Source organism: Parasphingorhabdus sp. (assembly GCF_036964565.1).
Classification (GTDB): domain Bacteria; phylum Pseudomonadota; class Alphaproteobacteria; order Sphingomonadales; family Sphingomonadaceae; genus Parasphingorhabdus.
In genome coordinates this window covers 1-115343 of sequence record NZ_JBALTN010000008.1, presented here as the reverse complement: position 1 = coordinate 115343, position 115343 = coordinate 1, and the positions used below count along the sequence as shown (strand labels likewise).

Annotated in this window: 109 protein-coding genes and 4 pseudogenes (1 of these 113 running past the window's edge); 55 read left to right on the top strand and 58 right to left on the bottom strand. The window is 52.8% G+C overall.

The features are described 5' to 3' along the window. Window positions 1-878: the 5' portion of an MFS transporter gene (locus V7650_RS12660; RefSeq protein ID WP_335656609.1), read on the bottom strand. 553 nt of this gene lie to the left of the window's left edge; the window shows 878 of its 1431 coding nt (coding positions 1-878); its start codon is at window positions 876-878; its stop codon lies off the left edge, out of view. Between the two features lie 312 nt (window positions 879-1190). Here V7650_RS12660 and V7650_RS12655 point away from each other — a divergent pair, with 312 nt between their 5' ends. The 4 genes from V7650_RS12655 to V7650_RS12640 all read left to right on the top strand — a co-directional run bounded on the left by V7650_RS12655 (window position 1191) and on the right by V7650_RS12640 (window position 4992). Next, on the top strand, window positions 1191-2384 hold the full coding sequence (locus V7650_RS12655; RefSeq protein WP_335656608.1) for an acyl-CoA dehydrogenase family protein: 1194 nt from the start codon (window positions 1191-1193) through the stop codon (window positions 2382-2384). 77 nt (window positions 2385-2461) lie between these two features. Next, window positions 2462-3598 (top strand): acyl-CoA dehydrogenase family protein, encoded by a 1137-nt coding sequence (locus V7650_RS12650; RefSeq protein ID WP_335656607.1) that lies wholly within the window; start codon window positions 2462-2464, stop codon window positions 3596-3598. Window positions 3599-3610: 12 nt separating this feature from the next. Next, window positions 3611-4402 carry an SDR family oxidoreductase gene (locus tag V7650_RS12645; RefSeq protein ID WP_335656606.1) on the top strand — a complete coding sequence of 264 codons (792 nt, stop codon included), beginning with the start codon at window positions 3611-3613 and terminating at the stop codon, window positions 4400-4402. Between the two features lie 71 nt (window positions 4403-4473). After that, window positions 4474-4992: a hypothetical protein gene (locus V7650_RS12640; RefSeq protein WP_335656605.1), complete on the top strand. Its 519-nt coding sequence runs from the start codon at window positions 4474-4476 to the stop codon at window positions 4990-4992. Between the two features lie 565 nt (window positions 4993-5557). Here the strand turns inward: V7650_RS12640 and V7650_RS12635 are convergent. Further along, window positions 5558-5719 carry a hypothetical protein gene (locus tag V7650_RS12635; protein ID WP_335656604.1) on the bottom strand — a complete coding sequence of 54 codons (162 nt, stop codon included), beginning with the start codon at window positions 5717-5719 and terminating at the stop codon, window positions 5558-5560. 719 nt (window positions 5720-6438) lie between these two features. Here V7650_RS12635 and V7650_RS12630 point away from each other — a divergent pair. Beyond that, entirely contained in the window at window positions 6439-7335 is an 897-nt protein-coding gene (locus tag V7650_RS12630) for an SDR family oxidoreductase (protein ID WP_335656603.1), read from the top strand. Between the two features lie 535 nt (window positions 7336-7870). Further along, complete coding sequence (locus V7650_RS12625; RefSeq protein ID WP_335656602.1) at window positions 7871-8152, top strand: hypothetical protein; 282 nt, start codon at window positions 7871-7873, stop codon at window positions 8150-8152. Between the two features lie 103 nt (window positions 8153-8255). Here the strand turns inward: V7650_RS12625 and V7650_RS12620 are convergent, their stop codons facing one another. The 3 genes from V7650_RS12620 to purU all read right to left on the bottom strand — a co-directional run bounded on the left by V7650_RS12620 (window position 8256) and on the right by purU (window position 11188). Next, window positions 8256-9095 (bottom strand): FAS1-like dehydratase domain-containing protein, encoded by an 840-nt coding sequence (locus V7650_RS12620; RefSeq protein ID WP_335656601.1) that lies wholly within the window; start codon window positions 9093-9095, stop codon window positions 8256-8258. Next, on the bottom strand, window positions 9095-10243 hold the full coding sequence (locus V7650_RS12615) for an acyl-CoA dehydrogenase family protein (protein ID WP_335656693.1): 1149 nt from the start codon (window positions 10241-10243) through the stop codon (window positions 9095-9097). Before V7650_RS12615 ends, V7650_RS12620 begins: the two co-directional genes overlap by 1 nt. 78 nt (window positions 10244-10321) lie before the next feature. After that, window positions 10322-11188, bottom strand: coding sequence for a formyltetrahydrofolate deformylase (gene purU / locus V7650_RS12610; RefSeq protein ID WP_335656600.1), 867 nt, complete (start codon window positions 11186-11188; stop codon window positions 10322-10324). Between the two features lie 235 nt (window positions 11189-11423). Between purU and V7650_RS12605 the strand changes: the two genes are divergently transcribed. Genes V7650_RS12605 through V7650_RS12590 form a run of 4 tightly spaced genes read left to right on the top strand, consistent with a single transcriptional unit; the run spans window position 11424 to window position 15732 of the window. Then, entirely contained in the window at window positions 11424-12533 is a 1110-nt protein-coding gene (locus V7650_RS12605) for an S-(hydroxymethyl)glutathione dehydrogenase/class III alcohol dehydrogenase (protein ID WP_335656599.1), read from the top strand. Next, window positions 12533-13360, top strand: a complete 828-nt coding sequence (fghA, locus tag V7650_RS12600) for an S-formylglutathione hydrolase (protein WP_335656598.1) — start codon at window positions 12533-12535, stop codon at window positions 13358-13360. Before V7650_RS12605 ends, fghA begins: the two co-directional genes overlap by 1 nt. 2 nt (window positions 13361-13362) lie before the next feature. Continuing rightward, complete coding sequence (locus tag V7650_RS12595; protein ID WP_335656597.1) at window positions 13363-14514, top strand: serine hydrolase domain-containing protein; 1152 nt, start codon at window positions 13363-13365, stop codon at window positions 14512-14514. 57 nt (window positions 14515-14571) lie between these two features. Continuing rightward, window positions 14572-15732 carry a M24 family metallopeptidase gene (locus V7650_RS12590; protein ID WP_335656596.1) on the top strand — a complete coding sequence of 387 codons (1161 nt, stop codon included), beginning with the start codon at window positions 14572-14574 and terminating at the stop codon, window positions 15730-15732. A gap of 245 nt (window positions 15733-15977) precedes the next feature. Here the strand turns inward: V7650_RS12590 and V7650_RS12585 are convergent, their stop codons facing one another. Continuing rightward, window positions 15978-16559, bottom strand: a complete 582-nt coding sequence (locus V7650_RS12585) for a TetR/AcrR family transcriptional regulator (protein WP_335656595.1) — start codon at window positions 16557-16559, stop codon at window positions 15978-15980. A 278-nt stretch (window positions 16560-16837) separates the two neighbouring features. On the opposite strand from V7650_RS12585, the gene V7650_RS12580 reads away from it, so the two are divergent. Together V7650_RS12580 and V7650_RS12575 are read left to right on the top strand one after the other, a co-directional pair. Then, window positions 16838-18808 (top strand): serine hydrolase domain-containing protein, encoded by a 1971-nt coding sequence (locus V7650_RS12580; protein WP_335656594.1) that lies wholly within the window; start codon window positions 16838-16840, stop codon window positions 18806-18808. Window positions 18809-18835: 27 nt separating this feature from the next. Then, window positions 18836-19027, top strand: a complete 192-nt coding sequence (locus V7650_RS12575; protein WP_335656593.1) for a hypothetical protein — start codon at window positions 18836-18838, stop codon at window positions 19025-19027. A gap of 324 nt (window positions 19028-19351) precedes the next feature. Here V7650_RS12575 and V7650_RS12570 read toward each other — a convergent pair whose 3' ends face one another. The 4 genes and pseudogenes from V7650_RS12570 to V7650_RS12555 form a co-directional block, all read right to left on the bottom strand. Further along, the gene (locus V7650_RS12570; RefSeq protein ID WP_335656592.1) at window positions 19352-19696 is read right to left on the bottom strand and encodes a hypothetical protein; all 345 of its coding nucleotides are present in this window, start codon (window positions 19694-19696) and stop codon (window positions 19352-19354) included. A 300-nt stretch (window positions 19697-19996) separates the two neighbouring features. Beyond that, window positions 19997-20449 (bottom strand): annotated as a pseudogene (locus V7650_RS12565) (transposase); the annotation flags it as partial. After that, a pseudogene (locus V7650_RS12560) lies at window positions 20432-20644 on the bottom strand (transposase); the annotation flags it as partial. The pseudogenes V7650_RS12560 and V7650_RS12565, both read right to left, overlap by 18 nt. Before the next feature lie 175 nt (window positions 20645-20819). Next, entirely contained in the window at window positions 20820-21080 is a 261-nt protein-coding gene (locus V7650_RS12555; RefSeq protein WP_335656591.1) for a hypothetical protein, read from the bottom strand. A gap of 314 nt (window positions 21081-21394) precedes the next feature. Between V7650_RS12555 and V7650_RS18230 the strand changes: the two genes are divergently transcribed. Further along, complete coding sequence (locus tag V7650_RS18230; RefSeq protein WP_442955295.1) at window positions 21395-21541, top strand: transposase; 147 nt, start codon at window positions 21395-21397, stop codon at window positions 21539-21541. After that, window positions 21513-21806 (top strand): annotated as a pseudogene (locus V7650_RS12550) (transposase); the annotation flags it as partial. The gene V7650_RS18230 and the pseudogene V7650_RS12550, both read left to right, overlap by 29 nt. A gap of 178 nt (window positions 21807-21984) precedes the next feature. Here the strand turns inward: V7650_RS12550 and V7650_RS12545 are convergent. The 5 genes from V7650_RS12545 to V7650_RS12525 form a co-directional block, all read right to left on the bottom strand. Continuing rightward, window positions 21985-22677 (bottom strand): DsbA family oxidoreductase, encoded by a 693-nt coding sequence (locus V7650_RS12545; protein WP_335656590.1) that lies wholly within the window; start codon window positions 22675-22677, stop codon window positions 21985-21987. A 223-nt stretch (window positions 22678-22900) separates the two neighbouring features. Beyond that, the gene (locus tag V7650_RS12540) at window positions 22901-23074 is read right to left on the bottom strand and encodes a hypothetical protein (protein ID WP_335656589.1); all 174 of its coding nucleotides are present in this window, start codon (window positions 23072-23074) and stop codon (window positions 22901-22903) included. Window positions 23075-23104: 30 nt separating this feature from the next. Beyond that, window positions 23105-23356, bottom strand: a complete 252-nt coding sequence (locus V7650_RS12535; protein ID WP_335656588.1) for a hypothetical protein — start codon at window positions 23354-23356, stop codon at window positions 23105-23107. A gap of 197 nt (window positions 23357-23553) precedes the next feature. Next, window positions 23554-23727 carry a DUF5676 family membrane protein gene (locus V7650_RS12530; RefSeq protein ID WP_335656587.1) on the bottom strand — a complete coding sequence of 58 codons (174 nt, stop codon included), beginning with the start codon at window positions 23725-23727 and terminating at the stop codon, window positions 23554-23556. 426 nt (window positions 23728-24153) lie between these two features. Beyond that, window positions 24154-24666: a DUF305 domain-containing protein gene (locus V7650_RS12525; protein WP_335656586.1), complete on the bottom strand. Its 513-nt coding sequence runs from the start codon at window positions 24664-24666 to the stop codon at window positions 24154-24156. 499 nt (window positions 24667-25165) lie between these two features. Between V7650_RS12525 and V7650_RS12520 the strand changes: the two genes are divergently transcribed. Continuing rightward, a complete protein-coding gene (locus V7650_RS12520; protein WP_335656585.1) occupies window positions 25166-26656 on the top strand; it encodes a multicopper oxidase family protein in 1491 nt (496 codons plus the stop codon). A gap of 27 nt (window positions 26657-26683) precedes the next feature. Here V7650_RS12520 and V7650_RS12515 read toward each other — a convergent pair whose 3' ends face one another. The 13 genes from V7650_RS12515 to V7650_RS12460 form a co-directional block, all read right to left on the bottom strand. Beyond that, window positions 26684-28297, bottom strand: coding sequence for an acyl-CoA dehydrogenase family protein (locus V7650_RS12515; RefSeq protein ID WP_335656584.1), 1614 nt, complete (start codon window positions 28295-28297; stop codon window positions 26684-26686). A gap of 7 nt (window positions 28298-28304) precedes the next feature. Continuing rightward, entirely contained in the window at window positions 28305-28439 is a 135-nt protein-coding gene (locus V7650_RS12510; RefSeq protein ID WP_335656583.1) for a hypothetical protein, read from the bottom strand. Between the two features lie 76 nt (window positions 28440-28515). Beyond that, window positions 28516-29595, bottom strand: coding sequence for a type II glyceraldehyde-3-phosphate dehydrogenase (locus tag V7650_RS12505; protein WP_335656582.1), 1080 nt, complete (start codon window positions 29593-29595; stop codon window positions 28516-28518). Window positions 29596-29643: 48 nt separating this feature from the next. Then, window positions 29644-30501: a ribose-phosphate pyrophosphokinase gene (locus V7650_RS12500; protein WP_335656581.1), complete on the bottom strand. Its 858-nt coding sequence runs from the start codon at window positions 30499-30501 to the stop codon at window positions 29644-29646. 2 nt (window positions 30502-30503) lie between these two features. After that, on the bottom strand, window positions 30504-32030 hold the full coding sequence (locus tag V7650_RS12495; protein ID WP_335656580.1) for a thymidine phosphorylase family protein: 1527 nt from the start codon (window positions 32028-32030) through the stop codon (window positions 30504-30506). 2 nt (window positions 32031-32032) lie between these two features. Continuing rightward, window positions 32033-33400, bottom strand: a complete 1368-nt coding sequence (locus tag V7650_RS12490; protein ID WP_335656579.1) for an MBL fold metallo-hydrolase — start codon at window positions 33398-33400, stop codon at window positions 32033-32035. Beyond that, window positions 33397-35799 carry a xylulose 5-phosphate 3-epimerase gene (locus V7650_RS12485; RefSeq protein WP_335656578.1) on the bottom strand — a complete coding sequence of 801 codons (2403 nt, stop codon included), beginning with the start codon at window positions 35797-35799 and terminating at the stop codon, window positions 33397-33399. The genes V7650_RS12490 and V7650_RS12485 overlap by 4 nt, the downstream gene beginning before the upstream one ends. 302 nt (window positions 35800-36101) lie before the next feature. Beyond that, window positions 36102-36926 carry a slipin family protein gene (locus V7650_RS12480; RefSeq protein ID WP_335656577.1) on the bottom strand — a complete coding sequence of 275 codons (825 nt, stop codon included), beginning with the start codon at window positions 36924-36926 and terminating at the stop codon, window positions 36102-36104. Window positions 36927-37224: 298 nt separating this feature from the next. Continuing rightward, window positions 37225-37404 carry a YHS domain-containing protein gene (locus tag V7650_RS18225; protein WP_422343034.1) on the bottom strand — a complete coding sequence of 60 codons (180 nt, stop codon included), beginning with the start codon at window positions 37402-37404 and terminating at the stop codon, window positions 37225-37227. A gap of 52 nt (window positions 37405-37456) precedes the next feature. Further along, window positions 37457-38725, bottom strand: coding sequence for an acetate/propionate family kinase (locus V7650_RS12475; RefSeq protein ID WP_335656576.1), 1269 nt, complete (start codon window positions 38723-38725; stop codon window positions 37457-37459). A 528-nt stretch (window positions 38726-39253) separates the two neighbouring features. Beyond that, a complete protein-coding gene (locus tag V7650_RS12470; protein WP_335656575.1) occupies window positions 39254-39652 on the bottom strand; it encodes a hypothetical protein in 399 nt (132 codons plus the stop codon). Between the two features lie 105 nt (window positions 39653-39757). After that, the gene (locus V7650_RS12465) at window positions 39758-40186 is read right to left on the bottom strand and encodes a DUF1622 domain-containing protein (RefSeq protein WP_335656574.1); all 429 of its coding nucleotides are present in this window, start codon (window positions 40184-40186) and stop codon (window positions 39758-39760) included. A gap of 132 nt (window positions 40187-40318) precedes the next feature. Then, window positions 40319-40933 carry an RNA polymerase sigma factor gene (locus tag V7650_RS12460; RefSeq protein ID WP_335656573.1) on the bottom strand — a complete coding sequence of 205 codons (615 nt, stop codon included), beginning with the start codon at window positions 40931-40933 and terminating at the stop codon, window positions 40319-40321. Window positions 40934-41182: 249 nt separating this feature from the next. On the opposite strand from V7650_RS12460, the gene V7650_RS12455 reads away from it, so the two are divergent. The 10 genes from V7650_RS12455 (at window position 41183) to V7650_RS12410 (ending at window position 53573) form a co-directional block, all read left to right on the top strand. Beyond that, on the top strand, window positions 41183-41908 hold the full coding sequence (locus V7650_RS12455; RefSeq protein WP_335656572.1) for a DUF6629 family protein: 726 nt from the start codon (window positions 41183-41185) through the stop codon (window positions 41906-41908). A gap of 282 nt (window positions 41909-42190) precedes the next feature. Continuing rightward, window positions 42191-43765 (top strand): oleate hydratase, encoded by a 1575-nt coding sequence (locus tag V7650_RS12450; protein WP_335656571.1) that lies wholly within the window; start codon window positions 42191-42193, stop codon window positions 43763-43765. Between the two features lie 345 nt (window positions 43766-44110). Continuing rightward, on the top strand, window positions 44111-45508 hold the full coding sequence (locus V7650_RS12445) for a hypothetical protein (protein ID WP_335656570.1): 1398 nt from the start codon (window positions 44111-44113) through the stop codon (window positions 45506-45508). A gap of 19 nt (window positions 45509-45527) precedes the next feature. Further along, entirely contained in the window at window positions 45528-46970 is a 1443-nt protein-coding gene (locus V7650_RS12440) for a YfcC family protein (RefSeq protein ID WP_335656569.1), read from the top strand. A 154-nt stretch (window positions 46971-47124) separates the two neighbouring features. Further along, window positions 47125-48354 (top strand): arginine deiminase, encoded by a 1230-nt coding sequence (locus V7650_RS12435; RefSeq protein WP_335656568.1) that lies wholly within the window; start codon window positions 47125-47127, stop codon window positions 48352-48354. 39 nt (window positions 48355-48393) lie between these two features. Next, window positions 48394-49395: an ornithine carbamoyltransferase gene (gene argF, locus V7650_RS12430; RefSeq protein WP_335656567.1), complete on the top strand. Its 1002-nt coding sequence runs from the start codon at window positions 48394-48396 to the stop codon at window positions 49393-49395. 3 nt (window positions 49396-49398) lie between these two features. After that, on the top strand, window positions 49399-50355 hold the full coding sequence (gene arcC / locus V7650_RS12425; RefSeq protein ID WP_335656566.1) for a carbamate kinase: 957 nt from the start codon (window positions 49399-49401) through the stop codon (window positions 50353-50355). Next, a complete protein-coding gene (locus V7650_RS12420) occupies window positions 50352-51026 on the top strand; it encodes a type 1 glutamine amidotransferase domain-containing protein (RefSeq protein WP_335656565.1) in 675 nt (224 codons plus the stop codon). The genes arcC and V7650_RS12420 overlap by 4 nt, the downstream gene beginning before the upstream one ends. A gap of 296 nt (window positions 51027-51322) precedes the next feature. After that, window positions 51323-52048, top strand: coding sequence for a lysophospholipid acyltransferase family protein (locus V7650_RS12415; RefSeq protein WP_335656564.1), 726 nt, complete (start codon window positions 51323-51325; stop codon window positions 52046-52048). Between the two features lie 241 nt (window positions 52049-52289). Beyond that, entirely contained in the window at window positions 52290-53573 is a 1284-nt protein-coding gene (locus V7650_RS12410; protein ID WP_335656563.1) for a hypothetical protein, read from the top strand. A gap of 101 nt (window positions 53574-53674) precedes the next feature. Here V7650_RS12410 and V7650_RS12405 read toward each other — a convergent pair whose 3' ends face one another. From V7650_RS12405 to V7650_RS12340, 14 genes are all read right to left on the bottom strand, one after another. Next, the gene (locus V7650_RS12405; protein ID WP_335656562.1) at window positions 53675-54409 is read right to left on the bottom strand and encodes a hypothetical protein; all 735 of its coding nucleotides are present in this window, start codon (window positions 54407-54409) and stop codon (window positions 53675-53677) included. A gap of 204 nt (window positions 54410-54613) precedes the next feature. Continuing rightward, window positions 54614-55288, bottom strand: a complete 675-nt coding sequence (locus V7650_RS12400) for a class I SAM-dependent methyltransferase (RefSeq protein ID WP_335656561.1) — start codon at window positions 55286-55288, stop codon at window positions 54614-54616. After that, window positions 55285-56169, bottom strand: coding sequence for a sterol desaturase family protein (locus V7650_RS12395; protein WP_335656560.1), 885 nt, complete (start codon window positions 56167-56169; stop codon window positions 55285-55287). The genes V7650_RS12400 and V7650_RS12395 overlap by 4 nt, the downstream gene beginning before the upstream one ends. 95 nt (window positions 56170-56264) lie before the next feature. After that, the gene (locus V7650_RS12390) at window positions 56265-57029 is read right to left on the bottom strand and encodes an AraC family transcriptional regulator (RefSeq protein WP_335656559.1); all 765 of its coding nucleotides are present in this window, start codon (window positions 57027-57029) and stop codon (window positions 56265-56267) included. Window positions 57030-57156: 127 nt separating this feature from the next. Further along, entirely contained in the window at window positions 57157-58260 is a 1104-nt protein-coding gene (locus tag V7650_RS12385) for an ABC transporter permease (protein WP_335656558.1), read from the bottom strand. A 5-nt stretch (window positions 58261-58265) separates the two neighbouring features. Beyond that, on the bottom strand, window positions 58266-59369 hold the full coding sequence (locus V7650_RS12380) for an ABC transporter permease (RefSeq protein WP_335656692.1): 1104 nt from the start codon (window positions 59367-59369) through the stop codon (window positions 58266-58268). A gap of 38 nt (window positions 59370-59407) precedes the next feature. Next, on the bottom strand, window positions 59408-61147 hold the full coding sequence (locus tag V7650_RS12375; protein ID WP_335656557.1) for an ATP-binding cassette domain-containing protein: 1740 nt from the start codon (window positions 61145-61147) through the stop codon (window positions 59408-59410). Then, window positions 61144-62142, bottom strand: coding sequence for an HlyD family efflux transporter periplasmic adaptor subunit (locus V7650_RS12370; protein WP_335656556.1), 999 nt, complete (start codon window positions 62140-62142; stop codon window positions 61144-61146). The genes V7650_RS12375 and V7650_RS12370 overlap by 4 nt, the downstream gene beginning before the upstream one ends. A gap of 92 nt (window positions 62143-62234) precedes the next feature. After that, entirely contained in the window at window positions 62235-62792 is a 558-nt protein-coding gene (gene petA / locus V7650_RS12365) for a ubiquinol-cytochrome c reductase iron-sulfur subunit (protein WP_335656555.1), read from the bottom strand. A 64-nt stretch (window positions 62793-62856) separates the two neighbouring features. Next, window positions 62857-63522 (bottom strand): methyltransferase family protein, encoded by a 666-nt coding sequence (locus V7650_RS12360; RefSeq protein ID WP_442955294.1) that lies wholly within the window; start codon window positions 63520-63522, stop codon window positions 62857-62859. A gap of 2 nt (window positions 63523-63524) precedes the next feature. Beyond that, window positions 63525-63830 carry a DUF2933 domain-containing protein gene (locus V7650_RS18220; protein WP_442955293.1) on the bottom strand — a complete coding sequence of 102 codons (306 nt, stop codon included), beginning with the start codon at window positions 63828-63830 and terminating at the stop codon, window positions 63525-63527. 177 nt (window positions 63831-64007) lie between these two features. After that, on the bottom strand, window positions 64008-65165 hold the full coding sequence (locus V7650_RS12350; protein WP_335656552.1) for an NAD(P)/FAD-dependent oxidoreductase: 1158 nt from the start codon (window positions 65163-65165) through the stop codon (window positions 64008-64010). Window positions 65166-65209: 44 nt separating this feature from the next. Next, window positions 65210-67558 (bottom strand): heavy metal translocating P-type ATPase, encoded by a 2349-nt coding sequence (locus V7650_RS12345; RefSeq protein WP_335656551.1) that lies wholly within the window; start codon window positions 67556-67558, stop codon window positions 65210-65212. Between the two features lie 167 nt (window positions 67559-67725). Next, window positions 67726-68319: an RNA polymerase sigma factor gene (locus V7650_RS12340; RefSeq protein ID WP_335656550.1), complete on the bottom strand. Its 594-nt coding sequence runs from the start codon at window positions 68317-68319 to the stop codon at window positions 67726-67728. Between the two features lie 199 nt (window positions 68320-68518). Here V7650_RS12340 and V7650_RS12335 point away from each other — a divergent pair, with 199 nt between their 5' ends. From V7650_RS12335 to mrdA, 9 genes are all read left to right on the top strand, one after another. Then, window positions 68519-69751, top strand: a complete 1233-nt coding sequence (locus V7650_RS12335) for a cyclopropane-fatty-acyl-phospholipid synthase family protein (protein WP_335656549.1) — start codon at window positions 68519-68521, stop codon at window positions 69749-69751. A 172-nt stretch (window positions 69752-69923) separates the two neighbouring features. Beyond that, window positions 69924-70154: a hypothetical protein gene (locus tag V7650_RS12330; protein ID WP_335656548.1), complete on the top strand. Its 231-nt coding sequence runs from the start codon at window positions 69924-69926 to the stop codon at window positions 70152-70154. Window positions 70155-70263: 109 nt separating this feature from the next. After that, a complete protein-coding gene (locus tag V7650_RS12325) occupies window positions 70264-71811 on the top strand; it encodes a CYTH and CHAD domain-containing protein (RefSeq protein ID WP_335656547.1) in 1548 nt (515 codons plus the stop codon). A 64-nt stretch (window positions 71812-71875) separates the two neighbouring features. Next, window positions 71876-72916 (top strand): inorganic phosphate transporter, encoded by a 1041-nt coding sequence (locus V7650_RS12320; protein WP_335656546.1) that lies wholly within the window; start codon window positions 71876-71878, stop codon window positions 72914-72916. A 139-nt stretch (window positions 72917-73055) separates the two neighbouring features. Continuing rightward, complete coding sequence (locus V7650_RS12315; protein WP_335656545.1) at window positions 73056-74315, top strand: MgtC/SapB family protein; 1260 nt, start codon at window positions 73056-73058, stop codon at window positions 74313-74315. Between the two features lie 149 nt (window positions 74316-74464). Continuing rightward, window positions 74465-75238 (top strand): DUF47 domain-containing protein, encoded by a 774-nt coding sequence (locus V7650_RS12310; RefSeq protein ID WP_335656544.1) that lies wholly within the window; start codon window positions 74465-74467, stop codon window positions 75236-75238. Between the two features lie 42 nt (window positions 75239-75280). Beyond that, entirely contained in the window at window positions 75281-76069 is a 789-nt protein-coding gene (gene ppk2 / locus V7650_RS12305; RefSeq protein WP_335656543.1) for a polyphosphate kinase 2, read from the top strand. A gap of 76 nt (window positions 76070-76145) precedes the next feature. Beyond that, window positions 76146-77039 (top strand): DMT family transporter, encoded by an 894-nt coding sequence (locus V7650_RS12300; RefSeq protein WP_335656542.1) that lies wholly within the window; start codon window positions 76146-76148, stop codon window positions 77037-77039. A 97-nt stretch (window positions 77040-77136) separates the two neighbouring features. Continuing rightward, window positions 77137-79056 carry a penicillin-binding protein 2 gene (gene mrdA, locus V7650_RS12295; protein ID WP_335656541.1) on the top strand — a complete coding sequence of 640 codons (1920 nt, stop codon included), beginning with the start codon at window positions 77137-77139 and terminating at the stop codon, window positions 79054-79056. Here mrdA and cls read toward each other — a convergent pair. The 3 genes from cls to V7650_RS12280 form a co-directional block, all read right to left on the bottom strand. Then, window positions 79040-80476 carry a cardiolipin synthase gene (gene cls, locus V7650_RS12290; protein ID WP_335656540.1) on the bottom strand — a complete coding sequence of 479 codons (1437 nt, stop codon included), beginning with the start codon at window positions 80474-80476 and terminating at the stop codon, window positions 79040-79042. The two genes, mrdA and cls, sit on opposite strands and share 17 nt — an antisense overlap. A 154-nt stretch (window positions 80477-80630) precedes the next feature. Continuing rightward, the gene (locus V7650_RS12285) at window positions 80631-81407 is read right to left on the bottom strand and encodes an alpha/beta fold hydrolase (protein WP_335656539.1); all 777 of its coding nucleotides are present in this window, start codon (window positions 81405-81407) and stop codon (window positions 80631-80633) included. Between the two features lie 209 nt (window positions 81408-81616). Further along, window positions 81617-82414 carry a universal stress protein gene (locus V7650_RS12280; RefSeq protein ID WP_335656538.1) on the bottom strand — a complete coding sequence of 266 codons (798 nt, stop codon included), beginning with the start codon at window positions 82412-82414 and terminating at the stop codon, window positions 81617-81619. A gap of 384 nt (window positions 82415-82798) precedes the next feature. Here V7650_RS12280 and V7650_RS12275 point away from each other — a divergent pair, with 384 nt between their 5' ends. Then, the gene (locus tag V7650_RS12275) at window positions 82799-83434 is read left to right on the top strand and encodes a methyltransferase family protein (RefSeq protein WP_335656537.1); all 636 of its coding nucleotides are present in this window, start codon (window positions 82799-82801) and stop codon (window positions 83432-83434) included. 88 nt (window positions 83435-83522) lie between these two features. Beyond that, window positions 83523-84725, top strand: a complete 1203-nt coding sequence (locus tag V7650_RS12270) for a hypothetical protein (protein WP_335656536.1) — start codon at window positions 83523-83525, stop codon at window positions 84723-84725. A 110-nt stretch (window positions 84726-84835) separates the two neighbouring features. Here V7650_RS12270 and V7650_RS12265 read toward each other — a convergent pair whose 3' ends face one another. The 8 genes from V7650_RS12265 to V7650_RS12230 form a co-directional block, all read right to left on the bottom strand. After that, window positions 84836-85549 (bottom strand): PepSY domain-containing protein, encoded by a 714-nt coding sequence (locus V7650_RS12265; protein WP_335656535.1) that lies wholly within the window; start codon window positions 85547-85549, stop codon window positions 84836-84838. A 43-nt stretch (window positions 85550-85592) separates the two neighbouring features. Next, window positions 85593-86102: a YybH family protein gene (locus V7650_RS12260; protein ID WP_335656534.1), complete on the bottom strand. Its 510-nt coding sequence runs from the start codon at window positions 86100-86102 to the stop codon at window positions 85593-85595. 203 nt (window positions 86103-86305) lie between these two features. Next, complete coding sequence (locus tag V7650_RS12255) at window positions 86306-86533, bottom strand: DUF2933 domain-containing protein (protein WP_335656533.1); 228 nt, start codon at window positions 86531-86533, stop codon at window positions 86306-86308. Window positions 86534-86569: 36 nt separating this feature from the next. Further along, window positions 86570-87694, bottom strand: coding sequence for a copper resistance protein B (locus V7650_RS12250; protein ID WP_335656532.1), 1125 nt, complete (start codon window positions 87692-87694; stop codon window positions 86570-86572). Further along, window positions 87691-89451, bottom strand: a complete 1761-nt coding sequence (locus V7650_RS12245; RefSeq protein WP_335656531.1) for a copper resistance system multicopper oxidase — start codon at window positions 89449-89451, stop codon at window positions 87691-87693. Before V7650_RS12245 ends, V7650_RS12250 begins: the two co-directional genes overlap by 4 nt. A gap of 54 nt (window positions 89452-89505) precedes the next feature. Next, window positions 89506-90078 (bottom strand): RNA polymerase sigma factor, encoded by a 573-nt coding sequence (locus V7650_RS12240; RefSeq protein ID WP_335656530.1) that lies wholly within the window; start codon window positions 90076-90078, stop codon window positions 89506-89508. Window positions 90079-90098: 20 nt separating this feature from the next. Beyond that, window positions 90099-90539, bottom strand: coding sequence for a periplasmic heavy metal sensor (locus V7650_RS12235; protein WP_335656529.1), 441 nt, complete (start codon window positions 90537-90539; stop codon window positions 90099-90101). Next, window positions 90536-90814 (bottom strand): hypothetical protein, encoded by a 279-nt coding sequence (locus tag V7650_RS12230; protein WP_335656528.1) that lies wholly within the window; start codon window positions 90812-90814, stop codon window positions 90536-90538. Before V7650_RS12230 ends, V7650_RS12235 begins: the two co-directional genes overlap by 4 nt. Before the next feature lie 145 nt (window positions 90815-90959). Between V7650_RS12230 and V7650_RS12225 the strand changes: the two genes are divergently transcribed. From V7650_RS12225 to V7650_RS12215, 3 genes are read left to right on the top strand one after another with little or no spacing between them, the layout of a single operon-like run. Then, complete coding sequence (locus V7650_RS12225) at window positions 90960-91595, top strand: DUF2231 domain-containing protein (protein WP_335656527.1); 636 nt, start codon at window positions 90960-90962, stop codon at window positions 91593-91595. 10 nt (window positions 91596-91605) lie between these two features. After that, the gene (locus V7650_RS12220; protein WP_335656526.1) at window positions 91606-92073 is read left to right on the top strand and encodes a DUF411 domain-containing protein; all 468 of its coding nucleotides are present in this window, start codon (window positions 91606-91608) and stop codon (window positions 92071-92073) included. 26 nt (window positions 92074-92099) lie between these two features. Continuing rightward, complete coding sequence (locus V7650_RS12215; RefSeq protein ID WP_335656525.1) at window positions 92100-92369, top strand: hypothetical protein; 270 nt, start codon at window positions 92100-92102, stop codon at window positions 92367-92369. A gap of 71 nt (window positions 92370-92440) precedes the next feature. On the opposite strand, the gene V7650_RS12210 is transcribed toward V7650_RS12215, so the two are convergent. Beyond that, a complete protein-coding gene (locus V7650_RS12210; protein WP_335656524.1) occupies window positions 92441-92713 on the bottom strand; it encodes a metal-sensitive transcriptional regulator in 273 nt (90 codons plus the stop codon). Between the two features lie 128 nt (window positions 92714-92841). Here V7650_RS12210 and V7650_RS12205 point away from each other — a divergent pair, with 128 nt between their 5' ends. The 16 genes from V7650_RS12205 to V7650_RS12130 all read left to right on the top strand — a co-directional run bounded on the left by V7650_RS12205 (window position 92842) and on the right by V7650_RS12130 (window position 111727). Then, entirely contained in the window at window positions 92842-93129 is a 288-nt protein-coding gene (locus V7650_RS12205) for a hypothetical protein (protein WP_335656523.1), read from the top strand. Beyond that, the gene (locus tag V7650_RS12200; RefSeq protein WP_335656522.1) at window positions 93122-95485 is read left to right on the top strand and encodes a heavy metal translocating P-type ATPase; all 2364 of its coding nucleotides are present in this window, start codon (window positions 93122-93124) and stop codon (window positions 95483-95485) included. Before V7650_RS12205 ends, V7650_RS12200 begins: the two co-directional genes overlap by 8 nt. A 6-nt stretch (window positions 95486-95491) precedes the next feature. Then, entirely contained in the window at window positions 95492-96145 is a 654-nt protein-coding gene (locus V7650_RS12195) for a class I SAM-dependent methyltransferase (RefSeq protein ID WP_335656521.1), read from the top strand. Next, window positions 96142-96588 (top strand): hypothetical protein, encoded by a 447-nt coding sequence (locus V7650_RS12190; RefSeq protein ID WP_335656520.1) that lies wholly within the window; start codon window positions 96142-96144, stop codon window positions 96586-96588. Before V7650_RS12195 ends, V7650_RS12190 begins: the two co-directional genes overlap by 4 nt. Window positions 96589-96616: 28 nt before the next feature. Then, window positions 96617-97954, top strand: coding sequence for an APC family permease (locus tag V7650_RS12185; protein WP_335656519.1), 1338 nt, complete (start codon window positions 96617-96619; stop codon window positions 97952-97954). Continuing rightward, the gene (locus tag V7650_RS12180) at window positions 97951-98373 is read left to right on the top strand and encodes an ion channel (RefSeq protein WP_335656518.1); all 423 of its coding nucleotides are present in this window, start codon (window positions 97951-97953) and stop codon (window positions 98371-98373) included. Before V7650_RS12185 ends, V7650_RS12180 begins: the two co-directional genes overlap by 4 nt. A 36-nt stretch (window positions 98374-98409) precedes the next feature. Continuing rightward, window positions 98410-99705: a TolC family protein gene (locus V7650_RS12175; protein WP_442955292.1), complete on the top strand. Its 1296-nt coding sequence runs from the start codon at window positions 98410-98412 to the stop codon at window positions 99703-99705. After that, window positions 99702-101192 carry an efflux RND transporter periplasmic adaptor subunit gene (locus V7650_RS12170; RefSeq protein WP_335656517.1) on the top strand — a complete coding sequence of 497 codons (1491 nt, stop codon included), beginning with the start codon at window positions 99702-99704 and terminating at the stop codon, window positions 101190-101192. The genes V7650_RS12175 and V7650_RS12170 overlap by 4 nt, the downstream gene beginning before the upstream one ends. Further along, window positions 101189-104317, top strand: a complete 3129-nt coding sequence (locus V7650_RS12165) for an efflux RND transporter permease subunit (RefSeq protein WP_335656516.1) — start codon at window positions 101189-101191, stop codon at window positions 104315-104317. The genes V7650_RS12170 and V7650_RS12165 overlap by 4 nt, the downstream gene beginning before the upstream one ends. 82 nt (window positions 104318-104399) lie before the next feature. Continuing rightward, window positions 104400-104861 (top strand): hypothetical protein, encoded by a 462-nt coding sequence (locus V7650_RS12160; RefSeq protein ID WP_335656515.1) that lies wholly within the window; start codon window positions 104400-104402, stop codon window positions 104859-104861. Further along, a complete protein-coding gene (locus V7650_RS12155) occupies window positions 104858-105226 on the top strand; it encodes a hypothetical protein (protein ID WP_335656514.1) in 369 nt (122 codons plus the stop codon). Before V7650_RS12160 ends, V7650_RS12155 begins: the two co-directional genes overlap by 4 nt. Next, window positions 105223-105561: a hypothetical protein gene (locus V7650_RS12150; protein WP_335656513.1), complete on the top strand. Its 339-nt coding sequence runs from the start codon at window positions 105223-105225 to the stop codon at window positions 105559-105561. Before V7650_RS12155 ends, V7650_RS12150 begins: the two co-directional genes overlap by 4 nt. A gap of 79 nt (window positions 105562-105640) precedes the next feature. Next, window positions 105641-106009: a hypothetical protein gene (locus V7650_RS12145; protein WP_335656512.1), complete on the top strand. Its 369-nt coding sequence runs from the start codon at window positions 105641-105643 to the stop codon at window positions 106007-106009. Between the two features lie 65 nt (window positions 106010-106074). Further along, on the top strand, window positions 106075-107325 hold the full coding sequence (locus V7650_RS12140) for a TolC family protein (RefSeq protein ID WP_335656511.1): 1251 nt from the start codon (window positions 106075-106077) through the stop codon (window positions 107323-107325). Continuing rightward, window positions 107322-108560 (top strand): efflux RND transporter periplasmic adaptor subunit, encoded by a 1239-nt coding sequence (locus V7650_RS12135; protein ID WP_335656510.1) that lies wholly within the window; start codon window positions 107322-107324, stop codon window positions 108558-108560. The genes V7650_RS12140 and V7650_RS12135 overlap by 4 nt, the downstream gene beginning before the upstream one ends. Before the next feature lie 14 nt (window positions 108561-108574). Continuing rightward, window positions 108575-111727, top strand: coding sequence for an efflux RND transporter permease subunit (locus V7650_RS12130; RefSeq protein ID WP_335656509.1), 3153 nt, complete (start codon window positions 108575-108577; stop codon window positions 111725-111727). Between the two features lie 103 nt (window positions 111728-111830). On the opposite strand, the pseudogene V7650_RS12125 reads toward V7650_RS12130, so the two are convergent. From V7650_RS12125 to V7650_RS12110, 4 genes and pseudogenes are all read right to left on the bottom strand, one after another. Further along, window positions 111831-112346 (bottom strand): annotated as a pseudogene (locus V7650_RS12125) (integrase core domain-containing protein); the annotation flags it as partial. A gap of 468 nt (window positions 112347-112814) precedes the next feature. Further along, on the bottom strand, window positions 112815-113195 hold the full coding sequence (locus V7650_RS12120) for a hypothetical protein (RefSeq protein ID WP_335656508.1): 381 nt from the start codon (window positions 113193-113195) through the stop codon (window positions 112815-112817). Window positions 113196-113620: 425 nt separating this feature from the next. Further along, on the bottom strand, window positions 113621-114736 hold the full coding sequence (locus V7650_RS12115; protein ID WP_335656507.1) for a hypothetical protein: 1116 nt from the start codon (window positions 114734-114736) through the stop codon (window positions 113621-113623). Window positions 114737-114829: 93 nt separating this feature from the next. Continuing rightward, the gene (locus tag V7650_RS12110) at window positions 114830-115228 is read right to left on the bottom strand and encodes a hypothetical protein (protein WP_335656506.1); all 399 of its coding nucleotides are present in this window, start codon (window positions 115226-115228) and stop codon (window positions 114830-114832) included. Window positions 115229-115343 lie beyond the last annotated feature (115 nt).

The following is a 115343-nucleotide window of genomic DNA, read 5'->3' as shown; positions in this document are numbered from 1 at the left end:
AGCAGCACCCCGATGAACAGCACGGCCGAATAGAGCGTCAGTTCCGCCGAGCCAAATTCCCAGACATGGGTCAGCAGATAGGGAGTCATGGCAAAGGTAAGCCCCTGGTTGGTGAAGGCGAAGACGCCGGCGAACATCAGCAGCAGGAACGGCTTGAAGCGAAACGCCGCGAGCATCTGGGCAAAACCCTCCGCCGTTGCTGGCGGGGTGCCTTCGGCTTGGTAGCGCTTCACCATCCGTCCATGGGTGCTGACCGCCGATACCAGAACGGAAAATGCCATGATGCCGGCCCCGACGATGGCATAGGTCGAATAGCCGTCGGCGTTCAGCAGCCCGACCGGATAATCCTCGCTCGGGACCAGCAGCACGCCATAGGCAATGATCATGATGCCAAGCCCGCTCGCCCAGCCGAACAGGGTGCGAAAGCGCAAGGTGCTGGTGCGGTCGTGATAGTCCCGGCTGAGTTCCGGCAGCAGGGCCAGCGAGGGGACTTCATAGGCGGACAGGGTGATCCGGACCAGCATCGCCATGGCCAGCAAATAGAAAAATTGCAGCGTGGCGCTGGTCTCCGGCGGGTGCCACAGCAGCAGCCACGCGATCGCTATCGGAATGGCGGCGCCATAGAGCCAGGGATGGCGTCGTCCGATCGGCGTCCGGGTCCGGTCGGTCATCTGCCCGATCAGCGGATCGATGAACGCATCGACGAACAGCGCGATGGCGATCGCCAGGCTGACGACATCGGCGCGCATGCCGACGACCTGATTGTAATAATAGAGCAGGAAGACGGAAAAGCCGTTGTCCTTGATCCCGTAGGCAGAGGCGCCGAAGCCGTAGAGTATCTTGGTCCGGAGCGGCAGCTTGTCCGAAATATCCGTCAACGCGGCGGCTCCGGCAATATGGCGCTGGCTGCCGCTTCATCGATGGTATCGATGACAGCGGTCCTGTCTGAAATTCGCATCCTCTTGCCCGTCCTTTTCTTTTGACCCTTAAAGCGGTGAAGTTTTGGCGCGTCAATCACTTGTGCTGGCCAGCCCGGTTTCCGCTACGGAATGCAAAACACTGGCCGACCGTGGAAAATTATTGCATCCGATGATCCAAAAATTCTTGCTTTCAGGCCAAGGGAATCATTGAATCGGTCATCGCAATTATGATAGTCGAACTTTAATTAAGCAATTAAAAGGATCACCATCATGTCTGACCTGGAAACCTTCCGCGCGGAGACCGCTGCCTGGCTGGAAGCCAATTGTCCGCCGGAGATGCGGCAGCCGATGGTCGATGAAAGCGATGCCGTCTGGGGCGGGCGCAACCCGACCTTCAAGCCGGGGCAGAAGGAATGGCTGGACGTGATGGCGGCGAAGGGCTGGACGGTGCCGGACTGGCCCAAGGAATATGGCGGCGGCGGACTGTCGCGCGCCGAGGCAAAAATTCTCGGCCAGGAAATGGCGCGTCTGAAATGCCGCTCGCCGCTGTCGAGCTTCGGCATCTGGATGCTCGGGCCCGCATTGCTGCACTTTGGCACCGAGGCGCAGAAGAAGCATTTCCTCCCGCCGATCGCGCGCGGTGAAATCCGCTGGTGCCAGGGCTATTCCGAACCCGGTTCCGGCTCCGATCTCGCCTCGCTGCAGACCAGCGCCGTCGACCAGGGCGATCATTTTGTCGTCAACGGCCAGAAGATCTGGACCAGCTATGCCGACAAGGCCGACTGGATTTTCTGCCTGACGCGCACCGACAAGAATGAAAAGCACAAGGGCATCACCTTCATGCTGTTCGACATGGCCAATGAAGGCGTGTCGACCAAGCCGATCGTGCTGATCTCCGGCCAGTCGGCCTTTTGCGAGACATTTTTCGACGACGTGAAGGTGCCCAAGGAATATGCCGATGGCGTGTCCTCGGTCGTCTACGAGGTCAACAAGGGCTGGGACGTCGCCAAATATCTGCTCGGCCACGAACGCAGCATGATTTCCGGTGGCGGTTCCGAAGGCTCGACCTCGCTCGGCGCGAAATTTGCCGACCAATATGGCCGCGACGACAAGGGCCGGCTCGACGATCCGATGCTGCGCGCGCAAATGGCCGAGATGGACATCGACGTGCTCGCCTTCCGCGCCATGGCGGAGCGCTTTGGCGACACGTTCAAGGCCGGCCTCTGCCATCCGGCGCAGCCCAACATGATGAAATATGCCGGCACCGAGATCAACAAGCGCCGCCACGAGCTGATCATGGCGGCCGGTGGCAGCGAGGTGCTGGAATGGGAAAGCGAGGCCAGCAACGGTGGCCTGACCGCGCGCAGCTGGCTGCGGACCAAGGCGAACAGCATCGAGGGCGGCACCAGCGAGGTGATGCTCAACGTCGTGTCGAAGCAGATCCTGCACCTGCCGGGCGCCTGACCGGAGCCATTGCCGATACACCCATAGAGCGCACGGCTCCGCCCGCGCGATGCACCGATTGATATAAGGACCAAGACATGCCGCTTTATCTGAACGAAGACCAGCAGATGCTGCACGACAGCGCCGCCGAATTCATGAAGGGCGAGGCCCCGGTTGCGCACCTGCGCGAATTTCGCGACAAGCAGTGCAAGGATGGCTTCTCGCACGCGCTGTGGAAGCAGTTTGCCGAAATGGGCTTCACCGGCATCCTGATCGGCGAGGACGAGGGCGGTCTCGGCATGGGCCATGTCGAGGCCGGCGTTGTGCTCGAGGAAATCGGCCGCAACCTGACGCCTTCGCCGTTTCTGACCACGGCTGTGGCGGGCGTGGAAGCGCTCAACGCCGGCGGCAAGGCGCTGCGCGACAAATATTTCCCTGGCATCCTGTCCGGCGACACGGTGCTGGCGCTGGCCGTCGACGAGGGGGCCAAGCACCGCCCCGACCGGATCGCCATGGCCGCAACCCGCGAGGGCAATGGCTTCAAGCTCGACGGCAAGAAACAGTTCGTGGTCCAGGGCGGCTCTGCCGACATGCTGATCGTCGCGGCGCGGACCAGCGGCAGCGCCGGCGACGACAAGGGCCTGACCCTGTTCGCCGTCGATGCCAAGGCGCAGGGCCTGTCGAAGGACAGCGTCCGGCTGGTCGACAGCGCGATGGCGGCGCATCTCGAATTTGACGGTGTGCTGGTCGATGCCGATGCAGTGATCGGCGAGGTGGACGAGGGCGACGCTGTCCTGCGGCGGATGCTCAACGCCGGCCGCTCCGGTGCCGCGGCGGAAACGCTCGGCGTTGGTGCCGGTTCGATGGACATCACCGTCGACTATATCAAGGGCCGCAGCCAGTTCGGGACGCTGATCGGCTCCTTCCAGGCGCTGCAGCACCGGATCGCGCATCTCTACAGCGAAATGGAAATCGCCCGCGCCACCGTGCTCAAGGCTCAGCAGATGCTCGACGAAGGTTCGTCCAAGGCCGAACTGATGGTATCGGTGGCCAAGGCCAAGGCGGGCAAGGCGACCGCACTTTCAGTCCGGGAAGGCGTGCAGATGCATGGCGGCGTTGGCATGACCGACGAATATGACATCGGCCTCTACATGAAGCGCGACCGCGCGCTGCAGGAATTCATGGGCGACGTGAACTATCACACCAATCTCGTTGCCGAAATGCACGGCTATTAAAGGAATATAAGCATGGATTTTAACAAGCTTTTCTCGCTCGAGGGCCGCGTCGCCCTCGTCACCGGCGGCCAGCGCGGCATTGGCGCGATGATCACCGAAGGCTTTCTCGACCAGGGCGCAAAAGTCTATATCTCCGGCCGCAAGGCCGATCAGGGCGAAGCCGCTGCCGCCGAATTCGGCGACAAATGCATCTACATCCAGGGCGATATCTCGACCTACGAAGGCTGCAAGGCGCTCGCCGCCGAGATCGCGTCGCGCGAGGACAAGCTCGACATATTGGTCAACAACGCCGGCGTCGCATGGGGCGAGGAATATCTTTCCTTCCCGGAATCCGGCTGGGACAAGGTCATGGACACCAACGTCAAGGGCCTGTTCTTCCTCACCCAGGCGCTGCACCCGCAGCTCAAGGCCGCCGCCAGCTTCGAACGCCCCGCCAAGGTCATCAACATTGCCTCGATCGACGGGTTGAAGGTGAACCCGTGGGAAACCTACAGCTATCAGGCGTCGAAGGCGGCGGTGATCCACCTGACCCGCAAGATGGCCTCGAAGCTGGTCCAGGAAGATATCATTATGACCGGCATCGCACCCGGCGCCTTTGCCTCGTCGATGAACAAGGCCGCCCGCGACCATGAAAATGCGGTCGAGAAGGGCATCCCCGCCAAGCGCATCGGCCGGCCCGAGGACATGGCGGCTGCCGCGATATTCCTGGCCAGCCCGGCGGGCGACTATGTCGTCGGCACCACCATCCCGGTCGATGGCGGAATCGTCAACGCCGCCAATCCCGCAGCATCGATCGACGCCTGAACCGTCTTGCCGCTTGACGGCATGATCTCCTAACTGTATTAATACAGCAATACAGTTAGGAGATCATTATCATGTCCCTCAAATATACGATTCTGCTGGCGGCTCTGCCGCTCGCGCTTTCCGCCTGCAGCAAGGGTGAAGACGAATCCCGGGTATCGATCGACTTCAGCGACGACAGCAAGCCGGCATCTGAAAAGATCCGCATCGGCGGCGACGGCAAGGAAAGCAAATTCTCGGTCAAGGCCGACGGGTTTTCGATGGACATTGATCTTCCGTCGATCACGCTCGACAGCGAAGATTTCGACATGAACAATATCGATCTCTATCCCGGCAGCCAGATCACCCGCTTTGACATTGAGGACGCGAAAGGCGAGGGCGGCAAAGTCCAGATCGGCTTCAAGGCCCCGGTCGCCGTCGACACGCTCGCCGACTGGTATGAAACGCAAATGTCCGCCAAGGATTTTGCCGTGACCCGCGACGGCACCACGCTGTCCGGCAAGACCGACAAGGGCGATCCGTTCTCGCTGGCGCTGACCGAAATCTCGGGCAAACAGTCCCGCGGCGTTCTGGCGTTCACCGAAAGCAAATAGATTCGGCCATCCGGCAGTCCACCCACGGCATCCTGAACTCGTTTCAGGATCTCCATCGGCACCGCGCAATCTCACGGGGTCCTGAAACAAGTTCAGGATGACGATAATCGGGGGAGTTGGGTGGATTGCTAGCCCCAGTCCCGATTTTCCCTTCTCCCGTGAGGGAGAAGGACGCGCAGACTTGGCAGCTTGCTGCCTAGTCGCAGCTGGATGAGGGTGTACTGCGCTTCAGAGTACAGAACACCCTCATCCAACGCCGCCTAATGCCCCCGGAACAAGTCCGGGGTCATAATGCTCTGTATCCTTCTCCCTGTATCCTTCTCCCTCAAGGGAGAAGGGGTAAGCTTTGCCTGTTAGGGCGACTGTGCCCGCCGCTTTGGATTGCTGCTCCTGAATCAAACTCTCGATAACAATGGTACCTGATCCATCACGCCTTCACCCGCCAATACGGCGCTCCAGTTGCATATCATGCAACTAGTTCGGCTCCGTTTTCAATTGAAACCTTGTCGCGACACGACCATCTGCCCCTCATAAGTTACGCAGGAAAAGAGATGTTTGTCAGGCGTTAAAACAAGGGAAAAAATCCATGAAAACGCTTTTCAATATTGTCGCCGCCCTGTCCGTCAGCAGCATCATTTTGCTTTCTACGGTTCAGGTCTGACAAACCAGTTACAGTCCCGGTTGCCGCTTCCTCCTCCTCCCGATGACGGCGCCGGGATTGGTCCAACGGTCCGGTCCTTCCCATCCCCTCCCACCCGAAGGGCCGGACCAGCGGACAACTTTCCCCGATTTGGCGCTTAAGGGCGCTTTTCCGAAATTATCCACCATATCAGCAGCAGTTTTCCACCGCTAAGTGGAAGGCCTGTGGATAACTTGTGTGTTTCCGCTAGGAGCGACTCGGCATCTGGAGTCATATATCAGTCATCGGAACGGAAACGGACGAACCAGCGACCAGTCAGCGATGACCCGCAGGACAGCCCGGGACCCGGAAGATGGTCGAGACGACCGGTTTGTTTTTCGCAAGAAAAGGATACCGATCTCTGGATCGATGATCGGAGAAAGCCCGAAAAGGGAAGGCGCAAGCCCGAACGGATCAGACGGACGAAGATCATCAGGCAACCGGACCAGATGCGGGTTGGAAACCGAAGCGGACAGGCGCAAGCCGACACGCGGAAAACCACCAACCATCAACGCAACTTTCCCGGAAGCCGGACGCCGAACAAGCGACCGCCGGAATCGCAAGAGGAAGGCAGTCCCAACAGAGGCGCAGCGGGAGCTTATCTTCGGATAAGCTCCCGTTTTTCGTTGGACCTGTGCCGCGCTCGCTGTTCCTTGGCCGAACCAGCCTGTCCCATTGACCAGCTTCCCACCGGCATCAATACTGCTAGTTTGACTGCGCCGACTCATATCGCATGATCCGGCCAACAACAAACAGGACAGGATGATATGGACACCAGCAAACTCATGTTCCGCGACGGCCTGATGCAGGGCGAACGCATTCTCGTGACCGGCGGCGGCACCGGCCTTGGCAAGGAAATGGCCGAAGGCCTGCTCAAGCTGGGTGCAGAGGTCCATATCTGCGGCCGGCGCGGAGAAGTCTGCCAGGCCACCGCAGAAGAGCTGGTCGAAAGACATGGCGGCAAGGTCGTCCCGCACCCCTGCGATATCCGCAGCGCCGAGATGATCAGCGAGATGAACGACCTGATCTGGCAGCAGCACGGCCCGCTCACCGGCCTGATCAACAACGCGGCGGGCAATTTCATTTCCCGCACCGAGGACCTCTCGATCCGCGGCTTCGACGCGATCGCCAATATCGTCTTCCGCGGCACCTTCTACATGACCCATGATATCGGCAAGCGCTGGATCGAGGGCAAGACCCGCGGCAATGTCGTCTCGATCCTCACCACCTGGGTGTGGAACGGCAGCGCCTTCACCGTGCCCAGCGCAATGTCCAAGGCCGGGATCAACGTCATGACCCAGAGCCTGGCGGTCGAATGGGCCCGCTACAATATCCGCCTCAACGCGATTGCGCCGGGCCTGTTCCCGACCGAGGGCATGTCGAGCCGGCTCAACCCGACCGGCAGCGACGAGGACCGCAAGCGCAGCGGCGCACCGATCAACCGGCCCGGCGAAATGCACGAACTGGCCAATCTCGCCACCTTCCTGCTCGGTCCGGGCGCCGAATATCTGACCGGCCAGACCATCGCCATCGACGGCGGCGGCTATCTCGCCGGCGGCGGCAATTTCTCGCAGCTGCTCGCCTGGGGCGACGATGAATGGAATGCCGCCAAGGACGCGATCCAGGGCCAGAACCAGAAGGACCGCGCCAAGCGCACGGTCTGAGTCGGTCGCCACATTTCTTTTACGATCCGTGACAAACATCACAGTCCCGGCGAATTAATTGGGTTAACAAATCCCTGCGGCACCAATCAGATCAAGCATTTCACTCGATACAGATGCGGTGCCGCACCAACCCTTTCAGGGTATCCGGGAGAAGTCCGACGGTTTTTGCGACCCGGCCGTCGGGCTTCTCTTGGTTTATCTGGCGTGGATCAGGGGACTGGCCGGCACAGCGCAGAAACCCTGAACCGCCATTCCCACCCTCCCGTTAGACCAAGGCGCATCATTCGTCCTTGCGAGCGCAGCGCGGCAATCCAGCGCGGCAATCCTGGGCGATCCCGGTAAGACGCCCTGGATTGCCGCGTCGCCTGCGGCTCCTCGCAATGACCGATCCCTTTGTCATCCTGAACTCGCTTCAGGATCCCACCCGTTCGCCACCAGGTTCGAAGCGTAATCCGCATCTTCGTGCCTTCGCGTCTTCGCGCGAGAAATTTTCATCCGTCCTCCACTCTCCCGTTCGTCCTGAGCCTGTCGAAGGATGAGTGCGCGTGCTTCGACAGGCGCAGCACAAACGGAGATCAACCAACGCAGCTATTTCGTCATTGCGAGCGCAGCGCGGCAATCCAGGGCGGTGATGCGGAACGATCCCGGCAAGACGCCCTGGATTGCCATGTCGCCTGCCGATCCTCGCAAGGACACGCCATTTCCGCTTTCCTACACACCGCCCCATCGGATATTCTGCGAACCGGTCTTGCACCCGACTCAGGACAGGCTCTTTGACATTCTGGATATTATGCAAATGGATCGGAAGCCGTCCTGAAAGGTCACACTCGGCATCGATCACGCGGTCCAAAAGAGAAAGAAGCTCAATAGTTTAAGACAAAGATCACGGAAAATAAAACCGGACGTCTTTGTAAACTTCGCTAGCGCGCTTGCTGGATCGCCGCCTCGGCGGTCATCACTGCCTCGCCATTCGTGCCCAGCACCGCGAGATTTATATTCTCGCCCTTGCGCTGGCCGACCAGATGCAGCGCGCGATTGGCAAAGGCCGGCGCCTGGCCCCGGAAGGAAAAGCGGGACAGCCGGTCATGGCCCAGTTCGCTCGCGGCCAGTTGCAACAGCAGGGTCGCCATCAGCGGCCCCTGTACGACCAGGCCGGAATAGCCCTCTTCCTCGACCGCATAGGGTCGGTCATAGTGGATGCGGTGGCTGTTGAAGGTCAGCGCGGAATAGCGGAACAGCAGGGCCTCGGACGGAATGATGGTCTGCTGCCAGTCCCAGCCGCCAAGGTCGGCGGTTTCGGCTGCCGCCGGCTTGGGCGAAGCGGTGACCACGGCGGGCTCGCGGTAGACGATATTCTGTTTTTCACGGACCGCCGCCCGGCCCGCTACGCTGGTTTCATGGTCGACGCCGACGAACACCAATGTGCCGGATTTCCCCGCCTTCTCCTCGATCGAGGCGATGGTCGAAACCCGGGTGATTTCGTCTCCCATCCGCAGCGGTGCATTAAAGGAGACGCTGCTCGACGCCCACATCCGGCGGGGCAGGGGGATTGGCGGCAGGAAACCGCCCTTGGCGGGATGGCCGTCGTCACCCAGTTCGCTGGTCGGCGCATCGGGCAGGCAGAGGCACCAGTGCAGCCCCTGCGGAATTGCCTCCGTCACCGGCTGGTCCAGCGTCGCGCAAAAACGTGCCACCAGCCCCGGCGTAATGACATCGCTGCGCGTCTCGCTCCTGCCGATCCAGTCCGCCCAGCCGCCCATCAATAGCTCCGCGGCAGGCCCAGCACATGCTCCGCGACATAGGACAGGATCATGTTGGTGCTGATCGGGGCGACCTGGTAGAGCCTTGTCTCGCGAAACTTGCGCTCGACATCATATTCGGCGGCAAAGCCGAAGCCGCCGTGGGTCTGGACGCAGGCCTCTCCCGCCGCCCAGCTGGCATCGGCGGCGAGCATCTTGGCCATATTGGCTTCCTCGCCGCAATTCTCGCCCGCCTCATATTTGCGCAATCCCTCATGGACCAGCAGCTCGGCGGCGCGCATCTGGGCATAGGCGCGGGCGATCGGGAATTGCACGCCCTGGTTCTGGCCGATCGGCCGGCCGAACAACACCCGCTCCTTGGCATAAGCGGTGGCCTTCTCGATGAACCATTTGGCATCGCCGATACATTCCGCCGCGATCAGCAGCCGCTCGGCGTTCATGCCGGACAGGATATAGCGAAAGCCGTTGCCTTCCTCGCCGATCAGATTGGCCGCCGGCACCCGCATATTGTCGAAGAACAATTCGGTGGTGCTGTGGTTCATCATCGTCTCGATCGGACGGATGGTCAGGCCCTTGTCTCGGGCCGCGTTCATGTCGACGAGAAACACCGACAGCCCGTCGGTGCGCTTCGCCACCTGGTCGCGCGGTGTCGTGCGGGCGAGCAGCAGCATCAGGTCGCTGTGCTCGGCGCGGCTGGTCCACAGCTTCTGGCCGTTGACGACATAATCGTCGCCGTCCCGCTTCGCCACGGTCTTCAGCGCCAGCGTGTCGGTGCCGCTTGATGGTTCGGTCACGCCAAAGGCCTGCAGGCGCAGTTCGCCGGTGGCGATCTTCGGCAGATATTGCGCCTTCTGTTCGTCGGACCCATGGCGCAGCATCGTGCCCATGATATACATTTGCGCGTGCACCGCGCCGCCATTGCAGCCCTGCGCCTGGATCTCCTCTAGAATCGCCGCCGCGGCCGAGATCGGCAATCCGGCGCCGCCGAATTCCTCCGGGATCAGCGCCGCGAGATAGCCGGCCTCTCCCAGCGCCGCGACAAATTCGCTCGGATATTCCCGAGCCTTGTCGCGGGCCCGCCAATATTCGCCGGGAAATGTCTGGCATAGCTTGGCCACCTCCTCGCGTATGTCGCTATAATCCTGCATCTGTTGCCGTTCCCTGTTCATTTCCGCGCTGCCCGCGTCCTTCGCCCACGCTAGCATCGAGAGCCACCGCCATAAACGTCAGTCCTTGAAAACGATCGTCTTGTGACCGTTCAGGAACACGCGGTCCGCAAGATGATAGCGCACCGCCTGCGCCAGCACCCGCCGCTCGATGTCCCGGCCCTTGCTGACCAGCGCTTCCGGCGTGTCGGTGTGGCTGATCGCCTCGACGTCCTGGTGGATGATCGGGCCCTCGTCGAGATCGGCGGTCACATAATGGGCGGTCGCGCCGATCATCTTGACGCCGCGCGCATGCGCCTGGTGGTAGGGCTTGGCTCCCTTGAAGCCCGGCAGGAAGCTGTGGTGGATATTGATGCAGCGGCCGGACAGAAAACTCGCCAGATCATCCGACAGGATCTGCATGTAGCGCGCCAGCACGACCAGCTCCGCGCCGCTGTCGCTGACCAGCTGCTTGACCTGCGCTTCCTGCTGCGGCTTGCTGTCTCCGGTGACCGGCAGATGGTGGAAGGGTATGTCGCCGATGAAGGTGGTGCCGAGCAGTTCGCGCGGATGGTTGCAGATGATGCCGACGACGTCCATCGGCAGCTCGCCGATCCGCTGGCGATAGAGCAGGTCGCCCAGGCAATGGTCGAACTTCGACACCATGATCATCACCTTCGGCCGCTCGTCGCTGCGCCGCAATTTCCACTGCATCTGCCTGTCCGCGGCGAGCGGAGCAAAGGCATCGGCAAGCGTCCCGGCATCGGCGCCTTCCGTCAGATCAAACACCACGCGCATGAAGAACCGGTGCGTCTCGCTGTCATTATATTGCTGGGAATCGACAATATTGCCGCCATGATCGGCCAGTATCTTGGCCATGCCGGCGACCAGCCCCGGCTGGTCCGGGCAGGACAAGGTCAATATCTGTCGGTCTGTCGGTATCTGCATATTCCCACCCATGAACGTCCGCGCTTCATGCGATGAATGGGCGAGTCTGGCTAGACCTTTATTCGGGCCCTGATGCCGATTATTGTCCCGGTTGCAGCTATTCGCATTGGCCGACTGCAGGCCACCGCCCGACGCGCCGCGCGAGCCGGCCGGCAATTAAGCCGTTTATCTTGGCGACCGCCGTGCCTATACCGGCACAACAGGATCATCCGGTCACAAGAAGGAATCAGAAATTATGAAGACCCGCGCCGCCGTTGCATTTGAAGCCAAGAAACCGCTCGAGATTGTCGAGCTGGATCTGGAGGGCCCGAAAGCCGGCGAGGTGCTGGTCGAGATCATGGCCACCGGCATCTGCCACACCGACGCCTATACGCTCGACGGACTGGACAGCGAGGGCAAGTTCCCCAGCGTGCTCGGCCACGAGGGTGCGGGCATCGTCCGCGAAGTCGGCCCCGGCGTCACCAGCGTCAAGCCTGACGACCATGTGATCCCGCTCTACACCCCGGAATGCCGCCAGTGCAAAAGCTGCCTGTCCGGCAAGACCAACCTGTGCACCGCGATCCGCTCGACCCAGGGCCAGGGCCTGATGCCCGACGGCACCAGCCGCATGTCCTACAAGGGCGAGGCGATCTACCATTATATGGGCTGCTCCACCTTCTCCAACTTCATCGTCCTGCCGGAAATCGCGGTCGCCAAGATCCGCACCGACGCACCGTTCAACACCAGCTGCTACATCGGTTGCGGCGTCACCACCGGCGTCGGCGCGGTGGTCAACACGGCGAAGGTCGAGCCGGGCGCCAATGTCATCGTCTTCGGCCTCGGCGGTATCGGCCTCAACGTGCTGCAGGGAGCACGGATGGTCGGCGCGGACAAGATCATCGGTGTCGACATCAACGATGACCGGGAAGAATGGGGCAAGAAATTCGGCATGACCCATTTCGTCAATCCGAAAAAGATCGAGGGCGATATCGTCGAGCATCTGGTCGCACTCACCGACGGCGGCGCCGACTATACGTTTGACTGTACCGGCAATACCGACGTGATGCGCCAGGCGCTCGAAGCCTGCCACCGCGGCTGGGGCGAAAGCATCATCATCGGCGTCGCCGAAGCCGGCAAGGAAATTGCCACCCGGCCGTTCCAGCTGGTCACCGGCCGGGTCTGGAAGGGCACCGCTTTCGGCGGCGCGCGCGGCCGCACCGATGTTCCGAAAATCGTCGACTGGTATGTCAACGGCAAGATCGAGATCGATCCGATGATCACCCACACGCTGACGCTGGAAGAGATTAACAAGGGCTTCGACCTGATGCACGCCGGCGAAAGCATCCGCAGCGTCGTGGTATTCTGATGGAGACCGTTTCCAGAAACCGCAGCCACGCCGGCACCCAGTGCGTCTACTCGCACGAGTCGAGCGCAACCGGCACCGAGATGACCTTCGCGGTCTATGTGCCGGACCATGTCGAGGGCGAGAAGCTGCCGCTGCTCTGGTATCTGTCCGGCCTGACCTGCACCCACGCCAATGTCATGGAGAAGGGCGAATATCGCCGCGCCGCCAGCGAACTCGGCCTGATCATCGTCGCCCCCGATACCTCGCCGCGCGGCCAGGACGTGCCCGATGACAGCGCCTGGGACATGGGGCAGGGTGCCGGCTTCTATGTCGATGCCACCGAAGCGCCATGGGCAAAGAATTTCGGCATGCGCCGCTATGTCGAACAGGAATTGCCCGAACTGATCGCCGCAGAATTTCCGGTCGACATGGCACGCCAGGGAATCTTCGGTCACAGCATGGGCGGTCACGGCGCGCTGACGATCGCGCTGCGCAATCCGGGCCGCTATAAAAGCGTGTCCGCCTTCTCGCCGATCGTTTCGCCGATCCAGTGCCCGTGGGGGAAGAAGGCGCTGGGCCGCTATCTCGGCCTAGATAAGGCGGCGTGGCGGGACTATGATGCCTGCGCACTGATCGAGGATGGCGCGCGCGTCGCCGATATCCTCGTCGACCAGGGCACCGCCGACAATTTCCTCGCCGAGCAGCTGAAACCGCAGCTGCTGGCCGAAGCCTGCGCCAGCGCCGATATCCCGCTCACCCTCAATATGCGCGAAGGATACGACCACAGCTATTATTTCATCTCGACCTTCATGGACGACCATCTGCGCTGGCACGCCGAGCGGCTGTGACCATGCGGCCGCTGGACCTGCAGGAAGCCCTCGATCAGGCGCTGGCTGAGCAGCCGGTGGCCGGCGCCGTCGCGATGGTCGGCAACAGCAATTCCGTGCTGGCGTCCGCCGCATCCGGTCTTGCCGATCCGGCCAGCGGAACAGCGATGACGCTCGACGGCATATTCCAGATTGCCTCGATGACCAAGGCGGTAACATCGGTTGCGGCGATGCAGCTGGTCGAGCGCGGCCTGCTGTCGCTGGACGATCCGATCGGTGCGGTGCTGCCCGAACTGGCGCGCCCCGACCTGCTGAAAGGCTTCGATCCGGACGGCCAGCCGGTCGTCGAACCCGCCAGCAAGCCGATCACCCTCCGCCACCTGCTCACCCACAGCTCCGGTCTCGGCTATTCCTTCACCAGCGCCGACATGGCCAAAGCCCAGGGCAAGGTCGCCCCCGGCAGCATTGCGAGCATTTCGGCGCCGCTGATGTTCGAACCCGGCAGCGACTGGCTCTACGGCGTCAGCTCCGACTGGCTCGGCCGCGCGGTCGAATCCGTCAGCGGCCAGACACTCGGCGCCTATATGGAAGACCATATTTTTGCGCCGCTGGCGATGTCCGACACTGGCTTTTCTGTCGCGTCCGAGAATATCGAGCGCAGGGTCCCGCTGCTGTCCCGTCAGGAAGATGCTCTTATACCGTTCCCGATCGAGATTGGCGGCGGCGATGCAGCGGAATTCCACTCCGGAGGGGGCGGTCTCTATTCGACGGCGGCAGATTATATGCGGTTCATGCGGATGATCCTGAACCGCGGCACGCTCGACGGAGAGCGGATCATCAGTGCGGAGACGGTTGCCATCATGAGTAAAAACCAGATTGGCGCGATGCGCGCGGGCCGGATGGAAAGCGTCGCGCCGCTGCTCGCCGGCAACTATGATCCGTTTCCCGGCATGCGCTGTGGCTGGGGTCTCGGTTTCCTGATCAACCCGGAAACCGGTCCGGACGGGCGCGCCGCCGGCAGCCTGGCCTGGGCCGGACTGCCCAATTGCTATTTCTGGATCGACTGTGCCAGCGATCTCGCCGGCCTGGTGCTGATGCAGTTTCTGCCTTTTGCGGACGAGGCCGCGTTGCACGTCCGGGCAGCGGTGGAATCCGCCGCCTATCGGCGAGGATAGCCAGGTCATGCTATTGCGGCGCAACCCCGCGCCTGTTCACATTCCGGAGATTCAACCATGACTACCGTCTCGCGACCCCCATCGATCGGCGACGCCGAACGGAAACAGCGACTCGACAGGCTCCGCCAGGCGATGCCGGCCACAGGGATTGATGCGGTGCTGATCACGCCGGGCAGCAATATGCGCTATTTTTTCGGCGATGCCTTCTACGAAAGCGAGCGCGTTGTCGGCGTCCTGATCAGCGCCGACAGCATCATCTTCATCTGCCCGAAATTTGAGGAATCGGCAATCAGCGCCAAATTTCCCCAGATCCCCGACATGGCCTTCTGGGAGGAGCATGAAAGCCCGTTCGCGCTCATCGCGTCGCTGCTGGCCGAACAGAGTTGCCGGCGATGCGCGCTCGACCCCGAATGTTCCTACGGCCACGCCGCGCGTCTGGTCGATGCGCTCGGCCAGTGCGACCAGCCGATCGCCTGCGACTCTGCCGCCGCGATCATCGCCCCGCTGCGCGCAACAAAATCCCCGGCAGAAATCGCCCTGATGATCGCGGCGATGCAGCTCACCCTCTCCGTCCACCAGATAATCTTCGAGTGGATCAAGCCGGGCATGAAGGCCAGCGAAGTGATCGCCGAAATCGACGGCCTGCACCGCGCTGGCGGGGCCGATCGCGGCAACAGCTTCTGCGCGGTCCAGTTCGGCGAGGCGACCTCGCATCCGCACGGCGTCCCCGGCGATCCGGCGCTGCAGGACGGCGAGCTGATCCTGATCGACACCGGCTGCACGATCGACGGCTATAATTCCGACATCACCCGAACCTATGCGCTGTCAAAGCTGGACAGTGAGATCGAAAATCTCTGGCATATCGAAAAGGAAGCCCAGCAGGCCGCTTTTGATCGCGCTGCTATCGGCACGCCTTGCGAAGCGGTCGACCAGGCCGCCCGCGACGTGCTGATCAGCCACGGTCTCGGTCCCGACTACGACCTGCCGGGCCTTCCGCACCGTACCGGCCACGGCATCGGCCTCGATATCCATGAGGGCCCCTATCTGGTGAAGGGCGACCGCACGCCGCTGGCGACCGGCATGTGCTTTTCCAACGAACCGATGATCGTGGTACCGGGCAAGTTCGGCATCCGGCTGGAGGATCATTTCTACATGACGGACTCGGGGCCGGAGTGGTTCACCAGGCCGCAACAGGATCTGTATCGGCCGTTTGATTAGGGTTTATATCCCATGCTCTCGGAAGGGTGAGGAAAACCCGTCGCAGCAAAAATCTCTCCTGCATCCGGCCCGATCTCGCCCGCCGGTCCGCAACATCAACAGCAAACGAATGTTACTCGGAGGCGAGCGTGGGGAGGGCGGGCAGTATCGCAACGCCATGTTCCCGACTGATCTGCTTAAGTTGCATCGATCAAAAAATGTACAATGGGACGGGTTTCGGGACTGCTGTTTCGCCGGAATGAAGCCTATTCGAAAATATCGGGCGATGTTGGACGAACTGGCTCGACCAGACATTCCAACCCCGCCGCGATGTCCGCGGAAATATCCTTCAGTTCCCGTTCAATAGCCAGGCCCAGCCATGTTTGTCCGTCGGTCAGTGCGATCATGCAGGTTGCTGTGCGCAGCGCGCTCATCTTGAGCCGGATTTCACCGGATTTCTCCATGGCCGACAGTCGCTCTGCCAACAGCACAAGAGCCTGCTCCATCTGTGGCTTCAGCAGGTCCCGCATCGGGCCCGGGCGAAGACCACTGGCGAGCAATTCCAGGTTGGCCCTGGCGATCGTTGTCACGTCAAAGCCGCGCTGCTCCTCCAGGGTCGCCAAATCGTCCCGCAGCGGCGACCAGCGATGGGGTACCTCGGCCGGATCCATAGCGGCAAACTGCAGTGCCGCCGTGACGATTTCGTCCTTGCTTCCGAAATGTTTGTAGATCGCGCCCGTGCTGAGGTCGGCCTTGCTGCGGATCGTTGCAATCGAGGTCTTTTCCAGGCCCAACTCCCCGATGCAGCGAATCGTGGCGCGAAGAATTCGCTCTCGCTGAGCGTTCATATGTTCCGGGCTTCGCTTGGGCATGACTCGCTGCAATGTAAGGGGTGAAAAGGCTATATAAACGATCTTGACCAATCATCAATAAGAGAATAAATGTTCTCCTATTACGCTGGCGAAGGTCGAAATATTGTACGTCCGAAATCCCGCGTAGGGTTGCCTGCGGCGCGCTGTCTTTTTGTCGAGCGGGCCGGTTGAGCGGATCAGAGGCTGGAACGTTCTTACGCGGGATAGGCCACATTGGCCGGCTATGCGCGAAAGGCCAAAGAAGGATGAAATTGATGGGTAAGAAATTATTGTTCGCCTTGCTCTCGGTCACACTGGCCGCAGCGGTGCTGGCGTCGCCCCGCAATTCCGTATTCCCGCCGACCGCATCGACGGCGACTGACGCTCCTGATCCTGAAAAGCCAGCAACCAGTCCGCAAGCCCTCACGGCATCAGACGTGGACGCGTGGCTCAGCGGCTTCATGATGACCACGCTGCGGCAGGGCAAGATTGCCGGCGCTGAGGTCGTAATCGTGAAGGATGGCCAGGTACTGCTGAAACGGGGCTATGGCTATGCCGATGTGGAAGCCAAAACGCCGATGGATCCGGACCGCAACCAGCTCCGGATCGGCTCCGTTTCGAAACTGTTCGCCTGGACGGCCGTGATGCAACAGGTTGAGGCGGGCAAGATAGACTTGAACGCCGACGTGAACCGCTATCTCGATTTCAAGATTTCCCCACCGGGCGACCGCCCCGTCACCATGATCGATCTGATGAGCCATCGCGGCGGTTTCGAGGAAGGCCTGAAGGATCTCCTTGCCACCGATCCCGAGAGACTGAAAACGACCGAGCGCTATTTGAAGGAGAACGCGCGGCCCTTCCTGTTCGCACCAGGAGAAGTGCCTGCCTATTCGAACTATGGCACTGCGCTTGCCGGCTATATCGTAGAGCGGGTCTCCGGCGAGCCCTACGAGACCTATGTCGAGCGGCATATCCTCAAGCCGCTGCGCATGAGCGGCACCACGCTGCGCCAGCCGCTTCCGCCCGCATTCAACAAGACCGCTGCGAAAGGGTATCAGACCAGCGAAACTGCCCCCAGTGCATTCGAACTGGTGGGAACGGCACCGGCTGGCCAGGTTTCGGCAACCGGCGCGGATATGGGGAATTTCATGCTCGCCTATCTGCAGGACGGTCGCTTTGGCGATGCGCAAATCCTGAAGCCAGAGACGGTCCGTATGATGCGCACGCAAATGTTGGAAACGCCGGAAGGGTTCGATTCCATGGCATATGGATTTTTCCGGGGGGAACGCAACGGCCGTCTCCTTGTGGGGCATGGTGGCGATACCGTCGTGTTTCACAGCGATCTGAACATGCTTCCGGAGGAAGGCGTCGGAATTTTCGTCAGCTTTAACAGTGCGGGCGAAAACGGTGCCGTATATGGCGCACGCGATCGGCTGCTCGAGCTGTTCCTGGACCGGTATTTCCCGGCGCCAGCTGCCGTCACGCCGCCCGCCATTGCCGGGGCCGCAGAGCATGCAAAGGCGATCGCGGGCGATTACGACACGTCACGGCGGGTTGAAACAGGCTTCATCAGCATGTTCTATTTGCTGCAGCAGGACCAGGTCATCGCGAACGAAGATGGTACGATCAGCCTGTCTTCGCTGGAGGGCAAGCGCTTCCGGGAGGTTGCGCCCGACTTGTGGCGCGAGGTTGGCGGCACGCGGCAGTTGCGCGTGACCGAGGCGGGCGGCCGCCGCGCCATCCTCGACAGTCATAATCCTGTCTCGATACTGCAGGCCACACCGGCCAGCCGGAACGGTTCACTTTTCAAGCTCGTTGCAGCATTCTCCATCCTCGTGTTGCTGTGCACGGCGCTGGTCTGGCCGATCGCGGCGTGGGTGCAACGCACCCGGAAGCTGCCCCCGGTCGCTACCGGTCGGGCGGCCCTGGTTCGCCGCCTGACGCGCATCGCCGTCGTGGTCAATCTGGTTTATCTGGCCGGCTGGTGCATGCTGCTCGCGCCGATGCTGAGCAGCGAATACAGCTTTTACAATGCAGGCATCGACAGCTTCATCCGTGTTTTGCAAGTGGCCGCGATCGTGCCGCTGCTGGGAGCGATCCTTGGGATTTGGAATGTCTGGCTGAGCTTCAGGACCAAACAAGGATGGGCTGCATCCGTCCGCAATGTAATCGTGGCGCTGGCGCTGACCAGCTTTCTGTGGACCGCGTGGATGGCCGGGTTTCTCAGCTGGAATCTGAATTATTAGAGTGCGGATAGGCAAGCCTTCAGCCAGGTGGATGCCTCTCTTGTCAGCTCGGGCACCGGCAGCGCCGTTCCGCGCCATGCCTATCACGATGCGGGTTTGCTGCTCGCCGACGTGCTGGCCTATGAACAGCCAGTGACGACCTGGCTATCGCAAATATCGCTGTCCTACACGCTGCCCGATCGCTTATGCTGTCCTCCGCTCTCCGGGCAGGCTCTTTGACACTTGAATAGGTGTTGCGCGATGGCTGCGTAATGGGTTGCGGGCCGGTCTGGAAGGTCACACTGGACAGGGTGCGCGTGGCTCGCAAAGACCGGTAGTGTGCGGTTTTGCGGCAAAGGTCACAGAAAATAAATCAGGTGCTCTTTGTAAGCTTCTCTGGGGAAAACCGCCATCGGCGTTCGGCCGGTCTATCGTGATGCCGAAGCGCCCTGGCTCCGGAAAACTGGTCGGGACGAGAGGATTCCCGACTAAGGAATTTCAACTATTACCATCAACGCAAAACCGCAAAATTCCTCGGGTTTCTATTCTATCAACATGTTTGAATCAGTTCAGGTGCACAGTCAAGTGCACAATTTGTGCGCAACCTGTCATCTGCGGTTTTTTCATAAAACACTGACTTTTGATCCCAAGGGAAACTACTTTGGAATGTTCATGATCAGGGGGCAGATAATTTTTATTGGATTCCACCGGTGCAACACTGAAAAAAATAGGAGAACTGCGATCGGTCCACACTGGTTTGCTTTGCGGCATTTGCCGCCATCCAAGAAGGATTCCTGAACCAGCAGTAAGGTGGGAGGGAAGGGGCAAGCGCTCACCTGGCACGGCTGCGGCCAGCACTTCGCCGGACGTATAAGCGGATGTTCTTAAAAGGCGAGCTGCAAAGTCCACTTTGTCTGTGTTGCAGGATAAATGTGGATAGCCCGCAATCGGCCCGATTGTGTTCTCTAATACGTTCTCTAATACGTCAAGGGCAACTGCTGTTTTCCTGAACTGGTGCGATTGCCTGTGGGTGTCTGCGTTCTCTGCGTGCTCGTTGGCACTTTATGGGGTCAGCTGGTTGCGGTGTGGCGAAGTTGAAATCGCAGTCGACCGACTGGGGCCGCATGCTACAATAGGCGCCATCATCTGCTCCCTCCCTCGGGCGTTCGCTCCCGCTCGGGAACTCGTTTCGATCTCCTTTCTTAGCGGTCAGGCCGGATGGAACTCGGTGCCATCTCGGAGCATGGCATGCATGATGATGGCAAGGCGTCGCGCGAGCGCGATGCGCGCCTTGCGCATGGTCGAGCGCTGCGCAATTGCCAACGCCCAATTCTTAAGCTTCAGTTCGCCCTTGTAGCGGGTCAGCATGACGTGGGAAGCCTCATAGAGAAGCGTGCGCACCCTCCGGTCTCCACACTTTGATATGCTGCCGACATAGTCGATCTCGCCAGACTGGTATCGCCTCGGAACCAGTCCGAGATATGCACCAACATCGCGCGAGCGCCGGAACCGCGCGGGGTCGTCAATGGCAGCGGTGAAGGCCAGCGCGGTAAGCCTGCCGACACCGGGAACAGTCATCAGCAGTCGGCACGCGTGCGAAGCCTGCGACAACCGCTTGATGTCGCCATCGATGGCGGCCACGGCGGCCAGCAACTTCTTGCGCTGCGTGTTCTCCGCTTCCAGCGCACGAAGCCGCTTCGCCTCCGATACCTCAAGGCCGCCATACTTGAACTTCCGGTTGTAAAGTGTCGCTTCCGACACACCATGCTTGCGCGCCAAATCAGCCGTCTTCGCGCCTGCTTCCGCCTCGCGCAGAACTCCGATAATCTGTTCTTCCGTAAATCGTATCCGCTTCATTAGTCCGTCCTTTCTTGGGCCGGACTCTAATCAATTCTGGAGGAGTTTTAATGCGTCACGTCACCAAACATGACTGAAAAATGGTTGCCGCCAAGTAAAAGGAAAAGGGCCAACCGGTCTCCAGTTAGCCCTTCTCTAGTTTCCCAAGGGAAATCTAATTTTTGAAGCGCTAACCCTATTTACCTTCTGTTTTCATGGCTTCGCCATCTTTCATAGCATCGGCGGGTGCAGCTTCGTCTGTCGCCATCGCGTCAGCAGGTGCCATGGCATCTGTACCCATGGTATCGGAACCCATGGCATCGGAACCCATGGCATCGGAACCCATTGTATCGGCGCCCATTTCATCAGTTGTAGTCGCAGCTTCGTCAGCGGGAGCGCCGCAGGCACTAAGTGCCAAAACAGCTGCCGATGCAGCAAAAACAGTTAATTTACGCATTCTGAATCCCCAAAATTGTTCCAATTCAAGCCGCTATAGAAAGTAGCTAGAATAGTATGTATAGGATTTGAAGGCGGAAGTATCACAAAAATTTGAAAGAATTTGTCATGTGACTGCTTTGATGGCTTTTATTTCCAGAAATTTTTGCAGGTGCCTAACTGAACAATGAGCTGATTACAGAAACAGTTTAATCGGTTGAATCCGATCAAGCCCCCTCTTTCGGCATTTAGGTTCCGTTGACAAAGGGGATTTTCAAACGGCGTAGTTTATGATTCAGGGTCGCTTTTGAGGAGGCTGCCGTGATCCGGGGTTTGATGAGTGATGACGAATGGGCTTGCCTGGAGCCATTTGTAATCGAACGCGGCCCGCGCAGTGGTTGCCGCCCGAAGGACCATCGGCTTGTCCTGGATGGTATTTTCTGGATTGCAAGGACCGGCGCCGAAGGTGCTGCTCGCAGATAAAGGCTATGATGCTAACTATATTCGTGAAAATATGGAGAGGCGTGGCGGAACAGCGATGATCCTGACAAAGCGCAACCGCAAAATCCAACTGCCAATCGATCCTGCCATCTACGCGCTACGCAATATGGTCGAGCGCTGCTTCAACAAGCTCAAAAATGCCAGACGCCTTGCAACCCGATATGGCAAAACCTCTGACAGCTATCTTGGCTTCATCCAGCTCGTCGCTATCCGGTTATGGATGTGCCAATTTGTCAACAGGTCCTAAGTTCCTACCTCCGTACGCTTTTTGCCGCCAATAAGGGGAATTAATCTTTATACGCCTCCACCGGTAACGATCCAAATGCATCTTCAAGTGCGGATTAGCGCCTCCCGATTTATGCAGCAGGCTCGGGCTTCCAATCTTCTGGAAACTCTATCTGCAGGTTTTTTAGATCTTGTACGGATCATCCGCAAAGGCTGGCTGCATCCTTCCCTTGGCTGGCCAACATCTCGTTCACATTTGCTGCAATCACACCGTAACTGACATTTCCGAACAGCTTCTGGCGTCCTTCGTTGATAACATATGTTGGACTGCCCTCGATCCCGTGTAGCTGAGCAAGATCATAATCCATTGTGAGCCTTGCAATGGCTTCGCCGGTTTTGAATTTATTCAGTATATTGTCAAAATCGACATGCAAGAACCCGGCTATTTCTCGTTGCACATCCCAGTCCGAGACATCCTCCGCTCTTGTAAAAAAGGCAGAGCGCAGTTCCCGCGCGGCGAGGATGGATGGTCGTTCAGCAACAGGGGCTTTGGATATTAAGCCCTCTTGCTCGATCAATTCGACCGCCTTGATAAACAGATGTGGGCTCGCCGATGAGCGCGGCCGTGTTTTTGCCCAGGCATCGCTGTGAATCGGCAAATTCTCGAATTTCCCGGCGATGCCTTGTACATGGTTCGCATAACCATCAAAACCGCCCCGTTCTGTCCACTGAGACGCGATTTTCGTCCATGTATCCGGGAATACCGAGCAGTAATGGATGTTGATAGTAATCCGGTCACCGAATTCTGTTGTAAGCCGGTCAAAATTGCTCTGGGAAGCATAGGCCCATACGCAGAGTACATCAGAAAAATGATCAATTTGGGCGGTTGGCATTGCGATGGTCTTTCTGAAAAGCTGATAACTACCATTCGATGTTATCAATGTACAACACGCCGGATCGAACTGGAGGTGCATGAAAAAATGGATTGAATGGATCGTTCAATCGGAAGCTCCGCCACAAACTTCTCTATGGAGAGATGTTGCACAATATGCAGGAAGAAGCCGGTCTGTTGATCAGCTTGGCTTCTTCCCGCCTAATTGACCGCGGCCTTTGTCGCTATTTTTTTGGCGGCATCATCAGTTCCTGCTGCATCATCAGGCTTTCAATCATCTGATGCATCATAGCCATATGCTGCTTCATTTTCTCCATATGTGCCGGGTCCATCTTCATCATGGCCCCATCGGCCATTTTGGCCTTCATTTTTTCTTTATGTGCCGGGTCCATCGCCATCGGCTTGTCTCCCTGTGACATCATCCCGCCTTAAGCCATCTTGGCCTTCATGGAGGCCATATGTGCCTTCATCATGGCCATATTCTCTGTCATGAGCTTTTCGCGCTCTGCAGGCGTCTTGGCGTTCTGCGCTCGCTCCATCATTTGTTGATGCGCGGAATGATCGGCCATCGGCATCGCATGACTCTGCATGGCGGGCTTCGGTTCCGGGGGCGCTGCGTAGGCCGCACATCCGGTCAGCATGGCGAAAGCAGCAATGGGGACAATATAGGGGGTTCTCATATTCTAGTTTCCTTTTTTTGCAGTTGTCCTCAAGATAGACGGGATTGGCAGCGAAGCATTACACTTCAACAGCAAATATTTGGGTCAGAGGAATTATTCGCTCGAACTTCCGTTCGTCAATCAGTGTGTTAGATCCATTTTTGATCGTTCGAGTTCCGAGTAGCACCTTTCATCAATGGCGCTTCAATCCGACGCCACTAGCCAAGCAAGCGATTATAGGTGGCGGCAATCGCCCAGACGAATAGCCCGGACAAGAAACTCCACGCAACAAGCCCCACCAAAAAACCTGTCCAGTGCAATGACCAGCCTATATCGGCGAAATTCGAGTGGACCATATTACCGCTCATTTGCATCATCCCGTCGGGGACCATGATACATCCTTCAATTTCTGAATCGCCAGTGCGCACCTGGAAAATGCGATGAACTATTCTGCATCAAGAATAGAAATCCAATCTCCCGTTACAACATAGGCCGCTGCCAAAGCCATAAGAAATGTCATGGCAAAAATAGTTATGACGGGCTGGTATGATGTCTCATCTTCTGCTTTTACTTGCTTTCCTAAAAACCCGCGTAGTTCATCATGGCCGCCAACACGTTTGCCGTCGATGAAGGTTTGCGGTGTTGTCTCGACATCGTGCTCTTGCTTGAATTTATCATTTTCTCCCGGGTTTTGAGGTGATGGTCTTCAACGTCATATCCCTCACGTTTCAGCAAATCCTTTGATTAAAGGCCGTATGGACAGATATGATCCGGCATGACCATACGATAAAGTTCTGCAATTTTAACTCCCGCCATATTCAAAGATTGCCCTCAAATTCAGGAAGTGGCCGGGCCGCTGCATCTGCCTCGGTTGCGGCTTTGCCATTTTTGCGGATGTCCTCGATTAGCCACTTCATTTCCTTGATTTCACGTCGCTGTGCTTTGATGATACCATCGGCTAGCTCGCGCACGCGCACGTCTTCAATATTAGCTCGTTCACTGGTCAGGATCGCGATACTGTGATGCGGAATCATGGCCTTCTGCCACGCTTGATCGGAAATAGTATCTTGCGAGCGAACGAGGTAAACTGAGCCAGCAAAGAGGAGGGCCGCGCCCCCCAGGATCAGCGCATTTATTCGTTTGTCATCATAAGTGCTAAGCATGAACAGCATCATGATAATCGCCATTGCCCCGCCCATATAGAGGGCCATCCAGGAGCGTGTTTCGCTAAAAAACAAATGATCCATTGCATATGTGTTAAGGTACATCAGACCGAACATCACCAAAGTCGATGTCGCGATCATGATGATGAACCGTAAATATTTACCCATTTGGAAGCCTCCCTGTCGTTTTCTGGCATTTAGATTGCTCAACATATAATTCATGAACGCTTAATTGGTTCCGTTCTTTATTGTATCTCATCAATCTCGTGGGGGTATAGCTTGGCGAGGTGTCATGATTCTTGAGCAGGGGATCCAAATAGAGTTTGGCCAAGGGACGCAAGGGGTCATTCAGGGAAATCCAAAACTCATCGGTGATACCTTGGTAAATTTTTTAGAAAATAGGGTGTGCTGACGACCTAGGCTTAGCCATTAGAAGAAGAGGTTTTCGGCGAAGCCATAGATTGACTCTCTATTCTAACAGCAACGCTATGTATATTCCCTGATTTTCCGGTCACCTTGTTCCAGATACTGAAGCTAATATATATTGGTCTGGAATTCCGTTTGCCCAATTGAATTGCTGGCGGCGAGCGCTTGCAAGCGGCGCGGCGAAGACGATTACGATTACGATTAGGTTCAAGATGTACAGCTATAAGAAGAAAGCGATATTATGAATAGACGCAACCTTCTTGGCGCGGTTGCGCTTGGAGGCGGAGCATTGGCAATTGGCGGCATTGCCTCGCGCGGAATCGTCGGGGGGGAAGACCGCCCTTTGTCCTTGGGGTCTTCAGCTAACAGCCTCCGCATACCCAAACTCTATTCAGGGGAAAAAGTTGATGGTGTCCGCACATTCGACTTGAACCTCCGGCACGGCGTCTCTCGTTTTCTTGATGGTGTCGACACAAAAACGATCGGAATCAATCAACCCTATCTTGGACCGACGCTGGAAATGCATGCCGGAGAAACTGTTAGGATGAATGTCAGCAGTGACCTTTCCGAAACGGCGACCGTACACTGGCACGGATTTCATTTACCGGCAGCAGCTGACGGCGGCCCGCATCAACCAATTGCGCCGAGTAGCACATGGTCACCCAGTTTCGAGGTGAAGCAACGGGCATCAATATTCTGGTATCATTCACATGCGCACCGTAGGTCCGGTCCGCAAGTCTATCAAGGATTGGCTGGAGCGATCTACGTGCGTGACGCTGAAAGCGAGCGGCTTGACCTGCCGAATGATTACGGTGTCGATGATATCCCGCTAATCGTCCAGGATCGCGCGTTCAACCGCGATGGAAGTTTTGCCTATTCCACATCGATGCCCGATATCATGACGGGAATGACTGGCGAAACACTGCTGGTTAACGGAACCATTGATCCGGTGTTTGAAGCACAAACCGACCTTTTGCGCCTGCGCCTTCTCAACGGTTCGAACGCGCGATTTTACCGTTTTGGATTTGGCGACGGACGCAGTTTTGAACAGATCGCAAGTGATGGGGGCTTGCTCGAACAACCATATAGAACGGACAAACTGGTGCTGGCCCCTGGTGAACGTGCACAGATCATTATTGATCTAAGCGATGGTAGCCCAATCGCTCTGATGGCAGATAGCATTGGGGGTATGGGGATGATGGGGATGATGGGAACGAGGAGTGACCGCCAGCGTTTCACGGTACTCAACATTTCACCTGCGGCTCAAAGACGCCGGGCGACCCCCATGCCGAGCAGGCTCATTACCCTTCCGCGAATTGATCCTGCGGTTGCTGTTAAAACCCGCCGTTTTGTCCTGAATATGGGAATGGGTATGCGCATGATGCGCGGTGGCGGCTTTACAATTAACGGTCAATCAATGGATATGCAGCGGATCGATGAGACGGTGAAGGTTGGAACGACAGAAATCTGGCAGGTCGAAAATGCTTCGATGATGGCGCACCCTTTTCATATTCACGATGTGCAATTCCGCATAATCGACCGTGATGGGCAAATGCCGGGCAAAGGAGAGCAGGGACTAAAAGATACAGTGGTGGTTGCCCCCAGAGAAGTGGTCCGCCTGCTTTTACAATTTACCGACTATCCCGACCCGCAGCTTCCATATATGTATCATTGTCATATTCTCGAACACGAGGATGCCGGCATGATGGGCCAGTTTCTGGTGACGAGCTAATTTCGCCCAAGCTGTTACGCAGCAAGCTTAAGTCGGCATGGCTCTTTCAATAATCGACCGCGTGTCTATGGTAGCGGCGGAAGCACCAAAAAGATAACCGGATCGATCAAACCGCAACTTGCAAAAAGCTTCGGCAATGGGATTATCCGCGTTGATGAGCACTGCGGCCTGAGCGGACATTGCAAGACGTTCGACGATGTTACGGGCATTATGTTCGGCCAGTCCGCTAATTTCCAGAGTTTTCAGGTGATTATCATAGGAAGGATAGCGCCCGCTTGCAGAAAACAGAAATTCCCGCAGACTGTCGAGCGCTTGGGGTTCGCGTGCCATTGCGCGCAAGACATCCAGCGCGATCACATTTCCCGAGCCTTCCCAGATCGCGTTCAGCGGAGACTGTCGGAAAAGGCGCGGCATCGGACCAGTTTCGACATAGCCTGTTCCGCCCAGACATTCCATTGCTTCGTACACAATTGCAGGGGCACGTTTGCAAACCCAATATTTTGCGATGGGGGTCAGCAGGCGGGACAGCGGGTCGCCCATATCAAATGTTGCAGCGACCTGGAAGGCAAGCACGGTGGCCGCTTCGCTTTCTACAGCGAGATCAGCAAGCACGGACATCATTGCCGGCTGCTCAATCAACCGGCGCTGCATGACGGTGCGATGGGCCGTATGCCACAACGCTTCGGCAAGTGCGGCGCGCATCGTGGAGGCTGACCCCACTATGCAATCAAAACGGGTATGCTGCACCATCTCAATAATGGTTATTACGCCTTGACCCTCTTCGCCAAGCCGCTGCGCATATGCATGATGATATTCAATTTCCGAAGATGCGTTAGAGCGGTCACCGAGCTTATCCTTGAGCCGAATTACGCGAAACCCTGCGTTACGCTGGCCATCAGGCGTCCAGCGCGGAACAATAAAGCAGGTAAGACCTTTATCTGTGTAGGCTAGCGTCAGGAATGCATCGCACATGGGCGCAGAACAGAACCATTTATGACCGGTAAGATGATAGGCACCATCTGCGTATTCAGCGCGTGTCGTGTTCGCGCGGACGTCCGATCCCCCCTGTTTTTCGGTCATCGCCATCCCGATTGTAACGCCGTTTTTTTCCGATGCGGGACGGACAATGGGATCATAGGTTGAAGATATGATCCGCCCGATCCACTCATTTCCCACATCGGGATCGAGTTTCAAGGCGGCAACGGCAGCGTAGGTCATCGTCATGGGACAACCGGTGCCCGCATCAACTTGCCCGAGCAGGAAACTCAACGCTGCGTGGAGAACATGGCCTGCGTTGGTTCCGTCCCAACCGGCGGCGGCCACACCTCCTTCGAGGCCAAGGGCCATCAGTTGATGGTAGGATGGGTGGAATTGCACTTCATCAATCCGTCTTCCTTGCCGATCATGGGTATCAAGCACGGGGGGGTTTTTGTTGGCTGCGTCTCCCCAGCCAATGACTTCGCTGGAACCGGTGCGGATGCCAAAGCTGGTAAGTCGTTGCTTGTGAACTTCGCCGCCCGCCATTTTGACTGCATCGATCAGCGTCCGATCTGAGCCAAACCGGTCAAATGCCTCAAGCACGGGTGGCTGGTTGGTAACTTCATGGCTTTCAAGATTGTCTATGGGGCGCAGAGAGGTCATGACGGCATCATTTCTTCGGAGGTTTTTTGGTGGCCGCGCGGCGACCGGGTTTTCTTTGCACGTCATCGTTCCGGTCAATGCCGGGCGTCCATGCCGGCGGGTCGCTGGCAGGGAAGCTTTCACGCAGCGCTTCATCAACCATATCGCTCTTGTTCTGTAACGCTATTTTCCGTCGGCTATTTATCACTTTCAGCTCCTCAGAAGAGATCGTACCGATGTCAGCTGTTGTGGCCCTGGCTTTGTTGCTCGGACCATTGGGGTATAACAAGATCGCCAATTCCCAGAGATTTGTTCGTTTTGGCGATTGATATGGCAGGGTCCTGCTCTTTACCCGCAAGAGCGCGTATCGCATCAATAGTCTCCGGGATCACGATCGCCTGATTATCAACCATATAGCTGAAACATAGATCGTTTCCGTCAACTGTCAGCAAATCACGCCAAATCGCCACTTCATAGAGATTGGCGTGCCGACGTCCATTTTCAGCCATCCACTCCTTTACCACATTTATTGCCGATAGTCCCGTGCGGCTATCGATTAGGAGTATCCGCGAAGATTGGGACAGTGCGTCAAGAACTTCCGCTTTGGTCGCCGCGCGTCTCATTTCAATGTACCAGGTGTGAAGATGGGCGAGTGTTTCGGGCACCTTGACTGCTATCGTGGTAACATCGAGATTCGGATCAACCAGTCTGGCATCCGGCCCTTGGTGGCTCGGGACTTCGGGTTCGGGAACAAGCGTATTCATGATGCCGCCAAGATGGCTTTCCCAAGGATCGGTTGCGCGGCGGAGGAGTGTTCCTCGCGCTTTCTTCAGTAGGCCCGCGTTTTTGAGGGTTCCCAATGTGCGAACGATGGACGTTGTATTGCAGCTAACCACGCGCGTCGCACTGCCACCTATCGTGCTGGAATAGCTTGTTTCTGCTACAAAGGAATGGCCGGTTACATCATGCTTTTCACCGCCCTGAACGATGAACGGCCGATCAAGTTTGCGGTATAACTCTGCATTTTCGGCCCCCCGGTGTTTGGGCGTACAATCGACAATGATGTCGCTTGATTCCACAAGATCCTTCAATAGTCCGTTAGTGGGTAAGCCTGCCGCCTCCATAGCTGTGCTGGCTTTTGCTGTGGCCGCAAAAAGCGGGATGCCCTTGCTTACAATTTGGGCAATGCGCCAATCTGTCGCGACATCAGCGACGCCCGATAGTGTCATGTCGGACTGCAATCTGATTGCGGTGGCTGTGCGGCTGCCGATCACGCCATATCCGACAATTGCGACTTTGATCTTGTTATCGTCTTCCATTTCTCTGTCTCTTTTCAACCCAGTTAAAAATGTTGCCCATGCCTTTAGCTAAATGAGCAGTTCTGCAATGCCGATCCGGGACGTTTCGTGCGGCACGGCGTCTGTCGAGATGATATCTTTGGCAAGTTGGTTTAGCTGCCAATAGGTGCTGCCCGCAAACAGGGCATGCACAGTCAATATATAGGGTTTGGGGAAACCCTGAGCGATCAGGGCTTCGGCAGTTTCGATCATCGTTCGCCCTGATGAAATGATGTCGTCGACGAGTACCGGGGCCAGACCTTCATAATCGCTCAAGTCTGGCACCAATATCTCGACTTCGTGATCACCAAGGCGGTTTTTATTGAGAATGAGCTGGCGGGCTCCGGCTCGTTCTGCAACAGACTCAACCCATTGCTGGCTTTCAGAATCGGGCCCCACCACAAGAGCATTCTTAACATTGTTCCCGATCCAGTCAGCAAGAAGCGGTGCGGCGTGTTCGACTTTGGTCGGTATGGTAAATATTTCTCCCAGATCCGTTATTCGGTGCAGATGAGGATCAATGGTGATCAAACTGTCGAAAGAGTCGGAAAGCAGCTTGGCAAAATGCGTGGAGGATATAGATTCACCCTCCTGAAATCTTTTGTCCTGCCGCATATAGGCCAGATAGGGCGCAATGAGGCGCACGGTTTTTGCGCCCAATTCGCGGGCGGTTCTCGCAGCAAAAATGAGCCGCAATATCTGATCGTCAGGACGGGCCAGCGTGCAAACAAAATCCACATCTTTCCCCGACACATCGTCGGCCAAACGAACATAAGATTCCCCGTCAGGGAAGTGACGGGTTTCCAACGTACCGAGCGCGCAGCCGGACAGTCTGGCAAGGTCGGTTGCTAAAGTTTCATTGCCGGGCAGGGCGATAAAAAGGCGCATGTTCACTCCTCTATTTTCAATATATCCGGGTTGGCCGCAGCATACTCCAGTGCATAGTCCAGAGAGCCCTTTGCTTCGGCATGGACCGTGAATAGTGGCTGACCGTTCGTGACATGGTCGCCAAGGCGGACATGCATGGCAAGACCAGCTGCTTTCTGGCGCGGGGCTCCCGCCAGTTTGGCCAAACGCGACAATTTGCGATTGTCGATGGAGGATATCTTGCCGTTGCTCTGCGCTAACAGGGGGCAGGTTAATGGGGCGATCGGGGGCGTGCGCATACCGCCTTGCGCCTCGCAAATCGCCTGAAATTTGTTCCATGCCCGGCCATCAACCAAGGCTGCCTCCGCTGCAGCAAGCCCGCCACCGGTTTCCACGTGATTTGCTAGCTCCAGGGCCTGCGCTGCGATCAATATTGCCCGTTTCTTTAGATCTGGCGGTGCTTCCGGATTGTTTTGCAGGACAGATAAGACGTCATGCGCCTCAAGGGCAGGGCCAATGCCGCGTCCCACAGGTTGAGAGCCGTCTGTAAAAACACATCGTATCTCCAACCCAAAATTGGCCGCGACAGCAGAAAGATGCTCACCCAATATTTTAGCCTTGTCAAGCGAACGGACCTTTGCGGTCAGGCCAACAGGCAAGTCAAGGACGACATGGGTGGCACCGGCAGCAATTTTTTTAGATAAGACGGATGCGATCAGCTGGCCTTCGGTATCAATATCAAGAGCGCGCTCGATGCGGATTAAAATATCATCTGCCGGGCTGAGATTGACAGCGCCGCCCCAGGCAATGCAGGCCCCTTGCTCTTCAACCACGCGGCGGATTTGATCGATATCCAGATCAACCGGAGCAAGTGTCTCCATCGTGTCGGCGGTGCCCGCGGGAGAGGTTATCGCGCGCGATGACGTCTTTGGCATAGTGAAGCCCAGACTGGCGACTATTGCGACGACAATCGGCGTTGTCCGGTTGCCCGGCAATCCGCCGACACAATGCTTGTCCAAGATCATCGGAGCGTTCCAGGATAGCAGTTCTCCTGCGCCCACCATTGCCTTGGTTAAATGGCATATTTCTTCAATGTCGAGCGGGAGAGTCGAACATGTCGCGATAAACGTTGCCAGATGGATATCTGCGTAGCGTCCAGCGGCAATATCGCCAATAATGCCCTGGAAGGCCGGCTCGTCCAGACGCCCTCCGTAAATTCTGCGTCTGATATCTGCCAATGATCCTATGGTCGGCACATGGCTAACTGCAATATCCGTCCCATCTTCAATCCCAAGTTTCGCCCAGGCGGCCTCGGACAATCCAGCTTCCCCTGTTGTTAGCCAGTCATTATCGACTTGATAGAGTGTTGCTATAATTTCTCGCCCCGACACAGACGTTAGACGCACGCGTGATCGGGAGGTAAGTCCTTCTGATATACAAACCGGGCAGTCGGTGCGCATGAGCACGATCACCTCGTCCTGCGTGTAGAGGCTGAGACGCTTTGATTTCAGCAAATTATGGGTTTCAATATGGTTGGCGCTCGACGTCATATTTAACTTTCCAGAGAATAACGATCAGTCGGATCGACAACAGTGCTGTTCCAGCCCAACTCTTCTTCAATCCGCATGCGCAGGGCGTCGGAAGCTTTAGGTTCCCCGTGCACCACAAAAGTTCGGGCAGGAGCGTTCCTAAAGCCGGACAACCATTTCAGGATTTCGTCTGAATCTGCGTGGGCCGATAAAGCTGGAAGGCTTGCAATTTCTGCGCGCATCGGAAACCATTGGCCGAACATCTTGACGCTTTCGGCTCCATTCAGCAGTTTTTCTCCGCGTGTTCCTCCTGCCTGATAGCCGGAAAACAGGATTGTATTTCTGCTGTCCTGGCCAAAGGCCTTGAGATGATGGAGAACGCGTCCGCCGGTAAGCATGCCGCTAGCGGCGATCACTACCTTGGGCGTGGTATCACGCGTTATGCGTTTAGAATCATCGACTTCGCGCAGATAGGTTGCAATATCGCAAGACTGCTTGCAGACATCGGGTGGGAGGCGATGATCATCCAGATGGCGGCACAGCAAATCTGTTGCATTGATCGCCATGGGACTATCGAGGAAAATCGGAACAATTTTTATTCGTCCAGCCTGTTTCAGCTTCCACAGATAATACATGATCAATTGCGCGCGCCCGACCGCAAAGGCAGGAATAACGACTGTTCCACCCCTTCGTACGGTCTTTTCGATGATGTCACCGAGTGTATCCATCGGGTCATTTTTGGGATGCGTTCGGTCTCCATAGGTCGATTCCACAAGCACATAATCGGCTGCCGCAACGGGTTCGGGATCAAGCATGAAGGGATCACCATAGCGCCCAATGTCGCCAGAAAAGACAATCGTCTTTCCGCCCCAATGAAATTCCGCATTGGCCGCCCCTAAAATATGCCCGGCTCGGCGCAGCGTCACATGCCCGCCGCCCGGCAGTTCAATCTCTTTGTGGAACGCGATCGGCCGCAATTGTTTCAAAGCTGCTTCGGCGTCTTTGATGGTGTAAAGCGGCAAGGCAGGGGCATGTTTGGTATATTTGTGCTTGTTCGCCAGAAACGCATCTTTCTCCGCAATGAAAGCGCTGTCTTTTAAAAGTATTTCGCAAAGATCAGCGCTTGCTGATGAACAGAAGATTGGGCCTTCAAACCCCTCGCGGACTAATTTCGGAAGATAGCCGCTATGATCGAGATGCGCGTGGGTGAGAATAATGGCATCGATGCTTTTTGGAGAAACCGGAAACGGTTTCCAGTTGCGCTCGCGTAAGGGCTTATATCCCTGGAAAAGTCCGCAATCGACCATGATCCGGCGTCCGTCATTTTCGATAAGATGGCGAGATCCGGTTACCGTCCCGGCTCCGCCAAGACTATGCAATGTGAGCGTCATACGATTTTCTCCTCATTTTTTGAGCCCGATGAGTCTCGCCGCAACATCTGCGGGTCACCCTGCTCGTCGACGGCATCCAATTCTTCCTGTGATAGGAGGGAACCCCGATCGATTTTGAGCAAACCTGCAGCGGAGGCGACCGCATGCGCCCAAGTGCAACGATTGGCGAACAACATGCCAAAAACATCCAATGTGCCGCCTCTGGACAAATATCCCAACGCTTTGGTTTGGCTCGGCCCGCCATCAAGCCGCCTCAATAGACCCAACATTGGCTCCGGTCTCGTGTGCGAGATTATTATCCGCGGAAGATTTGTGGGAAACAGCACATGCAAATCTTTGTCTAAAACAGCATATTTCCATTCGATCTCGTCGCGCGCCTCCCGAAACCGCCCCGGTTCCAAAATGACCGTAATTGAGCAGTTTATCCCGCGTTGCCCGAGCCGTTCGCGCGCCTGTCTTGCTTGTTGCAATTGATAAGCGCCGATGGCGACCAGTTGTACCTGCGCGTTTGTAGCATCGCCCTCAAATTGTATTGCGCCCTTCGCCATCGCAAATTCAGCCTGTTCACCTGAAAAGAGGATTGGCACATCGCGCTTGGCGGTTACCAGGCACGCAATTTGGCCATGCGTTCGGTAGACCGAGCGCAGCGCTGCAACCGCGCTATTGGGATCAACAGGGAATATAACGCGCGATATATCTGACATTTCCCCCAGCAATGCTTCGGGCAATGTCGGGTCTTGATGCGACTGCTCATTTTTTGCGTTTTCCCAAGTGTGGGAGGTTGCAATGAGTGGAACGCTGATCCAGCCTGGTGGCTGGAGCAGTTCGTGCTGGCGGCGCGAGAAAATTATTTCCTGTCGCAATGCGCCAAGCATTTTCATCGCAAAAGCTTCGTAGCTCACAGCGATATTGATCCCGCCTTTGTTACCCAAGGCCGCACTGATAACCGCTTCTTCGTTGAGTGCCGTTATGACGGCTCCATCAACCGCCTCCGGAGTCCCAGATTCAGGCAAGTTCACGCGGTGGTGCAGAAGCTCAAGCGCGCGCGGCATGTGGTTGCTTCTTAGCTCGTCTGGATTGCCAATACGTGGTCGTAGCTTCGGGTTGGCGCGGACAATATCGACAAAATATTCATCGATCGCATCCATCGCGCAGCGTTCGCGCTGACTATTGACATCGGTCCAATTTGGCACGGGTAGGCTGGGCAGTTCGACGATCCGGCGTGCTAGTGAATTCTGACTTTCTCTTGGCCGAGACTGCTGGTCATGGACCGCCAAAGCATTAACGGCTGTTTCCAGCGTGTCAGCCGGGACAAACAGCTTTCTAGCGCCTTCGTGAAATTCAGCTCGTGCGGCTGCATTTTCGGACGGGTTTCCCGAAAGTGGCAGGTTATGGGATCTGTTGGTTCCAGCTCCCGGAAAGCCAAATCCTTTTGTGCAGCGTGCGATAATATAGGGAAGGGGAGCTGGATAGGCTTGCTTCAATCTAATAAATCGCGTGAGCCTTTCTTCCGCTTCCAATATCGCCATCGTATAGGCGAGAGGGTCATGACCGTCGATCAGTATTGGATCATATCCAGCGAGGCGAAGATGAGCTTCAAGCCATTCAGCCCCGCCTTCCTGGCCGATTTCGGTTCTCTGCTCAATCCGCCGGCCATTGAGGACCATGATCGGCACCGCCAAACCGCTATCTTCGGCTCGCCACCAGCGCGGAGACCAGTCGGACCCGCGCTGTTCTTCAAATGCGCCGTCACTCAAAAAGGCAACAAGTCGCTCTCCCGGCAACGGCATATGGACATATTGGAGTTCGGAAAAGCCCAAATAGCCGCCTTCTGAAACACCGCCGGCAGTGTTTGGGCCGACATGGCTCCCCAGCGGTACCGCGGGTCTTCCATCAGCGCTCATCGCATAGCTGTAAAAGTCTGAAACGAGACGGGAAAGCCCGGTCTCGCTGCGCTCATAACGAGCGATTTGTGCAGGGGACAAGTCCCCGGTCAGCGTGTTGATTGCCTCTATTGCAGCAACACAGTGACCCTGACCAAGCGTCCAGGCACGCGTGTGTCCAGACAGGGCGTTGGCAAGTAAATAGCCAACAAACCCGATGGCAACATTGAGGGCGCCGCCAGTATGACCTTCAGGGTTTCGTTTAAATGCGTCTGCCGGCAAATCGGTACCGCTCATATCAACCCGGGAGGCATAGGTCATATGGGCGGTGAGCCACATCGCGGCGTTGGCCAATCGGTCGGCCGCTACAATCAATGTCTCTGCTTGGGCGGAATCCGTAAATCCTTGCCAGTACTGACGTTTTGCGAAAAATTCATCTGTACGCGCAATTGTTGCAGCGCTGTGCTCGATGACGCCAAATCCTGTGCGCCAGTCGTTTGATATGTTTTTTGTCAATGAAAACCCTCCTCAAACGTCACGGTTGCCGTATGCGAACAGCCTAAATGGAACAGCATTGTGAATGTTTATCTGGAATCGAGAAGGTGCAAAAATGGCGTCGCCACCACAGTTAAAAGTGGAGCGACCGCGCTGGGTTGGAGGAAGAGCCCGGCCGCCCCTGAAGAGTCGGTTTTCGAAACTGCTAATAAACATGCTCTAAACCAACCTCCAAATTGTTTGCCGTACCCTATTCGACTGCACTATTCTGGCCTGGCATATTCGTTCGCTCACCAGCAAATGCCGCTTATGAGCGCTGAAAGTCACCCCGCACTCTTGCCTGCAGAGAGCGTGGGTTCATTGGCCGCATTCCCAGCCAGCTTTTTGCTGTCTTGATTAGCAAACCCGTTGAAAAATTTTTCAAATTCAACAGGGAATGGAAATACAATTGTGGAACTGCGTTCTCCAGCGATTTCGCCAAGCGCGCCAAGATAACGCAGTTGCATCGCTTCAGGGTGACCGGATAGCGTTTCTGCAGCTTCCAAAAGCTTTTGCGCTGCCTGCTGTTCTCCTTCAGCATTTATCACTCTTGCCCGGCGCTCACGTTCGGCTTCAGCCTGTTTCGCCATCGCGCGAACCATGGATTCATCTATATCGACATGCTTGATTTCAACATTGGCAACTTTGATGCCCCAGGAGGTTGTTTGGGTGTCGATTATCTCTTGGATATCCTTGTTGAGTTTGTCTCGCTCCGTGAGCATCTCATCAAGCTCATGTTTTCCAAGTACCGATCGCAAGGTGGTTTGTGCGAGCTGGCTGGTTGCATCGATAAATTGCTCCACCTGAATTATCGCGCGTTCAGGATCAACAACCTTAAAATATATGACAGCATTGACATGAACCGACACATTATCGCGTGAAATAAGATCTTGCGTTGGTACATCAAGGACGATGGTTCGTAAATCCACGCGGGAAAGAGTTTGAACAAAGGGAATAATAAAAATCAGACCGGGGCCTTTGACTCCTGTGAAGCGGCCTAGCGTGAAGACGACCACGCGCTCATATTCGACCACAATGCGGATAGCGCTAGCGCCAACTGCAAGCAGGATGAACAGCAAAGCGGAAAACGTAATAAGATTGTCTGTCATGGTTTTCTCCTGATCTTCTTTGGAGTAATCAGCGCCGGGTGATGATCGATATCAACCGGTTTATTGTTAAGGACGCACTGCGGCGCTTAATGTTACAGTTGATCAGAACTCGCCAGACGGTTTGAAGCCAAAAAAAGGCTACTACGACGCAGCTGGGCTTTGAGGAGTGGGGCGACCGCTGGGGAAGGCAGTGCGCGATCGCCCCTAAAGATACGGTTGTCGGAATTGTTGGCCAACATCCCGCCAACCGATCTCTATATTTGTGCCAATGCCGTTTTTATTCGCTCATCTCGCCATTTTAAGGATCTGAATATAACGGCGCTGGGCCGTTGGCAAAAGTTGTGGGAGATCCAATGAATATATTCTGACATTCTGTGCTACAGAAGAAATAAGTCCAGCCCTCATATTCTTCAGCGGCGACCGCTTTTTCCAACGTAAATTTGCGTTTGCAGACCGGGTCTTCAACGGTGATATCCATCAGCTGACCTTTTCAAGGAGTGCAGCGATATTGCGGTGTGGGAAACAAGATATCATGATAATTCTCTCCCATTTTGGTAGGCACCAACAAGTTCGGCCACGTGACGTGCAATCATTAATTCTTCATCCGCCGAACTGATCTCCACGGTAACTGAGCCATGTTTTGGAGATAGCAGTGGCTTATTGGCTTTATTTTTTTTCGGATCGATTATGGTTCCAAAGCATTCCTCCAATGGTTTGCAGATCTGGTACCGTATTTCTGGAGAATGTTCACCAATTCCGCCGGTAAAAATCAAACGATCAATGCCGCCCATGGCGGCTACCAATGCGCCGAAGTGACGGCGCACTTGATAGCAAAAAAAAGCTATAGCTTCTTCGGCAGATTTACCGGCATTGGTTGCAACAAGAATTTGGGCATCACCGCTTGTTCCTGATTGTCCAAGCAAACCCGATCTGTTGTTTAGCAGATCGGCCAGTTCATCGGACGTCCAGCCCTCTTCCTTTAAGAGATAAAGGATAAGTCCAGGGTCAATATCGCCGCTTCTGGTGGCCATTGGAAGACCTGATAACGGGCTAAAGCCCATGGATGTATCTATCGTCCGCCGGCCATGCACTGCCGCCATACTGGCGCCCGCACCAAGATGGGCGACCACAATACGGTCCTTCAGAGCTGCTGCTCCTTCTCGCCGCTCTAGTTGGTAGAGCGTAGATTCATAGGAAAGGCCATGGAAGCCGTACCGGCGAATAACACCGTCGTCCATATTTAGCGGCAGACCAGTTCGTGCTGCATTTTCCGGCATGTTGGAGTGAAAAGCAGTATCAAAGCACGCAAATTGTTCTGCGCGGGGTAGCCGTGTTCGAACCGCTGCAATAGCAGCAAGATTTGCAGGTAGATGCAGAGGAGCTAGCGGTATTAGGCGCTCCAGTTCAGCTTCGATAACTGAATCCAATGCGAGAGGCGAAACAAAATCTGGACCGCCATGTACTATTCGATGACCAACAAGCGATATTTTCCAAAGTTCTGCGTAATTTTCCAGCTGATTGAGAATATTTTCAATGGCTGAGCCATGGTTTTTGCACGAACTTTTTGCATACCAAAGGGATGTGCTGTCGGCCAATCGCGCGGATGAATGGCCCTGTGCCTTTCCAATTTCCGTGACCTTCCCGCGCAATACCGGTTCGATGTTATTACCCAAACGAAAGACTGCAAATTTGACGCTTGATGAACCACAATTGATCGTCAACAGATGCGGCAGGGGGCTAGGCCGGGTTTGTTGTTGTCCTTCCGCGTAGGGCGCTTTTTTGCGAATAGTTTTTATCATCTTTCCCTTTGCTCCTGCACGACCCGCTAATCGCAAGGTCTTCCCGGGAGATTGGCAATCTCCGGAAATTATAGGTGTGACAGGTTTGTGGCGCGCGATATCTGCCGGAAAGCGCTATACGCTTCGGACCAGAGAAGCCGGCCACGCTTGGATCACAAGACCCTTCAACCGGCGATTAGCTCTTAGAACAGCACGATTTTGAACTAACCTCGGGCTTATCTTCCATAACTTGTTCCTTACCGGAACAGCAGCACCCTTTGCTCTGGGGTTCGACCGGATCGGTAGGTTTAATAATGGGTTTGAGTATTTTTCTCGGCGCGGAGGTTTTGGGATCAGTTGTTATATTGTTCATGGCTTTTCTCCTTTGCAAGTCTTTCAAACAGTTTGATTTGTTCGATCAGCGCCAAAATAATTGGTGTCGTTAGTAATTAGGACGCACATGGAGCCATCGCGTTACACAGCCGAGGAAGAAGTCAGGCTGTTTCCATGCTCGGCTTCTTCCCCTCTAATGCGCCTCAGTTATCGTGGCTATTTTTCAGGGTCCATCATAAGTTCCTGCTGTAGCATCAGTCGCTCCATCATTTGATGCATCATGCCCATATGCTGCTTCATCTTCTGCATATGTGCCGGGTCCATAGCCATAGGTCCTTTGCCCTGCGCCATCATGCCGCCTTCGCTCATTTTAGCTTTCATGGAAGCCATATGGGCCTTCATTTGGGCCATATTCTCTGACATCAGCTTATTGCGTTCAGCCGGTGTTTTTGCCGTTGCAGCCTTGTCTTTCATCATTTGCATTTGTGCGCCATCTTTTGACATTGGCATGTCATGTTTATGTGCAGGTGCTTGCGGTGTCTGGGGCGCTGCATAGGCAGCGGAACTTGCCAGCAAGGCGAAGGCCGCGATTGAAATAATAGTGGGGGATTTCATGTCTATTTTCCTTTTTTACGTTGTGGTTAGAATGACGGGTTTGGTCGTGAAACGTTACACTTGGATAGTCAGTTGTTGGATCATGGACGCGGTGCTCATCGGCGGCTACCGCCCCGCCGCTCCATGTACCCGGGCACTCGCCCGCTCCCACGGCCAGCAGCCATCCAGCTCCACATCAATAGAGAAGCTCAGAAAGGTCCGGATAGTGACAAGGGCACCAAGAACTGCGATGTTCGTCAGCGATGGTTCGAGCACAAGAGAACGCAGGATGTCCGCAGCTACTAAAAGCTCAAGCGCAATCAATGTGCTGCGGCCAAGTTCACGGCGGAACGAAGTATAACGATCTTCCATATTGTGACGAACAACTGAGGCAATTGCCTTCACTACGCTCCAGACAAACCCGCCCGCGATCACGGCCAGCGCCGCCATCTCAAGGCCTATGATGGTCCAGGTGACCAAGTCGTCAATAGCAATCCCGATCATGTCATATCCTGTCCAATAATCAGCCTGCCGCTGATGAAAACGATCCAGCAATCGGGTGTCATTTGATTGCCTTCGTGATTTGGCGTAGGCGCAGGCATGTGGCTTCGGTGACAGCGGTGCCGAACGCTTAAAAATGGCGGGGTTGGTAACGAAGCTGTTACACAGCGCCCGTTGGTAGTTGGGTTAGCCAAAGGGCATCCCGGCACTCATTGCTGGTTTCGCTTGAAGCGCGCTCGCCTGACAAATCGTCTGCAAATCACATTCATGGACACAGCTTGCATGAGCGAGACTAATTTTACGGCCCAAGGCCTTCCGCGAGCGGTGCAATTTCACACGAAGCGTACTTGCTGACAAACCAATGTCTTTCGATATCTTCGTCCGGCCTTCTGCGCATAGATCAGCCCGTTCGATCAATTTTTTATAATTTGGATTAAGCTTGGGTAGATTTTCCTGGATGCATGGAAAGTCTGTTTCAGGTTCCTCCTCTGCCGGCCCCCAGAGCGTCAAGAATGTGGTATATTCGTTTAATTTCCTAGTCTCTTGACTCCGCTTTCTGAAATGATCTGAAAGAACGGAACGCAATATGCTGGAGAGCCATCCGCGAATTTTCTCGCAGTTTTGAAGGTCATCTGCCCGCGTCAAAACTCGGACGAAAAAATCCTGCAAAACATCCTGTGCATCTTGTTCATTCCGGATGTGTCGAAGGAGAAAATGATAGATACGATCTTTGGATTCCACCAGCGCCTCGTTCACTAATCTTCGATTTTTCGAAATGGAACTCGTGATCTGGGTAGACATGTTTATTCCTCCTCAATTGCAGTCAATTTCTTGGTGTCTGTTCGCCTTAAAATTAGTGTTTCTATTGATTTATACGCTTGGGAGATGCCGCCCCCTCAAAAAAAACGGCTGATTACGTATAATTACTGAGGGGTGAAGCGCAGTGGGCCGTATGAGTAAATGGTAGAAAGCGAAGAATATTAGCCGACGTAAACTCGTCAGGATGCAAACATCTTGATTGCGGTTTCTCGCAGCTGAAGGAGAGAATCTATGTGTTTGTCAGCAGAAGTCAGTTTTGGTGCGGCCGCCCTCCTCATCCCAGCGGGGGCGCTTTGCATCCATCGGGCTTACAGAACGGACAAAAGTTACTTGCCAATTGCGGCTTTGCCGCTGCTTTTCGGACTCCAACAATTTTCAGAAGGAATTGTTTGGGTTGCTGGCGCGCAAAATAATATTGCGCTTATTACGCAGGCATCGCTGGTCTATATGTTTTTCTCTTGGCTCGCATGGCCAGTCTGGATCCCGGTTTCGACCTATTTCCTGGAACCTGCTCGGCGCAAACCGCTTTATCTGGGCTTTGCTATATTGGGCGCAATGCTGGGCGGGCTGCAATATTTTCCATATTTTGCTCATCAAGGATGGCTGGAAACGAAGTTCCTCGATCATTTGATTGTGTATCAAGGCAAGGAGTTGCTCGATTTTGTCGCTGGCCGAGAGATTACCTATTTGATCTATGTAACAGTCGTGATTGGCCCGCTTTTATTGTCCTCTATTCGTGATGTCCGTATCTTTGGAGCACTCGCAGCCCTGGTTCTAGCAGTCACATTCATATTTTTCTCCTATGCCTATGTGTCGGTATTTTGCTTTGGTGGCGCGTTGATGTCGGCTTATCTTGTCTGGATGATATTCCGCGGCCGCGAGCGTCCCGGCTTGGCCGAGAATTTAGCGCACGGAGATTCCCAGGACAGCAATATTGTTGATAAAGTACCAATATAATCAGGAGCTGTTGATCTCTGCGATTGGCTCCAGCTCTAGCTTGCCAGATGTATGGTTTGTTTCACTTTGCGGTTCCATGAAGAATGCCTCGCGTGCGATATGTTATCGTAAAAATTGGTGTTCGATAGGAGCGTGGGTGGTGTTGACCAAAATGCTTCATCAACTCAATAGGCAGCGATTAAGAAAATAGTGTAATATCGTACCGCCGCTCGCGTCCTTGTTTTTGTCCAGCTGATGCCGTGAAATATGTAACGCGGCTGACTTGATCGAAGGGAAAGCAGAATGGTTAAAGATAAAAAAGCGTATCTTGTTGGCGGCGGGATAGGGTCTCTTGCTGCTGCTGCATTCATGATTAGGGATGGCGGCATGCCAGGCGCAAATATAACCATCTTTGAGGCAATGGCTGTTTTAGGAGGAAGCCTAGATGGCGCTGGGGATCCAGAAAAAGGGTATGTAATACGTGGCGGCAGAATGCTCACAACCGATAATTATGAATGCACATGGGAACTTTTCAAAACGATTCCCTCAATTCAAGATCCGGACGTATCGGTCTATGATGAAACTATCGCCTTCAACTTGCGGATGAAAGCGCATTCCAAGGCACGACTGGTCGATCATAATCGCTCGATTTTGGATGTCAGTTCCATGGGCTTTAGCATGTCAGACCGGATGGAGCTGCTAAAACTGACGCAAGCAAGCGAAGAAACGCTCGGGACCAGCATTATAACAGACTGGCTTTCCCCGGCGTTTTTTACGACCAATTTCTGGCAGATGTGGCAGACGACTTTTGCTTTTCAACCTTGGCATAGCGCTGTTGAATTTCGGCGGTACCTCCATAGGTTTATGAAAGAATTTTCAAGAATTGAAACGCTCGCGGGCGTGAAGCGCACCGAATATAATCAATATGACTCACTCGTCCTCCCGCTTTTAAATTGGCTTGAGGCAAAAGATGTGCGGTTTCTTCACGACACTATGGTGACAGACGTCTCGCTCAAAACTGACAAATCCATGATCACAGTTACTGATATCAAGCTAAATCAAGACGGCGCGGAGAAATCCATCGCGGTCAATGAAAATGACATCGTCATCTTCCAAAATGGCTCAATGACCGATGCCTCCAGCCTTGGCTCGATGACAAGCGCTCCCGATAAACTAACAAAAGCCGATAGTGGCGGCTGGGCCCTTTGGGAAAAACTGGCCGAAGGCCGACCGGATTTTGGCAATCCTGCGGCATTTAATTCGAGTATTCCGGAGTCCTATTGGGCTTCCTTTACCGTGACGCTGAAAGACCCATCATTTTTTGATCAGATGGAGGCTTTTTCTGGCAATAAGGCTGGCACCGGTGGTTTGGTTACGTTCAAGGACTCCAATTGGCTTATGTCAGTTGTGTTGGCCCATCAGCCACATTTCATCAATCAGCCGAATAATATTCAGGTGTTTTGGGGTTATGCATTGCACCCTGATCGGATAGGCGATTTTGTAGCGAAACCCATGTCCGAGTGTACCGGAGAAGATATACTTCGGGAACTTTGCGGTCATCTCAACTTTGATATGAATACGACTTTCCAAAACGCAAACTGTATTCCGTGCCGGATGCCCTATATTACCAGCATGTTTATGCCGCGGGCGTTGACCGATCGTCCGCTCCCAGTCCCGAAAATATCCAGCAACCTCGGATTTGTAAGCCAGTTTGTAGAAGTACCTGAAGATGTAGTTTTTACAGTTGAATATTCTATCCGAGCTGCCCAGATGGCCGTGTACCAACTCATGGATATAGAGATGGAAATCCCGCCAATCCGCCACCACGATAAATCTCTGAAGGTCAATATTGATGCCGTAATCAAGTCCTTCAAATAGGGCCGGATATCCAGGATTGCCTGGTTAAACTCTGATATGCATTGAACATTCCAAACCAGTCCTGTTTGTGGGCAGTAATTCAGTCCAAAATTGCTTGACCTATAAACTAAGATCATTGGGATGATTGCCTTTATTCAACCGCTGTAGGAATGAGCCAAATCATTGGGCATCTTAACCAGCTGGCTAGCTTCGGAAAGCCTCTAGGCCTTCAACTTCATTGGATCGGCGCAGACGGACTGTAATGAAACGCATTTCTTCGCGTCCTTCATAGTATTGTTCGAAGAATGTTTCCGCAGCCGCTGCTTCGCAGCTGCATGTCCGCAGTCTATAAGGAAATGGCTCAATATGTATCCATTAGCCCATCATGTCGTCGTTCCACTACGCTCTAGCCGACGCTCAGGTCCAAAAAGCCATTCGCGAGGCTCATCCAAGACGGCCTTCATTTGCAGTTTACCATTCCTGTTGGCAGGTTTGGTTATCAATTCTGCATCTGCCGCTGCGCAAGTGAACGTCTATGACTCCGAAGAATTATCGGTTGATGTTGCCATTGATGCCTCTTCGGTGTTGTTTGTTCAGAGCAATTCCTGGTTTGGCGAGCCCGAAGCCAATATTGGTGTTGATAGCAAAAACTGGGCGGAATTTGCGATCGAACCGCAAATATACTTCAAAGTGAAAGATATTTTTGGAGGAGAGCTGTCTGCTGCGGCTTCCGTGGTCAGCACAAAAACCTATGGGGAAAGTGCGGACGGTTTCGCCGCAGGCCTCAACGATCCGGGTAAGACAACATTGGAGAAGCTCTATGTTGGATGGAAAACTGAATTGGGCGTCGATGACTTTATCGAGGTGATCGGCGGCGATTTTGACTATCAGATTGGTACCGGATTTCTGGTCAAGGATGGGGGGCGCGACGGCGGCGATCGAGGCGGTTTTTATCTCGGCGCGCGGAGTGCTTCCAGAAACAGTGCATTGGTGCGGGTGAAATATGATAACCTGCAGGTAGAGGGTTTTTATCTCGGCAACAATCCTGGCCGTGGCGGAATTAAGGCCCATGTCGGAGGGGTTAATGCTGAATATAGCATCCCGGACCGTTTCTCGATTGGCGCGACATACATCCAGGTGGCTCACTTTGATGACCCTCTTTTAGCAAACACAGCTGAAAACCTGAAGACTTATGACGTTCGCGGTTCTGTCAATGTCAACGATCAACTCAAGCTGTCCGGTGAATATGCGAAGCAGCGCGGCGCCGCTTTTTACCGCGGCCAGGGTTGGTATCTACAGACTGATTATACGGTCGATAGTCTGCCGTTCACGCCGACAATTACATATCGCTATGCGGTTGTTAGCGGCGATGACCCCAACACCCCTCAGAACGAAGAATTTATTCCGCTGGCATATGGCTTCACCGATTATGGCCAATGGTATCAGGGCGAAATTGCCGGGAATTGGATATTCGGAAACTCAAATCAGAAAACTCACATGATAAAGGGCTCTGCGGCGTTAAGTGACAAGGTTTCGCTGACTGGATCATGGCTGAATTTCACACTGGACGAACCTGAAAAACTAGGTGTCACAGACAGCGCTTTTGGTAACGAATTTGACCTTTGGCTCGATTGGCAAGCCTCAGAACGATTGTTCCTGTCGGCTGCTGCTGCGGTGCTGGTGCCACAAGACGGGGCCAAGCAATTTACTGGCGGCAGCAAAACATGGGCTCATTTCATGCTCTATGCGAGTGTTTCATTTTAAAAAAATAGGCGGCTTCAACATGACCGACAAGACCGATAGAGCTCCGACAAAAACCAGATCTTTCAAATTCCCAACCGCATATACGATCCTCTTCGCCCTGATTGCCCTTGCCGCAGCTGCAAGTTGGGTCGTTCCAGCGGGCCAGTATGACCGAATTGAAAGCGTTGAACTGGGACAGGAGGTTCCGGTTCCCGGTTCCTACAAGCCTGTTGAGGCCAACCCCCAAGGCGTCGTTGATGTTTTTCTAGCCCCAATTGGAGGCTTTTACGATTCTGATACCGGGAAAGCCCGTGCGATTGATGTCGCCCTATTCGTGCTAATAATCGGTGGATTTCTAGGCGTCGTGAACAGCACAGGGGCAATTGAGAAAGGCATTGCACGAGCCATGCAGCGACTAAAGGGGCATGAAATTTTGATGATCCCCATATTGATGGCGCTGTTTGCTGTAGGGGGCACGACGATTGGGATGGCTGAAGAGACGCTCGCATTTTATGCGCTGCTTATCCCGGTGCTGATTGCTGCGGGCTATGACAAGGTCGTTGCGGTTGCTGTGATATTGTTGGGTGCCGGCATTGGCGTTCTGGGCTCAACCATCAACCCATTTGCCACCGTGATTGCATCCAATGCCGCTGGTATTCCGTTCACAGATGGCTTGGCCTTGCGAGCCATATTGCTTGTCCTAGGTTGGACAGCGTGTGTGGCCTATGTCATGCGCTATGCTGCCCGTGTCAAAAAGGATCCGTCAAAATCGATTCTGGCAGACTTGGCTTCGCCAGTTGATACGCCTTCAACAGACGAAGTGACGGAAACCGACAGCGACAATCTGTCGTGGTCTCAATTCGCTGTTTTGGGCATCTTCATATTAACATTCGCTGTGATGATCTGGGGTGTATCCTCCCAAGGTTGGTGGATGGACAAAATGTCTGCCCTGTTTCTGTTCGCTGCCATTGTTGTGGCTTTGGTCACCTGGATGGGTGAAGAAAAATTCACCGGATCGTTCGTCAGCGGCGCCCGCGATTTATTAGGTGTGGCGCTTATCATCGGCATCGCCCGGGGCATTGTTGTGATCATGGACGCCGGAAAGATAACTGACACGATATTATTCGCTGGCGCGGACCTTCTCAGCGGCCTTTCCCCCGTGGGCTTTGTGAATGTGTCGTTTGGGATAGAATTGGTTTTATCCTTTTTTGTTCCGTCATCCTCAGGTCTCGCGGTGCTTACAATGCCCATTATGGCTCCTCTGGCAGACTTTGCCCAAGTTGATCGCTCATTAGTGGTGACAGCGTATCAATCGGCCAATGGCCTTGTAAATCTTATCAATCCAACCTTTGCAGTTGTTATGGGCGCGCTGGCCATTGGCGGGGTCCCCTACAACCGGTGGCTTCGTTTTATGTGGCCGCTTTTGGTTCTGCTAACTGTACTCATCATGGCAGGGCTCAGCATTTCCGTGATAGCCGCTTGATGTTGGTCCATTCTGGACAAACAGATGCCGTCAGTTGGTTTTCTGAAGACTTTGAGAACGGCTTTACGAGTTTCGCGGTACTTTCTGATTCTCAAACGAATAGTTTTAGGATTGAATTTTTGCATTTTCAAAAAACGAAAAAAGGAAATTAGTCATGACCGGATTTGGTGTTCACTCAGAGATTGGTAAGCTTCGTAAGGTGATAACCTGCCAACCAGGTTTAGCGCATTCGCGGCTAACCCCGGAAAATGCTGAAAGGCTGCTGTATGATGATGTATTGTGGGTTCAAAAAGCGCGAACCGATCACGCCGATTTCAGAATGAAAATGACTGATAGAGGCGTCGAAGTCTACGAATTCAGCGAGCTTTTACGGGATATATTGAAGAAGGTTGAGGCGCGCGCGTGGGTCCTTGATCGTCGCATTACAGAGGATCAGGTGGGAATAGGTCTGATTGGCGAACTTCGGGCTTGGTTGAACGAGCTTGCCGCTGATCAGCTGGCCCAGTTTCTAATTGGAGGCATCGCTGTTCATGATGTTCCTTTTGCAGTGCACGGTATGTTCGGAAGCTATTTGGGCGTTGACGGATTCATAATACCGCCCTTGCCAAATACGCAATTTCCGCGCGACAATAGCTGCTGGATAGGAAAGGGATTGACTCTGAATCCAATGTATTGGCCAGCCCGCCGACCCGAAACCCTTTTGGTCGCAGCGGTTTATCGTTTTCATCCAGCTTTTTCAGAGGGAGACTTTAAAATATGGTGGGGAGACCCTGACACCGACCACGGTCCGGCAACTCTTGAGGGAGGTGATGTCATGCCTTGGGGTGACGGAACGGTTCTTATTGGAATGGGCGAGAGGACATCCCCACAAGCAGTCGGGCAAGTTGCGCGTTCCTTATTTCAAAATGATGTCGCTACACGCGTTGTTGCCTGCCAGATGCCGCGATCGCGCAGTTCAATGCATTTGGACACTGTTTTTACCCATTGCGACAGAGACGTCGCGACTGCCTTTGTTGAAGTCTGCGATCAGATTCAATGCTACAGTTTGAGGCCTGGCGACAAGCCGAATGAAATCGATTTCAGGACAGAAGATAAGCATCTCTTCGAAATCGCCGCCGAAGCCCTTGGCATTAAAAAGCTAAATATCGTGCAAACTGGAGGCGATGCCTATCAGCAAGAGCGAGAACAATGGGACGACGGTAACAATGTAGTGGCAATCGAGCCAGGGGTCGTCATCGCTTACGACCGAAACACTTCGACCAATACTTTGCTTCGCAAAGCAGGCGTCGAAGTTATCACGGTGAAAGGTTCTGAACTTGGCCGCGGCCGCGGCGGCGGACATTGCATGACCTGTCCGGTTTGGCGCGACCCAGTAGAATTTTGAACAGGTTGATCACTTAACTCCATTTTGAGGACACTATAAATGCCATATAATTTAGCAGGTCGCAGCTTCCTGAAGTTGCTCGATTTTGACGAAAAAGCAGTCCAGTATTTGCTGGATTTGGCACGCGATCTGAAGCGTGCGAAATATGCGGGGACTGAGCATCAACATCTCAAGGGTAAGAATGTATGCCTAATTTTCGAAAAGAGTTCGACAAGGACAATGTGCGCATTTGAAGTTGCTTTGATGGATCAGGGCGCCGGATATACCTATCTCGGGCCATCAGGTTCTCACATCGGCCATAAGGAAACAATGAAGGACACCGCCCGTGTGCTGGGCCGCATGTATGATGCGATAGAATATCGCGGCTTTGGTCAAGATACAGTAGAAGTGCTTGCCAAATTTGCCGGTGTACCAGTGTATAACGGATTGACTGATGAGTTTCATCCAACCCAGATGCTTGCCGACCTCATGACGATGCTAGAGCATGGAGGTAAGCCGTTGAATCAAATTTCCTATGCGTTTGTCGGAGACGGGCGCAGTAATGTTGGGCATTCGCTCATGATTGCAGGATGCATGATGGGCATGGATGTGCGGATTGGCGCACCGAAAGCGAATTGGCCGACCGACGAATATGTCAAACCGGCACGAGAGTTTGCCGAAAAATCGGGCGCCCGGCTGACTATTACGGAGGATCCGGTTGCGGCCGTTGCGGGTTGTGATTTTGTCAGTACTGACGTCTGGGTCTCAATGGGAGAGGCAGAGGATGTCTGGGCCGAGCGCATCAAGCTGCTCATGCCCTATCAGGTCAATAAAGCTTTGATGGACGCCACCGGCAATCCCGCCGCCAAGTTCATGCATTGCTTGCCCGCTTTTCATAATGATGAGACCGAAATCGGCAAAGACATATTCAAAAAATTCGGGATCACTGAAATGGAGGTTACAGACGAAGTTTTTGAGTCACCTGCAGGCATCCAATTTGATCAGGCTGAAAACCGGCTTCATACCATCAAGGCAATCCTTGTCTCGACGATCGGAGCATAGGTCATGCGCATAGTAGTTGCCCTAGGCGGGAATGCACTGCTCCGGCGAGGACAGGCCCTTACAGCAGAAAATCAACGTGAAAATGTCAGGATTGCCGCCAATGCGCTTGCCCCGATCGCCGCTGAACATGAGCTAGTTATAACTCATGGTAATGGGCCTCAAGTGGGCCTTCTCGCGTTGCAAGGCTCGGCTTACAAGCCTGATGAAGTTTTTCCATTGGACGTGCTTGGCGCGGAAACAGAGGGAATGATTGGCTATATGATTGAGCAGGAGCTGGCCAATCTTATGCCCAACGGCAAGCAATTTGCCACCGTTTTGACGATGATTCAGGTTAATGCGGATGATCCAGCATTTGCAGAACCAACAAAATTTGTTGGCCCTGTATATGCAAAGAGCGAAGCGGACCAGCTTGCTGCTGAGAAAGGTTGGCGGGTAAAGAAGGACGGGAACGGGTGGCGGCGAGTTGTGGCGTCCCCCCGGCCTGTCAGAATCCTCGAGATTGAACCTATTAGCTGGTTGATTGAAAAAGGTGCTATTGTGATATGTGCCGGTGGGGGAGGGATTCCTGCTGTGCAAAATACCGAGGGCAAGCTTGAAGGCGTTGAGGCCGTAATTGATAAAGATTATGCGAGCGAACTTCTGGCAAGGAAGCTCAATGCTGATCTCTATATAATGGCAACCGATGTCGAGGCCGCCTATTCAGATTGGGGCGGGCCGACACAACGCGAAATCCGTCGTGCGACGGTCGATGGAATTGGGGCTTACGATTTCCCTGCTGGCTCAATGGGACCGAAAGTCGATGCAGCTCAGATGTTTGTGAGCGCGACCGGACGAAAGGCGGCCATAGGCGCTCTCAGTAATTTAGCGGCAATTGTTGGAGGATATGCAGGGACAACTATTGCTGCCGATGGCCCTGCACTTGAATGGGGTGACACAGACAAAAAAGGGAAATACTCATGAAGATACTCATAGTTCTGACCTCACATGATACGCTGGGCGAAACGGGCAGAAAAACTGGCTTTTGGCTTGAGGAGTTTGCCGCCCTCTATTATGTTTTTAAGGATGCCGGCGCGGATATTATCCTGGCCTCGCCTAAGGGCGGACAGCCGCCGATTGATCCAGTAAGTGATGAAGAAGATGCACAAACCGCGGCGACCAAGCGATTTAAAGCCGACAAGGATGCGCAAAAAGCACTGGCTGAGACCGAGATCTTGGCTCAGGTCAGCGATACGGGTTTTGACGCCATTTTTTATCCGGGCGGACATGGCCCGTTGTGGGATTTGGTACAAGACGCCGACAGCAAACGCCTGATCGAGAGTTTCGCCGCCAGCGGCCTGCCCATCGGTGCCGTCTGCCATGCGTCCGCTATATTCAAGCACACCAAAAGCGTGGATGGTACACCGCTGGTTATGGGCAAACGTGTTACTGGTTTTAGCAACACAGAAGAGGCGGCTGTTGGCTTGACTGATATCGTACCGTTCCTCGTCGAGGATATGCTTGCTTCAAATGGTGGCCGCTATGAGAAAGGCGACGATTGGGAGTCATTTGTAGTGATCGATGAGAAACTCGTGACCGGCCAGAATCCGGCCTCTTCCGCAGACGCGGCCCATAAGTTGTTGTCGCTGCTGTAAGATAGACAAGCTTGCAAAGTTCACTGCAGCTAATATTTCGATTGTTTCAAAATGCAAAAATGTACTGGAAATCGATCTGGCTTTCCGTCTGGAACTTGCAACCGATTATACAAACGAGACAATTTTTCACAGCAAATGTGTTTGTGTCCACGGTGACTACAGCTCCGGAAAATTATCTGCCAATGTCGGGCATAAAAGTTTTCCATTCCCGTTGGCTCTCCCGGTGTAACGAAAGTTTCGCTGCGGCGTCTTTAGGGCATGAGGGTTGTAACCTCGGTTAATGCCAAAGGTTTTATATGGGTACCGTGCGTTCTATCATATTTTATATAGCATGGGCGCTATGGACCGCCCTGTTTGGATTAGCTATTCCCTTCCTCTGGCTGAGCGGCTCACCTCCCAAAATCATCCGGATGCTTTCAAGGTTCTGGGCGCGCGGTATACTTATTATGCTTTCTGGTATTGTGGGATTAAAATACGTATTATGGAACGGAAAGAGCGGTCCATCAGGGCCTAGCCTGATCATTTCAAACCATCAATCGATGTGGGAAACCCTAGCCGCGTTGGTTTTATTTCCAGATGTCGCAATTGTTGCCAAGCGCGAGCTCCTGCGTATCCCTGTTATGGGCTGGTATTTGCGGCGTTCACCGATGATACTGATCAATCGTGACGCCGCCGCCAATGCTCTACGCCAGATGGTGGATCAAAGCCGGGCAGCTGTAGCCGCGGGGCGCTCCGTGCTCATCTTTCCTGAAGGGACACGCAAGCGCGTCGGTGCGCCCATCGAGTTTAAACGCGGCGTCGAGCTGCTTTACAAGTTGCTTGACGTGCCTTCTATCCCCATGGTTGTAAATTCTGGCTCGTTCTGGGGGATTGGCGGTGGCCCGTTGCGGCCGGGCGTCATCACTGTAGCCTTTGCGGCACCCGTCGATCCCAAACTAAACTCGCGAGATTTCATGAAAACGACCACCGCTTTGATGGAGTCAGAGAAGGCCATCATCGACTATCATTTTGACATCAAATAAGAAACGAGACAGTTAAATAACCAGCAAAACCCAAATTTCCATCTAGAAAAAGCTATGCTGTAATATTGTGTAGTTCCGATACTAATAGCCTTAAGGCCTCCGTCTAGCGAACCTTTTGCAATGAGTTCCTGTGGTACTCTGGACGGCCAGTACAGCATATTTGTGCAGGAGCCTGGCCACTCGTCATGGAAAATGTCATAGTCTATGGGCCACCAAATTCACCATCAAACGAAGGAATGGAATGAAAACAGGGTCGGAGATACGCAATGGTGCTCAGCATGCAAATGCGGCCTGTTCATGCATTACGCTTGACCAAGAAATGTTGGTAAAAATACTAGATGAAAACGCCGGCTCGGAAGGTTTCGGCGTTAGCTTGGCGGCCTCGCACCCCTATCTTTTTGCGAACTCGCCGGTCTTCATGTCACTCGAAACAATGGCGGCAATGAAGGCGGTCGTCGAGGCTGTTGAAGCGGCTGTCGCGCTGCCGCCGTTTCGTGCTGCAGCACTCGAATGGGCGCCGGATATCTCTGCCGCAGACTTTGGGCCCGCTGGCGCGCTGATGGGCTATGACTTTCATCTCACCGAAGCCGGGCCCGTTCTGATTGAAGTCAATACGAATGCGGGTGGTGCGTTTCTCAACGCTATTCTCGCCAAGGCCCAACGGGTCTGTTGCTTCGAGGCGGGTTTGGGTATCGATCCATCCCGGCCAAAGCAGGATTTTGATCTCGAGATCGTCGCCATGTTTGAGAGTGAGTGGAAGCACCAGAGACGCAGCGGGCGTCCGGCGGTAATTGCCATCGTCGATGATGAGCCCGAAACGCAGCATCTCTATCCAGAATTGTTGCTGGCAAAGGCGGTGCTAGAAAAGCACGGTTTTTCAGCAATCATTGCCGACCCGAAAACGCTAGTGGGTTCTGATGACGGACTATCAGTTGACGGGGTTCATATCGATCTTGTCTATAATCGACTGGTCGATTTTACGCTCGACGAACCGGACCATAGAGCGCTCAGGAACGCTTATTTGCACGGAAAGGTTGTCGTCACACCTAACCCGCATGTGCATGCTATGTTTGCCGACAAACGCAATCTTGCGCTGCTTTCCGATGCCCCGTTACTTGCTCAAGCGGGATTGGTGGCAGGGGAGGCTAAGATTCTCAAGTCTGCCGTTCCCAAAACTGTGCTCGTCACTGGTGATAATGCGGACGCACTTTGGGCCGATCGCCGCAATTTGTTCTTCAAGCCGGCGCGCGGCTATGGCAGTAAGGCCGCCTATCGTGGAGCCAAGCTGACCCGCAAGGTTTGGTCCCAAATCATCGCTGGAAACTATATCGCTCAGACCTATGCCCCGCCGAGTTTCCGCCGTGTCGAGCGCGATGGCAAAATGCTGGAGATGAAGATCGATGTGCGGCTTTATACTTATGAGGGAAACGTGTTGTTGATTGCGGCGCGCTTGTACCAAGGGCAAACGACCAATATGCGGACGCCGGGCGGCGGGTTCGCGCCTGTACTGGAGACACCAAACTAACGACCAATTTATAACATAGGAATTTCAACCTCCCGGCAGATATTTGCAGCATACGTGATGTACAATTGACAATTACGATATACCCGGTGGTTGAATATAACCTAATCGTTGTTGATTTCCGGGATAATGACGCTGGTTCGGTCAACCCCTGCATTTCCGGTCCGCGTGTTTCGTGCTGATACGATCAGCTCATAGACGCCGCTTGTAGGCAAGGTAAAATCGCCTCCATAACGGCCCGGTGCTTCAATGAAATCAAGCTTGCCGCTGGCGATTTTGCGGCCGACTTGATAGGCCGTGACTTCAACTTCATAGTCTTTAGCATCCCAAAGGCCACCGCTGGTAATCGGACAGCCGCACATGAGCATGGTTGAACTCATAACCTCGATTGTTCGGCTACCCTTAGCGCTGTGCGTATTAGGTTGTGGTGCGATAATGTTGACGGCCAAACCGGGTAACTCGACTACCCAACCATCTCCGCTGGTAACGGGCTGTCCGGGAACAATCCAGCGTTGTGACGTGACCCGACTGCTGGCTTGCATCTGAGCCAAGGGACCAAAGACTTCCGCCGTTACGCGCGTGGGTTGCGACAGATCAAGCTGCGTGGAGAACGCTGCGGCGTCTGGCGTGGCGCGCATCGGGCTTCGCCCCGTCGATTCCATAATTTGTCTGGTATTCCCCGTGCCGCCGGCCGTTATCCAATCGGCCAGTACGTTCCCGCTTTCTGCATCGCGCAACACAATCCGGGCTCCGCCCATCTGATCACCGACAAATTTGGCGTCCTGACTTATAACCCGCACCACCACTTCCGTCGGTTCGGCAAGGGCTGGCGCTGACATACCCAAAATGCCGACTGTGATAATCTTGTATAGTTTTGCAAATTTCGTTTTTGCGCTCTCTTTCCATCCATAAAGGCACTTTGTTATTTGCCCTAACGGTCAATTGCAAATTGGCCCGGCCCTTTGTCATAAAATTAAAGCGATGCGCCCATGATAGCGATATTCTTGAATAGCGGTTGGGTTTGTGGTTCATGGCATAGCCCGTTAGGATGCGGTCCCCCGCAAGATCGAGATAGAGCCAGTGACTGAGTTGAAGCATGCCAGTTCTTCGACATTCGCAAATCCGGCCTCGGTCATCAGAGGGATGAGCGCACCATCCGCATTGGGTTGGGTGTCCAACACGCCATCAAGCTTCTGGATAGTCATCCTGAAAAGCTTGCGCATGAACCATGAACGCTGTTCACCATAATCGGCGATGAAAAGCAGTCCGCCAGCACCGAGCACGGAACGTATCTCCCGAAGCAGGCGCTTTTTTTCGCCCAACGGAACCTGGTGGAGGACAAGACACAAGGTGGCCTTTGTTGGGATCGGCCAGTCTGAAACCTCGGCTCTTGAGAAATGTGCAACTTTGAAGGTCGGATGGATGTTTTCGCGCACAGCCTTGGTTTGCGCTATGTCGATAGCTGCTTTATCGGGGTCGATACCGAAATAGCTTGTAATGGGATTGTGTTGCGCAAGAAGTATGGCGAGACTGCCTGTTCCTGCTCCAATATCGAGGACAATATCGTTATTTTGAGGGGAAAGGAATTCGATAAGCTTGTTGCGCCAGAGCGTTTCACGTGTGGTTAGTGCAACGCCTAGATCATAAAGCGGTGTAAGCAGATGATGGCCTGCAGCTGGCGTATAGTTCTGATCCGGACTTTTTTGCTGGTTGGTCATTTGGGCTCTCCCCCATCTACCTTCACGCGGGTCGGTGCGGGCGGCAGAGTGCGAAACGGTTCGGCAAGTTGCGCCAGATAGTCTGTCGGATAATCCGCGCGGCCGTCTATCCCGACCGCACCTGCCCGAATTTCGTTGCTGCTCCGAAAGCGCGCGGTGCCGAGCACGATGTCCCAAATCGTCAGGAACAATCCAAAATTGACATCGCCATGCTTTTCGGAGGCAAGATGGTGATGCCGATGCACGGGTGACACAGCCCAGAGAAACCTGAGCGGACCTACGCGCATGTCAACATTCGAATGCTGCAAGTGAAGCTGGATTGCCACGGCGAATGCGCCAACTATTGCAATGTCTCCGGGAATACCAAGCAGCAGCCACGGAAGCGCTCCCGCCGAAATCTCAATCAGCTGGTGTACTGGGTGTTTCAATAGACCATTGAAACCGTAAAGCCGTTGAACCGAATGATGGACAGCGTGAAAGCGCCAAAGAAAAGCAAGACGATGGCTCGCAAAATGCGCGAGCGAGATACCTGCATCCAACAAGAAAACCGCCAACATCAACTGCGCCCAGAACGGTAAGGCTGAGGGCCACAGCGAAGGCCATGGGACAAGACTCGCAAATAACGGCAGTATGAGCACCAGAACGATGATCGAAACCTCATTCACGACCGCATGGGCGATGTCCCGCGCGCCATCGTCATGAGCGCGATTCCAAACAGGTTCAAACGGCGCAATCCTTTCAGCCACGAGAGATGTTGCAATCGCTAAGAGTAACAGGACAATTAGCCACAGCGGAGAGTGATTCGACGTAATGACCCAGATGGCACCCCCTAGGAAACTAAGAAAATATGTGGGAGCATAGAATATTTTGAACAGGAACATGGGCAGAACTCCATCAAGTTGGAGCCTTTTTCTGGCATCAGTGAGATGCAAAGTCTTGAACGTTTCAACGGACGTATTCCGCGAATGATTGTCCTTCAGCGAACTATCGTTATGTCCAACGAACTAAGGCCTGCGGACGGTGTAACGCCGAACCATTCTACAAGGCGGCGTGTGAAATGCGCTTGATCGGCAAAATTGCCTGCGGCCGCAGCATCGGCCAGATTATTTGATGTGCTCAGTGCATCGATAGCACGCTGCAGCTGAAGCCATTGAACGAGCTTTGTAGGCGGGACGCCAAAATCGTGGACAACTATTTCTCGCAAGCGCGATGCAGAAAGCCCCAAGGCTTTTGCTAGCATGCGCGGCGAGGTGATCGCTTCATTGCCCAGAAGTGCGTTCGCCAATCTCCCGTCGATCGGACCAGCTTCATTTCGGCGGCTATATTTCATAGCCCACAGTTTAGCCTCCTCGGAGTTTTTGATTGCCACTAATTCCCGCGATTCATCGTTCAGCAGTCGCCTGATTTCGCGCCCAGCATCAAGGTCGAAAATTCCTTCCAACAGCGGGTCGAAATAAATCGTTCGGACGGCAGTTCCAACAGGTCCTATGCTGTGCCACATACTGGCAGGGATCAACATGGCCTCACCGCATGCTAGGTGAGTCACCATGCTCCCTTGGATCTCCATTTCGTCGTCAATCGCAACGCTGATTTGATGGGCAATGTGCCGGTGCGGACGATTGTCACCGATCCGGGCATCAAGCCAGGCCCATCCAACCCCAAGCGTCATCGCGCCAGACCAAGATGCAGCCACACGGTTCACCGTACGTCCATTGCTATCGATTTCGCAAATATTCGCCACGGTGGAATCCACTCACGGGCTGCAACGTCGTCGTGCCATAGAATGAGCCATCCCGTATGAACAAATTTTCTCATTTCGCGTATCACCTGAATAGCACCCTTTTCGTCAAAGCCAAGTCGGATATAATCTATATCCGTCGTCTGAACAGCCATGCGCCTGAACTAAGCGTAGTGATGGCGATCAGCGCCATGGGCCAGCTATGATCAAAAATAACTGGCAGCGGCGCATCCTTGAGAAACACAGCTTTGCAAATAACGATGAAATGACGGATGGGATTGGTTTCTGCGATCCATTGGAGAAAATCCGGCATATTTTCCACTGGTGTTGCATAGCCAGAAATTAGAACAGCAGGCACCATATAAACAAACAAGCCGACGATAGCCTGTTGCTGCGTGGCGGCGAGAGAAGAGATAAACAGGCCGATACCGATGATGGAGGCTAGATAGATGATCATCGATAGATAAAGCAGCACCAGCGAACCTCTTACCGGAACGTCAAGAACGAGCGTCCCAAGGACTAACATGGCAGTTGCGCTTGTAATAGCGATGAGCAATGCTGGCGCAGTTTTGCCAATGAGTATTTCTAGCGGCTTGAGAGGAGATACCAGCAATTGTTCAAAAGTACCCATTTCGCGTTCTCGCGCAATAGTGAGAGCTGAGATCATAAATCCGACAATGGCGGTCATAACGGCGAAAAGGGAAGGAACTGCTGACCAAATTGGTTTTAGATTTGGGTTGAACCAGGTGCGAGAGACGATCTTGGTTGGAGCGCTAAATCCGCGCTCGGCCAACCGTTCGCGATTATAGCTTTCTAATATCTGCGCGATATAACCTATGAGTATCTGTGCCGTGTTCGAACGCCTACCATCCATAATAATTTGGATATTTACGTCGTCGCCCGCCGCCAGTTTACGCGAGAAGTCTGGACCAAACTGAATAACCATCGCCGCACTTTTGGATTCTATCGTGGAGATGATTTCCGCTGAGCTTTGTAGATATTCAATCTTGCTGAAGGTGTTAGAACCATCCAGCCTGCCAATGAGTTCTCGTGATTCAACGCCCATATCTTGATTATATATGGCAATCGGCACGTTGCTGACATCTTGCGTTATGGCAAAAGCATATATGAGCAACAAAAAGGGAGGGGAGAACAGAACCACCCAGCGGGTTTTGGGATCGCGCGCGTTGGTCCACAATTCTTTGATGATTAGAGCCAAAATACGGTGCCACATCTGCTCTAATCCAACGTCGTTCGTGTGACGCGTGCCGTTATGGCAAAGATTAGCACGGCAAAAAGCCCCAGACCAATGAGATCAGGCCCAATGACGGACCAGACATCGCCTGACAGAAACAAAGTTTGCAGGCTTGAAACGAAATAACGCGCCGGTACGGCATAACTGATCATGCGCAGGGCCCAGGGCATGCTGTCAATTTCGAATACAAAGTTTGAAAAATAGAAAGCTGGAAGAAACGCGCTCAATATCGACACTTGTGCCGCTACCAGCTGATTGCGGGTTATAGTCGAAATCAAAAGCCCTTGCCCTAGCGAGCAAAGCATGAATACGGATGACGTAAGAAGCAACAGCAAGAATGACCCCCGGAAAGGAACGTCGAAAACCAAAATTGCAGTTATCACCGACAGGACCATCGAACCCAGTCCGAGTAGAAAATAGGGAATAATTTTTCCGATGATGAGTTCAGTAATGCCAATGGGCGTGGCCAATAATGCTTCCATGGTCCCCCGTTCCCATTCGCGCGCAACTACCAGCGCTGTCAACAATGCCCCTATCATCGTCAGCGTGATTGCCACCGACCCCGGGACTAGATAATTTTTGCTGGAGACTTCAGAATTATACCATATTTGCGGTTCAAGACTGGCGAGAGGAGGCCCGCGCGACTGACCGCTGCTGATAGACACCTGCTCAAGCCAGTTCGCCCAGAGGAGTTGTACATAATTATTAACAAGATAGGCGGTGTTGGGATCACTACCATCGACAATGACCTGTATCGGCGCTGTATCGGCACGATAAACAACCCGCGCAAAATCTTCTCTTAGTATAATGATTCCATTGAGACGACCGGCGACGAGATCTTGTTCGAAGAAGCGCCGATCACGGCTGGTTTCCACTTGGAAAAATCGTGAATTTTCTAGAGACGCCTTAAAACTTCCTGTTTCAGCCGTTGGTTGTTCGATCACTAAGCCAACATTAAATGATCGGGGGTCAAATGTTACGCCATATCCAAATAGAAACAACAGCAGGAGAGGTAATATGACTGCAATCATTATCGTGCTGGGATCCCGCAAAACTTGAAGAGTTTCCTTCCGGGTTAGCCCGACCATCCGTGTCATGGAGACTGGCAGAGGGAAAAAACGGCGGCTCAAGTCTGTTCTCTCTGGCGGTCGTCTTTTTCCACCAGCGCGATGAAAGCATCTTCTAGTGTCGGCTCTGGAATATCTTCTGAACGTGCACTGGCTTTCAGCTCATCGGGAGCGCCAGCAGCGATCATTCGTCCGCGATAAATTAGCGCCATGCGGTCGCAATATTCTGCTTCTTCCAAAAAATGTGTGGTTACAACGACGGTAACGCCATTTGCGACCATCGCATTAATGTGTGACCAGAATTCCCGGCGCGTCAGGGGATCAACGCCGGACGTCGGTTCATCCAGAAACAACACGTCAGGTTCGTGTAAGACGGCACATGCCAAAGCAAGTCGCTGCTTATAACCCAATGGCAACATGATTGCGTTTGTTTCCAAATAGGAATCCAGGCCAAAAGTCGAGACGAGCCTATCGATCGCCTCACGGCGCTTCTTCCCAGTCAACCCATAGATTCCAGCGAAAAAGTCCATATTTTGGCTCACACTCAGATCACCATATAAGGAAAATTTCTGCGCCATATAACCCAGGCGTGCGCGGGCTTTGCTCGGTGCCTTCTGCAAGTCCATACCGGCAACACGTGCAAGACCTTCCGAGGGACGTAAGAGACCGCATAGCATCTTGAAGGTGGTCGATTTGCCAGCTCCATTGGGTCCTATCAAACCATATATTTCCCCGCGTTTCACTTCGAAACTTATGTTGTCTGTGGCCGTAAAATCACCGAAACGGCGGGTTAGTCCCATTGCTTCAACGGCAATTTCGTTTTGGTGCACATTAGTCGATTGTAATTTCAAAAAGGGCGAGGGCTGTTTTTGGCCGCCGCCCATGAGGTCCATGAAAGCATCTTCAAAGCGAGGCGGTGTGGAAGCCATAAAAGCGGCTTCGCCTGCTGATAAATCCGATGGCAAAGGCGTTATCGCTCCCTTTGCAGTTACGATACGAATATTTCGCCCCTGAATGACGCCGTCCAAAACAGCTCTGTTTTCCAGAGCGCGGGCTAGTACTAACCTTCTGTCTCCTCCTATGTTGCTTAAGAGAAAGGCTCGTCCTTGAACTCGGTCCGTAAGTGCGTCCGGCGGACCATCATATGTAAGTTTTCCTTCATTGAGCAGCATGACTGAAGTGCAGCGTTCCGCCTCGTCCAGATAGGCTGTACTCCAGATCACACCAATTCCCTGATCGACCAATTCGTAGACCATTTGCCACAATTCCCGCCGTGACAAAGGATCGACACCAACACTTGGCTCGTCGAGCAAAAGCAGGCGAGGCGTTTTGATCAAAGCACATGCGATCCCAAGTTTCTGTTTCATTCCCCCAGATAATGCGCCTGCCAGGCGCTTTGTGAACGGCCTCAGACCAGTAAACTCCAACAGTCGCTCAAAAGTGGCAGCGCGCTGCGGCCCGGTTACTGACCTCAAATCAGCGTACAAATTGAGATTTTCAAAGACAGTAAGATCGTCATAGAGGCCAAAGCGCTGGGGCATATAGGCAACAACCTCGTGAACCGCATTGGGCTCCTTTAAAGGATCAAAGCCGCAAACTTCCAGTTTGCCTTCACTCGGCCGCAAAAGACCAGAAATGAGGCGCAGGAGAGTTGTTTTCCCGGCACCATCTGGTCCAACCAGACCCGTCACTCTTCCCGGTTTAATTTGACTCGTAAGATCCGAAATCGCGGGAATATTATCGTTCTCAAATTGCTTGGAGAGATCGCTTATCGTAACGAGTGCTGTGTCATGCTTCACTGTCTGGCCGCAGGTTTTAGAATGACCGTGACGGGCATGCCCTGTTTGAGACGTGAGCCGGGATCTTCAACCATGATTCTGACACGGTATACCAAACTCGTGCGCAGTTCTGGCGTTTCCACTGTTTTGGGCGTGAATTCAGCAACTGGGGAAATAAATCCGACTTTTCCAGTATAAATCCCGCCGGAATCCGTTTGGATTTCTGCTTTCATTCCAGGTTTGACGCGGTCCAGGTCTGGTTCCGCCAAGAAGGCGCGCACCCAGACCGGCGAAACCAATGATACAGAAACTATTGTTTCTCCGGCGCCTATTATCGATCCGGGCTCTCTCACCCTTGTCAACACGCGTCCGTCTGATGGTGCAATAAGATTGGCATCTTTTAGCCGTCGTTCAGATAGGTTGAACGCCGCCTTTTCCGCGCTAAGCGCAGCCTGGGCCCGTTCAATGTCTTCGGAGCGGGGCCCTATGCGCGCCAATTTATATGCCTTTTCCGCAACCTCTTTTGTGGCAGCGGCGCGGGCTCTTTCGGTCTGGGCTGTTTCAAGGCCTTGCGGGGAGACAAAATCACGGTCCGCCAAAAACTGCTGACGTTTCAGGGTGTTTTCGGCAAGCGAGAGGGAGGCATTTGCTTCGGCTAGAATGGCAGCGGCTTGATCAATTTCTTGAGGACGGGTTCCCGTTTGCAGTGCTGCCAATTGTGCCGCCTGACCGCGGACTCTGGCTTGCGACAAACTCACGTCGTCCTCGTAATCTTGCGGTTCAAGAATGGCTATCAGCTTTCCGGCCTTAACAGTGTCGCCTTCTTCGACATTGACTGCACGAAGCCTGCCGGGAACTTTGAATGCCAGGTTAACTTGGCGGACATCGACATTGCCATATAGAACAATATGCCCATCAGTCTGGTGATCGTCTCGGAGTATATAGTAAGCATAAGTCCCAACCGCGATTAGGATCAAAAGAGCTATTAGCGCATATATGCGGTTTCTCGTTATCATTGGTCTACCGTGTTTAACTCCAGTGAGAATTTGATCTGCGCTAAATTTTGAACATATATTTGGTTCGCGTCGAAGTCAGGCCGCAAGGCTTTTTATCCGATGCGGATTTTCGTATCGCTTAAGAAAACATAAGGCGGAATATCGAGATTTCGCGGCGCAGGGCCGCGGCGAACGCGCCCGGACAGATCGTAGAGCGACCCGTGGCAAGGACAAAACCAACCTCCATATTTCCCCCGAGCGTCCCCCTCTTTTTGACCAAGAGGGATACAGCCGAGATGGGTGCAAACACCTATCATAATCAGCCACTCGGATTTCTGAACCCGCGCGCTATCGCTCAAGGGATCGATCAAGCCTGGATTGGCGTCATCTGCTTGCGTTCGGGCAATATCGATTGCCCTGCGCCGGACGATAAATACTGGCTGATTACGCCAGCTGACCGTTACTCGCTGCCCAGGTTCGATTGACGAAAGATCAACTTCAATCGAGGAAACCGCCAATATGTCTGCCGACGGGTTCATACTGTCAACAAGAGGTATGGCCGATGCGGCAACCCCCACTGCTGCAAAAGAAACTGGCGCGATATGGATGAAGTCTCTCCGCCTGATACCGGCGGAATCGAAATCGATCTCTTTTCCGGCGATGGTCTCCATCACGGCCTCTTCGGACTATTCCCAGCATTACGATGTGCCGCTATTGCGACTTTGCCAACTCGGTTCATGATCCATCCTGACCGATGCTAACTGTCGCCGATTTACTGCCCCATCGCGGAATAAAGCGAGGGACCTTAGCTGCATAGCTGCGATAAACATCTCCCAGTTGCGCTTCTACTTCGCGTTCTTCTTTAAGTGCGAGCCGCCAGTACATGATCAGCAATACGGGAAACATTGCCAGCGTCAGCAGGGTTGGCCACTGGAATAGAAATCCAATCATGATCATCACAAAACCGACATATTGTGGATGTCTTATCCGCGCGTAGGGGCCTGTTTGTGCCAGTTCGCCGCTATGCTGCGCTTTGTAAAGAACGCGCCAAGCTACGGAGAGCAAATAGAATCCGCCGCCGATGAAGATAAAACTCAAGAGGTGAAAAGGCCCAAAATGAGGATTAGCCTCCCATCCGAAAATCATTTCGAGCAAATGTCCGCTATCATGCGCGAACCAGTCGATATTGGGATAGTTGGATTGCAACCAGCCAGCGAGGAAGTAAATGGTCAATGGAAAGCCGTACATTTCTGTAAAAAGAGCAACAATAAATGCGCTAAAGGCCCCAAAAGAGCGCCAATCTCGCTTTGTCCGAGGTTTGAAAAAACTAAACGCAAAGATGATGAAGATGGCCGAGTTGAAGACGACCAGAAACCATAGCCCGTAGGCAGACATATCCATTATCATTCCCCCACCTTGTCAGGGATAGATCCTTGATCAGGATCGCCGCGCTTGGCACCATGCCCGCCATGCCCGCCATGCCCGCCATGCCCGCCATGCCCGCCATGCCCACCATGCCCACCATGCATGAAACTATGCATGACAACGCAAACAAGCAGCAGGCCGCCAAGCAGCAGATAGTCGCCTGGGATATGGGCTTGATGCTCAAAATATAGAGCAAAGGCCGCTATTGCCAAAAACCCATAAAATACAAATTTGGCGCGGGAGTTGGATGGCTGTGACGCGGATGACTTGTGTTGGTGTTGCATGATATGATACCTCCGTTTTCATAATCGCACGGGCGCGGCATTCCTAAAAAATCCGACGCTCATAGATTGCTCATGGGAATAGACGTTAGAAAACGCGTTGCGTTACAGTCGACAACTCAAATTCGCCAACTTTGGACAGCCGTGGCGCTTGATATTTGTGCTCGTCCGTCAGAATATCTAGTCGGCGTGACCTACTCCATGCTCACACCAGACACATTGGCATGCAATATGATCACAGCTTGGATCATGAAGTGGGCGGCGAAATTGCCGCCGTGCAAGCGGGAATATGATTTTCGTAAGAAGAGAGGGTTGATACAGACGATGCAACCTTGCAGATGCATTTGAATGGCTAATGTTCCGCAGCGCCAATCGTGCCCCGCGGTCACCCGCGGCATTGTACAGGAAACGGTTGCTAATGCCGATTTTCAATAGTGGCAGGAGCTGCGCGCGCCACAAACGGGTGTAATCAGTGCCATCAATCAAGCTCTGGGCCGCCAAAATGCCCGAGCGCAAGGCATACCGCATTCCAAAGCCTGCAAGCATATCCTGAAAGCCAGCTTGTTCGCCAATCAGCGGATGGCCGCCTTGCATTGCCGTGTTGGGGATACGGAAATTTCCAAATCCACCGAACGCGCGCGGAGAGTTCATTTTCAGTCCGGTTTTTTCTTCGAAAAACTTTACAGAGCGCGCCACGTGCACCGCTTGATTTTTAAAGCCGCTGAACATGCAGCTTGCTAGCGTACCCCGGCCATTGTGGACCAGCAAATAGGCATAGCCATGCGGGGCAAGCTTGTTATCAAAAACAATATGATTGCTGTCGGCCTGATCGGTTTCGAATATATAGCCTGCTGCAATTGCATCGGCTGAGCGGGGTCCGATTGCGGAGACAGCGGGCCCTTCGATACTTGTTGCGCGCTCACCAAAACGAATGTCGACGCCGACTGAAACAGCCTGATCGAGCAATCCTTGCTCAAGGCTGTCCTTCTGACCACCGCGCTGTACGAGATAGTATAGCGGACGATCACCGATTATCGGGTAATCTTTACCGCGATAATCATAAGCTGTCCCTTGAAAGACGGGGTGGGCGCTGAAACTTGTTTGGATCCCTGCTTCGTTCAGTTCGTCCAGCACATCGCGCTTGCCGCTCCAGTTTTCAAGACCTTGGTAATCGCCGTGAAACCTGCTGCCGACCGTCTTATGCCATTCACGCACTATCACTTTGCGCCCGGCCCGCGCGAGCAGAATGGCACAAGCCAGACCTGCCGGGCCGGCACCGACAATAGCAATCGGCTCGCTTCGGGATATCAAGCCATTCGATGGAAGATCCCCAGCCATGCTATTGAGTTTCTCCTTTGTAGCCTAGCTTGGGATCCATCGACCTATGCGTGCACCGGTGCTGCATGGATACCTTCCAGACGGATCCGTTTCAGTAATAGTGCATTGATGGCAACCAAGGCCGAACTGCCTGACATGGCGAGCGCTGCAACCTCGGGACTTATGATGAAAGGATAAAGAACGCCGGCGGCCATCGGAAAAGCGATCACATTATAGGCAACGGCCCAGAATAGATTCTGATGCATTTTTCGCAATGTTGCGCGCGATAATTCGATCGCACCCAGAACATCATAAGGGTCACTTTTCATGAGTACCACATCGGCGCTTTCGATTGCGACGTCTGTACCAGCTCCAATGGCGAATCCGACGTCGGCCTGGGTAAGGGCAGGAGCGTCATTGACGCCGTCACCGACCATACCTACTCTTTTGCCCTGATCCTGCAGTTCTTTAACCTTTTCGGCCTTTTGTCCCGGCAAAACATCAGCCAGAACGGTCGTAATGCCAAGGCCGGAAGCAATACGTTCGGCCGTCGCCTGGTTATCGCCGGTTAGCATGGCGACCTCCACGCCGCGTTTGCGTAGCATTTTGACCATAGCAGCGGCCGTTGGACGCGGCGCGTCGGAAATTGCAATGAGGCCAGTAAGCTTGCCGCCTTTGGCAATGTGAACAACGGTCTGGCCCGCTCCTTGCAGTCGCGCCGCTTCGGCTTTGAGTTCGCTCATCGAAACTTCACGTTCATCCATAAGCCTTCTATTGCCAAGGAGTACTTCTTCGCCATCAAGCTCGGCGCGCGCGCCTTTACCTTCGATATTTTCAAACGCTGCCAATTTTTGCTTTGGCAGATCACCAGCGCGCTTTGTTATGGCCTGTGCCAAGGGATGATCAGAACCTTGCTCGACGGTTGCCGCCATCGCAAGCACCTCATCGATGGACACTTCAGAAGATGTAACAACCTCGACCACTTCGGGAGCACCCATTGTCAATGTTCCGGTTTTATCAAAGACGATAATATCGAGTTTTGTGGCGTCCTCGAGGGCACTGGCATTTTTGAAAAGAATACCGTTCATCGCACCGAGCCCTGTGCCAACCATAACGGCCATGGGCGTTGCGAGACCAAGAGCGTCAGGGCAGGCGATTACAAAGACAGTAATGGTCAATGTCAAAGCGAACAAAAGAGGTTGCCCGAGCCACCAAAACCAGACGGCAAAGGTTGCAAGACCGATAACAACAGCGATCAGGACCAGCCACTGGGAGGCTTTGTCGGCTAGCAGCTGGGATGGGGCCTTTGAATTTTGGGCTTCCTGAACCAGTTTGACGATTTGCGCCAGCGCGGTATCGGCGCCAACCTTGGTCGCGCGATATTGAAAGCTACCGCTTTTGTTGATCGTTGCGCCAAAGACATTGTCTCCCGGCTTCTTGTTGACGGGCATGGATTCGCCGGTCAACATTGATTCATCGACGAGCGTTTCGCCCTCCAGAATTTCTCCATCTACCGGAATTTTATTGCCTGGCCGAATGACTACCACATCATCTTTGAGCACTTCGGCAGTTGATATTTCAATTTCCTTGCCTTCACGCAATACAGTAGCTTTCGGCGGCGCGAGGTCCATAAGCGAGCGAATAGCGTTGGACGCGCCCGCGCGTGCGCGCATCTCGAGCCAGTGTCCCAGCAAAATGAATACTAAAAGCACCGCTACAGCCTCAAAAAACTGAACCCCAGGGAAAAAGAATGTTGATCCGACGCTGAAAAAATATCCGGTGCCGACAGACAAGACGACGAGCACCGCCATATTAAGCACACCGTTACGAAGCGCGCGCCAGGCGGCGATAAAGAACGGCCAGCTCGGATAAACTATCGCTGCGCTGCCAAGGAAAAATAACCAAAGATCCAGGCGCAGCCCGAGTGGAGGAGCTGGCGGTGTAAACAGTCCGCCCATTGGCGAATAAATGAAAATGGGAATAGCAAATATCAGCGCAATCCAGAAGCGATTGCGCATGTCTTTTACCATGTCGGCCATATCCATACCGCCGCCATGACCCATTTCATGAGCGGTATGATCGGTTGCGGCCTGCTTGTCATCTTCGCTCAGCTCAGCGGCTTTTTTACCATGACCGTTGTGTTTCGTATGATCAGCAGAGCCGGTCTTTGGTTGTTCTTTTTCGCATAGATGCTTTGGCAACAGTTCTCCGCCGCAGTGATAGCCGCATTCGGCAATTTTTGTTTCGATTTCTACCAGCCCTATTTCTTTTTCATCGAAAGTTACGGTGGCGCTGCCGCTGGCATAGTTTACGGATGCTTTTTCTATTCCCCTTAACTTGGAAAGCTGTTTTTCAACGCCCTGTGAACTTAACGGTGAAATCAACCCCGATACTTCAATTACAGCGGTCCGCATATGTATCCCTCTTTGATTTTTCATCTTTTTGGCGGTTCATGTCCAAATGACAGCATATTTTCACGAAAGACCATGGTTGGGCAGATAGCGCCCAACAGCGATCCTCGAACCGACAGAAAGATAGACGGACTGGGATGAGCTTCGTTACAGTCGTAAGATAGTTTAGCTCAATCCAAGGGAACGGCGTGGGTTGCGTGCGAACAATCGCAATTGAGAAATCCATGCACAGGACAGGTTTCACATGTTTCTTTCAATCGATCGCGCAGCGCTTGACGCGCGCGGTGCAGGCGTACCCGCAGATTACTTTCGCTGATGTCCAAGGCGGCGGATACACTCTCGCGCGCTTCGCCAACGATATCAACACGCCAGAGAATATCGGCATAATCGGATTTCAAGGTCGGTAGGAGCTGATATAGACAAATGCAAATCATGCGATCTAATTCATGTTCCGCTTCTTCGCTATCCATCAGCTTCTCAAAGTTTGCATATTCCTTTTCAATGACGCGTCGTTTGCCCTGAGCACGATAGTGGTCGATCAAGGTTGTATGGAGTACTTTGCGCATCCACCCTCTTAATTTTTCGCTGTTTCGTAAATCATCAATGCGATCCAGAACTCTGACATAAAAATTCTGCAGCACGTCCGCTGCTTCGTCTCTATTTCCAAGCTTATAGACCAAAAACCGAAGGAACTCCGATTGCACCTCAGCCATGACCTTATGCACAGAATAATCCTCTCCCGATTCTTTGTCTTCAGATGCCATATTCACTCCCGGCAAGCAGCGCTTGGTCGCTTCACGCCTGTATATCGTCTTGTCCACAATGCTCAGTGGACCGGATTATCTGGTCGTTGTCAAACTGTAACAAACCCGCTTCGTTGCCGTCCCTCACATTGACGCAAGAGATTTAAAACGGGCCAAAAAGCCCTGACTTGCGATTACAGACAGATAGTGAGGACAGAAAATGTGGACATATCTTCTATCAAAATTTCTTTCCGGTTTTATAAAAACCGGTGCCCTGCGTGTAATCTTTCCAAACGGAAAGGAACAGCAATATGGCCCAGACTGCAAAAATCCAATAAGTATCAAAATACATTCACGCAGTCTGCCCAGAAAGCTATTCCTCAACCCCGAGCTTGTATTGGGGGAGGCTTATATGGACGGTTCGCTGACCGTAGCAAATGACGATATTTATGGATTGCTGGAGTTGTTGATCAACAACCAAGCATTGCAACGTCCAAGCTGGTTTTCTCGCAAAATTGCTCGTTATCGGCAATCTCATCGATATTTCGCGCAACATAATCCATTGACCATCGCCCGCAACAATGTGGCCCATCATTATGATCTTTCGAAAGATTTTTATCGGCTCTTTCTGGACGATGACATGCAATATTCCTGCGCATATTTCACCGGACCCGATGACAGCCTGGAAACCGCACAGGAAAACAAGAAAAACCATATTGCTGCCAAGCTAATGCTAGAGCCGGGTCATCATGTGTTGGATATAGGGTGCGGTTGGGGCGGATTGGGCCTTCACCTGGCCAAAGAGCACGGGGCGCATGTAACCGGGGTTACGCTGTCATGTGAGCAACACAATGTTGCCCTTGAGAGGGCAGGAAAATTGCAGACAAGTGCCCGCGCAGAATTTCGTTTGCAAGATTATCGAGAAGTCACCGAAACCTTTGATCGCATAGTGTCGGTCGGTATGTTCGAGCATGTTGGCATACCCCACTATTCGGAGTTTTTTTCCAAGTTACATGGCAGTCTTGCGGAGGATGGTATCGCGCTGCTCCATTTTATTGGCCGAGCCGATGGTCCTGGTGCGACAAATCCATGGATTGCTAAATATATATTCCCTGGAGGATATTCTCCGGCTCTTTCCGAAGTAATGGCCGTCGCTGAACGCTCAGGTCTATATGTTACAGATGTCGAAGTTTTACGCCTCCATTATGCCGATACACTGAAAGCATGGCGCGACAGATTCGAACAAAAAATAGATGAAGTTCAAAAAATATATGATGAACGGTTCTGCCGGATGTGGCGTTTTTATCTGGTCGTCAGCGAGCTTGCATTCAGGCAAAACGGCCATGTGGTTTTTCAGGTTCAATTAGCTAAAAAGCAGGACGCTGTCCCGCTTACGCGCGACTATCTCGTTCATTCGCAAGGAGAGGATAGATATTCAAGGCGTGCTGCATGAGCTGAGAGTTCGGGGCAAAATTGGCACAAGTGTAACAAATCATCGTTTGTCACGTCATTATAATTGAACCCAATCGAACCGTTCCCCCAACCGTGCCCGATGTTTAGGAACGCCGGCGGTTTGAGCCATCACCATGTATGCAATCACATAGGGAAATTTTGGAGAATTTCAGATGAACGATGCCGAAAATGATAATGCAGACAAAGAGATTATCACGATGTACGCCCCAATATTCCGGCAGAAGCTTGCCAGACTGGAAGCGCATGGCCAGCAAGACACTGCCGAAGCGGATGAATTGCGCACAGTATTATCACGGATTGATCGTGCACAATCCTGCGCTGAGCGTGAACCAACGATAGTCCGTCATGAAACTATCCATCACCAAGAACATCAAGCTGCCTGAATTCGACCGCACAGAGTAACCCAAACATTACATGAGTTAGCCGGCAGTTTAACTAGCGAGCGCGGATTCCAGCAGAGCCGCTTGACCGCAAAGGAACGAAACAGTGTCAATGAACAATGAAATGGAATTGAAAGGGGTATTCAACGTTGAACAGCTGGAGCAGTTAAAAAGTCTATCTGCCATTAGGGAGCTTGCAGTTGACAAGGCAGTCTCTCGCATTTTGACAACGACATATTTTGATACGCCCGATCATGCTCTGCACAAGCACGGCTATTCATTGCGTGTTCGCAAAATCGGCAAGACTTATACCCAGTGCCTGAAACGGCAAAGCGAACCTCTGGGCGCCATCATAGGGAGAACAGAATGGGAGGCTGAATTGCCGGATCAAATTCCACAAATTGATCTTCTTGAAAATAAGAAAATCCGGACCAAGATAAATCGATTGGCCGATGACAATCTACAAGCTGTTTTCCAATCCGTTGTTAGACGGCAGTCCCGTAAACTCAAATTTGATGATGGTACGACAGTGTCGCTCGACATCGATGTCGGCGAAGTCACCGCAGGCGAAGCAGTCCAGCCAATTTGTGAATTCGAGCTCGAACTTTTAAGCGGTTCAGCCGCTCGCATATTTGAACTTGCGGCAACTATTAATCAGACAGTCCCGTTCCGGACCAGCACTGTGAGCAAAGCAGCGCGTGGCTATTCATTGTTATCCAAGGAAGGGCCACGCGCCCAAAAATGGCAGCAGTCTAAGCTGTTGAAAAGCTTCTCTGCAGAACAGGCCTTTGTCGACAATGTTCAGCAGGCAATCAGCTATCTCCAAGCCAATGAAGAGTCGGTTCTGCTGGACGATGCCGAGGGCATCCATCAAATGCGGGTTGCCTTGCGGCGTTTGCGTGCAGGCTTGGAGATTTTTCAGTCCAATATTGCGCCAGAAAAATATGATTGGATTGTGAGCGAAGCAAAATGGCTTAGGGATGAGCTATCGGCAGCGCGCAGCTGGGATGTTTTCATCGATGAATTTGTAGCACCAGTCGCCAAAATTTCCAGTCCGGCCAACGGATTTGAACTGCTTTTGTCGGCTGCCGAGAATGAAAGAGTTCTTTATCGCAAACAAGCCCGCAGCGCAATCAATTCCGCGCGCTATACGGAGTTTATTCTAGGGCTTAGTACATGGCTTTATAGCGACATTTGGCGAGATAGCGCAGCAACTTCGAAGGCAATGGACCTGTCGGAGCCAGCCAGAAAATTCTGCGCAAAGCAACTGAAGAAGCAGAATAAAATTGTGCGCGAAAACTGTCAAAAGCTTGAGAAAATGTCTGAGGAAGAACGGCATAAGCTAAGATTAGCTGTGAAGAAACTGCGTTATACCATCGATTTTTGTGCTAATATTTATCCAGATAAGCAAGTTTTGAAATTTCAGAAAACGCTTAGTCCCATTCAAAGTCGGATGGGTTATTTGAATGATGTCCTTGTTGCGGAACTGCTCGTCGAGAAATTGCTGGGCGTGAAGCCCGATCCTGCCACTCCAGCATGGCATTATTCCGCTGGTATTGTCATCGGATGGCACCGACGCGAAGCCAAATTGACCACAAAGAAACTTTTCAAGGATGTAAACCGGTTGCTGAGAACCAGAGTTTTCTGGGATAGAAAATGATTCCGATGCAGAATCGGAACGAGAGTACAGGCCGGTTCAGACGCTACCAAAAAGAAGACTGGCGATGACTGGCGTGATGGTCCTTGTCATCCTGGGTGTCTTTATTGCTCTGTTGTTTGATTATTCTAACGGAATGCAAGACGCTGCCAACATGTTGGCTACGGCAATTGCCTCGCATGCAATGACCCCAATACAGGCAATTATTCTAGTGTCCTCGTTCACTTTTCTTGGTCCGATTATTGGAGGAACTGCGGTGGCCAATACGATAGGCAGCTTTGTTGATGTTTCCGATCTGGGGAATATTATTTCACTGACTGTCATACTATCAGGTCTGGGCGGTGCGATTATCTGGAATTTTCTAACCTGGTGGTTTGGACTTCCCGTCTCCTCTTCCCAAGCTCTTGTTGGAGGTCTCGTAGGGGTGGTAATTGTCGCTGCGGGTCCAGGCCATGTCGTCTGGGGTTTTGAGCTAACTGGCGGCTTTCATCTCGAGGGTGTCGCCAAGATATTGGGAGCTTTGTTTCTTTCACCCATTCTGGGGTTTTTCCTGGGCGGCCTATTACACCACCTCATGGTCTTCTCCTTGCGGGCCGCCAAGCCATCGGCCAATAAATATCTTCGCGCCTTTCAATGGTTGACAACGGCGGCTCTGGCCTTTTCTCATGGAACAAATGATGCCCAAAAAGGCATGGGTGTAATTGCCATGATCCTGGTCCTGGGCGGCGTCAGCGGGCAGTTTTATGTGCCGGTTTGGGTTATTTTGGCGAGCGCAACAGCAATTACAATCGGCACGCTGACAGGCGGTTGGCGCATTGTGCGTACGCTGGGTTTCGGGATCTACAAAGTTCGGCCAATCCATGCGTTGGATGCACAATTGACGTCGGCTGGCGTGATTTTGGCGGCATCTGCTCTCGGAGCGCCAGTTTCCACCACTCAGGTGGTGAGTACTGCAATTATGGGCGTTGGCACATCAGAGCGGCCAAAGTCGGTTCACTGGGGCACTGCAAAGCATATCTTCGGGACATGGCTGATCACGATACCTGGTGCTGCGAGCGTTGCCATTGCCATTTACGGATTGATCCAATTGGCTGGAAAGATTTTTTGATGGAAAACCATATGTGGCATGCTCCCAAATCCGGAAAAGTAGCATTTTGCGCAATTGGCCTAATGGGCTTCTGGCAAAGCTGGCGTCTAAGACAGCACATATGTGTTTCTAAACGCGGCTTTTGGGAAATTAGTCAAAGATGATTAACGATGCCCCTCAAATTTCTCATCTGATGCTCTTTGGGCAAAGCCTGGCCCTTGGTTTTTTGGTCGGATTGGAGAGACAGCGGCATGAAAATTCTATAGCCGGGCTGCGGACTTTTACACTAATCGCGGTTGCTGGTTCGCTCGGCGGCTATATCTGGGCGCAAACTGATTCTCAGATTGGCGCCTGGACGCTTTTGATACTTGTCGCCGCCTGTCTGATGATCGCCCAAATAAAATCCCGGGCTGAAGAGCCAGATACCACGACGGTAATCGCTGCGCTAATTACCTTTATACTGGGTTATATTTTATGGATTGGCCATCCGTTGTTGCCCGCCGCGATTGCTGTGACAATGACTGCGTTGCTCTATTTCCGTAAAGAATTGCGAGAGGTACCGCAAAGGTTGACCAAACAGGAAATAATATCGTTTTTCCAATTCGCAGCGATCGCGGTTATCTTATTGCCAATATTACCGAACAACAATTACGGCCCTTACGAGGTATTTAACCCCTATCAAATCGGTTGGCTGGTGGTCCTCATTAGCGGGCTTAGCTTATTGGGTTATCTCGCACTTAAAATATTTGGGCATAAGTCGGGCATCGCAATTGCCGGGATTTTGGGAGGCATGGCTTCAACGACGGCAACGACCCTTGTCTATGCTAAATATAGCAAGGAACAGGCCGGGTTCTCCAACATTGCAGCAACCATTATATTATTGTCCCACCTGGTTCAGCTCGTTCGCATTGGAATTATCGTGGGCTTACTGGAGTTTATGCTGATGCCTCTCATGCTGCCATGGCTGATAGGGGGCGCAGTGGCTGGCAGTCTGTTCGTTTTGTGGTCGTATCGCAGGATTGAAGACTCAAAGGAGCCGCTACCGGCAGTATCAACCCGAAATCCAGCGGAAATCGTGAGCGCGGGGATCTTTGCACTTAGCTTTGCCGGGATATTATTTCTTGTCGCCTGGATGAATGATGTCTTTGCAGAAGCCGGTGTTTTCCTAGTGTCCTTCCTATCAGGATTGACCGATATTGACGCCATAACAGTTTCAAACCTGAAACTCGTGTCGGATAATATTCTTGATCCCAATATTGCCGTTTACGCAATCATATTGGCCTTCTTCGCCAACCTTATTTTCAAACTTGGGATAGTTTTTGTGTTTGCCGACAAGAAGCTACGACGCCCCATTTTAACCGGTTATCTGGCTTTGGTTTTTGGTATCTCGGCAGGAGTTCTGATCAATGTTTATATCTGAACCGAATAAGGCGTGCCGTTGGCCATATCGGGTAAAGCTGGCCGAATGCCAGCTATATACGCGACTAGGGCACGGCTTTCCGCCAACGACGAAAAAGCCACGAGACAGGGCAACTTGGCTTAGTCAAGCCAGCAACGATTGGACAGGCTATGCAATCTGCAACTGAAAGCACACAAACAAAACGGATTTCGCGTCTCTCGAAAATTATAAACTCCGTGTTTCCGCGAACGCCGGACTTCTATTCAATGCTTAATGATCAATGTGATGTCGTTGTGCAGGCAATGGAAATGCTGGCCGCCTATATGCAAACAGGCGAGCAGAAACGAGCCGATGATGTGCGGAGACTGGAGCACGAAGGGGATATTTTGAAAATAAGAAACATAGATACCCTTAACCGCTCTTTTTCAACGCCGTTTGATCGCGAGGACATTTATCGGGCGATCACCTCGATCGATGAGGGTTTAAATTATGCCAAGACGACCGTGCGGGAAATGGAGATTCTTGGGATCGAACCCGATGCCCAAATGCTCGAAATGGCGAAGCTTCTTCAATCCAGTGCGCAAAAGCTTCAAAGCGGTTTCGCCACTTTGAAAAAGGACCCTAGCTTGGCCGAACAAAGCGCTGCGGCCGTTCAAAAAGTGGAAAGACAGGTTGAAAAACTATATCGCAACGCGCTTTCTCAGTTGTTCGATGCAAAATACTATTCCGCCAAACCCCGGGCAGAACAATCCAGCAATCAAGATGAGTTTTTGCATCTATTGGATCCTTTGGAGGAGGCCGATTGCAGGGCAGTGGCTAGCGGCTTATCCTATGTGATGGAAGTTTTGAAGCGGCGGGAAATTTATCGCCATTTGTCAAATGCGTCCGACCATTTCGCCCACGCTGGCGATATTCTGCACAACATAATTGTAAAAACAGCGTGACATTTCTGCGCAAATTGAGATGATTTTTGGAAAGGTGACAAGATGAGTAAAAAGGAAAAAAAGACCAAAGGGATCGGCAAAGGAAACTATAAGGCCTCTTTGCAACGCCTCCAGTTGGAACTGGTAAAATTGCAACGACATCTGATCAAAAATGATCTCCAGATTTTGATTATTTTTGAAGGTCGGGATGCGGCAGGCAAGGACGGCGTGATCAAACGGATAACCGAGCATTTGAGTCCGCGTGAAACGCGCGTTGTGGCATTGGGCAAGCCTTCGGACAGAGAACTTCGTTCCTGGTATTTCGAGAGATATGTAGCTCATCTTCCATCGAGCCAGGAAATGGTTTTGATGAATCGAAGTTGGTACAACCGGGCCGGCGTCGAACGCGTCATGGGCTTTTGCAGCGAAACGGAATATGAGAATTTTATGAAATCAGTAGTTCCTTTTGAGCAGATGCTGATCGGGTCCGGGATGCAAATCTACAAATATTATCTAGATATCTCAAAAGACGAGCAGGAACGGCGCCTGCGTGATCGTCGGGTAGACCCTTTAAAGCAGTGGAAAATTAGCCCAATAGATGAAGTCGCCATTGAACATTGGGACGATTATAGCGAAGCGCGCGATGCGATGTTCCGCCGGACCCATACTGAGATTTCACCATGGTATGTGGTGAAAGCGGACAATAAAAAAACGGCACGATTGAATATTATTGGCCACCTGATGTCGCTCGTTGATTGTCCGGACAAGGATAAGCACGCTGAGCAACCTGACGCTGAAATAGTCTTTCCGTTTGATGAGATATATCTGCAAAATAACATTATTGCGCCGTGATATTACTCAATATTCCAGCCCGGCCCAATTTTTTCCAAAATGCGTTGCAGATTTCGCCTCGGACTCGAGTTCTATCATGACCATATCCGTTGTTTTCCAGATCATAGTAGTGATGCTTCTTTGGGCAATATGCTTTCCCTTCATAACCTGGGGTATAGAATTTGCCCCGCATCTTACATTTGCTGCCTTTCGCGCGATCCTGTCCGGTTTGGTTTTGATTATACTAGCGTTCGCTTTGCGGCAGCCATTGCCACAAAATTGGAATGACTGGAAAATCATCGCCATAGTGGGGATTGGAGCAACCAGTTTCGGCTTTTTGGGCATGTTTCACGCAGCGGAATTTGTCTCTCCGGGTATTGCGACGGTAATCTCAAATGCACAGCCTTTAATAGCTGCAATTCTCGCAGTCTTTATATTGAACGAGCGACTGACGCGTCTAGGCGTGTTGGGCATGTTATTGGGTTTTAGCGGAATTATATTCATAGCGTTGCCAGGATATCTTTCCAGCGAGAATAATAGCTATGCGATTGGCGTAGCCTATATTATTCTGGCTGCCCTGGGCATTACGATTAGCAATGTCTGGATAAAAAAACTAGCTGGGTCAGTCGATGCATTAATGGCGATGGGTCTGCAGCTTCTTATTGGCAGCATTCCCCTTGCTATCGCAGCATTGGTTTTTGAAGACCCAAAAGCTGTAAAATGGTCATCTCAATTCATATTGATACTCGGAATTCTCAGTGTTTTTGGTACTTCGTTGGTCTACTGGATGTGGTTTTCCATCCTCGAAAAGACGTCCTTAAACCGGGCCAATAGTTTCAGTTTTTTCATCCCGGTTTTTGGCTTGGCACTGGGAGTTATATTTTTCGGAGAACGCATAGCTTTTCTCCAATGGATTGGGATTGCTCTAACTATAGTAGGTGTTTCAATGATCTTCATGCTGGGATCAGCCCAGAAACGATCGATAACATAACAGACATAACTGGCCATTCATCCAGGGTGCTGGGTTGGAGCGCTGCTTTTCAGAACAATTTTTCCCGTCTGAAACCCGGTTATTGGTGACTGCTAGTATGAAAAATACCAAGACAATGACAGGGAGCGTTCAATCGCTCACATTTTCGCGGCGCGCTACTCTACTGGGCGGTGCCTCATTAGGCATAGGTGCCGTTCTCCTTGCCCGCATGGGCTATATCTCCGTTGTCGAAAATAGCCGTTACAAATTACTGTCAGAGAGCAACCGTGTAAATTTTACACTCATACCGCCGCGCAGAGGTTGGCTTTTAGATCGCAACGAAAAGCCTATCGCAAACAATAAAGCCGATTTTCGTGTCGATTTAAATCCCAGTCGCGTGAAGGACAAGGAAACGACGGTCGCAACGCTTAGCAAATTGTTGAGGCTGGATACCGAAGAGGTCAGGCGAATAAACACTCAATTGGCAAAGACAAATAATTTTCAGCCAATTCATATTGCCTCAGGTCTTGATTTGGACAGCTTCGCTGCAGTGACTGTCCGCTTGCCAGACTTACCCGGAGTTTCAGCTAGTCGCGGCTTTTCAAGAAATTATCCACCTGGAGCGGCCGTCGGGCATCTTGTCGGCTATGTTGGCACGCCATCGGCTGAAGAATATGAACAAGATCCTTCACCTATTCTGGTCACGCCGGGGTACAAAATTGGCAAGGATGGGCTAGAAAAGAAATTTGAGGCAGCGCTGCAGGGAAAACCAGGAGCTAAGCGGGTAGAAGTTACGGCAAGAGGAAAGATTGTACGCGAACTGGAAGCGCGCCCTGATATCCCAGGCAAGTCCATTCAGCTGACGTTAGATATTGATGTCCAGCGTTATGCTGCACGAAGATTGGGCGAGGAATCCGGTTCGGTTGTTGTTCTGGATAGCCAAACGGGGGAGATTTTGACGATCACGTCTATGCCCTCGTTCGATTCCAATAGCTTCTCGGATGGTATTAGTCAGAATGAATGGCAGATGTTGTCCGGCGATGATCATGTGCCTCTTCGGGACAAGTCCCTGCGCGGTCTTTATCCGCCTGGATCAACAATCAAGCCAATGGTCGCATTGGCGCTCCTAAAGGAAGGGGTGAGAGCAGATGAAACGATTTTCTGCACTGGTCGCTTGAAAGTTGGCAATAGCTTCTTCCATTGCTGGAAACGAGGCGGGCACGGGATCATCAACATGGCCAAAGCCATATATCAAAGCTGTGATGTCTATTTCTACCAAATGGCTCTTAGAGTGGGAATCGAGCCCATAGCGGCGATGGCAAAAACACTGGGGCTGGGTCTAAAATATGATCTGCCAGTCTCATCGCAAAGCTATGGCACGGTACCTGATGCACAATGGAAGGAGCGCAAATATAATCGAAAATGGCAAGCCTATGATACGGTCAATACGACGATCGGTCAGGGGTATATGCTTGCCAATCCGCTGCAACTGGCGATCATGGCCGCCAGAATTGCTTCTGGGCGCAATATCGTTCCTTCATTGTTACCCAACAAGAACAAGCGGCTACCTCAAAGTCTTGAAATTTCGCCAGAACATCTTGCTTTTGTTCGCAGCGCGATGGGAGATGTGGTTAGCGAAATAGGCACAGCGCGCCTCGCCGCGCTGCCTATCCCCGATGTGAAGATGGGCGGTAAAACGGGAACCGCACAAGTAAGGCGTATAACGATGGCAGAACGGGCAGGGGGCGTTCGGTCCAACGCTAGCATGCCTTGGAAATTCCGCGATCACGGACTTTTTGTTGCTTTCGCGCCCGTCGAAAATCCCCGATATGCAATATCTGTCGTTGTGGAACATGGCGGCGGCTCGGGATCCGCCTATCCGATTGCGCGCGATGTCATGACGTTCTTATACGAGCAAGAAATAGCAATGGATGCCCTGCTAAAACTCGAAGCCGATTGGGGCGGAGATATTGAAGAGCGGATGGCTAAAAGGCTGGCAGAATATAAAGCATCCAAAACCGTCACAGCAACGGACTGACAAGTCGCGCAATATTTTGGACTAGTTTGACTGGCACGGCGCGTTGATTCCAGACTTCCTGACTTAGTCGCTCACTCGCAGCGATATTTTTGCTTTGTTCCGCGGCCAGCATCCTCGCTAGTTTTTCATCGTAGATTATCAAACTGGCTTCGGCGTTTAACTGAAATGATCTGATGTCAATATTGGTAGAGCCAACAACACATATTAGATCGTCTACCATGATGTGTTTTGCGTGAAGCAAGCCGTCACCATATAGATAGATGGTTATGCCTGCACGCAGCATCTGATCATAATATGAGCGCTGAGCAAGGCCCACCAAGATGTTGTCCGAAGCCCTAGAGAGTATAAGATTGACTTCAACTCCTCGTAAAACTGCAGTTTCAAGTGCTTCTACCAAGGCAACGTCCGGTATGAAATAGGGGGTTGTGATAAAGACGCGCCGCCGCGCGCTATATATTAGGGCCACAACCAATCGACCTGCGCCGGTAACGGGAAAATCCGGCCCGCTAGGCAGCAGTTGAGCCATTATCGATCCTTTGCCATGACGATGCGGAAAATATGCCGCGTCGTCCAGAACCTGCCCGGTTTCAAGATACCAATCTGCTGCAAACACAGCTTGCATTTCAAGCACTACGGGGCCTGCGACATGCACAACAAGCTCGCGGTTGAACAAACCGGGTGCATATTCTGCGTCAATGATATTTTGAGAACCAATATAACCAATAGACGCATCAATAATCGCAATTTTTCTGTGATTACGCAGATCAGCACGGGCAGAACGTCGACGCAAAAAAGTCACCGGCAACGCCCGTGCTACTTGGACGCCTGCGCTCATCAGACGATTGCGAATGGCGCGCGCCCATCGGCGTGAACCCAAGGCATCAATAAGAACCCTGCATTCGACACCCCGTTTGGACGCTCTTGTCAGCGCATCAATCACTTTTGATCCTGTGCGGTCGTTTGCAAAAATATAACTGAGAAGATGAACGTGATGATTGGCTCCATTGATATCCGATATGAGTTGATCAACGGTGCGGTCATAATCTGAAAGAAGATCAATCTTATTACCGCCCAGTATTGGAAACTGTCCCAAATTCTGGACCAATTTGGCAGCGGGAGCATATGTTTCGGGTAGAATTGGATGGGAACAGAACTTAGAATGGCTGATTTCATCAGTTGCGTTTGCCAACAATTGCCGAGCTTTTTCAAAACGCTTCCGCCGCCATCGTGGGTAGGTAGGCCTGCCGATTAGTAGATAAATTATCAGTGCCGGAATAGGGATGAAAAAGGTGACAAACAGCCAACCACGTGCCGCTCCAGGGGACCGCCTTAGCGGAACGACAATCAGCATGATTATTCGGATCATCCACTCAACCAGAACGTAACCTATTGCCAAAGAATCAATAATTTCCTGACTCATTTGGCAGGTTCGATCTGTGTCGCCGTATGTCTTATCCACCTGAGCATGTTTTTGTGCCAATTTCCTTTAGATTATTAGTGCATAAAATTCTGGACCGCCTGTGCCAGCAGCATCGTTTGGTGAACGAATCAACTTCAAATCGCAAAAGACTCGATCAGTTCTTCATCGCCAGAATGATCTCGTTGAGGCACCATTGTGGATTTCGCAACAACGGGTGATGGTCACCATTTTCTAAAATCCGTAATTTCCAGCGCGAACGATTGGACAATAATTTTTGAACTCCCGAAAGTGGAGCGGTTGTGTCTGCGCTCCCATGCAAGCAATAGACGCCGCATTCAGGATCCAGTCTGTCAGCATCAGCGAACAGATCATGGCCATATACGCCGTCCCATAAAGAAGAAGTGTACGATCGCCATGTGTGGCGGGTCAGGTCCTCAACGACTTCAGGCGGCATATCACGCAGCACGTAGGGGAGAAACCAGCGCAGCACCCAACGTGTCACCATACATGCAAGCGCTGCAAAGGCGATGTTGGTCGTAACATATCGCTCCGCTAGATGGCTTTCGCTAAAATATTTGATGGCACCTTCTTTATCGCCGAAATAGGGAATACTGAACAGGATCAGACGTTTTACCAAATGAGGAAACCGGGCGCAAAAGGCGATTGCGACTATTGCCCCGAATGAATGCCCAACGATAGTGATTGCTTTTTGGCCGTGTACAATCTGATAAAGTTCTTCGACATGGCGATCCACCGTATATTTGGTCCATGGTTTTGGGGATTTTCCATAGCCGAGCAGATCAACCAACAAGAGCCGGTGATTAACCGTCAATGGGGCTATGCGCGATCTCCAGTAACGCGTTGAGCCCGCGATGCCATGCAAGAAAACCATGGTTGCGCCTTCATCACCAAGGCTTTCGCTATAGAGCATAGTATCCAAAGCCTGCCATGCTGAGCCGAGGATATTGCCTACCGGGTATCCAATTTCGCGAAATAATAACGCTGCATATCACTTTCATAAGATGTGCCTTCCAACATCTCCAAGATAGATTTAGCAACCAAAAGATCAGGCAAATTATTGATGGGACATCATCCTCGATTCAAATCAATTTCTGACTGACATTTTGGTTTTGAAGTTCCCTAATGAGACAAGAGAAGCGGTATCGCACTATTCTGTAGCATATGCCGGGTAACGCCGCCGAAGATCATTTCGCGTGTTCGCGAATGGCCATAGGCGCCCATAATTATACATGATGCTTCAATGTCGCGGGCTGCAGATTCTAGAGTCTCTTCGATCGAAGTTTTCGTATCAAGGTCTCTCAGTTCGGCGTGAATTCCATGCCGGGATAAAAATATACCTGCGTCTTCTGCGGGAAACTCGGAGGAAGCCTCATCAACCGTAACCAGATGAACTTTTGAGGCTCTGGAAATCAGCGGCAAACTATTTCGGAGCGCATTGGCAGCCTCTGCCGACCCATTCCAGGCAATCATCATTGGTCCAGTGGGATCGAGGACTGGTGCATCATTAGGAATAGTTAAGACCGGAATGGGGATATGAACGGATAGATCGGCCGCCACGTGGCTCAGCTTTCCATTATCGCCTGGTCCGCTACCAACGATGACGATATCAGCCAGTCTTGCTGCCAATATCAATTCGCCAACTAGATCGCCTGTGCGAACATACCAATCCCAGGAAGCCCCTTCTTTAGAGAGCTTTGCTTCAATTTCTGTTCGACGGTCCTTGGCTGCTCCTTCGGCATCACGCAGCATTAATCCGTAGGTCATACCAGACGCTTCACCTGCCCATAGTACGTACGGAAGCGGCAATATTTGCGCGCAGCTCAGATGAGCTTTTTGATCGAGCGCGAGGGCCAATGCCGATTGCAGGCGGCCTTCCATCCCTGAATCGCCGATAATGGGTAGAAGAATGGTTTTCATAGTGGTCCTTTCAGCAGGCCGCGATTGGGCGGCTTGACGAGAATAATGACGGTTGTGCCGTCGAAACGTTACAGTTTGCCGTTGGATCGGACGAACCCGCGAAGATTCTCTAAAGTGCGGTGTAAACACTAGCGGAAGAAAATATATCCCAAGCTTTACCGCAACGTGCGCCAGGACATTAAGATCGAACTGTTCACCGCCAGTGTAACGAAATGAGCAAACCTGCGTCTGTATTGGATACCGCCGGAAATTCACTCTTGGCAGCGCTCGCCTGTCGGGCTGGTAATTTCTTGGGGTCTGCAGACCGGACAGGGCTATTTTCTGGCGCTAATTCGGCAGCCTTCTAGACAGACTAATATACTGATTATTGGAACGGAGAATAAAATGGGTACGTTTGGATGGGGAGTGGCCGTGATTATGGTCATTGTAGTTTCTTGGATATTCTACAAATATCTTGCTCCAAAAGGTTGGCGCGAATGGGCAGGGGCAGGTTTGGTGCAAGCATTTATTATCGCGCTATATGCCGAAATGTATGGATTTCCGCTGACGGTCTACCTCGCCATCCGCTTTTTTGGCTTGGACAGAGATTATGTAAGTTACAGCTTCTGGTCAACAATGCTCAACTTCAGCGAAACTGGAATGTTTGCGGCGATGATCTTGGGCTATATCGTTGCATTTTTTGGAATAGGGCTTTTCATCAAAGGCTGGCGAGAAGTTTATCTTGCCCGTCAGGAAAGCCGGCTGGTTACGACCGGCCTATACAAGTTTGTCAGACACCCCCAATATACTGGCCTTTTCATTGCCTTGTTCGGCGAAGGGGTCATTCATTGGCCTACCATATTCTCGATCAGCCTGCTCCCGGTTATAATGATTGCTTACTATTTCCTCGCACGTAAGGAAGAGCGCGATATGCTGCGGAAGTTTGGCGATGACTACCGTGTCTATCAAGCTAAAGTACCCATGTTCTTTCCGCGTTGGGGACAGTGGAAAGAAATGAAGAAAAGTTCTCAAGGCTCATGACATAAAATCCAGCATTTGATGGTGGAGGGAATTGGCATTGGGCGGAATTTGCTGCTAATAAATATGCTGCGCATATCCGGATGATGATATGATACTGAATATTGTAATCATCGCAGCTATAATCTTAGCTAGCGTGTTACAGTTTTCTCGAAGTTTTTCGCAATCCTCTTTGTGGCGGGCAACGGTTACTCCACTGGCTTCAATCATCGGTAGCGGGTTTCTCGTTCTCGCCCCCATCTTGGTCTATGCTTACGGAAGCAAAGCCCCTCTTGTGATGGGCGCGTTGGTCCTTGGAGCCTATCTTTTTGGGAGCGCTATCCGCTTCAATATAGCCGTCCGAAACGCCCCGGTTTCCTTTCATGATTTTATCGCAGAGAAGCTGGAAATAGGCGCTTCCTGGGCGCTCGCTTTCGCCTTCATGATATCTGTTACCTATTATCTCAATCTCTTTGGTGCATTCGGGCTTAGTCTAACGCCTTTCGACAGTGCTGCGAATGCCAAGCTCCTTTCCTCCGTCATTTTTGTGATCATTTTGGCAGTTGGTTATACGCGCGGGTTTTCTGCGCTTGAGAAAATGGAATATGCTGCCGTCACAATTAAACTTGCTATCATCGCAGGTTTGTTATTGGGCCTCAGCTATTATTGCTACGCCAAAGCAGTCAGTTCAACTCTGGTCCTTCATCCACCCCAATTGACCGGCTGGGCGGCCATAACACTCGCTTTTGGCTTGATTATTACCGTCCAAGGGTTTGAGACCTCACGGTATCTAGGCGACGAATATAGCGCCGCCGTTCGGGTTAAATCGATGCAGCTTGCCCAATTGGTCGCCGCCGCAATTTACATGATCTATATCACGTTGTTCGCATTGTCATTTGAGCATGAAGAATTCCGGCTAACTGAAACGGCAATCATTGACGTGATGGGAATTGTTTCTCCAATATTGCCCTGGATATTGGTAGCCGGGGCGTTGGCTGCACAATTCAGCGCCGCCATAGCCGATACAAGCGGTTCTGGCGGTCTGATTGCAGAATTGACAAAAGGCAGGATTAGCTCGCGTAATGGCTATGTGTTGCTCGTAATCATAGGTTTGGTATTAACCTGGAGCGCGGATGTGTTTCAGATTATCAGCTATGCGTCTCGCGCCTTCGCGCTATATTACACTCTGCAGGCAGCAATCGCTGCTCGAATGGCATTTCTCCTTCCAAAGCACAGATGGCACGGCTGTCTCTTCGCACTGCTTGTGATTTTGGGTGTTCTGATTGTTGGGTTTGGCGATGCTGTCGAGGTCTGATGCTTGCAATTGCAAGTTGAGGCTTGATACGAATGAATCACTGCATTTTTTGCCACGGCGACATGGCAAGGCTTTGTTGATCGTGTTGGAGTTGATTGTTTATCCAAACACTAGCTAACATTTTTACTCCGTCGGCGTTTCAATGGCCAGCGTTTGATGAGTAGTGTCAAACCCGACATCGACATTACGACACCGCCGAATGCAAAGGCTATCAGCCACCAGCTGTTGAAGTTTTCATGATTTTTCCAGTCCATTATGTGAAGTGACCAGAAGAAGTCGTAAAATCGCCAGGTAGTACTCCTGACAGCAGAAATTTCCCCTGTAGCCAAGGGAATGAAAATCCTCACGTCATCAATTGTGCTCACTTGCCATGCGGGCAAAGCGCCCCGATACTCTATGGAATTTTGATTGATCTTGGCAACTGACGTAAAATCAGGCTGTCTGCCGATCCATGCCTTCTCCGCAATATTGAGGGCTTCCTGCTTCCCAATCGGCCCGCGTAGATTACCCGTGAGGCCATCAAAAAGATATGTCTTTTCCTCCATATCAATTGCTTCGGCAACAGGTTGGCCCGACAGCATACGGTAGCGCAAGGAGCGTATGGGGCCATTGATTTCTGCCCCTAAAGCTCTAGGAGAAACGAGCCCGCTGATATTTCTGATTGGTTCCACCTCGCGTGATACCAAATGTTCGCTCCGTACGGTTCCGATAGGTACGATGCTCATGATAGAACCGCTAACGAACCAGAGCAGCAATTGTGCGCCGATGATCAGGGCGAGCCATTTATGTAGTTTACTCGCTTTTATGTGAATCTTGGTCGACATCTATCCCCCCGATAAATCGCAGACTATAACTTGACGTCGGGTCTTATTGAGCCTTTTTGGGAGCGCGCGAAGAAGAATGGTACCGCAGAATTTTCCAGTTGTCGCCTTCACGAACTAACACCGACGTCGCGATGCCGGTGCGCTCGATTTTACGATCATCCTGCAAAACTATCACATAGCCATAAGTCTCTGTTGCAAAAGCGGTATTCTCAACCTGAGTTAATGAGACTGTCGGCTGCGTGAAAGTAAAGCTTTTCACATGACCTAATTCGGGACCCAGATGATGTTCCAGATAATGGAGAAATGTTCCTTCAGCCTTACCATTTTCGAATATTTGAGATTCTTCTGAAAACAGCGGCTTCATCTTTGAAGCATCAAGCTTTTGAATGGCGTCCCGGTAGGCGGTTAGAACATTTTCTGGAGAGGATCGCGTTGAATTTTGAGGTTCCGCTTCTATTATGGTCGTCTTGCTATCAATTTGGGTGTCGCTTGATTGCGCCGCGAGCGCACTGGCTGGTGCGAGAGCGAGCAAGATTGCATTTAAAATTTTCATAGTTTTATCCATTGGTTATTGTTCCGAGTCTTTTAACAAAGCACAGGGCCATTCCAGCAGTTTTGCCAAGTTTGCATTCCACCTCACCCCTTTCATGCATACTAAACCGCCCATATATGATTGTTAAAATTGGAAACATGGCGACTATCAGAATCGCCGGCCAGTGATTTAGAAACCCAATCATTAGAAAGCAGTTTTCCTATTCATTCTTCCTCGTTCCTATTTGATGACTGATTCCGCCCTCCACGCATAAACAGAAACATCGGAATACATGCCAGCAGCACGATGCCAAGGAGTAGATATACGCCAGGGATATGGGCCTGGTGTTGATGGGTCATCAAATAGCCGCCAATGACTACAGCGCCGAGAAAAACGACAATATAGGTGAGCGTTAACGCAAAACGGCGGGGAGCCGGCTCGTTATTTTTCATCCAACTTTCCTTCGAACGGAACCACTTGAAATCCTGCTAGAACCAGAAACGGATGCCGACAACATAGTTAGTGACCGACGGATCTTCACCCGCTGCTAATGCAAAGTCCCGGCTTCCACCGATCTTCCACTCCTGATCAATTCCAATATAGGGCGCAAATTCTCGCGCAAATTCGTAGCGCAGCCGCAGCCCCACTTCCAGCCTGTCCAGACCAGCACCGACGCCCAGTTCGGGAATGTCTTGAGCCGCAAGACTAACCTCTGCACGCGGTTGCAAAATCAGGCGCTGGGTAATTTTCTGGTCCAACTCGCCTTCGATACTTGCTGTCATATCGCCTTTGTTGGAAAGAAACAGCGCAGCATCGACTTCGAAAAGATAGGGCGCGAGACCTTGAATACCAATCACCGCGTGGGTACGTTCGGGACCTGTCAAATCCTGTTTAATACCGGCCTGTAAATCGAAAAATGGTGCAATTGCCTTGCTATATAGCGCTTGGATTTCTGCGCTCTCGATGGCTTCTCCAAAACTGCCTTCACCTTCACTTTTGAACCAAAACTTTTCGAGATCGCCGCCATAATAGCCCTGCACGTCCCACAAATAACCGTCTTTACCTTCCCGGGCTCGGTACTCTAGACGGTCACCTTGAAACCAGAATACTGGCGTACCGCTAACCTCTCTGGCAACGCCAGCACGTGAAGCGGCCATTGCCTCTGCGCCAACAAACTGATCAGCGGCATATGTGGGCCCTTCAAACGCTTCCGGGGGTGGAGGCGCATTTACGGGCAAATCTAATGGCATGTCATGACCGGCATGAGGGTCGGCCTCTTCTGACTGCTGGTTCATTTTGCCATGATCCATTTGGCTGTGATCCATTTGAGGATCACTCATGGAATCCATTTGCATATCCTGAGATGCTTCCACTTCATCGACGCCTTCATGCGGCAGCCCTTCATGATCCATTTCATCATGATTGAGGGGGACATCATCCAGCGCCGGTTTAGCCGCGTCCATGTTGTGGCCTGCATGGGGATCGGCTTCATCGGCAACCGGCTTTTCGGCAGGGTCCGCCATAGCGGGCATATTATGACCGTCATGACTTTGCGCGAACGCGACATTGGGCACTGCTGTGCTTGACAGCAGGAGAGCAATCATCATTTTCATGATTTGTCTCCATCCAGCGGGCGCACGGTGACGACCTGAAACATCCCGTTATGCATGTGATAGAGCAAGTGGCAGTGGAACGCCCAATCGCCCGGTTCATCTGCCGTGAGGTCAAATTGCGCGCTGCCGCCTGGTTGCACGATAACCGTGTGTTTCAGAGGTTGGCGATCATTTTTCGCGCCATTTACCAGTTCGAAAAAATGGCCGTGCAAATGAATTGGATGCGCCATCATTGTATCATTGACGAGCTTGACCCGGACACGTTCATTGTAAGCGAAGCGGATGGGATCATCTGTGACGGCAGAAAATTTCTTGCCGTCAAAGGACCACATATAGCGCTCCATATTTCCCGTTAGATGGATTTCTTTGAGCCGTGTAGGCGCTCGAACCTTGTTAGGGCGCGCTGCCACCAGTTGTTTGTAGTTGAGAACCCTGTGGTCAACCTTGTCGAGACCGATGCCAGGGTCTCCCATCCGGTCAACCGGGTTCATTGATACCATATCTACACCTGGTCCGACCTTGACCGAAGGCGGTAATTTGGACGTGTCTCGCATATTCATGCCGCCCGACATATCCATATCGGCCATTGCCGCGCCGGCAACGGTACCGCTAGCGCCATGTGCCGAATGATCCATTCCACCTTCACCATGCCCGGACATGCCCATATCCTCCATGGTAAGCAGCGGTGGATCACGAAGCGGGGGAACAGCAGCACGTGCGCCTGGGCGACTTGCGAGCGTAGCAAGACCCATACCTGAGCGGTCCATTGATTCAGCGACGATTGTATAGGCGTCGCTGCTTCCAGGTTCGACGATGACGTCATAGGTTTCGGCATTGCCAATCTGGAATTCGTCCACCTGGACAGGCCGCACATTCTGACCATCAGCTGAGATGACGGTCATTGGCAGGCCGGGAATACGGATATTGAAAAACGTTGCAGCAGCCCCGTTGATAAAGCGCAAACGTACACGCTCGCCCTTCTTGAAAAGATATTCGAGTCCATCTTCAGGACCATGCCCGTTGAGAAGATAGGTATAGGTTGCGGCAGATATATCTCCAATATCGGTTGGCATCATCCGCATTTTGGCCCACATTCGCCGCTCGTCTGCCGAAAGCGGATAGTCATCTGTCATCGTGCGCTGATTATAATTAAAATAGCCTTCGCCCTTTTTAAGTTTGGCCATGATCGTGTGCGGATTCATGGGCGACCAGTCAGACAGCATCACTACATAATCCCGGTCATATTCTACCGGCTCTGGTCCCTTGGGGTCGATGATGATTGGGCCATAGTGGCCCATTGGTTCCTGCAAAGTGTGGGCATGCCACCAATAGGTTCCTGCTTGGCGGATCGGGAATTCATAGCGAAATGTCTTGCCAGGTTCGAGCGCTGCCATCGTTACGCCTGGCACACCGTCCATTAAAAATGGAACGAGCAATCCGTGCCAGTGAATGGAGGTGCCTTCAGAACTATCATTGACCATGTCAACGACCAGGTTCTGACCCTCTTTGAGACGCACAAGCGGTCCTGGAACAGTGCCATTTACGGTAACGGCTGGTCCGTTGCGCTTGCCAGTTTGGAATGCCGCATCAGCTACGGTCATTTTCATGTATTCGCCGGAGAGAACATCACTGCCTTTGCGGGCTAATGTGCCTCCATTGGCAGCGCGTGCCCAGCCTGGCATCGCTGCGGATAGTCCTGCAGCCCCACCAAGCGCGAGCGATGAAGTAATTAATTTTCTGCGGTCGAGGGAAAGCATAAATTCTGTCCTGAATAGAGGTCTGTGTTCAACCTCATTACGCGCCCAGATGCTTTATCCCTCAAAACTTTTGGCTGCATCCCGCAATTTATTTCGCGCGCGGTAAATTCGCGATTCAACCGCCTTTTCCGAAATGCCTAGAAGAGCAGCCGTTTCGGCCTGACTGCGTTCGTCAAAGGTCACCAAAACGAAAGGCTCTCTTAAAGAATGGGGAAGGGTGGCAATTTTTTCTTCCATCAGAGAGAGCATCTGGCGTGATTCCAGGTCAGAAGATTGATCAGGTGTTTCGTCAGCGGTCTCTAGTTCGTGCTCCTGGCCGCTTCCAAACTCGAAAAAACGACGCACTTTGCGCCGCCTTAAATGATCACGACATTTATTAAGAGTAATTCTGGTTAGCCATGGAGCCAACTCGCGGCTCTGGTCAAATTGACCTATTTTGAACCATGCTGCGGCCATTGTCTCCTGGACAGCATCTTGCGCTTCGTCTGAATGATGCAACGTTCTAAAAGCGATGTTAAGCAAGCGCGACCCATGACGTTGCATCAAGACTCCAAACGCTCTGCGATCACCCTCTGCAGATCTGCTTGCAAGGACCTCGTCCTGTTCATCTGAAATTGGTTGATCCATTCCAGATTATTCAAAGAATTTCATTGCTGATCAGCAGTAAGTGCATCGCTCACATGACGGTCGAACGCCGCTTGCTGATTGGGCGATAATAGCGAACGCATTTCAAAAACATGCGAGATCGTTGCTTTTTGTAGCTCCCCCATACGGTCATGCACATCTTCTACCGCCAATGCGACTTTAGGGCCAAATTCGTGTTCTTCCTCCATAGCGGTAGCAAGCTTGCCATTGGCCGCGCGCAGCGATAGCTCCAAAGTTCGGCGCTTTACCGCAAATTTGTCCTCCATTTCGTCGAGGTTTTTCATTTGGGTTTCTGAAAGACGGAGCTCTTGATGAACAAAACCATGAAGGCTGGCGCTTTCACCATTTCGCGCTAACCATTTATCGGCTGCTAAAGACCCCAAAAATCCAGCAGCCAGTGCCAGAAAAATCAGGAGAGCAATGCGAAAAGGCCCCATTCTCATGGTGAAACATGTAGCAATGTGGCTGGTGAATAGTCAGGCCCATCGCTCAAATAACTGGAGCTACTGCTCGCCATAGCTTCATCTCCCCCACTCATCACGCCGACGCTAAGCGCGGTAACCAGCATGATAGCGGCCAAGCCATTACGGCCCCTAGCCAGCTGTCTGCTTTCGATTTGAGATACACGGGACCAAATTCCAGCCTCGAAATCTGGTCCGATACCAGGTAACCTTTGATGGCCCAGCTCCTCGATTATTTTACTAAATTTGTCAGTCATTCAGCTTTCCTTCCAAAACCGCGTTACTAGATACTTTACGCGTGGGGCAGATAAAACCCTCAATAAAATTTTGAGGGGAATGAAAGTTTGCTGCGTAATAGTCACATAGCAGCATCGAAACAAACTGCTAGATTTGGAGCTCAATATGCACTGGCGTTCGATCGGTTTGGTACTGCTTTTAATTCTCACGCCCGCTTCGGCATTGCAGGCGCATGAGGCGCATCGCAATAATGAGCCTGATCCCGTGGCCCAATCGACCGAACACAACGCCGCTGATGAAAGCATGGCATCGATGCAATCTGGAGATATGACAGATCCACATGCCGAACATGCCCACAAAGCAGCAACCGACAAAAGCTTCGATCTCATCGATTTTCTCGGTCGCTTACACCCTATGGCGGTTCATTTCCCAATCGCTCTTTTCCTGGTTGCCGCATTGGCCGAGCTTATCATGATTATTAATCCGACGGCAGGTGTGGGGAGTTCGGTTCGGTTCCTCGTCTGGATCGGTGCAGCCGGCGGCATTGTGGCTGCAATTTTGGGCTGGCTCGCAGGCGGCATACGCATGAGTGATCGTTCGGAGATTTTGGGACTTCACAGGTGGACAGGCACCGGCATCGCCATAACCGGCATATTGCTCGCTCTTTTGTCTAATGCTCCCGCAAACTCGGGCAAACGCACAGTGTTCCGCGTCGGGCTGGCGGCCGTAGCACTGGCGATACTATTTCAAGGCTATTGGGGTGCAGAGATGTCGCTCGGCCCCAACCATATGGGAATGTAGAGGAATACTTATGACCAAAAGCTTATCTATTAAATCTTTACGTAAAGCAGCCAGTGGTCTGACGCTCGCGTTGCTGGCAGCCTGCACAACAGCGGTAAGCGCCGCCCCAATCGTTATGTACCGGGATGCTGGCTGCGGTTGCTGTTTGAAGTGGGCGGATCATGCCGAGAAAGGCATGGACCGGACGATCACGGTTAAAGACGAAGCTAATATGCGGGCGCGTAAAACCGCTTTGGGCGTTCCGCCCATGCTGGCTTCTTGTCATACCGCTGTTATTGACGGATATGTCATCGAGGGCCACGTCCCAGCAGCTGATATCAAGCGATTGCTCGAAACCCGCCCTGCTGGCGTTAAAGGGATTGCCGTAGCAGGCATGCCGGTCGGGTCACCGGGCATGGAATATGAAAATCAAACACAAGCTTACCAGGTCATCGCCTTTGGCGCTGATGGGCAGAGTGTGTTCACAAACTATAATTGAGACGAACAACCTAGAAGGGAAATATAATGAATAAACTAGCAGTTATCGCCAGCGCAATCGCTCTGGTTTCAAGCGGTGCAGCTTTGGCGCATCAACACAAAGCCGGTACTTCTCACAAGGCTGGTGCTAATCAGTCACAGAAATGTGAAATGATGAAGGATGGCAAGAAGATGCCAGGTATGATGCAAAAAGACGCTGATGGCAAAATGTCCTGCCAGATGATGGATCATTCGAAGATGGATCATAGCAAAATGGGCCATGGTCCGGCCAAAACAGAACCGGCCAAGCCGGAATAGTTAAACCCGCATAGGGTCGCAGGATGGGTCCGGAGTTTTAGAATTTCGATTTTAAGGCTTCGGGCCGGTTCCTACTTTCCCATTTTGCCAAACAAGCTGACGAGTTCGGCAATTTTTTCCTTTTGGTCAGCTTTGTTTCCCGACGTGAGGGCTTCTTCAACGCAATGATTGATGTGAATTTCCAATATTTTCATTTTTGTGGCGCGTAACGCAGCCTCCACAGCAGAAAATTGTTGGAGAATATCGATGCAATAGCGGCCTTCCTCCATCATTTTAGCTATACCGCGAACCTGGCCTTCAATCCGGTGCATCCGGGATATTTCTCGAGTAAATTTTTCTGTCATATTTTCCTAATCCCTTATTTCAGTGGTGGCTTAATCAAAAGGTTTTTTCCAGGTTCCATTACCTCTCTTGACTATTAAACTATACTCCACTATAGTATATTGATCAACAAAAATGATTGGAGCGTAATATGCCCGGTATCTCAACTGGAAAACAAATTCTAATCCTGGGGTGGACTCTGAGTCTGTTCCTGCTTGTCAGCTATCTAATATGCATTGGTTTTGGTATTATCGCACCTGATTGGGCGCATATGCATGAAGCCTGGGCGCCATGGCTCCCCGGTTTTGAATGGCTGACATGGCCTGGCTTTCTCGCAGGTGCCATCGGTAGTTTTGCTTATGGCTGGTATATCGCGCTCTTTGTAATCCCGCTGAAACGCTTTTTCGAAAAACGAATTGGAAATTCCGCTAATGGCTGAGGTCACTCCTTCCCCCCATGGCCTTTCAGGCCATGACCACAGCCATGAAGGTTCTTCAGATCATGTCACAGACCCCGTCTGCGGTATGACTGTTGAGCCGGATAAGACCGAGCATCATGCATATCATGATGCTCGGGATTATCATTTTTGTTCTAACGGATGCAAAACCAAATTTGTTGCAGATCCAGAACATTATATTTCGGGAAAGCATCGCGAGGTACGGGATCATACGCCAGCAGGGACTATCTATACATGTCCTATGCATCCGGAAATTCGGCAAGACGGACCTGGCTCATGTCCAATTTGCGGCATGGCGCTTGAGCCGGAGGAATTTTCTTTAGAAACCGGCCCTGACCCTGAATATATCGATATGCGCAGGCGCTTTTGGGTCAGCGCGATATTTTCCATCCCCCTCTTCATATACGCAATGGGGGATCTCATCCCCGGCAAACCATTCGAGGGCCTGTTTGAACCAGGGGTAGCTCAGTTGTTGCAGTTTTTGCTGGCAACACCGGTAGTCCTCTGGGGTGCATGGCCTTTTTTCGTTCGCGGTATCCAATCAGTCAAAACCATGAACCTCAACATGTTTACCCTGATCGGGCTGGGCGTAGCTGTTGCCTATATATTCAGCGTCGTTGCAACCTTTTTGCCAAATATCTTCCCAGCCGCGTTTCGCGGGCACGATGGCGGCGTTGCTGTCTATTATGAAGCCGCGGCAGTCATTACGACTTTGGTCCTATTGGGACAAGTACTGGAACTGAAGGCACGCGGGCAGACATCAAGCGCCTTGCGGGCACTGCTGGAACTGGCACCGCCAATTGCCTTGCGCGTTGGTGCGGATGGGTCTGAAGAAGAAATATCGCTCGACCAGGTGCAGTCCGGTGACAGCCTGCGCGTCCGTCCGGGCGACAAAATACCCGTCGATGGCACTATTGCCAAGGGCTCCAGCACGATTGACCAATCGATGATCACGGGCGAGCCAATCCCGGTCGCCAAAGCCGAAGGAGACGATGTCACCGGTGGGACAGTCAATCAGACCGGCAGTTTCATTATGACAGCTGAGCGTGTGGGTAAAGACACGCTGCTCGCCAAGATTGTCCAGATGGTAGCGGAAGCACAGCGCAGCCGCGCGCCCATCCAGAAGCTCGCGGATTCGGTTGCCGGCCTTTTTGTTCCGGTAGTCATTCTCATCTCGATTATCACGTTCATCATCTGGGCGATTTGGGGCCCTCATCCCGCTCTTGCTTATGGTCTGGTCAATGCGGTCGCGGTTTTGATCATTGCGTGTCCCTGTGCGCTTGGTCTTGCAACCCCGATGTCGATCATGGTGGGCACAGGTAAGGGTGCGCAGAACGGTATCTTGATCAAAAATGCCGAGGCGCTGGAAACTTTGGAAAAGATAGACACCATCGTGGTCGACAAGACTGGCACACTGACCGAGGGCAAGCCCAAACTGGTCTCGGTAGAGCCCGCGCATGGTTTTGATGGCGATGAAATGCTGGCACTTGTTGCTGCAATTGAAATGGCGAGTGAACACCCGCTGGCCGCCGCGATTGTAACTGGCGCAAAGGATAAGGGCCTTTCGTTTGAAGCAGCAACCGATTTCCAGTCGGTTACTGGGGAAGGTGTCGAAGCAACTGCACAGAACCTGCGCGTTGGCATCGGCAATGAAAAGATGATGGAAAGGCTCGGCGCGAGCAGCGCAGATCTAATTGCAAAAGCGCAAGATGGACGATCACAGGGTCAGACTGTCATGTTTGTTGCCGTGGACGGGAAACCTGCCGGTCTCATCGGCGTAGCAGACCCCATCAAACCAACAACCGTCGATGCCATTAAGGCTCTTCACAACGCCAATATTCGTGTGGTGATGCTCACAGGAGATGCAGAAGCGACCGCGCAAGCCGTTGGGAAGCTCATTGGTATTGATGAAATTCATGCCAATGTATCACCGGAAGACAAGCACCGGGTGATCAGCGAGTTACAAGCTGCCGGTAAGAAGGTCGCAATGGCTGGTGATGGCATCAATGATGCGCCCGCTTTGGCTAAAGCCGATGTGGGTATTGCGATGGGGACGGGGACCGATGTAGCGATGGAGAGTGCTGGAATCACTCTGGTAAAGGGCGATTTGGGTGGCATTGCCAAGGCCCGTCACCTCAGCCAACTCACAATGGGCAATATCCGGCAAAACCTCTTTTTCGCCTTTATCTATAATGGACTGGGCGTACCCGTCGCAGCCGGGATCCTCTATCCTTGGTTCGGCATATTATTGAGCCCGATGATCGCGGCCGCTGCGATGAGTCTCTCCTCAGTATCGGTTATCGCAAATGCGCTGCGCTTGCGCCGCCGGACCTTGTAGCAGCTAATGGCAATCGAAACTTATACCCCGCCATTGGGCTATAAAATCCTGACGCCCCTCTATGATCTCGTCATCCGGTATTTGACGCGGGAAAGCGACTGGCGTTCGACGCTGGTAAAACAGATCAATCCGCTTCCAGGCGACAGGATTTTGGATGTGGGCTGTGGGACCGGCAGCCTGCTTGCTGTTTTGGCGGAGCAGTGCCCAGAAGCCGATTTTATCGGGCTTGACCCGGACATAGCGGCACTCGAGCGCGCATCCAAAAAAATAGACAGTGCCAATATTCGGTTGATTCCGGGGTTCTTGTCAAAAGAAGCTTTGCCCAAAGGATGGCAGCCTACAAAGATAACATCCAGTTTGATGTTTCATCAGGTGGCGCTCGAAAAAAAGAACGAGATAGCCGAAATCATGCGCAGCCTGCTTATGCCCGGCGGAGAACTCCACATTGCAGATTATGCAATGCAGAAGTCACCACTGATGCGCGCTGCCTTTCGAATGACGGTGCAGCAGCTGGATGGCGTTGAAGATACGAGGCACAATGCTGAGGGTATATTGGAAAGAATATTGGTGGCACCGGGATATTTGACGGAAAAAACACAAAGTTTCGCGACAGCAACGGGTTCCATTTCACTGTTTAAAGCAAAGTTTGTCGCTTCATGAAATTTGACAAAGCGCCCGAGGTTCATATCGCCACATTCGGATTTTTCACGTCCTTCATTTGGGAAATCCTGCAAATGCCATTCTTTGATGTGGGATCGGCAGGCTATTGGCAGAGAACGCTGGGCTGTACCCGGGCAACATTTGGCGACGTGGGAATATTGGTGCTCGCCTACACGGCAGTTTCGATAATAACGCGGAACCGGAACTGGCTGCATTCTCCAAAATACTGGATGATCAGTATTTATCTACTGACCGGACTGGGGATTACGGTAATTATTGAAGCAATGGCCACCAGCGTGCCACGTGAATGGGGATGGGGCTGGCGATATAGCGAACTCATGCCTTTGGTGCCCGGTACGAATATAGGCCTTGTTCCCGTCCTTATGTGGATATTCATCCCGTTGATCACGCTTTGGTTTGCAAGGCGTCAACCGCAGCCATAACTTCCGCACATCTCAAAGGCGAAAATAGATGCAAAAAAGTTCCTATAACAAAAATAGTTTATCGCTTGCGGGTACGGTAGCCATGGGGACCGGGGTTATGATCGGTGCGGGAATCTTTGCACTGACGGGTCAGATTGCAGAATTATCCGGGCCACTCTTCCCGCTTGCCTTCCTGATTGGCGCAGTGATTAGCGGCTTTAGCGCCTATACCTATATCAAAGTATCCAATAAATATCCGTCAGCTGGCGGAATCGCTACGATCCTCAAAAAATCCTATGGGCCGTCGACTATTACTGGCGCGGCGGCGTTGATGATGGCCTTTTCGATGATCATCAACGAAAGCCTGGTTGCCAGGACTTTCGGGACTTATACGCTTCAACTGTTCGATATAGGCCGCGATTCCGTTCTGGTTTCGATACTGGCAATAGGCCTTATCATCTTCGCATTTATCGTCAACATCGCCGGTAACAAGATTATCGGTGCGATATCTGGAATCACTGCGATTCTAAAAATCGGCGGTATATTGATTTTTTCCCTCACCATTCTTTGGGCATCCGGGTTCACGTTCGAGTTTACGCAAGCTGCGCCAAGCGAAGCAACTTCGCCAACCGGCTTTATTGCCGGGATTGCACTGGCAATATTAGCGTTCAAGGGATTTACCACAATTACGAATAGCGGCGGCGAGGTCGTTGACCCCAAGAAAAACATTGGTCGCGCTATCATGATCTCATTAGGGATATGTTTGCTAGTATACATGACCGTGGCGCTCGCTGTGGGATCGACGTTGAGCATTAGCGAAATTGCCGCCGCCAAAGACTATGCTTTGGCAGAGGCGGCGCGGCCTGCTTTTGGCGACTATGGAGTATGGTTCACGGTTGCCGTTGCCATCATCGCAACAGCATCGGGTCTCCTTGCCAGCGTCTTTGCCGTATCGCGCATGCTTGCGATGCTCACAGACATGAACCTGATCCCCCATCGCCATTTTGGAATGCCCGGTGACGTGCAAAAGCACACGCTTGTCTTCACAGTTATCGCCGCGGGTCTATTAGCTGCGTTTTTTGATCTGACTCGAATAGCGTCCCTAGGAGCTATATTTTATCTGGTCATGGACATGGTTATCCATTGGGGCGTTTATCGCCATCTCAAGGATGATGTCGGCGCAAAAGCATGGGTTTTGCTTAGCGCTATCATTTTGGATTTGATTGTCCTTGGAGCATTCCTGACCATGAAAGCAGCTAGTGATCCAATGATCATTGCTATTTCTTTCGCTGGCATTGCAGGTTTTTTCGCTTTCGAGAAATATTATTTGTCCACCCGGCGTACCGATGATGAAGCCAAACCCGGCATGGAAGGGCATTCCCATTGATCTGGACAATTTTTCTTGGTCTGTCGATGTTTGGAATAACCGGATTTATCCACTTTCAAGTTATCCACCGGACGCATCAATGGCTCAAATCAACAAGCTTGGGTAAAACCCGTAAACTGGTGATTGGGCTTTATGCCGCAGCCATTGCACATATTTCGGAGGCTGGCCTTTACGCCATTGCATTTGTAGCTGGATCCAGTGCTGGTCTTGGCAGTTTTAAGCCGGCGGATATCTCATCAATGGAAATTTTCTATTTTTCATTGGTGAATTATACATCCCTTGGCCTCGGTGATATTTATCCAACCGGTCATTTGCGGTTTCTGGCAGGTATAGAATCTTTGAACGGATTTTTGCTGATCAGCTGTTCCGCATCGCTTATTTTTATATTGATGACCGAAACGGAAACTAGTCCGGCATAATAGCTGAGGCAAAGCTCCGCGAGGAAAGGCTTTTGGATGATTGAAAGAGGCATGATGAAGTACAGACAGCAAACCCGCGGAGCCAAATCGCGACTTCCTTTGCTAGTTTTTCCTGTCTTGGCGTTGCAAACCCCCGTTTTTTCGCTTCAAGCCGAACCACTCACATTCGCAGAAGCGGTCGAATTGGCAGAGACAGCGACGCCGGCAATCGAGGCCCGGTCACTCGTTGTTGAAGCGGCGCAGAGCGCCGCGATTGCGGCCGATCAACTTCCCGATCCGAAACTCAGCGTCGACATAATGGATCGGAGAATTGCTGGCCCATTCGAGATTTCTCCGCGGCCCGGTCGTGACGGATTTCCCAGGCAAAGGATCGGTATCAGCCAGGATATTCCCAATGGCGCAAAAAGACGCGCTCGTGCGGGTCAGGCGATAGCGGACATAACCGTGGCAAGAGCCAATAAGGAAGCTTTGGTTCAGGATGTGCAGCTCTATTCTGCGCTTTCCTGGATCGATCTCTATTACGCCCAGCGGCGGCTCAAAATATTGGAAGTCTTGCAGCAGAGCCTCAATGAAGTCTCGGCAACGGTTGGCGCTCGCCTTGAATCGGGGATCACCCGGCCGGCTGAGGCATTTGAGCCGGAGCTGCTGATCGCGAAACTGGCTGACCGGCGCTCGCTGCGTGCCGCCGATATTGAAAAGGCCCGGGCAATGCTCGCGCGGTGGACCGGCGTCGAAAGCCCCGAAACCCAAGGCAATCTCCCTGAATTCACCATCGACCGGGAAGCTCTTATCAGCACGATCAAGGAGCTACCCATTCTGGATATAGAGGATGCAAAAGTAGAACGGGCGGACGCCGACGTGGAACTGGCGCGTGCAAACAAGCGACCGGACTTCAGTGTGAACGCCTCTTATGTGCATCGCCGGCCGGAATATGGCGAATATGTCTCGGTCGGTGTAACGATCGATCTGCCATTATTTGCAAATAAGCGCCAGAATCCGATCATCGACGCGCGAATTTTGGAAGCCAGTGCAGCCCGGCTGGAAGCCAATGATCTGGAAAGGCAATTGCGCGCAGAGCTCTCCAGCGATCTCGCTGCAAACCGGTCTTACCGGGAAAACTGGGAACGGTCCAAAAACACGCTTTTGCCGCTGGCCAAAAAACAGGCTGAACTGGAACGGGTTAGCTACGGCGCCGGCCGCGTTGATCTGGACACCGCGCTCAATGCAGCCGTGGCTTTTGCCGAAGCAGAAATCGATCTGCTCGACCGGGAAGCAACACTGGTTCGCGACACGGTTCGCATCAAATATACTTATGAAAGGAACCAGCCATGACGCTGACATCCATCCAAGAAAATAAATGGCGCGCGCTTGTTCTTGCTGCGGTTCTGGTCGCTGGTGGTGGCGGATATTGGCTGGGCACTGGCGGGGCGGGCGAAAGCAGCGAAACCGCGGTTACGCAGGGCGACGGGGAAATCCTCTATTATTATGATCCGATGTTTCCCCAGCAAAAATTCGACAAGCCGGGCAAGTCTCCGTTCATGGATATGCAGCTTCTTCCCAAATATGCTGACGAAGGTGGTGATGGGAATATAGGAGAGCCGGGGATCAATATTGCTCCCGGAATTGCACAAAATCTGGGTATCCGCACCGCTGAGGCACTGGTTGGCAAAATTGAATCTAAGCTCCGTGTAACGGGAACAATCGAATTTAACGAACGCGATGTTGCCATTGTTCAGGCGAGGTCGGGCGGGTTTGTCCAGCGCACCTATCGCCGCGCTCCCAGCGATATTGTGCCTGCTGGCGCTCCATTGGCAGACATACTGGTGCCCGACTGGGGCGGCGCACAGGCGGAATATCTTGCGTTGGCAAGAAGCGGCAATGACCGTTTTGCAATAGCGGCAAAGGAAAGAATGCGGCTGCTGGGCATGCCGGACGATTTGATCCGCCGGGTAGCGCGAAGCGGAAGGCAACAAAGCGTTTACACGGTCTCCGCGCCGATTGGCGGAGTGATCGAAAGTTTGAGCGTGCGTCAAGGCATGACCTTGTCCGAAGGCGCGCCGCTGGCACAGATTAACGGACTGAACACGGTATGGCTAAATGTCGCCATTCCCGAAGCAAGAGCATCGGAAATCCGCGTGGGACAGCGCGCGGTGGCTGAGTTGCAAAGTTTTCCCGATATGGAATTTGCAGGTAAAGTTATCGCCATCCTTCCGTCCGCTGAAACCGAAACCAGAACGCTTACCGGTAGGATTGAACTGGCCAACAAAGGCGGCCGGCTTCGTCCAGGCATGTTCGCTACCGTAGATATGGGTGACACGGGCAGTCCCGCTATTCTGGTCCCCACCGAAGCGATTATCGCAACCGGAACGCGCAACTTGGTAATGCTAGCGAATGGCAAGGGTCGCTATCGCCCGGCAGAGGTCAAAATAGGCCGCGAAGGCGGCGGGCAAACGGAAATATTGGCCGGCCTGTCACCAGGTGAAAAAGTGATCGTTTCTGGCCAATTCCTCGTCGATTCAGAAGCAAGCCTATCGGGGATCAAAGTGCGCCCGATTGATGGTGAGCAGAAAAGCGCGCCCACAAAAATGTCCGGCTATCAAACCTCCGGCAGAATTGAAGCGATCAAAAGCGGCGCGGTCACCTTGTCGCACGAACCGGTGCCCGCCCTTAAATGGCCGGCGATGACGATGGATTTCAAACTCGCCAAACCGGGATTGTTGCGCGGCTTTAAGAAAGGCGACCGCGTGACCTTCCGCTTCATGCAAATGAAAACCGGATCAATCATCACCAGCATTAGTCGCGCAGAGGCCGGCCAATGATCGAAAAGGTCATACGCCTCAGTGTGAAAGCGCGCATATTTGTCCTGTTGATTATGGCAGCATTGCTGGCCTCGGGTATCTGGGCCGTCAGAACCATGCCAGTCGACGCCCTGCCAGACCTTTCCGATGTCCAGGTCATCATTCGCACCTCCTATCCCGGACAAGCCCCGCAGATCGTCGAAAACCAGGTAACTTATCCACTCGCGACCACGATGCTGTCGGTTCCGGGGTCACGCGCAGTACGCGGCTATTCGTTCAATGGAGACAGCTATGTCTATGTGCTGTTTGATGACAGCACCGATCTCTATTGGGCGCGTTCGCGGGTTCTGGAATATCTCAATCAGGTTCAAGCCGATCTGCCGACCGGCGTTGTCCCGACGCTTGGACCAGACGCAACCGGTGTCGGCTGGATATATGAATATGCCCTTGTCGACCGGACTGGGCGCAACGACCTGTCCCAGCTTCGCTCGTTGCAGGACTGGTTCCTCCGCTATGAATTGCAGACCATTCCCGGCGTTGCGGAAGTCGCGTCCATCGGCGGTATGATCAAACAATATCAGGTCGTGCTTGATCCTGACCGGATGGTGTCTCTGGGGATTGATCAAGACAGCGTGATCAAGGCCATCCAGAACGCCAATATGGAAGTCGGCGGTTCGATCGTGGAAATGGCTGAACGCGAATATATCGTCAGGGCCAACGGCTATCTGGAAAATCTCGATGATTTCCGTGCCATCCCATTAAAGACCGCTCGCGGCGGTGTTCCCGTCACCTTGGGCGATGTTGCGCGCATTCAGATCGGCCCCGAAATCAGACGCGGGATAGCGGAACTGAACGGTGAAGGCGAAGTGGCTGGCGGCGTCATTATCTTGCGCTCCGGTAAAAACGCCCGCGAGACGATTGCTGGCGTGAAAGAGAAGCTCGCAACTCTAAAGCAGAGCCTGCCGCCGGGCGTAGAGATTGTGACGACCTACGATCGCTCCGAACTTATCGACAAGGCGGTCGACAATCTCACGACGAAATTGCTCGAAGAATTTATCGTTGTCGCGATTGTGTGCGCATTGTTCCTTTGGCACGCCCGCTCCGCACTCGTGGCAATTTTAACCCTGCCGCTTGGAATATTGATCGCTTTTCTGGTGATGCGCTTTCAGGGAATTAACGCCAATATTATGTCGCTTGGCGGAATTGCCATTGCCATTGGCGCGATGGTCGATGCCGCCATTGTCATGATCGAGAACGCGCACAAGCATCTTGAAAAATGGCAGAATGACAACCCGGATGCCGAGATGCTGGGCGAAAAGCGATGGCAGCTGGTCGTTGACGCGGCGGTTGAAGTTGGCCCCGCGCTATTCCTCAGCCTGCTGATCATCACCTTTTCATTCCTCCCGATTTTTACCTTGGAAGGACAAGAAGGACGATTATTCTCTCCTCTGGCATTCACAAAAACCTACGCGATGGCGGGGGCTGCCATTCTCTCGATCACCTTGATACCGGTTTTGATGGGCTATTTCATTCGCGGAAAAATACCGTCCGAAGAGAAAAATCCGATCAGCCGTTTCCTCATGAAAATCTACAGGCCAGCACTCGACTGGTCACTTAAAAGCCCGAAAAAATTACTCGTGATCGCGGTGCTCATATTTGCAACAAGCGCTTGGCCGATCAGCCAGCTTGGCGGCGAGTTCATGCCGCAAATGGACGAAGGCGATTTGCTATACATGCCCAATGCCTTGCCGGGAATATCTCCGGCCAAAGCCTCCGAACTGCTTCAGCAAACCAATCGGCTGATAAAATCGGTGCCCGAAGTGGAAACAGTGTTCGGCAAGGCTGGTCGGGCCGATACAGCGACCGATCCTGCCCCGCTCACCATGTTCGAGACGACTATCCATTTCAAGCCGAAAGAAGAATGGCGCGCGGGCATGACGTCGGACAAGCTGATCGAGGAACTGGACAAAGCCGTCAGGGTTCCCGGACTGGCCAATTTCTGGATACCGCCGATCCGTAACCGTATCGAAATGCTCTCGACCGGAATCAAAAGCCCGATCGGGATCAAGGTGTCGGGTGACAACCTTGAGGCAATTGACAAGGTCGCCCAGAAAATCGAGGGCGCGGCCAAAAAGGTCGATGGTGTCAGTTCGGCCCTGGCGGAACGATTGACCGGCGGAAGTTATATCGACATTGATATCGACCGCGCCGCTGCCGCGCGTTACGGCCTCAATATTTCCGATGTCCAGTCGATCGTATCGAGTGCCATCGGGGGCAAGAATATTGGTGAAACCGTCGAAGGACTGGCCCGCTATCCAATAAGCGTCCGCTATCCGCGCGAGATACGCTCCAGTCTGGAAAACCTGCGCAATCTTCCGGTGCTGACCCCATCCTTGCAGCAGATTACCTTGGGCACCGTTGCCAACATTGATATCAGTTCGGGTCCGCCGATGCTGCGCAGTGAAAATGGTCGGCCATCCACATGGATATATGTCGATACTAGAGGCCGTGATCTCGTATCAGTGGTCGCAGACTTGCAAGCGGCGATTGGCAAGGAGGTTGATCTGCCGCCCGGCGTTAGCGTGGCCTATACTGGGCAATTCGAATATCTGCAGCGCGCAACCAATCGGCTGATGGTGGTCGTTCCTGCCACTTTGGCGATCATCTTCTTCCTGCTTTATCTTACCTTCCGCCGCTTCGATGAAGCCCTGCTCATTATGGCAACATTGCCCTTCGCATTCACCGGCGGATTATGGCTGCTCTATGCGATGGGCCTCAACCAGTCGATTGCGACTGCGGTCGGTTTTATCGCGCTTGCCGGCGTGTCGGCCGAATTTGGCGTAGTGATGCTGATTTACCTGAAACAGGCGCTGGAAGCCCGCGGCGACAAGCCGGACGCAGAGCAGGTCAAACAGGCAGTGCGCGAAGGCGCGTTGCTGCGGATCAGGCCAAAGGCGATGACCGTAGCAGTGATTCTGGCGGGCCTCTTTCCGATCTTGATAGGCGAAGGCGCTGGGTCGGAAGTGATGCGCCGGATTGCCGCTCCGATGGTCGGCGGAATGCTGAGCGCGCCCTTGCTTTCGCTATTTGTTGTGCCCGCCGCTTATTATTTGCTTCGCAGACGCGAGGCAGAAAAGCCGAAATGATTTTGACCCAAGTTCCTACATTGCATAATTTAACGACCGCAGCGGGTTCTGTTTCGCTATTCAAAACCGGAGTTGTCGTATCATGAACTTTGACAAGCAACCTGAAGTGCACATCGCGATTTTCGGCTTTATGACTTCCTTCATCTGGGAATTTCTGCAGATGCCCTTTTTTGATGTCGGGCAGGCAACCTATTGGGAGAGGACATTGGGCTGCACGCAAGCAAGTTTCGGCGACGCCGGGATCCTGCTCGTCGCCTATTCGCTCGTCTCTTTGCTTAAACGAAATAGATACTGGATGTTCGATCCAAAGATCTGGATGTTGGGGGTCTATTTGGGAACGGGTCTGACAATCACGCTAGTCATCGAAATATTCGCGACGAAGGTGCCGCGCGACTGGGATTGGGGTTGGCGCTATAGCGACCTTATGCCGGTCATACCGTTTGTAGATGTCGGCCTGATCCCCATTGTGATGTGGATTGTGATACTGTCGATCACACTCTGGTTCGCGAGAAGGCAGCCCCAAGTAGACAGGAAAGATCCATGACTGATAAAAAAGACGCCGAGCTATATCGCGACCCTTATCGTGCGCTTTCCCGCTGGGACAATGAAGGTGGCGCACAATCCGAGCAGAAGAACCGGACATCGGAAGATCCGCACATAGGTAACGCCGAACTCGTCCAGCTTAGAGTTCGCGTTATCGCACTGGAGAATATCGTGCTGGCTCTGCTTTCGGAAAGCCCAGATAAAACCCATGAAAAAGTTCGTGCATTGGCAGAACTTATTTCACCCAGGGAGGATGCAACACAACATCCTCTGACAACGGAAGCGGCATCGCACATGAGCCGTTTTGCGGACCGGGCAGCGCGATTTAAAAATAATGGACAGAAGATCATAGAGGACGCTCCTTGAGAACTGTTGAAAAAACTACGTCCTACAAAGCTGGAAGCCTGTCATTGGCGGGGACGGTAGCAATGGGCACCGGTGTGATGATCGGTGCCGGAATATTTGCTCTGACCGGGCAGGTTGCGGAGTTATCCGGCCCATTATTCCCGCTGGCTTTCCTTATTGCCGCCGTGATCAGCGGATTTAGCGCATATACCTATATCAAGGTGTCCAATAAATATCCTTCCGCAGGCGGCACCGCCTTGATCCTGCAAAAGGCCTGTGGACCGGCGACAGTGACCGGGGCTACTGCGCTAATGATGGCTTTGGCCCAGCATTTGAGCTATTTCATAGAAGGCTAAGGTCTATATTTATCCGAAAACGAGTCAGTATTTCTAATATTTATTGCGATTCAACAGGTCCATTGCTAGTGACACCGAAATGTTCGCTCGATTATTCCTGATGTTGATAGCTATCGCTCTTGTTTTCGGGAGTGTTCATGCTGGTCCGGGATTGGTTGATCATCATGACGATCACGACAGTGCCAGTCTCGCTTTTAACCATCACCACGATAGTAATATATCCTCGGCGGAGTTGGATATAGCGATGACCAGTGATTCCAGTGAGCGAGATGATAGCCGCGATCTAAAAGGTGATACGCATCAGCATTTTTCGCCTACGGCAGTTGAGGTTGACGGTAGCAAAATTGAAGCCACCGCTTTTGATGACCGTGGTTTGGTCTTTGCGGCTGCCCCGGCTTTCATGCGGTCTGTGACGCAGAAGCCACTCATCGAGCCCCCTTTAGCCTGATCTATTAGTCGCAGCGTGCAGCTTTCTGCGCGCTGTAATTGTTATGGATCAGGAGTTTACAACAAATGTTAAGATATTCACGTGCCGCCTTTCTGGCGGGTGCGTTGCTTGTGACCGGTGCACCAAGCCTTGCGGAAACCGTTTCGCTCAATCAGGCTGTTGCAAAAGCGCTTGAGGCAGCGCCGTTATTGCGCGCCGAGGAAGCTGCGATTGCAGCGGCGCGCGCTGGAAAGGTGCAAGCTGACGTTCGTCCCAATCCATCGGTTACCGTAGAAGCAGAAAATTTTGTCGGCACCGGCCCCTATAGCATACTGCGCCAGGCGGAGGTCACTGCCACCTATAATCAATCGATTGAACGCGGCGGCAAGCGGGCGGCACGCGTTGCCCTGGCTGAACGGGAAATCGGTGTGGCCAGTGCCTCTGCCGAAGTCACCCGGCTGGAACTCGCCGCCGCTGTGCAGCGATCGTTTCTGGATATTTTGATAGCCCAGCAAATCGAGGCCATCGCAAAGCAGCAGTTATCCATTGAAGAGGGCTTGCAGAGTGAAGCCTTACGGCGGGTGCGCGGATACAAGGACCCGCTATTTGTAGAAACGCGGGCTGCGGCACGAGTGGCGCAGGCCCAGATCGCAGTGGAACAATCTCAGGCACAACTGCGCAATGCGCGCAACGCTCTGGCCTCTTTTTGGGGCGGCAATGGCGATGATCTTGATGTGGTCGGAGAATTGGTGCTTGGCGGCAATCAAAAGATCGAACTGGCAGAGGCTGATCAAGCACTCGAAGAAGCCAGGGTGGCGCGGGCAAGCGCAGCGGTTATGGTGGAACAAACCCGCAAGACCCAGGATTATACCGTCAATGGCGGCACGCGTTTTATCAAGGGAAGCAATGATATTGCGCTGGTTGCCGGGATTACCATACCGCTGGGGCGTTTTGATCGCAATCAAGGCAATATCGAACGCGCGCGCGCCGAACGCTTGCGTCTTGAACTGACGGCAGAGGCCAACCGGTTAGACCGATTACGCAGACGGGCAAGTCTCGGAGCAGAAGCAGACCGTGCGCTTAGCCGTGCGGAAGCAATCAAGTCCGAAGTTTATCCGCGCGTAGCGAAGACTTTGGCGCAGGTGCGCGAGGGTTATAATCGCGGCGGTTTCAGCTTTCGGGACATGCAAGATGCAGCCGACGCGATCATCGTGGCGCAGGACAACTGGTTAACCGCCATGATCGAATATCGCGATCTCCAAACCGAAATAGACCGGCTCACCGGGCGCTTTGACGCGTCTGTTGCTGCAATCAATGAAGGATTTACAAAGCCATGAAGACGAACTGGAAAATTGGTGCAGCGATGGCGGTATTGCTTCTTGTGCCGATGGCCGCATGTAGCACAGATGCACCGAGTGAAGCGGGCAAAGGTGAGGCAGCCGAAGAAGAAAAAGGCCCTCATCGCGGCAAGATGCTTCGTGACGGCGATTTCGCGGTCGAAATGACGGTATTTGAAGACGGTGTGCCGCCGGAATTTCGTGTCTATCCGACAAGCGATGGCAAGCCTGTAGACCCGAAGTCTGTCAAGCTTACCGTAACGCTGAAACGATTGGATGGTGAAGTTGAAAAATTCACCTTCAAGCCGGAGAAAGATTATCTGGTCGGTCAGGGCACAGTGATTGAACCCCATAGCTTTGATGTGCAGGTTGTCGCCGCTTCCGGCGGGAAACGCCATGTCTGGAAATATTCAAGTCCCGAAGGTCAGACGAAAATAAACGCATCTGCCGCAAAAGATGGCGGGATTGAAATTGAAACCGTTGGACCACAATCGATCAGCGATATTCGTGAAGTGGAGGGCGTCGTCCAACTGGACCCGGCTGCGACCTCGGAAATCAGAGCGCAATTCCCCGGCAAAGTGATGCAAGTGACAAAAGCGGTCGGCGATTACGTCAAGAAGGGCCAGTTACTGGCGCGGATTGAATCGAGTGAATCGCTGCAAATCTATCCGGTCTATTCGCCTGTCAGTGGCGTGGTTGCAGAGCGCAACGCCAATGTCGGCAATGTTGCCTATGACCAGCCTATATATGTCATCACTGATCCAGGCAGCACGAGCGTCGTCTTCAATATCTTCCCGCGTGATCTGGGCACAATCCGGCCTGGCCAGAAAATCATCATTGAGACGCTTGATGGCAAGCCGGTCGCTGATTCGGTTCTCGGAGGCTATTTGCCCGAAGGCAATTCGGCAGCAGGGACGGCGCTGGTTCGCGCGCGTCTGCCGAACCGCGATGGACGCTGGCGTCCCGGTATTGCTCTGCACGGACGTGTGGTGGTGAACGCAGTGACAGTGCCGCTGGCGGTTCGGACAGAGGCGTTGCAGCCGTTTCGGGATTTCACCGTGGTCTATGCCAATTTTGGTGAAATTTACGAAGTGCGCATGCTCGAACTTGGCCGCAAATCCTCTGAATGGACTGAGGTTCTGGGCGGCATCAAGCCTGGCACCAAATATGTCGCAAAAGGATCATTCCTCATTCGGCAGGACATTGAAAAGTCCGGCGCATCTCACGATCACTAATGGGAAACCAAACCATGCTCGCTAGAATAATAGGCTTCTCGATCGCGCAGCGCTGGCTTGTGCTCGCCGTTGTCGTGATACTGATGGCGATTGGTGTGTGGAGCGCCACGCGCCTGCCCATTGACGCTGTGCCCGATATCACCAATGTTCAGGTCCAGATAAACACCGAGGCCGAGGGTTTTTCTCCTCTTGAGGCAGAACAACGCGTTACCTATCCGATTGAAACGGCGCTCGCAGGCATTCCGAAGCTGGACTATACTCGTTCGGTTTCGCGCTACGGCCTGAGCCAGGTAACAGTCGTTTTTGAGGACGGCACCGATGTCTATTTTGCCCGGCAGCTGGTGAACGAGCGCCTTCAGGCGGCCAAGTCACAATTGCCGCCGAACATCGAACCGCAAATGGGACCTACCGCGACCGGACTTGGCGAGATTTTCATGTATTCGGTTACGCCCAAAAAGGGCGCAAGAAAATCCGATGGTTCAGAGTGGACGCCGACCGATTTACGCACCTTGCATGACTGGGTAGTGCGCCCACAGATGCGCAATGTTCGAGGGGTGGCCGAGATCAACACTGTTGGCGGCTACACCAAACAATATCATGTGACCCCTAATGCCGAGCAACTGGCGTCGCTGGGCATATCGCTGACCGATGTGGTCGATGCGCTGGAAGCGAATAATGCCAATGCCGGTGCAGGCTATGTAGAGCGGGCGGGCGAGCAAGTCCTGATCCGGATACCGGGCCGTGTCGAAGATCAGGATGATCTGTCGCAGATAATCGTCGCAAAACGCGGCGGGATACCTATTCGTATTGGCAATATTGCCGAAGTCGTAATCGGTTCCGAATTACGCAACGGCGCAGCAACGGAAAACGGCAAGGAGATCGTGCTTGGCACGGTCTATATGCTCACCGGCAGCAATCCGCGCATTGTCGCTCAGGCCGCCGCAGAAAAGCTGGAGGAGGTGAACCGATCGCTTCCCGCTGGAGTGCAGGCCGTGCCGCTCTATGATCGGACAGAATTGGTCGAGCGGACCATTGCAACGGTTGAGACAAACCTCCTCGAAGGCGCGCTGCTTGTAATTGTCATCCTGTTTCTGCTTCTCGGTAATGTTCGTGCTGCGCTGATTACCGCAGCGGTCATACCGATTTCCATGCTGATGACGCTATCCGGCATGGCGGCAGGGCGTGTGTCCGCCAACCTGATGAGCCTTGGCGCCCTAGATTTTGGTTTGATCGTCGACGGCGCCGTGATCATTGTGGAAAACTGCCTCAGACGGCTGGGGGAAGCACAGCATAAAGCTGGTCGCCTGCTTGACCGTGACGAACGTTTTCAACTGGTTGCCCGCGCCAGCAGCGAAGTCATCCGACCGTCGATATTTGGTGTTATCATCATTACCGTTGTCTATTTGCCGATCTTCGCGCTGACCGGGATTGAAGGCAAAACTTTCCACCCCATGGCAATAACCGTCATGCTTGCGCTTACTGCGGCGCTTTTGCTTTCGCTGACCTTCGTGCCAGCAGCGATTGCCATGTTCGTTACCGGCAAGGTTGAGGAGAAAGAGAACCGCGTCATGTCTTGGATGCGCAAAGGCTATGCGCCATTGCTCGACTGGTCCATGCCCAAGGGTAAAATCCTGATCGCCGGGGCGGCTTTGCTGGTTGCGGTCAGCGGATGGGGCGCAACGCGTCTGGGGTCGGAGTTTATCCCGAACCTCGATGAGGGCGACATTGCCATGCACGCGCTACGCATCCCTGGCACCAGCCTGAGCCAGGCGATCCAGATGCAACGCTCGCTGGAAAAACGGATTAGCGAGTTTCCTGAAGTCGAGCGGGTATTTGCCAAAATCGGGACCGCCGATGTGGCAACCGATCCGGTGCCGCCATCGGTTGCCGATAATTTCATCATGCTCAAAGACCGCAAGGATTGGCCCGACCCGCGGAAACCTCGCGAAAAGCTGGTCGAGGAATTGAACGCAGCGGTGCAGCAGATTCCGGGCAATAATTATGAATTTACCCAGCCTGTGCAGATGAGGCTCAACGAACTGATTGCGGGTGTCCGCGCCGATGTTGCGGTCAAACTGTTCGGAGAGGATCTGGATCAACTGCTCGAAACGGGCGCTGAAATTGAATCGATCGTGGAATCGATACCCGGCGCGCAGGATACCAAACTGGAACAGGTGACGGGGCTTCCCGTTCTGTCGGTGACGCCGCGCCGCGAACTTCTGGCCCGTTATGGCATAAATATCAGCGATGTGCAGGATGCAGTGGCGACCGCTACCGGCGGGCGCAATGCGGGTCAGGTTTTTGAGGGTGACCGGCGCTTTGACGTCGTCGTTCGCTTGCCAGAAGAAATCCGCATCGATATTGAGCGGCTTGGCCGTTTGCCAATCCCGATTACGAGTGGAGGTAGCGGTGAATTCGTGCCCTTGTCAGAAATTGCCAATATTGAACTGTCCGTTGGTCCTAACCAGATCAGTCGGGAAAATGGGAAACGCCGCGCGGTTGTTACCGCCAATGTTCGCGGACGCGATTTGGGATCGTTCATCACCGAACTGAGGTCAAAGATCGATAGCGATGTCGCACTGCCGGAAACCTATTATGTTCAATATGGCGGGACATTTGAACAGCTTCAGTCAGCAGCCACAAGATTGCAGATTGTCGTGCCTATGGCGCTCCTGCTTATCTTTGGCTTGTTGTTCATGCTGTTTCGTTCGACCCGTGACGCTGCCATCGTGTTTTCCGGAGTGCCCTTGGCGCTGACCGGAGGCGTAGCGGCGCTAGCCCTACGAGATATTCCGATGTCAATTTCAGCAGGAGTTGGTTTCATCGCCTTATCGGGCGTGGCGGTGCTCAATGGTGTCGTGATGCTATCCTTCATCCGCGATTTGCGGGAGCGCGGCATGGCGTTGGAGGAAGCTATTCGCGAAGGTGCGCTCACCCGGCTTCGTCCTGTGCTGATGACCGCGCTGGTGGCATCGCTCGGCTTTGTGCCGATGGCTCTGAACGTCGGGGCCGGATCCGAAGTGCAACGCCCGCTTGCCACTGTCGTAATCGGAGGAATTATTTCCTCGACCATCCTGACGCTGATTGTGCTGCCTGCATTATACAGGCTGATCCACGGACGCGCCGAAAGAAGAGAGAAGAATATGCAAGCAGAACCAGCAACATGAGGCAGTCTATGAAAATATCCGGATATAAATTTTCGGTCCAGGCTTTTTTAGGCATGCTATTGTGCATGGCCTTCGCGACCACTGCTGACGTGACCCCCGACTCTCATCCAGTTGCGATTGGAGTCTCGGCATCGTTGTTGCGCATGAGCGCGGGTTGAGCAATGGTCTGCGCAGCGGAGCCCGTAGGGCGTAGCGAAGCTGGCCATTGCTTATTCAGTTCAGCGGCGAATGCCGCCGGGGTGGCATATCCGAGCGAGGAGTGTGGTCGTCCGGTGTTGTAATCTTTGGCCCATGCGGTGACCTTCTCGCGGGCATGTCCCATGCTCATGAACAGTCTCTCATTGAGCAGCTCGTCACGCATCCGCCCGTTGAAGCTCTCGACGAAGGCATTCTGGGTCGGCTTGCCGGGAGCGGTGTAGTGCCATTCGACCCCGGCTTCTCTGCACCAGGCCAGCACTGCGTTCGAGGTCAGCTCGGTACCATTGTCGCTGACGATCATGCCGGGCCTGCCGCGCTCCGCAATGAGGTCGGTCAACTCGCGGACGACCCGCTTGCCCGAGATCGATGTATCAGGGACCGCACGGAGGCATTCGCGGGTTACGTCATCGACAATGTTGATGGACCCTGACTGCTTCGCAAAGCCATTCGCATCCACAGCTGATTTCTACCAAAATCCTTATCTGCGCTGGCTTCCCATTGAGACTATCGGACGGAACCCCTGAGCCCTGTTTGGATGGGCGGTCAGCAGTAGTCAAAAAACTGCTAGCATTGTTCATGATCAGGCAAAATTGAACAAATGGGTTCGAAATTGCTGCTAATATACCAACGGCGTTGCCCATGCCATTTTGCTGAGCACCCGAAGGTCATCGGGAAGGATCGGGTCATAAGGTGCGTCGTATCGAAAAGACGCTTTTTTTGTCCACTTGTTAACATGCTTGCCCCCGACGAACCGCGTCAGCGAAATGCTGCCCCACCGTGCACCAAAGGGCCCATATGCTATTCCGGGTGGCGGCCAAAAATAGGCGCCGGAATACATGGTGCCTTGTAGACCAGTAAGAGACCGAGTGACAAAGCAAACGGTCCCCCCTCAAACTTTCGAACTTCGCTTTCTTTCATAGGGAGGTAATCCGAATAGCGTCGCTTCCCAATCTCCACGCTTCATGCTGATCAGATTTGCTTCCTCGTCAGACCATTCCAGCGACAGCACTTTTCCCAATTCTGGGAGCCATAGATCGAGAAGATTATCGAGCCGTTCTTTCGCGTTTGCGCGGAGCAATGCACTGAGATAGCTCGGTGCAGCAACATCGTCTGTTATGAGTGGATTGAAGCGTGTGTTCAAGCTGGCCTCCCAATCGCTCGTCTTGATGGTCAGCCTCCTCACACCGCTTTGGTCATCCCAGCATCGCTCGGCAGATTTCGAATTTACGATTATATCCCGAATTTTCAAAGCGCGGTCTAAACGTTTCATAACAATTCCCTTTGTTCACCGTTTATTGAGGTGGGCAGCTTTCGAGTCATGAGGCTGAAAGAGCTTGGCCGAATTTTTTTTCACCACCGTCATCGACAAGGCAAATAGCCCTCAACTGTATTCCCAACCCGCATTCACAGCTCGCCCCAGGGGTCTTAATCCTCAGGCAGCTGTTCTTGCCGCGGTTCCGCTCATGCGCGGCTGCCATATCTCGGCCTCGGGGCATGCCGGAAAGATAGCGGAGTGCGGCGGTTTATGCACAACCAATCCCCAAGCCGGTGGGGTGATAGCACCTATTTGTCATGATAGCTTTGAAGTTGAGCCCTTAGAGCTTGGCGATAATTGCACTCCTTATAACGATTCGGATCATATCTCATATGGGAATAGGTACCCTCTGCACCTACCGGGGTCTGCCCGAAGGTCCGCTATCCATATAACTCGTGTGATCTGTCGAGCTCTCTGGCTGTCCAAAAACGACCTGTCCCGCGGGAGTAAAAAAAGCAAGGTTGCTCAATTTCTATTCGATGATAATCTTTGCCATCGTACATTTTCCTAATGTCCCTTATTATAATTTCGGAGGTAAGAAAGGGATGCTCAATTAGCGCGGTAATGGCTTTTCCAGGCAAGGATTCACGCAGAGTGCTGGGAATTTCCAGATCGTATATGTCAATGTAACCGTCATGCCATTTTAGGCGAGCATCAGAAGAATCGGTTGCCTCAAGATACAACCGGCCGCACTTTACCTTATAATCCGGATGCAGATCGGGCTCTCGAAGTATGGGAAGATAGTCCTCCGGCCGTGCCTTGATGCTGCCATCAAGCAATAGTGAATTCATTGCTATAAGATCGATGAAGCCGTCCGCTCCATGCCTTTCCAGACGCGCCTTTGCCTGCGTTCTTGTTTTCATTTCCGCATGCAGCTCCCTCACTGCAGCTACCGCCTCACCCGGATACCAGCCTTCGATATCCATATCCTCTCCAAGAAGATATTCATTCAAGCAGCTGATCGTTATTTGAACTGGGCCGTCGACTGAGTCCTGCCAGTATGGTTCTTTTTTTATTCGTAGGTCGACAAGATCAATGTGCGCGTCGCCATCGTTCGACCATTGCTCGAATAATTTGTTGAGCTCTGATCGGAGGTCATCAAACTTATCGGTAAGTTTTCCGAAACCAAAACGCGCACACCAGCTAACGAATAGGGAAACTAATTCTGCGGCCTCATCAGAGGCTTCTGCCAGGGTTTCTGGGATCGGCATGGGGCGCATATAAGATTGTGAATCGACTTCCAAGATCACCCCTCCTGGCAGTTCGATTTCTATTTCACATTCGAAGTGAGAATCACGATCAAAGCTATCGATAGAAAGGATTCTGGGACCGTTATCGCCGTATACGCTGAAAGCAGCCGTCACCTTTTCAAAAACAGCGGCAGATACAGGTGTGTGTTTGCTTTGGTTGTCAGTAGCATCCCACTTTTCCGACTGTATGTTTTCTCTATGCCAACCGTCCGCGGTTTGGCGCACCAATCTAATCAATTTTGTCATGATAGTCCCTTTAAGCCAGATTATTTGGTCGAACTGGCAGATTGCTGGCATCAAGCGCTGCAGGCCCATTTGTCAGGATAAACGATGTTATTTTCATCGTATAAGTAATAATATTACGGCGGCGACGAGGCCGCTCCCACAGAACGAGGCCAAAAACGCGGACGTCGTAACCCGGCCAAGCGCATTGGGGCTGAGCGTATACCGCCATGCTGCCGAGCCAGGTTCGGGATCGAGTTTCAGGATTGGCGCCGGCTTTTTCCGGGCCTCTTTTGCATATTCTCTTGCTTCCTGGAGCGCGTATAGAGTTAAATTTGCGTCACTGCGCAATTCCTTGACGTACACTTCAACAGCCTCTGCATGCATTCTCAAGCTGACCAGGCTAGCCTCCAATTCCTCCATTGCTTGTCCAAGGCTGCTGGCAATACGAAATGGGCTTGCCGGGTCTTGAAGAAGAACTTTTGTGAGCATGTGAACCAGAACCGCTGCAAGCACGATCACGGGATCTTTTTCATCAATATGTTCCGAAATGCCTGTCCCCCGTCAGCATTCAATAGACAGACTGGCTGCATGAAATAAGTGAGTGTTTTGGTTTCATTGCAGTGACTGT

What these genes read in the sequence shown, in the direction of transcription:
- V7650_RS12115 (WP_335656507.1), bottom strand. Translation starts at nt 114,736, where the DNA reads ATGACAAAATTGATTAGATTGGTGCGCCAAACCGCGGACGGTTGGCAT.
- V7650_RS12615 (WP_335656693.1), bottom strand. Translation starts at nt 10,243, where the DNA reads ATGCAGGATTATAGCGACATACGCGAGGAGGTGGCCAAGCTATGCCAG.
- V7650_RS12545 (WP_335656590.1), bottom strand. Translation starts at nt 22,677, where the DNA reads ATGCCAACCGCCCAAATTGATCATTTTTCTGATGTACTCTGCGTATGG.
- arcC (WP_335656566.1), top strand. Translation starts at nt 49,399, where the DNA reads ATGCGCATAGTAGTTGCCCTAGGCGGGAATGCACTGCTCCGGCGAGGA.
- V7650_RS12270 (WP_335656536.1), top strand. Translation starts at nt 83,523, where the DNA reads ATGATACTGAATATTGTAATCATCGCAGCTATAATCTTAGCTAGCGTG.
- V7650_RS12315 (WP_335656545.1), top strand. Translation starts at nt 73,056, where the DNA reads ATGATTAACGATGCCCCTCAAATTTCTCATCTGATGCTCTTTGGGCAA.
- V7650_RS12400 (WP_335656561.1), bottom strand. Translation starts at nt 55,288, where the DNA reads ATGACCAACCAGCAAAAAAGTCCGGATCAGAACTATACGCCAGCTGCA.
- V7650_RS12235 (WP_335656529.1), bottom strand. Translation starts at nt 90,539, where the DNA reads ATGAGAATGGGGCCTTTTCGCATTGCTCTCCTGATTTTTCTGGCACTG.
- V7650_RS12440 (WP_335656569.1), top strand. Translation starts at nt 45,528, where the DNA reads ATGACCGACAAGACCGATAGAGCTCCGACAAAAACCAGATCTTTCAAA.
- V7650_RS12320 (WP_335656546.1), top strand. Translation starts at nt 71,876, where the DNA reads ATGACTGGCGTGATGGTCCTTGTCATCCTGGGTGTCTTTATTGCTCTG.
- V7650_RS12625 (WP_335656602.1), top strand. Translation starts at nt 7,871, where the DNA reads ATGAGTGCGCGTGCTTCGACAGGCGCAGCACAAACGGAGATCAACCAA.
- V7650_RS12130 (WP_335656509.1), top strand. Translation starts at nt 108,575, where the DNA reads ATGCTCGCTAGAATAATAGGCTTCTCGATCGCGCAGCGCTGGCTTGTG.
- V7650_RS12335 (WP_335656549.1), top strand. Translation starts at nt 68,519, where the DNA reads ATGTGGACATATCTTCTATCAAAATTTCTTTCCGGTTTTATAAAAACC.
- V7650_RS12645 (WP_335656606.1), top strand. Translation starts at nt 3,611, where the DNA reads ATGGATTTTAACAAGCTTTTCTCGCTCGAGGGCCGCGTCGCCCTCGTC.
- V7650_RS12145 (WP_335656512.1), top strand. Translation starts at nt 105,641, where the DNA reads ATGTTCGCTCGATTATTCCTGATGTTGATAGCTATCGCTCTTGTTTTC.
- V7650_RS12505 (WP_335656582.1), bottom strand. Translation starts at nt 29,595, where the DNA reads ATGGAAGACGATAACAAGATCAAAGTCGCAATTGTCGGATATGGCGTG.
- V7650_RS12230 (WP_335656528.1), bottom strand. Translation starts at nt 90,814, where the DNA reads ATGACTGACAAATTTAGTAAAATAATCGAGGAGCTGGGCCATCAAAGG.
- V7650_RS12470 (WP_335656575.1), bottom strand. Translation starts at nt 39,652, where the DNA reads ATGAAATCCCCCACTATTATTTCAATCGCGGCCTTCGCCTTGCTGGCA.
- V7650_RS12495 (WP_335656580.1), bottom strand. Translation starts at nt 32,030, where the DNA reads ATGACGTCGAGCGCCAACCATATTGAAACCCATAATTTGCTGAAATCA.
- V7650_RS12185 (WP_335656519.1), top strand. Translation starts at nt 96,617, where the DNA reads ATGCAAAAAAGTTCCTATAACAAAAATAGTTTATCGCTTGCGGGTACG.
- V7650_RS12595 (WP_335656597.1), top strand. Translation starts at nt 13,363, where the DNA reads ATGCGGCCGCTGGACCTGCAGGAAGCCCTCGATCAGGCGCTGGCTGAG.
- V7650_RS12225 (WP_335656527.1), top strand. Translation starts at nt 90,960, where the DNA reads ATGCACTGGCGTTCGATCGGTTTGGTACTGCTTTTAATTCTCACGCCC.
- mrdA (WP_335656541.1), top strand. Translation starts at nt 77,137, where the DNA reads ATGAAAAATACCAAGACAATGACAGGGAGCGTTCAATCGCTCACATTT.
- V7650_RS12585 (WP_335656595.1), bottom strand. Translation starts at nt 16,559, where the DNA reads ATGAACGCTCAGCGAGAGCGAATTCTTCGCGCCACGATTCGCTGCATC.
- V7650_RS12555 (WP_335656591.1), bottom strand. Translation starts at nt 21,080, where the DNA reads ATGCGTAAATTAACTGTTTTTGCTGCATCGGCAGCTGTTTTGGCACTT.
- V7650_RS12605 (WP_335656599.1), top strand. Translation starts at nt 11,424, where the DNA reads ATGAAGACCCGCGCCGCCGTTGCATTTGAAGCCAAGAAACCGCTCGAG.
- V7650_RS12260 (WP_335656534.1), bottom strand. Translation starts at nt 86,102, where the DNA reads ATGAAAATTTTAAATGCAATCTTGCTCGCTCTCGCACCAGCCAGTGCG.
- V7650_RS12515 (WP_335656584.1), bottom strand. Translation starts at nt 28,297, where the DNA reads ATGACCTCTCTGCGCCCCATAGACAATCTTGAAAGCCATGAAGTTACC.
- argF (WP_335656567.1), top strand. Translation starts at nt 48,394, where the DNA reads ATGCCATATAATTTAGCAGGTCGCAGCTTCCTGAAGTTGCTCGATTTT.
- V7650_RS12360 (WP_442955294.1), bottom strand. Translation starts at nt 63,522, where the DNA reads ATGGATATGTCTGCCTACGGGCTATGGTTTCTGGTCGTCTTCAACTCG.
- V7650_RS18220 (WP_442955293.1), bottom strand. Translation starts at nt 63,830, where the DNA reads ATGCAACACCAACACAAGTCATCCGCGTCACAGCCATCCAACTCCCGC.
- V7650_RS12240 (WP_335656530.1), bottom strand. Translation starts at nt 90,078, where the DNA reads ATGGATCAACCAATTTCAGATGAACAGGACGAGGTCCTTGCAAGCAGA.
- V7650_RS12415 (WP_335656564.1), top strand. Translation starts at nt 51,323, where the DNA reads ATGGGTACCGTGCGTTCTATCATATTTTATATAGCATGGGCGCTATGG.
- V7650_RS12580 (WP_335656594.1), top strand. Translation starts at nt 16,838, where the DNA reads ATGGGTAAGAAATTATTGTTCGCCTTGCTCTCGGTCACACTGGCCGCA.
- V7650_RS12215 (WP_335656525.1), top strand. Translation starts at nt 92,100, where the DNA reads ATGAATAAACTAGCAGTTATCGCCAGCGCAATCGCTCTGGTTTCAAGC.
- V7650_RS12205 (WP_335656523.1), top strand. Translation starts at nt 92,842, where the DNA reads ATGCCCGGTATCTCAACTGGAAAACAAATTCTAATCCTGGGGTGGACT.
- V7650_RS12280 (WP_335656538.1), bottom strand. Translation starts at nt 82,414, where the DNA reads ATGAAAACCATTCTTCTACCCATTATCGGCGATTCAGGGATGGAAGGC.
- V7650_RS12650 (WP_335656607.1), top strand. Translation starts at nt 2,462, where the DNA reads ATGCCGCTTTATCTGAACGAAGACCAGCAGATGCTGCACGACAGCGCC.
- V7650_RS12590 (WP_335656596.1), top strand. Translation starts at nt 14,572, where the DNA reads ATGACTACCGTCTCGCGACCCCCATCGATCGGCGACGCCGAACGGAAA.
- V7650_RS12410 (WP_335656563.1), top strand. Translation starts at nt 52,290, where the DNA reads ATGAAAACAGGGTCGGAGATACGCAATGGTGCTCAGCATGCAAATGCG.
- V7650_RS12340 (WP_335656550.1), bottom strand. Translation starts at nt 68,319, where the DNA reads ATGGCATCTGAAGACAAAGAATCGGGAGAGGATTATTCTGTGCATAAG.
- V7650_RS12640 (WP_335656605.1), top strand. Translation starts at nt 4,474, where the DNA reads ATGTCCCTCAAATATACGATTCTGCTGGCGGCTCTGCCGCTCGCGCTT.
- V7650_RS12525 (WP_335656586.1), bottom strand. Translation starts at nt 24,666, where the DNA reads ATGGGTAAATATTTACGGTTCATCATCATGATCGCGACATCGACTTTG.
- V7650_RS12285 (WP_335656539.1), bottom strand. Translation starts at nt 81,407, where the DNA reads ATGCTCTATAGCGAAAGCCTTGGTGATGAAGGCGCAACCATGGTTTTC.
- V7650_RS12135 (WP_335656510.1), top strand. Translation starts at nt 107,322, where the DNA reads ATGAAGACGAACTGGAAAATTGGTGCAGCGATGGCGGTATTGCTTCTT.
- V7650_RS12455 (WP_335656572.1), top strand. Translation starts at nt 41,183, where the DNA reads ATGTGTTTGTCAGCAGAAGTCAGTTTTGGTGCGGCCGCCCTCCTCATC.
- V7650_RS12450 (WP_335656571.1), top strand. Translation starts at nt 42,191, where the DNA reads ATGGTTAAAGATAAAAAAGCGTATCTTGTTGGCGGCGGGATAGGGTCT.
- V7650_RS12160 (WP_335656515.1), top strand. Translation starts at nt 104,400, where the DNA reads ATGAACTTTGACAAGCAACCTGAAGTGCACATCGCGATTTTCGGCTTT.
- V7650_RS12380 (WP_335656692.1), bottom strand. Translation starts at nt 59,369, where the DNA reads ATGGTCGGGCTAACCCGGAAGGAAACTCTTCAAGTTTTGCGGGATCCC.
- V7650_RS12120 (WP_335656508.1), bottom strand. Translation starts at nt 113,195, where the DNA reads ATGAAACGTTTAGACCGCGCTTTGAAAATTCGGGATATAATCGTAAAT.
- V7650_RS12420 (WP_335656565.1), top strand. Translation starts at nt 50,352, where the DNA reads ATGAAGATACTCATAGTTCTGACCTCACATGATACGCTGGGCGAAACG.
- V7650_RS12170 (WP_335656517.1), top strand. Translation starts at nt 99,702, where the DNA reads ATGACGCTGACATCCATCCAAGAAAATAAATGGCGCGCGCTTGTTCTT.
- V7650_RS12310 (WP_335656544.1), top strand. Translation starts at nt 74,465, where the DNA reads ATGCAATCTGCAACTGAAAGCACACAAACAAAACGGATTTCGCGTCTC.
- V7650_RS12630 (WP_335656603.1), top strand. Translation starts at nt 6,439, where the DNA reads ATGGACACCAGCAAACTCATGTTCCGCGACGGCCTGATGCAGGGCGAA.
- cls (WP_335656540.1), bottom strand. Translation starts at nt 80,476, where the DNA reads ATGAGTCAGGAAATTATTGATTCTTTGGCAATAGGTTACGTTCTGGTT.
- V7650_RS12250 (WP_335656532.1), bottom strand. Translation starts at nt 87,694, where the DNA reads ATGAAAATGATGATTGCTCTCCTGCTGTCAAGCACAGCAGTGCCCAAT.
- V7650_RS12500 (WP_335656581.1), bottom strand. Translation starts at nt 30,501, where the DNA reads ATGCGCCTTTTTATCGCCCTGCCCGGCAATGAAACTTTAGCAACCGAC.
- V7650_RS12255 (WP_335656533.1), bottom strand. Translation starts at nt 86,533, where the DNA reads ATGAAAAATAACGAGCCGGCTCCCCGCCGTTTTGCGTTAACGCTCACC.
- V7650_RS12480 (WP_335656577.1), bottom strand. Translation starts at nt 36,926, where the DNA reads ATGACAGACAATCTTATTACGTTTTCCGCTTTGCTGTTCATCCTGCTT.
- V7650_RS12655 (WP_335656608.1), top strand. Translation starts at nt 1,191, where the DNA reads ATGTCTGACCTGGAAACCTTCCGCGCGGAGACCGCTGCCTGGCTGGAA.
- V7650_RS12330 (WP_335656548.1), top strand. Translation starts at nt 69,924, where the DNA reads ATGAACGATGCCGAAAATGATAATGCAGACAAAGAGATTATCACGATG.
- purU (WP_335656600.1), bottom strand. Translation starts at nt 11,188, where the DNA reads ATGCAGATACCGACAGACCGACAGATATTGACCTTGTCCTGCCCGGAC.
- V7650_RS12385 (WP_335656558.1), bottom strand. Translation starts at nt 58,260, where the DNA reads ATGTGGCACCGTATTTTGGCTCTAATCATCAAAGAATTGTGGACCAAC.
- V7650_RS12395 (WP_335656560.1), bottom strand. Translation starts at nt 56,169, where the DNA reads ATGTTCCTGTTCAAAATATTCTATGCTCCCACATATTTTCTTAGTTTC.
- V7650_RS12195 (WP_335656521.1), top strand. Translation starts at nt 95,492, where the DNA reads ATGGCAATCGAAACTTATACCCCGCCATTGGGCTATAAAATCCTGACG.
- V7650_RS18230 (WP_442955295.1), top strand. Translation starts at nt 21,395, where the DNA reads ATGAGTGATGACGAATGGGCTTGCCTGGAGCCATTTGTAATCGAACGC.
- V7650_RS12535 (WP_335656588.1), bottom strand. Translation starts at nt 23,356, where the DNA reads ATGAGAACCCCCTATATTGTCCCCATTGCTGCTTTCGCCATGCTGACC.
- V7650_RS12220 (WP_335656526.1), top strand. Translation starts at nt 91,606, where the DNA reads ATGACCAAAAGCTTATCTATTAAATCTTTACGTAAAGCAGCCAGTGGT.
- V7650_RS12210 (WP_335656524.1), bottom strand. Translation starts at nt 92,713, where the DNA reads ATGACAGAAAAATTTACTCGAGAAATATCCCGGATGCACCGGATTGAA.
- V7650_RS12620 (WP_335656601.1), bottom strand. Translation starts at nt 9,095, where the DNA reads ATGGGCGGCTGGGCGGACTGGATCGGCAGGAGCGAGACGCGCAGCGAT.
- V7650_RS12530 (WP_335656587.1), bottom strand. Translation starts at nt 23,727, where the DNA reads ATGGTCCCCGACGGGATGATGCAAATGAGCGGTAATATGGTCCACTCG.
- V7650_RS12200 (WP_335656522.1), top strand. Translation starts at nt 93,122, where the DNA reads ATGGCTGAGGTCACTCCTTCCCCCCATGGCCTTTCAGGCCATGACCAC.
- V7650_RS12445 (WP_335656570.1), top strand. Translation starts at nt 44,111, where the DNA reads ATGTATCCATTAGCCCATCATGTCGTCGTTCCACTACGCTCTAGCCGA.
- ppk2 (WP_335656543.1), top strand. Translation starts at nt 75,281, where the DNA reads ATGAGTAAAAAGGAAAAAAAGACCAAAGGGATCGGCAAAGGAAACTAT.
- V7650_RS12155 (WP_335656514.1), top strand. Translation starts at nt 104,858, where the DNA reads ATGACTGATAAAAAAGACGCCGAGCTATATCGCGACCCTTATCGTGCG.
- V7650_RS12140 (WP_335656511.1), top strand. Translation starts at nt 106,075, where the DNA reads ATGTTAAGATATTCACGTGCCGCCTTTCTGGCGGGTGCGTTGCTTGTG.
- V7650_RS12350 (WP_335656552.1), bottom strand. Translation starts at nt 65,165, where the DNA reads ATGGCTGGGGATCTTCCATCGAATGGCTTGATATCCCGAAGCGAGCCG.
- V7650_RS12490 (WP_335656579.1), bottom strand. Translation starts at nt 33,400, where the DNA reads ATGACGCTCACATTGCATAGTCTTGGCGGAGCCGGGACGGTAACCGGA.
- V7650_RS12510 (WP_335656583.1), bottom strand. Translation starts at nt 28,439, where the DNA reads ATGGTTGATGAAGCGCTGCGTGAAAGCTTCCCTGCCAGCGACCCGCCG.
- V7650_RS12540 (WP_335656589.1), bottom strand. Translation starts at nt 23,074, where the DNA reads ATGGCGATGGACCCGGCACATAAAGAAAAAATGAAGGCCAAAATGGCC.
- V7650_RS12325 (WP_335656547.1), top strand. Translation starts at nt 70,264, where the DNA reads ATGAACAATGAAATGGAATTGAAAGGGGTATTCAACGTTGAACAGCTG.
- V7650_RS12265 (WP_335656535.1), bottom strand. Translation starts at nt 85,549, where the DNA reads ATGTCGACCAAGATTCACATAAAAGCGAGTAAACTACATAAATGGCTC.
- petA (WP_335656555.1), bottom strand. Translation starts at nt 62,792, where the DNA reads ATGGAGACCATCGCCGGAAAAGAGATCGATTTCGATTCCGCCGGTATC.
- V7650_RS12245 (WP_335656531.1), bottom strand. Translation starts at nt 89,451, where the DNA reads ATGCTTTCCCTCGACCGCAGAAAATTAATTACTTCATCGCTCGCGCTT.
- V7650_RS12345 (WP_335656551.1), bottom strand. Translation starts at nt 67,558, where the DNA reads ATGCGGACCGCTGTAATTGAAGTATCGGGGTTGATTTCACCGTTAAGT.
- V7650_RS12405 (WP_335656562.1), bottom strand. Translation starts at nt 54,409, where the DNA reads ATGTCAGCGCCAGCCCTTGCCGAACCGACGGAAGTGGTGGTGCGGGTT.
- V7650_RS12460 (WP_335656573.1), bottom strand. Translation starts at nt 40,933, where the DNA reads ATGTCTACCCAGATCACGAGTTCCATTTCGAAAAATCGAAGATTAGTG.
- V7650_RS18225 (WP_422343034.1), bottom strand. Translation starts at nt 37,404, where the DNA reads ATGGATATCACCGTTGAAGACCCGGTCTGCAAACGCAAATTTACGTTG.
- fghA (WP_335656598.1), top strand. Translation starts at nt 12,533, where the DNA reads ATGGAGACCGTTTCCAGAAACCGCAGCCACGCCGGCACCCAGTGCGTC.
- V7650_RS12370 (WP_335656556.1), bottom strand. Translation starts at nt 62,142, where the DNA reads ATGATAACGAGAAACCGCATATATGCGCTAATAGCTCTTTTGATCCTA.
- V7650_RS12190 (WP_335656520.1), top strand. Translation starts at nt 96,142, where the DNA reads ATGAAATTTGACAAAGCGCCCGAGGTTCATATCGCCACATTCGGATTT.
- V7650_RS12475 (WP_335656576.1), bottom strand. Translation starts at nt 38,725, where the DNA reads ATGATAAAAACTATTCGCAAAAAAGCGCCCTACGCGGAAGGACAACAA.
- V7650_RS12275 (WP_335656537.1), top strand. Translation starts at nt 82,799, where the DNA reads ATGGGTACGTTTGGATGGGGAGTGGCCGTGATTATGGTCATTGTAGTT.
- V7650_RS12520 (WP_335656585.1), top strand. Translation starts at nt 25,166, where the DNA reads ATGAATAGACGCAACCTTCTTGGCGCGGTTGCGCTTGGAGGCGGAGCA.
- V7650_RS12435 (WP_335656568.1), top strand. Translation starts at nt 47,125, where the DNA reads ATGACCGGATTTGGTGTTCACTCAGAGATTGGTAAGCTTCGTAAGGTG.
- V7650_RS12175 (WP_442955292.1), top strand. Translation starts at nt 98,410, where the DNA reads ATGATTGAAAGAGGCATGATGAAGTACAGACAGCAAACCCGCGGAGCC.
- V7650_RS12165 (WP_335656516.1), top strand. Translation starts at nt 101,189, where the DNA reads ATGATCGAAAAGGTCATACGCCTCAGTGTGAAAGCGCGCATATTTGTC.
- V7650_RS12300 (WP_335656542.1), top strand. Translation starts at nt 76,146, where the DNA reads ATGACCATATCCGTTGTTTTCCAGATCATAGTAGTGATGCTTCTTTGG.